This window comes from Aquimarina sp. BL5, from assembly GCF_003443675.1.
In the GTDB taxonomy this organism is placed as follows: Bacteria; Bacteroidota; Bacteroidia; order Flavobacteriales; family Flavobacteriaceae; genus Aquimarina.
Genome location: NZ_CP031963.1, coordinates 1077501 through 1192843, shown reverse-complemented (window position 1 = coordinate 1192843; position 115343 = coordinate 1077501). Strand labels below are relative to the sequence as shown.

The window sequence follows — 115343 nt, the reverse complement described above, 5'->3', positions numbered from 1 at the left end:
CGTTGCCTGGTGTGCAAAGAAGGTTTAAGCCTGGTTTTGTGACCTGTTCCGTATAATCTAAAACTTCTGTTATAGGGGATGTTCCACCTTTTTTAGCAGCTCCTGCAGATTTCATAGCATCTGTAATTAAACCGTCTTTTATATTTCCTGGTGATGGATTGTTTTCAAATCCAGAACCAACAGCTACTGCGGACGCAGAATAAGCTCGCATTAAATTGTAAAATTTCTTAGCATCCTTTTCGGTCTTACAGCGATTGATGATTTCTTGCTCTACACCATTTAATTCAGGAAATTCTGCTAAAACAGCACTTCCGCCTAAAGCAACTAATAAATCTGAAGCATAGCCCAAAGCTGGATTTGCAGAGATGCCAGAAAAACCATCAGAACCACCACATTCTAGCCCTAAAACTAACTTGCTTAAAGGTGCGGGTTTACGTTCAATTTTGTTAGCTTCAATTAAACCTATAAAAGTTTGTTTTACTGCTTCTTCTATGAATTCACGTTCGCTATTACTTTTTTGCTGTTCTAGATAATGAATGGGTTTGTCTATATTTGGATCAATAGCATCTAAGGCATTTTGTAATAATTCTATTTGTGCGTTTTGGCAACCCAAACTAAAAATAGTTGCACCTGCAACATTTGGATTTGTAATGTAGCCGGCGAGTAATTTACACAACGTTTCAGAATCTTGACGAATACCACCACAACCGCCATCGTGTTTTAAGAATTTAATACCATCTACATTTGGGAAGATCCTGTTTTTAGACAATTCTTCTTTGGTTGTAATTATAGGTACATTTAATAGGTCTTCCTTTGATGCTCCAGCTTTGTACTGACTGATTAAAGCATCTGTATCTACAGCGTAATCTTTTTTTGTTTCATAACCTAATTTTTCGGATAGCGCGCCCTCTAGAACATCTACGTTTCTGTTTTCACAAAAAACTAATGGAATAACCAGCCAATAGTTTGCGGTACCAACTTTACCATCTTTTCTGTAGTAACCATTGAACGTTCGTTCTTTGAATTTTAAAACGTTAGGTGCTTTCCAAGTAAATTTTTCTTTTGAATCTTTAAATTCTGCCGAGGCGTGCTTAACATTGTGTATTGTTATAGCAGTACCAGCTTTAATTGGTTTTATAACTTTTCCTATAAGTACACCATACATAAAAATAGCATCGCCTATTGAAAAATCATTTACAGCAAACTTATGTTTTTGTTTTATGTTTTCTTTTAAGACAATATCTTGACCTTGAATTGTAGCTTTTGTTCCTTTCTCAAGCGAAGTAATAGCTACAATAATGTTATCTTTTGGGTCTATTTGAAGGTAATTCTTAGACATTATAATTATTTTCTCACTTTATTTATTATATCTAGAGCTTCTCTAACTTTTTGCTCTAACTTATTGAAGTCTTTGTTAGTTATAATTTCTTTTGAAATTAATTTAGAACCTATCCCTACGCAAGTAACACCAGCATTGAACCAGGATGATAAATTATCTTTTGTCGGTGATACACCTCCTGTTGGCATGATGTTAGTCCAAGGTTGCGGACCTTTGATTCCTTTTACAAATTGCGGCCCATAAATATCACCCGGAAATAATTTGACTATTTCGCACCCCAGCTCTTCTGCTCTTGTAATTTCTGTAAGTGTGCCACATCCTGGTGACCAGAGTACTTTTCTTCTATTACAAACAATCGCTATATCCTCTCTTAAAACAGGGGTTACTATAAAGTTCGCTCCTAGTGCCATAAATCTTGAAGCACTTGCTGCGTCTGTTACAGAACCAACTCCCATAATCATTCCAGGCAGTTCCTTTATTGCATACTTTGTTAGTTCTCCAAATACTTCATCTGCAAAATCTCCTCTAGCTGTAAACTCCATTAACCGTGCGCCTCCATCATAACAAGCTTTTAAAACTTTTTTACTTAATTCTATATCACTACTAAAGAACAAGGGTACCATCCCTGTTTTTTCCATGACTGTTGCAACTTCTATTCTTGAATATTGTGCCATAATTTATTTCATTTATCTTGCAACTTTTTCAGAGATATTATGCTCTGATTACCGTACATTATATCAAAGGATATAGATAGTGAGAACCTTAATAAACTCTAAGATTCTTAACAGAGCATGATTCCTCCAAGTTTCACTACTTTTTTCTTGTTATTATTTACACTATTTATTAAAAATTCACTGTTGCTTTTATAACACCATTTTCTGGTTTTAACCAGCTATCAAAATTTGAAATCATTTCTGTAAATGGAACGCTGTGCGTTACAAAAGAGTCTGTAGGAAATTGATCAATAACGCTAATAACATATTCAAAATCTTCGGTGGTTGCATTTCTACTGCACATCAATGTCATTTCTTTAGCATGGACAGCTGGATGTGTATAGGTTAATTCACCTTTAGATAACCCAACTAAGACAAATCGACCACCGTGTGCCATATAATTAGGGCCAGCTTCTAGCGCATGTTTATTCCCTGATGCGTCAAAAACAGCGGTTGCTAATTCTCCATTAGTTATATCTTCGATTTTTTTTATCGGATTATCACTAGCATTTACAATATAATCGACACCAATTTCTTGTTTGGCGTAGTTTAATCTGTCTATATTCATGTCTAAAGCTATGACTTTAGCTCCTTGTATTTGAGCTAATTTCATGATACCAATCCCAATTGGTCCACAACCGATAACAACGACGAATTCATCTTTTACAATAGCAGCTCTTCTTATGGCATGTGCTCCAATCGCTAAAGGTTCTACGATTGCCATTTCATCAAAAGATAAATTATTTGCCGGCAATAATATGTTTACTGGTACGGTAATAAATTCTTGCATACCACCATCACCGTGAACACCTAAAACACTAATGTTTGTGCAACAATTAGTCTTTCCGTTTCTACAGGCTATACATTTTCCACAACTTAGATAAGGCATCACAACCACTTTATCACCAGTCTTTATGTTTCTTTCATTGTCTTCAATCTCTATAACTTCTGAAGCTAATTCGTGACCTAAAATTCTTGGGTAAGTAAAAAAAGCTTGATTTCCTGCGTAAGCATGTAAATCTGTCCCGCAGATTCCTACCTTATTAATCTTTAATAAAGCTTCATTTTTTTTTCTTACCGGTGCTTCTTTTTCTTTTAAAGAAAATTCTCCTGGTTTTTCACAAACAATGTATTTCATTTTTTTTATTTAAAATCTATAAACCCTATCAGAGTGTTGATTAAAATTTCATTTTAAGTTAGTAGTGATTCTTTAATTAACACAATTTCAAAGAGCACATTAAATTGATGCGCTCTTTGATTAATTGACTAAAACTAATTAAATATATTTAGCAGGAAATATTACATTGTAATTTCCAGCGTAAATGCAAAATCACAAGGTTTTTTACTAGGCATTTCTACACTTAAACCATTCTCGTTTTGAGACCATTTTAACTTTTCACCACTACCCAACATTTTAACGTGTGAAACTTTATTGTCGGTTTTGTTAATGGACTTAATTAATACTTTATCGTCTTCAGGCCACGCCATCATAATAGCATATAGCTTTCCGTTTTTTTGAGTAAAACGAATATCCTGACCTGTCAGTTCTTTATTATTTTTTTCAGAATGATGTCCTTTAGCTACTTCAGTTGGACCTTCACCAAATACTCTCCAATATTTAGTGTCATAAATTGCTTCTCCATTGATGTCTAACCATTCTCCAATTTGTAGTAATATTTCTTTTTGATCTTTAGGAATTGTTCCATCAGCTTTTGGGCCAACATTAAGTAATAGGTTTCCGTTTTTTGAAACAATATCTACTAGGTCATCTACTAATTGGTTAGCAGTTTTAGATTCCCAATCTGAAATGTGACACCAAGAATTTTTGCCTATAGAGGTATCTGTTTGCCAAGGTAATTCTCTAATACCAGGTAATTTGCCTCTTTCTAGATCATAAATTACAGTACCTTCTGGAAATGCTTCGTGGCTAAAGTTTTTGTCTTGTAGCACGACTTCCTTATTCCACTCTATACCTTTATTGTAATAATAAGCAGCCAATTTAGGTCTGTATGCTTCAAAAGCTGGCATGTCTAACATAAAATCAAACCATAAAATATCCGGTTTATAGTTGTCGATTAGATCTTTTGTTCTGTTCCACCATTGTTCTTTAAATTCATTAGAAACAGGTTCCTTTGGATCTTTTCCCTTTTTAGAATATAAATCTGCAAATTCTGGATTTGTAGTATCAAAATAATCTTCCTTGTTGTAAAAAGACCAGTTAAACGCATAGTGAGACGAAGCGCCCATGATCATACCTTTAGCTCTTCCAGCCTTAAAAAGTTCCCCTAAAACATCTCTTTTAGGTCCCATATTATAAGAATTCCACGGTGTCGTATTTGACTTATACATGGCAAATCCATCGTGGTGGTCCGCTACAGGAACAACATATTTTGCACCAGCTTTTTTAAATAGATCTATCCACTCAGAAGCATTAAATTTTTCAGCTTTAAACATAGGTACAAAGTCTTTATATCCAAATGTTTTTTGATCCCCATATACTTTCTTATGATGTTTATATTCTCTCGTTGCACCTTCTTTTTCTATACGTAAAGTAGCACTTAGTCTATTTTTATCCATATACATATTTCTAGGGTACCATTCTGAACCATATGCAGGAACAGCATAAACTCCCCAATGAATGAAGATTCCAAATTTCTGATTGTTAAACCAAACGGGATCTTTATAGTTTTTTTTGATAGATTCCCAATTAGGTTGATAGACTTGAACAGAATCTTTTACAATATTTTCAGCTATCTTTTTTTCATTTTTTTCATTTTTTGAATTACATGCTAATAGAAGCAGGGAAATTATAAACAAAAAATAAATATTCTTATTCGGCATTTGTTCCTTTATTAATGTTATACTGCTAAATTCTTTTTTTTAAGTTTTTTATAAAGTGTCGAATGTTGAATATGATATAACAAATGAGTTTTTATTGCTTTTTTCTAACAATTAATATGGTGTCTGCATCTCCTCGCCAAGGTGATTTCTCCGCTTTCCACTTTTCAAAACCAAATTCTTTTGTGTATTTGCCAGTTAAGGTGTTAAACCATTGCATAGTTGCTGTGTTTTTGTTTTCCTTTGATAAAAACGACAATTTTACAGCATAGTTTTCCTTTGGCATATAGATTAAAGTTGTACCCGTTTTTTCGGTGGTTAGGTTGTAGCCACTGCTGTTTTTCCAAGGGATGGGTTTAAAATCTTGAAATGAAATGTCTTTAAAAAAATTGTTGAGATGTTTAAAATAACTGAAACGTGGTTTGTAAAAATCGTCAGGTTGCTCATAAGGATTGTATATTATAACATTCCATGAGGAACCTTGCCAATAATAAGTTGTATAAACTCCTGCAAACAGACACAAATAATTACGTCTTAAACAGGTTTCTGCATTGGTGTAATCCCCGGTAAATACAGTATAAGGAGATGTTTCATATCCACCGTGTTCAATGTTAAAAATTGGCTTGTTTGGGAATTTATTCCTTGCTTCTAACATCCTAGTATATAATGTAGATGCCCAGTCTTGAGTAGAAATAAAATCGACTTCATCAGCGTGTTTTCTACAAAAGTTATAATCATGTACAGAAACCAATCTGTCGTAAGAATCTATATTTCTAATACGTTGAATGCGCTCAGAAATATATTCCTCAGTCGCTCTGCCGTAATACAATGCTTCTTTAGAGACGTCCCAAATAATGTTAGGAAATGCTTGATAACGCTTAATTACATAGTCGAAGTATCTATTGTCTTCTAATGTATTCATGTCTGGCCAAGTCACCAATTTATTCCAAACATAAATCATCAAATGACTTACTATTTCTTTATCATGCATAGTAGATACAACTTTGTCAAAATGTTTAAAAAACTCTGGATTTAAAGCAGAATGGTCTGGGTTTTTATTAGTTCCGAGAAAAGGAAAAATCTCCTGCTTCCCACCAAATTCATGTTCAGGATGAGACTGTAAAAGGCTATCTTTTTTCCAGGAGACATCATGTGAATATACGTTCATTACAACTTGATTAAATCCATTACTTTTAATAAGTTCTAGTAAATGATTCGTCTTTTTGATTTCCTTTTTATTGTAATCTAATGCGAATAACCAATCACACTCAAATGCTAAATTGAAATAATGCGAGTCATCCTGATAGTAGAAATGTTTTTTATCATCTTCTTTTAAAACAATGCCTCCGTGCCTATCTTTTTTAGAATTAGGAATGACTTTAAAAACACCTTCCTTGCCAGTAAAAGATGTTTTGTCTCCAGCTATTTTATAATTAAAATCTCCAGTTTTTGATGCTGAGAATCTGAAAATCCACCTATCATTTCCATCGTAAAACAAAGGAATGTTTTGTGTTTTTTCTTTAGATGAAACTTTAGCATATAATTTAATTTCGTAAGGATTAACTAAGGCTTTTTTATTTTTAAAAATAATGTCATTGACAACCCATTGTTCTGTCGTTATTTTTTTGTTTTTGTGATTGTAATCATACTTTCGTATCTGTCCAAACGAGACAATCGAAAAACCTAAAAATAGTAAGCAGAAAGCATTCTTTATAGTGATGATTTTCATTTCATTATTTCTTTAATAAATTCAGTCAATTTAATTGCAATTAATCTGTGCTCTTCAACTTTTGGATGACCCGGTGAATCTTTGTAAGGCACAAAACAAGTGTAAATCTTATTGTCATTTAGGCTGTTAACAGCTTTCTGGACATAACTTGGCCACTCAGATTTTTTTTTAGTGATATCCATATTTCCTAAAAGACAAATGATGGAAGCATCACTATATTTTTTTCTTATGGTTTTAATAAAGTAGCTATATTCTTTTATTATTTTAGTTTCATCTGGCTTCTTCGTCCCAAAGCGTCTTTTGTATTGTTCATTTTCTGGAAGCTTAACAATCCAAGAATCATTCTGAAATAAATTAATCACGACAATATCTGGTTGTTTAGAAGTAAAATCCCACTTACTGTTTACTTCGTTTGGATTTAAACGATAGTACATTTCAGGCATTATCATATCAAACCAACTTACCATAATACCAATACCGCCACGAGCAATACATGAGTATTCAGCGTTAATAGCTCTAGCGGTTATCGAGCTGTAAGCATTGTAGTTATTAGTGACATTCCCTTCAGGTTTGTCGTTTCCAGAATAATCTTCGTTACCGTGTCCAGTGGTTATGGAATCGCCATAAAATTCAATAAATAGCGGTTTTCTCTCTTCTTTTTCAAGTAGTTCCCCTGTTATAGTGAAATTAAAAAATAAAGTCTTTCCGAAGGTCCATTCATTGCGTTTGGTCAATGCTATCGAATGCTTTTTGTCCAATAAATTGTCTGCGAGCAAATATTCTTTTTTACCTTTTTCAAGTTTTAAAACTCGAGAAGGTATACCGTCAATTATAACATTAAAATAATTAGTGCCGTTTTGGTCGTCTAAGGAAATGCTAGCTTTTGTGCCCTTAAAATTTATTTTAATAGAAGAGCCAGACCAATATATTTCTGAAGCTGAATTGTCTGCATTTTTTCCTATTCTACCTTCATAGCTAATGTTTTTGTTAGTATGACTAATAATAGTTAAACTATCGGTAGAGCAAAAAGATTTACAACTAGTAAGTAGTAAAAGTAATATAAAATGGGAGGAAATTTTCATATAAATTTAGATAGAATCAATAGTTTTAATCCTATCTAAATTTATAAAAATGCCCTATCCTTATTCATTACTTTTGATTTATAGTTTGCCACATATGATTAAAGTTAAGGAGGGTTTTCGTCTAAAAAAATCATTTGATATATAATAAAGAACATATTTAATTAGTGAAGTTTATGGATTTAAATAATTTTAAATATTGAATAAAGCTCTTCTAAAATGAAAAATATGGCACTGTTAATATCACAGTAAAAAATATAATTTTTTGTTAGTTTTTTCTTGTTATTGTATAATCCGGATAAAAATAAGAAGCTAATCAAAATAGGGGTGGAGCGCTAGTGCTAAGTAGCAAGGAAAATTTTAATTTAAATTTATGAAATACACAAAGTTAATAACACTATTACTTTTAGTAAGCCTTGGATGCAAGGAGAAACAAGCAGACGAAGGTGAAAAAAAAACGAAGCCTAATGTAATCATTGTTATTACCGATGACCAAGGCTATGGTGATATTGGAGCTCATGGTAATACAGTGATTAAAACACCAAATATTGATGATTTTTATAACGAAAGTTATCACCTAACCGATTTTCATGTCGGACCAACCTGTGCTCCCACACGTTCTGCATTAATGACCGGAAGATACGCGAATGCAACGGGGGTTTGGCATACCGTTGGTGGATGGTCTTTGCTGCGTACAGAAGAAAAAACTATGGCAGATATGTTTACCGAAGCTGGTTATAAAACAGGAGCTTTTGGGAAGTGGCATTTAGGAGATAATTATCCATTTAGAGCACACGATCGTGGTTTCCAAAAAACAGTAATGCATTATGGAGGAGGGGTGCAACAAACACCAGATTATTGGGATAATGATTACTTTGATGATACTTATTTTGTAAATGGACAACCACAAAAATTTAAAGGTTATTGCACAGATGTGTTTTTTGATGAAGCTACTAAGTTTATGGAGTCTGCGAATGATCAACCATTTTTTGCATATATCTCCACTAATGCGCCGCATGGACCTTATAATGTTCCCTTAAAATATTACAACTTGTATAAAGATTTGGGAGATGATGTTTTAGCAGATACGCAGAAACGTTTTTATGGAATGATAACGAACGTTGATGATAATTTTGGAAAGCTTCGCCAAAAGCTTCGCGATTTAAAAATTGCTGATAATACTATCTTAATTTTTATGACAGATAATGGAACATCCTCTGGATATTATAATAAAGAAGGAAAAATTACAGGTTTTAATGCTGGTATGCGTGGCACTAAAGGAAGCGAATATGAAGGTGGTCATAGAGTGCCATTTTTTATCCATTGGAAAAATGGAAATATTTCTACGGCAAAAGATATCAATTTTTTAACTGCTCAATTGGACATTATGCCAACTTTAGCAGAATTATGTGGTATAGATTTGCCTAAAAATCATAGAAAAATTGCAGGACAAAGCATTGTGTCTATGTTAAAGAATGAACAAGGTGAAAATGACAGAATGCTAATCACCGATTCTCAGCGTCTGAATTATCCTGAAAAGTGGAAAAACTCTTCAGTAATGCAAAATACCTGGCGTTTAATCAATGGGAAAGAGCTTTATAATATTGCAAACGATAAAGGTCAAGAAAATGATTTAGCTGCATCAAACCCTGAAAAAGTATCAGAAATGCGAGCTTTTTATGAAAATTGGTGGAAAGATGTTTCAGTTCAGTTTGGTGAGGAAATTAAAATACCTGTTGGTTTAGCAATAGAAAACCCTGTGACTTTAACAGCTCACGATGTACATTCGAATAAAGAAGACTACCCTTGGAATCAAATTCAGATTAGAAATGGAAACGTAGGTTCTGGCTATTGGGCACTAGATATTAAGGAAGCTGGTGATTATGAGATTTCTCTTAGACGATACCCTGTAGAAGCAGATTTACCTATTAACGCAATTGTAGAAAAAGTTACTCCAGAACAGTTGCCAGGTTTACAATGGACAATACCTGAAGGTAAAAACCTCGAATATATGAAAGCTTCTATAGAAATTGCGGATATTAAGAAAGAACACAAAATTTCTAAAGATGATAAAGCATCTACATTTAAGGTAAGTTTAAAAGAAGGTGTCTCTAATTTGAAAGCAAGTTTTTTTAATACTAAAAGTGAAGAAAATGTAGCTTATTACGTCTATGTAAATAAATTATGATAATGTTTTTTAAAATAATTCATTAATACTTAAATCTTATATTCTAAAAACCATTTGTTGTAATAAAAATAAAGCTGGTTCTTTATTTTTGTTGAGCTATACAAATAATACATGATATGAAAAAAGAAAACTTTTTAATCTTATTTTTTTTAGGTTTTTCGATTATTGCATTTTCGCAGACCATAACAGTTGACTTAGAGCAACAACGTTTCTTAGGAGATGTTTCATCTTTAAATAGAGATAACTTTTTTAACATTCACGATTCGAACGGAGACGAAACTTCAAGATCTTTTTTAGAAGAAAATAATGTTGGTTTTGGAAGACGTTTTTTCGGACCTTTTGCCGATAGAAGCTTTGTGAATCCAAGAGGAAATTTTCCGACTACTGCAGCAACGTCAGATGGTGTTGTTAGACCTGTAAGACGTTTTATTGCAACTGCAAATCCTGCTAACGTATGGAGGCCTGGGGATAATACTGTAAATGCGTCCAACGCAGCAGTGAGATATTTTATCGATGAAGTTGATGCTGCAAATAGACCAGAATTCTGGGAACCATTTAATGAACCTTTTGTTAAAGCAGGTGATTTTGGAGGAGTTACTTCAGATGTTATTACCGAAATGAGTGTTTGGTTTAGAGAGATGGCAGCAAAAATACACGCTACTCCGGAATTAGGGAATATGAAAGTTTTAGGATTTTCTGATGCATTTCCTTCTTATGAAAGAAGAGGTTTTACTAATTGGAGAGATCGCCAAAAGAAATTTATTGATATAGCAGGTGAAGAGGTGGATGGACTTTCAATCCATACTTACGATGGTGTTAATGTTGTTGGTCAAGCCAATGGACGATCCGGAAGTAATTCTGAAGCTATTTTAGATTTAACCGAGACTTATACAGCTCTAAAATTTGGGGAACCTTCAAAATTAGCGATTACCGAATTTGGCGTTATTGAGGATACAAGTTTATATGGTGGAGAGGAATTTAGTGATTCTGAAAATGCATTATCCATTAGAGGTTTGAATAGTATGTTGTTTAACTTTTTAGAACGTGAAGATAATACGCTAATCAATATACCTTTCATAACCGGAAGAGCTGATTTTTGGTATGATAACGGGAGACCTGATAAGGCATATACACCAGCTTTAGTCTGGCCAACAGCTTTAAGAGATACACCGAATCCAGATTCGCCAAATTTATACAGAAATAATGATTTGGTATTAACATGGAAACAGAATTTTTATAAATTATGGAAAAATGTTTCAGGTGAAAGAGCAACGGTTAATAGTAATGATTTAGATATTCAAGCGCAATTATTTAAAAGAGGTAATAAAGCCTTTTTGATAGTAAATAATTTAGATGAAGCAGACAGAACATTTAATGTCAGTTTTTTAAGTGGTGGAACAGATATCTCAAGTATTACGGAAAAATCAGTTATAGTTAACGGAATTTTAGATCCAATCTATTCTGAAAGTACAGTGCCAACAAACATATTTTCTTCAGCCATACAATTGGTTAATGGCGAAACTAAAGTTTATGAAATAACCTATGATGCACCTATAGCATTTACAAAAACAATAACAAGAACAAAGTACTATGGAAATCCTGCTGATGTGACTTTAGCTTCAGAATTTGCTCCAGTTTTAAAAGCATCCGATAATACAGAGCATCAGTTTAATTTTGGAGCTATTGATTTAGGTCCTTTAAATTCTGGTAAAGCTATATTGAGATTAGGTGTTGGTGTACCTTTAGTTGAAGAGTTTGGTGGTAATCAAGGAAACTCTCAGAACTTAAATGTTTTACCAACGGAAGTTAAAATAAACGGAACAGCTATTACAATACCTACTAACTGGAGAGGTTATGATCAAAACGGAAGAATTGAGTTTTTTGGTGTTATAGAAATTGATGTGCCTTACAATTTATTGCAAGCTTCAAGTAATGTAGTAACAGTTAGGTATCAACAAGCTGTAAACAATAGTGGCCAAGCTATTGCCTTAGGAGGTGGAGTTTTTGAGCGACCTACTGTTTCTATTGCTTCTGTAATATTAAGTGTAGAAAGTGAGTCTAATGATACTTGTACACCAGTATTAGTTTATGCGGATACTGATGATGATGGATTAGGTGATCCTAATGATTCCATCATGTCTTGTTTGCCTGCACCAGGTTTTGTAACTAATGCAGACGATGAATGTCCTGATGATCCAACAAATGTGTGTAACGGTTTACCTATACCAGGTAATGTAGAAGCAGAGGCTTTCTCAGTAGCTTCAAGTAACATAGGTGTTTCTTCACCAAGAGGTTCGGGTACAGCAATAGATTTTATACAAAATGGCGCCTTTACTGAGTATGATGTTAATGTCGCTGATACGGGAAGTTACAATGTGAGAATTTCTGCTGGAGCAGACAATAATGCAGGTGGAACTATTACGATTTTCGCAAATGGAGTTCAGGTAGGGACTCAGGTTATTACAGGAACAGGCGGATTTAGAAATTTTATAGATTTTAATTCTTCTGTAAATTTAACAGCAGGAACCCAAAAATTGAGATTAGAGTATAGTGGAACTGGTAATGGCGGTGGCTTCTTATTTGATCTTGATTTTTTTGACTTTAGTTTGCTTACGCTTAGTACAAATGAGTTTAATAATGAAATAGTAAGGTTAAGTAGAAATCCAGTAGAGGATAATCTAAGTTTTACAACAGCAAGTTTAAACGGAGAAGCTTATAGTATCTACCAATTAGGTGGTAAAGCAATCTTATCAGGAAACTATAATAATTCGGGAGTTAATGTAAATACGCTGGCAACTGGTTTATACATCATTAAGATTAAAAATTCTTTTGTCAAGTTTGTAAAGAAATAGAATAACAATTAATATTAAAGTCCAGGTTAGAGTTTGTTTTCTGACCTGGACTTTTATATATATGCTAAGTATCTGATAAATTGAGAACGTTTTACAAGCAATAAGTAGTTTGATTCTAAATACTTTTTAAGTCAGTTCTGATACACTAAATGTTTCCATATGGATTTAGCTTTTATTTTTTAACTTCCCAGGTTCTAAAGTATTTAATATGATATTCGCCATCAAGTCTATTATCATCTGGTAGTGCACCAAACCATTTATTAGATTCACAATTAAAATTAACTTCTAGAGGTTGATGCCAATGCGTGTTTTTTGCCTCACGGAATAAAATACCGTCGATATAAAACCGAATAAATTCTGGTGTCCATTCTAACCCCCAAACATGATAATCAGCCTGTAATTCTTTAGGGAAATAAAACTTTTTGGTTCTAGAAAAATGCTCTTTTACATCACCTTTGTCTTTTGGTACTCTGAACACATGGATGTTAGAATTTAAATCATGTCTGTTATACTCAAGTCCAGGTGCATTTTCGCAAATATCAATTTCTGTCCACCAATCTTTACTTACATTAGTCATCCAAAATCCAGAAACCCAAGGAGCATCCATTAGTTTTACTTCAGCTTCGAAATAGCCATACAAGAATTTCTTTTTACTTTTTATAAATCCAGTAGTGTGTGTGAAGTTGTTAGGTATTTTTTCATCACCATGCTTGTTTACTCTAATAACTACTTCACCATTTTCTAAACTTACATTCGAACCGTGAAATAATGTTGGAGGTCTTCCTTTCCATTTTGGATTGTTAGGGTACCATTTTCCTTCGTCTAGTTGTTTAGAATCAAACTCATCAGAATACCGGGTTAACAATTTCCAATTTTTAGAATTGTTTTGATCAGATAACGGAAAATTATTATTGTTCCGTACTATGGAGTTTTCAACGTTAACTGTGTCGACATAGTTTTTTGGAGGTATAGTTAAGTTCTGGGCATAATTTAAAAATGTTACAAATATTACAACTATAAATATTGTTTTAGATCTCATAACGATGAATTTATATTTTGTAAAATTAATTTAAGTCAATAATTACAAATAATACAGTTGTCTTTTAATGTGTTACAAATGTTTTTGATTAAAAAAAGAGACTGCTTTTTCAAACAATCTCTTTATCCTAATGGGGTATTTTAAGTATGGTTTATTTAATAATTAATTTTATGGTTTTATGAGATTCGTTTGAGGATAAATTAACCAAATACATACCACTAGAAAGCTTAGAGGTGTTTATTTTTGAAGATTTACCCTGTAAAAGAAGTACTCCATTTAAATTGTAAACGGCAACATGTATGGCTTCGGAATTAGTGTCAATATAAACATTGTCTCCAGCGTTAACAGGATTAGGATATAATTTTACCCCAAAAATCTCATCAGCTTCTGTTTTAATAGAATTGGTACTATTAACTCTTGCGGAACTTCCCACATCTGTGTACGATAAAATCTCCCAATCTCCGCGCGCTGTAGCACTAGTATTTAATATAGGGTTTCCTGCAGCATTTTGAGGAACTTGAACATATTGTCCGGTAGCTGTTTTAAGGGCAAAACGTCTGGTGCCATTTAGTACTTCCCAAGTAAACTTAGTGTCGTTACTATTTTTATTGGTAGCATTTGCGGTTAAGTTTCCTGTGCCATTATGTTGTACATATTTGGTGCCATTTTGTTGGACACTCAGTGCGATACCTCCATTTGGATGGGTTTCTACATTAAAACGTTCCCATGCTTTCCAAGTTTGGGTTGGAGCATTTGTATCAGCATAAGATTGTACTAATCCGTTATTATCAAAACGTGTAGAAATATATCCTAAGGCTGGTTTACCGTTTCTGTTTACCCAGCTGGCTTGCACAGGAATAATACCTATAGTACTACCGATTGGAGCCCCATTTGTTATTGGCGGATTACTAGTGCCAACTATACCCCAATCAAATAATTCCCAACTTAAAGGTTGAGCAGCTAATGAGGTAACTGATGGATTTGTCTGATTTTGTGGAGCTATAACCCAGGCATCTAATTCATAACTGCGTAAAGAAACTTTATTCGTTCCTCTATCTTTCCAATGAAACTTTTCCCAGGCTTGTTTGTTATTAGAGGTAGCTATAATTGGAGCAGTTTCATTGGTGCCAGTTATTCTTAAATATTGATTTGTAGCAGCCGATTTTAAAACAATACCATTGTTTGCCGGATGGCTTTCAACTGTAAAGTGAGTTTTATTTGCAGTATTACTTGTTTGATTTGCCTTTAAAACACCGCCAGATTCTACCGATAGGTATTTACCTGGTCCACTTGCTTGTTTTAACCATATTTTAGAACCAATAGGAGCATTGTTAATACCGTTTCCATAATCAGAAGGTAAAGGAGTTACTTCCGAAGTCCCTGGCTTTTTTCTCCAAAATCGAACCCATTGTAATTCAAAGCTTGCTAGAGGCCCTACAGCATTTGCATTCGTTAAGGGGTTGTCTTGTTGGTAAGCTACACCACCGCTACAACAGATGTTATATCTGGTTTGTCTTAAGTGAGGAGAAGAGCTTAATATAATTTTTGTAGGTGCTGGATCAACTGCTGCGTTTTGCGGTTGTTTGGATCTAAAATATTCGACACCGTCATAGAAAAATACAATTTTATCTTTTGCCCAAAGTACACCCCAGGTATGTTCTTCAAAAGCATTTCTTTGTACTACAGAATAGTCTCTAGTTGTAGAGTTTGATCGACCTTCTATTGGTTGTTTTTGTGTGTAATGATGAGAAGATGTTGCTCTTTGTAAATGATTTTGAAAAGCAAAACCACTATACTCCATAACATCAATTTCTGTTGGATTATTGGCATTGGCGTTCCACATCCAAAATGTAGGCCAAACTTTGCCATTGTTTGGACCATTTATTCTTAATCTAGCTTCATAATAACCATACTTCTCATTAGAAGCAATTGGATTTACGGATTCAACCCATCCGCCTTTAGATGTTGTTCCATCCCAGGAGTTAGATATGGTTAGCTTTCCACCAGAGACATTTACCTGACTTGCTAAAAAACCTTCGTTTGTGGTATTTTTGACAAACCATTTGTTAAGATTACCATTAAACTCATCAGAATATCTAGAGTCTATCTGCCAGTCGTTAATATTTCCTGGCGGTTGTGAGAAAATATTTGTATTTAAAAGTAGCGCTACAAATAAGATAAAGATCTGGTTAATTTTTTTCATTTTCGTGAGTTTTTAGATTCAACGAAAATTAATTTTTAAAATCGTAGATAGAAGATTCTGTTGTGTTTATTAAGGAAACATATGTTTTTTGGGTGTAAAAAATAATATTCATTAAAAATTTAACAAATAAATTATTAATTTTATTTTAAGAGAGTTTTGTGCGGTATTTTTAAATATGGTTAATTACAAATTAATTTATTAATTTTTTGTTGCGTATTTTTTAAGTCATTTAAGATGTCTTTAATGTTTAATTCATTTTCTAGGCTTGAAGAAAATACAGAAATGGCTAAAACAGCAGATAATTCAGAGTCTTTTAAACCAATTGGTATCGCTATATCTGTAACGCCGCTTGTTAGCTTACTCATAGCATAACGATATCCTGTTTTTCCTATTGTTGTAATAGCTTCATATAATTCTTCTTTCTGCTCTTTTTTCCATTTTTTGTAATGAGCATCTCTTGATAAAATAGTTTCTCTATTTTCTTGAGATAGCATAGATAAAAGTGTCATACCAGAAGTGGTCATGGATAAAGGGAAGTGGGTGCCTTCTTCGATAGATAAAGATACAGCGTTTGGGCTACGTATTTGTGAAATTACTAGTAATTGATCATTATTAATGATGCTGAGGTGGCAAGATTGTCTGGTCTTTTCAGAAAGTTCTTGCATGGGATAACGTGCCACACGCTTTAATTCATCGAAAGGTGTATGCGTATGTGATAGACTATACATTTTTAACGATAGCCTGTATTTTCCTGCATTAACACCTCTTAATATGTAACCTCTTTCTTCTAGACATACTAACATTCTATAAATTTCACTAGGCGTTCTGTTTATGCCTTGAGCGATTTCAGCTTGAGATTGCGGAATACCTTCTTTTGATAGATATTCAATAATATCTAAACCTTTGTTAAGAGCAGGAGCATTGTATTTTAAAGGTTTTTCTTTCTTCATTTTTAGGTTTGTATTTTTCAAATTTAAGAAAACTAATTGTCTTGTTGCGTAATTCATATATAAAATATATATTCGTATATAAATAATTATATTAATAATGGCAAATCCAATTATAGGTACTTTAATTCACGCTGTAGGAGGTGTGGCAGCTTCAACTTGTTATGTTCCACTTAAAAAAGTTAAGCAATGGTCTTGGGATACTTATTGGTTATTGCAAGCGTCTTTTGCTTGGTTTATTTTTCCCTTTATTATTGGGTTTTTAACCGTTCCTAATTTAATAGATGTATTTACGCAAGCAGATATTTCTGTATTGATAAATGCAACATTATTAGGGGTCGTCTATGGTTTTGGTGGTATGTGCTTTGGTCTTGCCATTAGGCATATTGGCTATTCGTTAACTTATACTATTTCTATTGGTATTTCTGCAATATTGGGAACCATTGTTCCGCTAATTATGCACGGAGAACTGTCCGAGAAATTTAATGCTCCAGGAGGGCATATTGTTTTTTTAGGAATGTTTTTCGCCCTAATAGGAATTGTAATTTGTGGTGTTGCAGGCTATAGAAAAGAAAAAGATTTGAAAGGTATTAATGTCGAAGGCGCAGAACCTTTGACTTTTAACATGAAAAAAGGTTTAATTCTAACCTTAATAGCAGGAGTCTTGTCTGCAGTATTCGGAATCTCTTTAGAGGTAGGAGAACCGCTTTCAGCAATTGCAGAGGCAAATGGAGCAGGTCAATTTCAAGGAAACGCAAAATTAATTTTATCAACTTTAGGTGCTTTTATTACCAACCTAGTTTGGTTCACTGTTGTTGGGTTGAAAAAAGGAACTTTAAAAGAACTTGTTGATATAAAGGGAGTTGGTGTAAAAACTTATTGGGTAAATTTTGCTATGTGTGTGTTAACAGGAGCGTTATGGTACGGTCAATTTTTCTTCTATGGGATTGGACATACAAACATGGGCGAATTTGGTTTTGCAAGTTGGGTGATACATATGTCAATGCTTATTTTCTTCAGTTATATTATTGGAATTATTTTAAAAGAATGGAAACAAGTCACGAAAAAAACAAATACTATTTTAATTCTTGCTTTGGTTGTTTTAATAGCTTCTTTCATCACAATGGCCTACGGGACTATGATAGGAGAAGGAAATATAGGAGGACATTAAAAAATATATAATGACTACAAAAACCATACAATTAAAAGGCATAACGTGGAATCATAGCCGAGGATTTACTTCTATGGTTGCAACTGCGCAACGTTTTTCTGAGTTAAATCCAAATGTCGAAATTACTTGGGAGAAACGCTCTTTACAAGCATTTGCGGATGAACCAATTAATGAGCTAGCAAAACGCTATGATTTATTAATAATAGATCATCCTTGGGCGGGTTTTGCCGGAAAAAATGATGTTATTTTACCTTTAGACGAGTACCTGCCGGCATCTTTTATGAAAGATTTAGAAGAAAACACGGTTGGGCGTTCTCACGAAAGTTATTCTTCAAACGGTCATCAATGGGCATTAGCAGTAGATGCGGCAACACCAGTAGCTTCTAGTAGGCCTGATATTTTGGCTAAAAAGGGTTTGAGGTTACCAGAAACCTATGAAGATTTATTAGCCTTAGCAAAAAAAGGATTGGTCATTATGCCAGGTATTCCTCAGGATACATTAATGAATTTTTACATGATGTGCTGTAATTTAGGGGAAGAAGTATGTTCATCAAAAGAAGAGGTCGTTAGCGAGAAAACCGGAGTTAGAGCTTTAAAAATGCTACGAGCTTTAGCTGTAGAAATGGATTCTAAAATTTTTGAATGGAACCCGATTCAATGTTATGAAGCGATGACACAAACAGATAAATACGCATACTGTCCCTGGGCTTATGGTTATACCAATTACAGCCGTAATGGTTACGCGCGTAAGTTGCTGCATTTTCACGATATGATAGAAATCAATGGTGTTGGAGCTATTTCTACTTTAGGAGGAACTGGTTTAGCAGTCTCAGCAGAAACAAAAGAAATAGAAACCGTTATGAAATATGTAGCATATGTAGGTTCAGAAGATTGTCAAAAAACGATATTTTTTGATAATGGAGGACAACCGGGACACAGAAAAGCATGGATAGACGACCATACAAATAGTGTAACAGCAAACTTTTTTAAAAATACATTACCAGGTTTAGACCGAGCATTTTTACGTCCGCGTTATAATGGTCATATGTATTTTCAAGATAGAGCGGGAGCACCAATAAGAGCTTATTTAATGAATGGAAGTGATGAAAAAGAATTACTTTCTAAGTTAAATGAGCTATATATAAAGTCATTAGATATATAATGATCACTAATAAAGGATTAAACTAATAAGTTTTTTAAATGAAACCATTGCAAGGAATCTTAGTGCTAGAATTTTGCCAATTTATGGCAGGTCCTTCAGCAGGATTGCGTTTAGCAGATTTAGGAGCTAGAGTTATTAAAATAGAACGACCAGAAGTTGGCGAAGGTGGCAGACAAATAGCTATTAAAAACTTGTTTGTAGATAATAGTAGTTTGGTGTTTCAAACTATAAATAGAAATAAAGAATCTTACGCAGCAAATTTAAAAAATAAAGATGATTTAAGTAGAATAAAAAAGTTGATTAAAAAGGCAGATGTAATGACTCATAATTTTCGTCCAGGAGTTATGGAGAAAATAGGGTTAGATTATAAAACTGTGCAAGAAATCAATCCTAAATTAGTTTACGGAACAGTTACAGGTTACGGAACAGAAGGGCCTTGGGCGAAGAAACCAGGTCAAGATTTATTGTTACAATGTATGTCGGGTTTAGTTAATTTAACAGGAAATGCAAAAGATGGACCTGTACCAATGGGACTAGCAACTGCAGATATTATTACTGGGACACATTTAGTTCACGGAATTTTAGCTGCTGTTATTAAAAGTCATAAAACAAATAAAGGAGCTTTGGTCGAAGTAAGTTTATTAGAATCTATGTTAGATTTTCAATTTGAAGTTATTACCACCTATTTAAATGATGGAAACAAACCACCTATGAGAGCTGAAAAAGGATCTGCACACGCATATTTAGGCGCGCCATATGGTGTGTATAAAACCAAAGATGGTTATATATCACTAGCAATGGGGTCTTTGGTTAATTTAGGTAGCGTGTTACAAAACAATCTTTTACAATCCTACACAAACTCTAATGATTGGTTCGAAAAACGTAACGAAATAATGGATATTTTAAGGTCAGTTTTAATAGATAATACCACAAGCTATTGGCTCAGTATTTTAGAGGCCGAAGGTATTTGGGCTTCAGATGTGTTTGATTATAAAACTTTACTAAATCATGATGCTTATGAGGTTCTAGGAATGGACCAAATCTTAACATTGAATTCTGGAGAAACGGTACACACTACACGTTGCCCTATTCGTTTAAATGATGAAATTTTATATGCACCAAAAGGAGCACCAAGAGTTGGAGAACATACAGACGATTTAATTAAGGAATTTGATTTATAAGTATGAAACCATTACAAGATATATTAATTATAGATTTAAGTCAGTTTTTATCCGCACCATCAGCAACGTTACGTTTGGCAGATTTAGGTGCTCGAGTTATAAAAGTAGAACGGCCAGAAACAGGAGATATTTGTCGTCAATTATATGTTTCTAATGTTATTCTTAATGGAGAATCATCTGTTTTTCGCGCAATTAATAGAAATAAAGAAAGCTTTCAAGCAGATTTGAAAAATGAAAGAGATAAAAAACGCGTTTTAAAACTCATTCAAAAAGCGGATGTTTTAGTTCACAATTTTAGACCAGGTGTTATAGAACGTTTAGGGTTTGATTACGAAACTATTAAGAAAATAAATCCAAACATTGTATATGGAAATATTTCAGGTTATGGCACTGAAGGACCATGGAAATCAAAGCCTGGTCAAGATTTATTAGTACAATCTTTATCTGGTTTAACTTGGTTAAGTGGCAATGCAGGTAGTGGACCAGTACCAATGGGATTGGCCATTGTAGATATATTATCAGGTTCACATTTGGCTCAGGGTATTCTAGCAGCTTTAGTTAAAAAGGCTAGAACAGGCAAAGGCACTAAGGTCTCTGTTAGCATGTTAGAATCTATTTTGGACTTTCAATTCGAAACCATTACTACATTTTATCATGATGGTGGTGAGCCAACTGAAAGAACAGCAAGTAATAATGCACATGCTTATTTGGGAGCTCCTTACGGAATTTATGAGACACAAAATGGTTATCTAGCTTTGGCGATGGGTGCAATTCCGTTTTTAGGCGAATTGTTGGACTGTGAGCAGTTATTAAGTTACACGGAAGTCGCAAGTTGGTTTACAAAGCGTGACGAGATTAAAAATATTTTAGCAAACCATTTAAAAACAAAAAAGACAGAAGATTGGTTGTCCATATTAGAACCTGCAGACATTTGGTGTGCCAGTGTTATGAATTGGAAGACTTTATTTGGTTATCAGGGTTTTAAGATTTTGGATATGATCCAGAAAGTTAAAATGGGTGATGGTTTCGAATATGAAACCACACGTTGCCCTATAAAAATTGATGGTGAATTATTAAAATCGACATTAGGTTCACCAGCTTTGGGAGAGCACACAGAGTCGATTGTTAACGAATTAATTATCGAATAATGCACGAAAATAAATTTAGGATAGCGGTAAGAAAATTTGATGCTTTTGAAAGCGCTATCGATAAAATATGGGCTTCTTTTTGTAAACAAAAAAAATGCAATCTGGAGTTAGAGACGGTTTCTTTGGATTTACATCCTTTGTACGATACTATTCTGAAAGAAGAAGGCTTAAAAAATGGTACTTGGGATATGTCCTTAATTAATACTGATTGGATTACCGAAGCATATACAACTAATTCAGTTTTAGATTTAACACCTTATATTAATGAAAACACGCCTCAAGATTTTCCTGAAGGTTGGTCTGATTCCTTATTGTACAAACAAGAATTTGAGGGTAAAATAGTGGGATTACCATTTCACAATGGCCCAGAGTGCTTAATTTATAGAAAAGATTTATTTGAATCTATTGAGGAAGGAGTTAGTTTTTATGAGAAATTCGGAAAGCCCTTAGAAGTTCCAAAGACTTGGGATGATTTAATCCAAGTCGCAGAATTTTTCAACAGACCTGAACAGGAACTATACGGAACCACTTTTGCGGCATATCCAGACGGACATAATACAGTATTTGATTTCTGTTTACAATTATGGACTCGAAATGGTGAGTTGTTCGATGATGATGAGAATATCAAATTAAATTCTGAAGCAGCTGTTGAAGGTATGGAGTTTTATAGAAAAGCATTAAAAAACACAAAAGCGATTCATCCAAACTCTAGAGATTTCGATTCTGTAAAATCAGGAATGGCATTTGCGAATGGTAATTTAGCAATGATGGTAAATTGGTTTGGTTTTGCTTCGATGTGTGAGTTTTTAGAGACTTCAAAAGTGAAGGGCAAAGTAGATGTTGGCAATGTGCCGGCTGGATTCACAGGAGTGGGTACATCCTTAAATGCATATTGGATGTATGTTATAGGAACAGGAAGTAAGCATAAAGAATTAGCTTATGAATTCATCAATTTTGCCGTAAATGAAGAAAATGATAAGTTACTCACTTTAGAAGGCGCAATTGGTTGTAGGAAATCAACTTGGCACGATAAAGATGTAAATACAAAAGTACCTTATTATCACAAGTTAGAAGAGTTACATAAAAAAACACGTTCGCTTCCAAGACAAAGTAATTGGTCTGAAATTGCAGATGTAATAGATACTTTGGTTTTAAAAGTAATTAATACATCAGAAGATATAAAATCCATTTTAGACTTGGCGCAATTGGAAATCAAACGTATAGAAAAAAATCAGTATGGAACTAGTTTATAAACCAGAATTACCAAAAGAAAAGCGACCCATTTATATAATTGGCGCTGGTGGGATCGTTAGGGATGCACATTTGCCAGCTTATAAAAATGTTGGTTTTGTAGTTGAAGGAATTACCAATAGAACTATACAACGTGCTACCGATTTGGCCAAAGCATTTAATATACCAAATGTTTATGATTCCGTTGAAGAAATGGTTGCTGTTGCTCCAGATAATGCAGTTTTCGACTTGACTTTAATGCCTAATCAGTTTGTAGCAACCTTAGAGTTATTACCCGATGAATCTGCGGTTTTGATTCAAAAACCAATGGGTGATTATTATGAGCAAACTCTAGAAATTTTAGAAGTTTGTCGCAGAAAAAAACTGAAAGCAGCTATTAATTGTCAAATGCGTTATGCGCCTTATGTAATGGCAGCAAAATATATAATCGAAAAAGGATTAATTGGTGAGTTGTATGATTTCGAAGTGCGTTTAACAACGTACACACCTTGGGAATATTTTCCTAATGTAGTTAATCATCCACGTTTAGAGATTCAGCAACACAGTATTCATTACATAGATTTAATTCGTTCGTTTTTAGGAAACCCTAAGAAAGTATATTCTAAAACATTAAAAAATCCAGGAAAACCGATGTCGTCAACACGCACTACAACGATACTAGATTATAATGATGCGATGCGTGCGATTATAAACACCAATCACGACCATAATTTCGGAGAAAAAAATCAAGAAAGTTTCGTAAAATGGGAAGGTACCAAAGGAGCGATAAAAGCAAGAATTGGTCTTTTATTAGATTATCCAAATGGTAAGCCAGATTTGTTTCAATATTGTATTGTAAAAGAAGGAGAAGACCCAAAATGGATAGAAGTTGAATTGGAAGGTTCTTGGTTTCCGGATGCATTTGTAGGTACGATGGCATCTTTAATGCGTTATGTGGAAGGTTCTACAGATAAATTACCAACAAGTGTAGAAGATGTGGTGCATTCTATGGCAATTGTAGAAGCTGCTTACGAGTCTAACAACGAAGGTGGTATGAAACCAAATTATAATATTTAATACATAAGCTAATAGCAAAATATAAAAATGAAAGCAACACAATACGAAGGGAATAAAACCTTTTCAGTTATCGAAAAAGAAGTTGTAGCACCAGCTAGAGGAGAAGTACGCATAAAAGTTGCCTATGTTGGTGTTTGCGGAACAGATGTACATATTTATCACGGTATGATGGATAAACGTGTTAACCTTCCAGAAACCATTGGACACGAAATGTCTGGTGTGATCGATGCGGTTGGAGAAGGTGTTTCTGGTTACAAAGTTGGTGATAAAATTGTGGTTCGCCCTTTAGACGACAGGAAAGTAAAACCATCGGATAAAGGATTTAATCATATTTGCGAAGAATTAAAATTTATAGGGATTGATAGTCCCGGAGCAATGCAAGAATATTGGAATGTACCTGCATTTACATTACATAAATTAAAAGCGGATACCGATTTAAAATTGGCAGCATTAATTGAACCGTTATCGGTTGCTACACATGATGTTCGTTTAAGTGGATTAGTAAAAGGCGAAACTGCAGTCGTTTTAGGAGGAGGTCCAATTGGTCTTTTAGTGGCAATGGTTGCCAAACAAGTCGGAGCAAATGTTATTATTTCCGAAGTTAATGAAAAACGTGTCGATAAAGCAAAAGCCATGGGATTCAATGTAGTGAATCCTATGAATACTGATTTAGTTGCATACGTAAAAGAGCAAACTAAAGGTCGTCTAGCTGATGTTGTTTTTGAAGTGGCAGGTGTGCAACCAGCATTGGATATGATGACAGAAGTTGCTGGCATTAGAGGTAGAATTTTAATGGTTGCTATTCACGGAGAGAAAAAACCAATTGATTTGTTTAAGTTTTTCTGGAAAGAATTGAAGTTAATTGGAGCAAGAGTTTATGAAAAGGAAGATTATGAAAAGTCAATCGATTTAATTACTAAGAACGAATTGCCTTTTTCGGATATGATTACAGATGTGCAACCACTAACAAGTATTCAAAAAGTATTTGAAAATATTGATAATAATCCTGATGGTATGAAGATTTTAATGGATTGTTCACTTTAAAAATAATGACAATTTTTACGTGTATATCGCTAAAGCTTTAGCGCAAGAACCGTCGAGAACTATTAAACAAAATAAAAATGAGTGTTTTAAATAAATTTAATTTAGAAGGAAAAACAGCTTTAGTAACAGGGTGTAAACGCGGTATAGGATTCGCAATGGCAGTTGGTTTAGCAGAAGCAGGAGCCAATATTATTGGTGTATCTGCATCTTTAGAAAAAGGCGGTAGTGAAGTATCTAAGGCAGTAGAAGCTGTTGGTAAAAGCTTTGCGGCCTATCAATGTGATTTTTCAGATAGAAAAGCACTATATGCCTTCATTGCGGAAGTAAAAGCAAATCACTCTCAAATAGATATTTTGGTGAACAATGCAGGAACTATTTTAAGAGCCCCTGCAGTTGAACATTCAGATGAATATTGGGATCAGGTTATTGAAGTCAACCAAACAGCGCAGTTTATTTTAACACGTGAATTTGGAAAAGATATGGTAGCAAAGGGTGCTGGAAAAGTAATTTTTACGGCTTCATTATTAACCTATCAAGGAGGAATTACAGTTCCAGGCTACGCAGCTAGTAAAGGTGCTATTGGTCAAATGACAATGGCTTTCGCAAATGAGTGGGCAGGAAAAGGAGTAAACGTAAATGCTATTGCACCAGGTTATATTGCTACTGATAATACAGAGGCTTTAAGAAATAATCCTGAAAGAGCAGAGTCTATTTTATCTCGGATTCCTGCCGGGCGTTGGGGCGACCCAAAAGATTTTGCTGGTCCAACAGTGTTTTTAGCATCAGAAGCATCTGCGTATATGAACGGTTCTGTTGTTCTTGTAGACGGCGGCTGGATGGGAAGATAATTTCTGATATTAATGAAATAACGATTCGTATACCATTAAAAATAAAAATTATCTCAGCTAAAAGTAACAAACAATGTTTATCAAGAACTAACTTAAATTAATACATAAATACGTTTTAACATGCATATTAAATCTCAATTTTACGAAGACTACGAGTTAGGACATAAAAGAGTAACCCTAGGAAGAACTATTACAGAAACTGATTTTGTAGTGCATGCAGGTCACACGGGAGATTATTTTCCACATCATATGGATGCAGAATGGTGTGCTACACAACCGTTTAAGCAACGTATTGCACACGGAACCCTAACTTTTGCAGTAGGAATCGGTATGACAGCTACAGAAATAAACCCTGAAGCCTTTTCCAAAGGTTATGATCGATTACGTTTTGTAAAACCTGTTCATATCGGTGATACGATTCATGTAGTAGTAACCATTTCAGAAAAGAAAGAATCGAAACGTCCAGAATTAGGCCTTGTTAATGAACACGTAGAAATCTTTAACCAGAAAGATGAACTGGTTTTGGTTTGCGACCATATTTTGTTAGCAAAGAAGAAAGAATTTGAGAATTAGTATTATTTTCAAATTCTAAAATTAAAAAGGGTAGACTTTTATAGTATACCCTTTTTAATTTGAATTAATTTCAAGAATTTATTCAAATTTTAACCAATCAATATTTAAGAGATAATCGCTACTATCACCTTCAAAAACTAGTTTAATATTTTTTATCCCTTTTATTTTTTTGTTAATAGGTGTTTCAACCGTTTTCCAGGTGTTCCAATTACCAGTATTTTCAACCTTGGTGGTAGAGATTAATTTTCCATCTACATATAACTTGATGTTGCCTCCATCAGAGCCAGAAGAAACTCGATAAATTACTTTGTTGTATTTTTTGCGAAAATCAACTGCGTTATAAGTTACAAAAGAACCATTTTGTATATAATCTAATTGCCAGCCAACAACTTTATCATCTTTTAGTTTACTAACTTTTACGTTTTTTGATTTTGAAAATCGGTCAATTTGGATGTGTTCTTTGGCAGAAGTAATTCCAATACCTCTCAAAGTTGCTTTTGTCTTTAATATTTGTCCTTTTTTACCAAAAAATAAACTATCTGCGCGCATAGAGCGTAAGTGTTGGTTGTTAGAAATATCATGATGATGATAAAAAATATACCACTGCTTTTTATATTCTAAAATAGAATGATGATTCGTCCATATTCCATCTTTCCAGCGTTCCATGATCTTTCCTTGATATTCAAAAGGTCCCATCGGATTTGTTCCGGTAGCATAAGCAATTTCTTCAGAGCCGGATTTATCATGAGGAAAAGTAAAATAGTATAAACCATCTTTCTTAAACATAAAAGGGCCTTCTTTATATCCGTCTGGCAAACCTTCAATTTCTTTAGCTTTTCCTTTGATAGATTTCATGTCACTATTTAATTCAGCAACATATAGTTTTTTTCCACCACCAAAGTAGATATAAGATTTCCCGTCATCATCGTTTAGAACATTAGGGTCAATACCATTGACACCTTTTATATAGTTTTTTTCAAGTACGTATGGACCTTCTGGTTTTTTAGCAGTAGCAACACCGACACGTCTAAAACCACTTTTGTCCAAAGGTGGCGCAGGATAATAGTAATAATACGTTCCGTCTTTTTCTACACAATCAGGCGCCCACATTCCAAAGCCATCTTTTTTCCCCCAAGGCACATCGGTTTGGTCAATTATTTTTCCGTGATCCGTCCAATTGGTTAAATCTTCTGAAGAAAACACATTATAAGACGGCATACAAAATCCGTTTTCTCCTTTACCTTCTTCACAAACGATATCTGTGGATGGAAAAACATATAATTTACCATTGAAAACTCGTGCAGTGGGATCTGCCGTATACATGTGGGTTACCAATGGATTTTGTGAGAAAAGTTGTAAGGTGGCTACGACATAAAGAATTAAAAATAGGATAGATCTTTTTTTATACATTAATTCAGATTTTTATTAAGTTTTTTTTTGATTTTTGGGTGTAAAGAATTGTTTCTCTTTTTTATATAATTTTCTTTGTCTTTTAATACGTTTTCCGGATGTGGGTCATACCAATTAGGATTTATATTTTTTGAATCCCAATTAGCATAGGCTTTATTTAGCTCTTTAATTTTAGTAACGTTTTCATCTGAAATATCAAAATTTTCATTCGGGTCTTTCTCTAAATCAAATAATAAGGTTTTGCCTTTAAAAGCACTTTTATATAATTTGAAATTATCTTTTCTAACTGCGTATTCAAATCCTCCAGAAGAACGCCAAAATAAAAGATTGTGCGGCTTTTCAGTTTCATTATTTAAGTATGGTAACAAATCTTTACCATCTAATTGGGGTTCATCTTTGGCATTTCCGCCAGCTATATTCAATAATGTAGGAAATATATCTAGTGCAGATACTGGATTTTTATAAATTTTATCGTTCTTGATACCGTTTTTCCACGTCATAAAAAAGGGAACTTTTATACCACCTTCAAAAAGCATACCTTTATAACCACGATTAGGTTGATTATCTGCTACTTTTTTACGACCGCCATTATCACTCAAAAATACGATCAAGGTATTATCTTTAATACCTTTAGCAACCAAAGTAGAATCAATTTTTCCTACACCAATGTCCACACCATTAACCATAGCTCCGTATATGCTACGCTCTGCATTTTCGATATGTTTAGTATTTTCTAAATACTTTTTAGTTGTTTGATCTGGTGCATGAGGCGCATTGTAAGCCAAATATATAAAGAAAGGTTTGTCATCGTTTTTATCTATAAAATTGACCGCTTCATTCGTGAAATCATCGGTTAAATAGCTAAGGTTTTTTCTATCTACAGGTTTGCCGTTTCTGTAAATGGTTTTAAGGTAGTTTTCAGGAAATCCCCAATAATTTGTGTTTCCTCCAGGGAAACCAAACCAATGATCAAAACCTTGCTTGTTTGGATGTAAATCTGGATGATCACCAACATGCCATTTACCGATAGCGCTTGTCGTGTACCCTTGTTTTTTTAACGCTTCAGAAATCATTATTTCTGACAACGGAGTGCCAATACTGGCATCATTATCATCTTTGTATGGCAAGTTGCAATCGTGACCAAAACGGGCTTGATACCTGCCAGTTAATAATCCAGCTCGAGACGGACTACAATAAGGATGCGAGACATAACCGTTAGAAAAAATAGTACCTTCTTTAGCAAGTCGATCTAAGTTTTTTGTAGGAATATCCGTCGCGCCATTGAAACCAACATCTCGCCAACCTTGATCGTCAGTAAGTATAACGATAATGTTTGGTGGTTTAGATACTTGAATTTCTGAAGTGTTTTTACAGCCTAAAAAAAACAACACTAAAATTAAAAAGAAATAGTTTTTTAAAACCATATGGTTAAAATTATAGTTTTGTAAAATTACAAGCAAGCCTGCTTAAATTTTAATTGAATTGTTTTAATCTATATAACAAATGATTTTTGGAGCTAATTAGCAAGTAGATTTTTTTAGGAATGGTAACGAAAAATTTATATTTAATTTTCATTTCTTTTCAATTAAAAATAGTCGCTAATGAAAGCTTTTAAAAAGATTACAATACTACTTTTTTTTACTTTAAATTTTGTCTTCTTTTCTTGTGAATCAAAACAAGATATTCCAATAGCAGATAAAAATTTCAATAAGGGCTGGTTATTTCAAAAAGGAGAAATTAAAGACGGTAATTTGGTAGCTTTTGATGATGCAGAATGGAGACAATTAAACTTACCACACGATTGGGCAATAGAAGGTCCTTTTTCTAACAAATACAATGCAAGAACAGGAGGGTTGCCAGTCCACGGTGAAGCTTGGTACAGAAAACATTTTACAGTTGATAAAATAAATGAAAACAAAAAAATTTCTATTGAGTTTGATGGTGCCATGAATAACGCCAAAGTTTGGTTAAATGATAATTATATAGGCGAAAGACCATATGGCTATATTGGTTTTGAATTTGATTTAACGGATCATGTTAAATTTGGAGAAGATAATGTTATAGCCGTACAACTAATACCAGAGGATTTAGCAGCACGTTGGTATCCTGGTGCGGGATTATATAGAAATGTTCGCCTTAAGATAAATAATTCGTTACATATCCCGCAATACGGTACTTTTATTACAACACCCGAAGTTTTAGAAGACAAAGCAACAATAAATATTGAAACTACAATTGAAGACTATAAGAAATCAGCTTCAAGCGTAACCTTGAAAACAGTGATCAAGGATAAAAATAGAGTAGAAGTTGCTTCGAATGAGACAGAGGTTGCTCTTAATGCTAAAGCTGTTCAAGATGTACGTTTAGAAATTAGTAATCCTGAATTATGGGATACAACAAAACCAGTATTATACCAAGCGGTTAGTAGTCTTTATGTTAATGGAAGTTTAGTGGATACTTATGAAACTGATTTTGGTATACGCACCATTGCATTTGAAAGAGAAAAAGGCTTTTTGTTGAATGGGAAACCGTTCGAATTTCAAGGTGTTTGCATGCATCACGATCAAGGACCTTTGGGAACCGCAATAAATTACAGAGCCAAAGAACGCCAGATGCAAATTATGCAAAGTATGGGTATAAATGCGCTAAGAACGAGTCATAACCCACCGTCACCAGAGATTTTAGAAATCTGTGATAAGTTAGGGATAGTAGTTATAGTAGAGGCTTTTGACGAATGGAGAAAAGGAAAAGTACCGAATGGTTACAATAAATATTTTGACCAATGGCATGAGCGCGATTTGCGCGATATGATAAAGCGTGATAGAAATCATCCATCAGTAGTTATGTGGAGTATTGGTAACGAAATTTTAGAGCAAGGTCAAGATGATGGCTGGAAAGTAGCCAAAATGTTAAATGATATCTGTCACGATGAAGATAATACCAGACCTACAACCATCGGTTTTAACTATTATCCGGCACCTTTTAAAAATAAATTAGCCGATTATGTCGATGTTATCGGTATGAATTATTGGCCAGAAAATTATGATGAGGTTTTAGAGAAAAACCCAAAATATCTTGTTTATGGTTCAGAAACTTCATCACAAACCAGTAGCAGAGGCGTATATCATTTACCCATAGAATTTAAAGAAAAGCACGAAACTAACCAGGTATCTAGTTACGATGTTATAGTTGGTCCACCTTGGGCATATGCTCCAGATGTTGAGTTCGCAGCACAAGAAAAACAACCACGCTCTTTAGGAGAGTTTATTTGGACAGGTTTCGATTATTTAGGCGAACCTACGCCCTATGGAGGGAGAGATAATTCTACAAATGGTTACTGGAATGACGATTGGCCCTCACGTTCTTCATATTTTGCACCAGTTGATCTAGCGGGTTTTCCTAAAGATAGATACTATTTATATCAAAGCCAATGGACTACAAAACCCATGGTTCACGTTTTACCGCATTGGAATTGGGAAGGAAAAGAAGGTGAGAACATTCCTGTTTTTGTATATACTAATGCAGAAGAAGTAGAACTTTTTCTAAATGGAACGTCTTACGGAAAGAAAATAAAAGGAAAGGATATTACAGAAATTCCATCAGAATATCACGAGTTTAAAAAAGGTATGTTTAGAACAAAATATAGATTGTCATGGGATGTACCTTATCAGCCTGGAGAACTTAAAGTTATTGCCTATAAAAATAGTAAAGAAGTAGCAACGGATATCAGAAAAACGGCAGGAAAACCTGCAAAAATCAGTTTAGTCGCAGATAGAAAAACGATTTCTGCGGATGGATTAGATTTATCTTTTATAACTGTTACAATTGAAGATAAAGCAGGGAATATTTGTCCAAATTCGGATAATTTAGTCAATTTTAAAATTGAAGGCAAAGGTGTTTTAGAAGCTGTTGGAAATGGAGATCCAACTTCTTTAAAATCTTTTCAAATACCAGAACGTAATGCATTTAGTGGTAAATGTTTATTGGTTGTAAAATCTACAGAGGAAGCAGGAGAAATTAAGATTACAGCGACTTCTGAAGTATTAGAAGCCAGTGAATTAATAATTAAAACAGGAGAATAATTCTAAATAATATGAAAATCAATACTCTAAAAAGTTTCGTATTATTATCTATGGTGATGTTATCATCATGCGTTGATGATAAATCAAAAACTGAAAACGAAAGTCAAGAAAAATATCAAAAAAATTGGAAATCTTTAGCAAAAGTAAATCAAGTACCTGATTGGTTTAAAGATGCAAAATTTGGCATTTATACACATTGGGGTCCAGTGTCGACAGTGTATGAAGGTATAGATCCTGAGAAATATTATGGTGGTTGGCATGGTATGTTAATGTATCAAGACGGAAAAATTGTTCCAACAAAAAAAGGTAGTCCTACAAGTAATTTTATACATCATAAAAACAAATATGGAGACCCAAAATTGTTTGGTTACAAACATGTTATTGAACAATTTAAACCTTCAGAGTTCGATGCAAAAAAATGGGCGGAATTATTCGAAAAATCCGGGGCTAAATTTGCGGGACCGGTAGCTATGCATCACGATAATTTTGCAATGTGGGATAGTAAAGCTACGCGTTGGAACTCGATGAATTACGGTGGAATAGATCCTTCTGCAAGTTTGAAAAAAGAAATAGAAGCTAGAAATATGAAGTTTATGGGCTCTTTTCATCATGCATTCACTTGGAAGTATTTCGCGCCAGCACATGCACACGGGAATATAGATGAAGTAGATTATGATTTATATACAAGTCCACACGCTTTAGATTCTGATACGCCAGATGAGCGTTTTTATAAAGAATGGTGGGCAAAACTAAAAGAATATATTGATGTGTATCAGCCAGATTTAATTTGGTTTGATTGGTGGTTAGAAAATATGACGGAAGAATCACGTCAAGAATTTTTAGCATATTATTATAATAAAGCAGAAGAATGGGGAAAAGAAGTAGCAGTTGCCTATAAAGAAACAACGTTTCCAATTGATACAGCTATTAAAGATTATGAAAGAGGAAGACCAAATCAACCAAAAAATCCAACTTGGCTAACAGATACATCACCAGGTGCTTGGTTTTATAGGCCCAACGCGCAATTTAAATCACCAAACGAATTAGTAGATATTTTGGTAGATATTGTTGCTAAAAATGGCATTATGTTGTTAAACGTTCCTCCAGATCCAAATGGCGATATTCCGCAAGAAATGAGAGATTTATTATTGGATATTGGACAATGGTTGACTATCAATGGCAATGCAATTTATGGTACAAGACCTTGGACAATTTTTGGCGAAGGTCCTACCAGATTGTCAGAAGGCGGGCATAAAGTAGAAAAAGAGAAGATAAAGTACACTAACAATGATATTCGTTTTACTAAAAAAACAGAAAAGGAGTTTTATGCAATTGTAATGGATACACCAAAAGATTCGATTGTCATAAAATCTTTTAGTACAAAATTAGGAGTTCTAAACTCTAAAATTCAGAATATCCAACTTTTAGGTAGTGATGAAAGAGTAGCATGGGAAAGAAACGAAGAAGGTTTGGTGATTCAGGCGCCAAAGGAATATCCTTCAAAATATGCACACGCGTTTAAAATTGTTTTGGAGGGTTACATGGAAAATGATATTGGAGGAAATGTTGAAGCTCATAAAGATTAGTTTATTATGATAATTAAGATGAAAAAAGCACTTTTTTTAGGTTCAATCTTATTTTTTTTTAGCTTTTGTAATGCTCAACAAAGGGAGCAGAAAAAGTACAACATATTAATTATAGAATCCGATGATCAAAGTAATCAAGCAGTCGGTGCTTTCGGAAATCCATCGATACAAACCCCTAGCATAGATTTATTAGCAGAAGATGGTACATCCTTCACTTCCGCATATAATATGGGTTGCTGGGCGCCTGCAGTCTGTGTACCGAGTAGAACTATGCTATTGTATGGAAAATATTTATGGAAGTCTCAAAAAATCACAAAAAAGAATGCACCAGAAAGCTTTCCAGAGACTTTGAAAAATAATGGCTATTCCACATATATGACTGGAAAATGGCATGCTTATGGAAATGAAGCTAAAGATGTTTTTGAACAAACAGGAACCATTACGGAAGGCCAATTAAAAACTTATAATACGGATAAAGGACATATTACGGATATTACTGCCAAAGAAGCTGTGGATTATATTAAAAGTTATAAAGATGATAAACCATTTTTAGTGTATGTTGCTTTTAATGCACCACATGTGCCAAGGCAAACTGAAAAAAAGTATTATGATTTGTATCCATCAGAAAATATAATATTACCACCAAGTGTCATTGACGGCGATTCGTTAAACACAAATATAAAATACCAATACACAAGAAATCCTTTGCGTGCGAAAACCATGAAAAATCGTGTGCAACAGAACAATGCTATGGTAACGCATATGGATGAGAGAATTGGTAACATTATTTCTACATTAAAGGAAAAAGGTATTTATGACGATACCATAATTGTATTTATGTCTGATCATGGTATAAGCTTTGGCGAAAATGGCGTAGCTGGTAAAGTATGTGTTTATGAGCCTAGCGTTACAGCACCACTTATTATTAAGGCACCTAAAATGATAGCTAATAAAAAGATAAAAAACAGAGTTTATTTGCAGGATGTTTTCCCCACGTTGCTTGATATGTTGGCGATTCAATCCCCAGAAAATATAGATTTTAAAAGTTTAAGTCCTATTGTAGAAGAAAACAAAGACACGAGAACATCTATTTATTTGGCAATGTTTTACGACCAAAGAGCCATTATAAAAGACAATAAAAAACTTATTTTATTTCCAGAAACGAGTGATTTAGAGTTGTATGATTTAGAAAAAGATCCTTGGGAAACCACAAATTTAAAAAACCAAAAAAATGCAATACCAATAATTAAAAACTTAATGAAGGATTTTAAAAATTGGCAGTTAAAGACAAAAGATACTTTAGATATTTCAAAAGAGTTTAAAAAATATTTATAAGTATGAAAAAAATGACGCTTTTATATTTTTTGTTTTTATCATTTGTTGTGTCCGCTACAGATTACAACGTTTTAGACTTTGGTGCAAAAGCAGACGGGATTACAAAAGATACAAAAGCCATACAAAAGGCTATTGATACCTGTTCCAAAAATGGTGGTGGAAATGTTGTAATTCCTTCTGGTAAAACTATTGTTATTGGTACCATTTATATGAAAGATTTTGTTACACTCCATATACAAAACGGTGCTGTTCTTTTAGGTAGTCCAAATATTGAAGATTATACAACAGATACCCATAAAAACATGTATAAGAATGAGAAACATATGGACCGTTGTTTAATTTTTGCTCGTAACGCAAAATCATTTGGTATTACAGGTTTTGGGACCATAGATGGCAATGGTTATTTTAAAAATTTCAATAATAAAATAGGTAGACCAATGCTTATTCGTTTTATGAATAGTAATAACATTCACCTAAAAGATGTGACTTTAAAAAATTCTGCTGCTTGGACATCAGCGTGGCTTTATTGTAATGATATTCTAGTTGATGGTATTAAAATTATAAGTCGTGTAAATAATAATGGAGATGGTTTAGATTTTGACGGTTGTACTAATGTTAGAGTTTCAAATTCTTCATTTGATACTAGTGATGATTCTATTTGTATTCAAGCTTCACTTAAAGAAAAACCAAGCAAAAATATAGTAGTAACGAACTGTACGTTTACTAGTAAATGGGCAGGAATGCGTATTGGATTATTATCTCGAGGGGATATAGAATCGATTGCTGTTACTAATTGTACATTTCATGATATAGAAGATGCTGGATTGAAAATTCAATTAAATGAAGGAGGAGAAATGAAAAATATGAGCTTTTCTAATTTAATTATGAAAAGCGTACCAAGACCAATATTCATGACTTTTGCACAACAAAGAGCTTGTGTAGATGCGCCAAAGGAAATGTATCCTATGAAAGCTATGCATCATTTTATTTTTGATGGAATTATAGTAGATAATTCTGCTTTAAATAAAGATTCTGCCATTTTTATTACAGGAATGCCTAATAATGATATTACCGATATTCAATTAAATAATATTCAAATGATTGTTGCGGGAGGAGGCACGATAGCCGACGCTAAAAAGACCAATTTTAAAGAATATACCTTAGAGGTATTAGATGGTTGGTGGCCAGAGTTTCATTTAGTTGGTACTTTACCAGCATATGGCATTTTTGCAAGACACGTACAAGGATTGTCTGTTGATAATTTTGAGATTAAAACAATTGGAAAAGACCACAGATATCCTATTGTTTTTGACGATGTAAAAGATGGAACTATTGTAAGCGCAACCTCAAATTATAAAAAAATAACTAAAGCAAAATACATTAATTAAAGTAGTACTCATCGATTTTTTAGAATGGCAGAAAAAACAGCGCACACTCTAGATATTATAAAAAACTTTAAAAATTATTATGGCTAATAAATTTATATTAATAGTATGTGTTTTAATATTAAGGTAGAATATAATAAAATGAAAGTTTGGTGAAAAAAGAGACTAAGAAATTAGAATGAAAAATTATATGCTAAAAAAATATCGTTTTACGAAACAGCTTACTAGTATACTCGTTTTCACAATACTGTTTTCGGTATTTGCCTGTGCTCAAAACAAAAACCAAAAACCAAATATTGTTTGGATAACATCTGAAGATAATTCTAAGCATTACATGAAATTATTTGATAAAAATGGAATAGCGACTCCTCATATAGAATCGTTAGCAGCAAAAGGAATTACTTTTAATAATGCATTTTCAAACGCAGCTGTTTGTAGTGCAGCAAGATCTACTTTAATTACATCTAACTATGGACCTAGATTAGCATCACATTATCATAGAACTCAAGAAAAAGTAACACTACCAGAAAATTTAGAAATGTTTCCAGTATACCTAAGAAAGGCAGGTTATTATACAGCAAACAATGCTAAAGAAGATTATAACTTTATAAAATCTAACAATGTTTGGGATGATTCTTCTCGAAAAGCAAGTTGGAAGAATAGAGAAGAAGGACAGCCATTTTTTTATGTTCATAACATTCATAGTACACACGAAAGTAGCGTGCATTTTCCTAAAGAAAATGTCACTATAAATAAAACAATAAATCAAAATTTTGTACAGCCAAATCATCCACAAACAGCACTTTTAAAGTACACAAATGCTATGTACAGGGAAAAGATTGCACAAATGGATAAAGAAGTAGGAGAAGTGCTTTCTAAACTTATAAAAGATGGTTTGCTAGAGAATACTATCATCTTTTATTTTGGAGATCATGGTGGTGTTTTACCAGAAAGTAAAGGCTATTTAAAAGAAACAGGTTTACATGTTCCATTAGTGATTTATGTTCCTGAAAAGTACAAGGATTTCACAGATTATAAAGTAGGTTCTAACGCAAATGGATTTGTGAGTTTTGTTGATTTTGGAGCAACAATTTTAAACGTTGCTGGAGTTGAAATCCCTAAATCAATAGATGGAAAACCATTTCTTGGTAAGAATGTAAAAACTAAAGCAGTTGAAAAAAGAGATAAAACTTTTGGTTATGCAGATAGATTTGATGAGAAATACGATATGGTTCGTAGCTATCGAAAAGGAAAATATAAGTACATCAGAAATTTTCAGCCATTTAATGTAGATGCCCTAATGAATAATTATAGATATAAACAATTGGCATATAGAGAATGGGAAGATTTACATCAAAAAGGGAAACTCAATGCAATACAATCACAATTTTTTGAACCAAAATCACCTGAAGAGCTTTACAATATAGAAGCAGACCCATATGAGACTAATAATTTAGCAAAGGAGTCTGCTTATAAAAAAACCGTCAAAGAAATGAGACAAGGTTTAAATAAGTGGATGAAAACCATGCCAGATTTGTCATTCTTCCCAGAGCATTTTTTAGTGCAAAATGCTTTTGAAAACCCTTATAAGTTTGGACAAAACCATAAAAAAAATATTTCAAAATATATTGATGTTGCCAATTTGGCTTTACTAGATTTTGAAAAAGCAGACTCTAAAATTAAAAAAAGTATAAAATCTGTTGACCCTTGGGAGCGCTATTGGGCTTTAGTTGTTTGCAGTAGTTTTAATAAAAAAGCAAATGCTTTCATTGATGAAGTTTTACAAATTATTGAGGACGACAAAGAACTCATTAACAGAGTGAGAGCGGCAGAGTTTTTAGCCATTATTGGTAAAAAAGAGCCTTCTAAAGATATACTAAAATCGCTTTATGAATCTGAGAATGAATTAGAAGCCTTATTAATTTTAAATTCTATTGTATTACTTCAAGATCATTATCAACAATATACTTTTAATATTGAACTCGAGAACATAAACCCAAAAGTAAAAAGAGATGAACAGGTTCAAGAACGACTTAAATATTTAAACGTTTTGTAAATGAAAAAAATAGCACTACTTATACTAATCATACTTTTAATTTCTTGTAAGTCATCAAGTAACAAAGTTTATAATGTTACTGATTTTGGTGCCAAAGGTGATAGTTTAACACTCAATACAAAATTCATTCAAAAAGCAATAGATAAATGTTCTCAAAATGGCGGCGGTAAAGTTATTGTCAATAAGGGCATTTATATAAGTGGTACAATTCTCTTGAAAAATAATGTCACACTACATGTTTCTCAAGACACAAAACTAGTAGGCAGTTCAAATCCACAAGATTATAAAAGTACTGATGCATTTACTGACGCTACAGGTCAAGAACGAGGAAATTGCTTAATTGGTGCTACTGATGCAGCTAACATAGGTATTTCTGGAAAAGGAATTATTGATGGTAATGGTAAGGCTTTCCTATATAAAAACATCCAACAAAAAATAAAAGAATTAAACATTGATAAAAACGAAGAGAAAAAATTTGGAAGAAATCGCCCATTTTTAATTCGTTTTGTTCGCTCAAATAATATTAATCTCACAAATATTAATCTACGACAACCAGCTGCATGGACATGTCATTTTTATCAATCAAATACTATAAAAGTTGATGACATTTCAATTTACAGTCATGCAAACCACAATAATGATGGTGTCGATCTAGATTCAAGTTTTGATATAAAAATAACCAATTCTAAAATAGATACTGGCGATGATTCTATTTGTATAAAAACTACAAGCCCAAAACCAACGTACAATGTTTTTGTGAAAAATTGCGAACTAAAAAGCGATTGGGGAGCTATAAAATTTGGTACAGAGTCCATGGGAGATTTTTATAACATAAACATAAAGGACTGTAAAATTTACGATACCAAAGGAGGTGGAATAAAATTATTATCTGTTGATGGTGCAAATATTAACGACATAACTATTGATAATATTGAAATGGAAAATGTAGATATGCCCATTTTTATTAGACTTGGAGAACGTTTAAGAACCTATAGAAATGCTGAAAAACAAAGCGTAGGGAGTATAAATAACATTAATATCAAAAATATTAGAGCTACAACTAGAAGTCTAGACTCTTCAAGGGTTTCTTCACCTTCAGGTATATTTATTACAGGAACTGAAAATCACAAAATTGAAAGTGTTTTACTCGAAAATATTGAAATTACTTTACCAGGAAGTGAAAAAAATCTAGTATTAAAACCAGTAGAAGAAAATGAAAAAGAATATCCGGAATTTAGCTTTTTTAAAGTATTACCTGCTTATGGTTTGTACGGTAGGCATATCGAAAATTTAAAATTAAAAAATGTAAAATTTAATATAACCGCATCGGATATAAGAGAAGAAATAATTTTAGAAGATGTGACTAAAAAAACAACGCATTAACATGAAAAAATACTTTTTTTGGCTGATACTTGTATTCATTTCTACTGTATGTAGGGCTCAAGAATTGTCTGTTTCTAAATTGTTTTCAGACGGTGTAGTCTTACAACAAAAAAGTAAAGTACCAATCTGGGGTTGGGGAGCCATAGGTGAAAAAGTTACCGTTACCGGTTCTTGGGGAAATACTACTATCGCAAAGGTTGATGCTTCAGGAAGGTGGAAAGTAAGTTTACAAACACCAAAATTCGGCGGTCCCTTTCAGCTTAAAATTACATCTAAGGAAACAACAATATCGATTAAAGACGTATTAATTGGCGAAGTTTGGATTTGTTCTGGACAATCTAATATGGGTATGCCTTTACGAGGATGGATGCCAAAAGATTCGATTTATAACTACAAGGAAGAAATTAGAAATGCTAATTATCCTGAAATCAGAATGTTTAATGTAAAGAAAAGTTATAATATTCTGCCTCAAAAAGATGTTGGAGGTTCATGGTTAGTTTGTAATCCTGAAAATGCTGGTCGGTTTTCTGCTGTTGCATATTTCTTTGGAAGAGAATTACACACAAATTTAGATGTACCTATCGGTTTGCTAAATTCTAGTTTTGGAGGTTCTCCTATCGAGGCTTGGCTTCCTGAAGAGGAGTTGACTGACTTATCCCGATTTCATAATTTGGAAAAGGAATTAGTAGAGGTTAAAGCTAATGTAGGAGTTTATGATGCGTGGATAAAAGGGTTAGAAGATGCAAAATTTAACCACGGGCGGAATCTTTTGAAATTTGAAGAGACTATGTTGTGTGATCAACAATACAGAGATTTAGATTATAATGATATCAACTGGTTAACTACAGATTTACCTTCTAATTGGGAAGATCTAGATATTAAAAATTATGACGGTGTCGTTTGGTACAGGAAAGATTTTGAATTAGCAAAATATGATACTAATCAACCCTTGCACGTGTATTTAGGTAAATTACTAGATGTTGATGAGTGCTACCTAAATGGACAATTAATCGGAAAGTCATATCAAGAATCTGATCGTCGTAAAGCACGTCGTTATGAAATCCCTAAAAAACTATTAAGAACAGGAAAAAATACGTTAGCAATAAGAATTATTGATGTTTGGGGAGAAGCTGGTTTTGTTTCAGAAGAAAAACCCAAAATAATTCAAAATGAAAAACCCATTTTACAATTATACAAAGACTGGAAATACTTACCATCAGCAGAGTATATCAATCGGCGATTACAATGTTTTGATGATGAAAACTATGCTTATACTAAAAAGCCATATTTACCTTTTATAGTAGAGCAAAAAGCTCCGACTGCTTTATATAATACTATGATCAAACCAATTATACCTTATAAAATCAAAGGGTTTATTTGGTATCAAGGTGAATCGAACACGAATAATCCATCCGAAGAATACGAAAAGCTGTTTTCAAAATTAATTAAAAGATGGAGAAGCGATTGGAATGCTGAAATACCATTTTACTTTGCTCAAATCGCACCTTTAAAGAATTATGATAATGATAAAGGGAAAAACACAGCAGAATTAAGAGAAGCCCAGTTTAAAACACAAAAGTTACCAAAAACGGGTATGGCGGTTTTATTAGATTTGGGTGATAAGTATAATATTCATCCGCACAAAAAACAAGATGTAGGGAAACGATTAGCATATTGGGCCTTGAATAAAGACTATAAAAAAGAAGTAGTTTTTTCTGGACCCGAAATCTCTTCTGCAATTTATAAAAATGGAAAAGCATTTTTGTCTTTTAAACATATTGCTGATGGTTTAGTGTTGAAAAATAGCGAAGAAAATAACTTTGAGATTGCTGGGGAAGACGGGGTGTTTTATCCTGCTAAGGTTGCAATTTCAGGGGATGAATTGATCGTTTGGTCAGAAGAGGTAAATAATCCTACACAAGTTAAATATGCATTTACAAATTGGGTCGAGCCAACCTTATATAACAAAGCAGGTTTGCCAGCGAGTTCGTTTAAAATTGAAAGATAATATGAAAAAGTTAAGTTATATAGCAGTATTATTCCTTTTAATCTCTTGTTCAGAGACAAATACAGAAAGAGTAATAGAAAACTTTAATGACAACTGGAAGTTTAATCTCGGAAATCAACCTAATGCCTATAAATCTAGTTTTGATGATACTAGTTGGAGAACTTTAAATATTCCACATGATTGGAGTATTGAAAAAGGCTATAAAAAAGAAGGAGAAACAGCATCAAGTACAGGTTTTGTACAAGGTGGAATAGGTTGGTACAGAAAAGATTTTATAGTAACTGAAGAAGATAGGGGTAAAGAAATTTCAGTTTTATTTGATGGTGTTTACAATAATTCTAGCGTTTGGATAAATGGACAGTTTTTAGGAAAAAGGCCAAATGGTTATAGTTCTTTTTCTTATGATTTATCAGAGCATCTAAACTATCATGGTACAAAAAATACAATCGCGGTAAAAGTTGACAGAACTGCTTATGTCGATTCTCGATGGTATACAGGTTCTGGAATTTATAGAAAAGTACGATTGATTAAAAAATCGCCAATAAACATTGCACAATGGGGTGTTCAAATTACAACACCAAAAGTTACCGAGAATTCTGCAACAATTAGTATAAATACGAGCCTGAAAAACAATGGAGAATCAAATAAAAATTTGTCTTTAATTTATACGGTTTTACATAATAATGTTGAAATAATATCAAAAAAAATAGACTTAAAGAAAATATTGGTGGTTCCTAAAACGGAAATAGAGATAGTAACCCCAAAATTATGGTCTACAGAAAAATCTAATTTGTACAGCTTAAAAGTGGCATTATATCAAAATAATGCCTTGGTAGATAATACTACTGAAACTTTTGGAATTAGAACATTTAATTTTGATGCTAAAAAAGGATTTACATTAAACGGAAAAAGTCTAAAGATAAAAGGCGTTAATTTGCACCATGATGCAGGTGCAGTTGGTGCTGCAGTACCAAAAGGAATTTGGGAATATCGTGTAAATAAACTAAAATCTATTGGTGTTAATGCGATTCGCTTTGCACATAATCCACATTCAAAAGAATTATTAGAAGTATGCGATGAACAAGGTGTTTTGGTAATGAATGAAGCATTTGACGAATGGAATGTGCCGAAACTAAAAAGCAAAAAGTACATCGGTGATAACAAAGCATCCGAAGAAGCTTCAAAAGGGTATCCAGAACATTTTGATAAATGGGGAGAACGTGATTTAAAAGGTTTAATACATAGAGATTTTAACCATCCATCTGTAATTATGTGGAGTATTGGAAATGAGATTGAATGGACGTTTCCGCATTATTCTAAAACGTTTAGTGATGTTAATAGTGAGCCGGGTGCGCAAGGTTACGATGTGACACCAAACTATGATTTTAAAATGATAAAAGAAGCGTTAGATCAAAATATAGAAGGTGAAGATCCATTAGCCAAAATAGCAAAACAATTGGTTGGTTGGGTAAAAGAAGTAGATACCTCACGACCTGTTACCGCAGGTAGTGTACTGCCATCAATAGGCATGGTTAGTGGTTACGGAACAGCCTTAGATGTTTTTGGGTATAATTACAGAGCTTCAGATTACGATTTAGCACACCAAACTTATCCAGATTTAAAGATTTTAGGTTCAGAGAATTGGGGAGATTATAAAGAATGGAAAAGCATTAATGAACGCGATTTTGTATCAGGAATTTTTGTTTGGACAGGTTTTGCTTATTTAGGAGAAGCCGGTCCCTGGCCACGAAAAGGTTTAAATATTTCATTTTTTGATTTTGCAGGTTTTAAAACACCAAGAGGACACTTCTACGAAACACTTTGGACAGAAAAACCCAAAATCTATATGGTAACTACACCAGCAGACGAATCTGAATTTTCATATTCAGAAAAGGACGGTTGGAAATTCGAAATGCAATTAAGTCCACCGCCAGTTTGGAATATGTTACGTAAATGGGAATGGTATAAAGTAAATCCTAAATGGAAATATAAAAATAATGAGCAAGTAATAGTTCAAACCTACACCAATTGCGAAGAAGCAGAATTATTTTTAAACGGAACATCTTTAGGAAAACAAAAATTAATAGATGTTATAGAAACTGACCATATTCTAAAATGGTTAGTGCCATATAAGGAAGGAGAATTAAAAATTATAGGCTATAATAACGGTAAAAAGGTAGATCAATACATTTTGAACACTCACAAAGACGAAGTTTCCAAAATAGATATTTTATCTACAAAAACAAGTTTAACTGCTGATGGGAAATCGGTGATTATCGTAACCATTAACTTATTAGATGATAACGGAAATTTACTAATAGATGCAGATAAAGAAGTGACATTTAACCTTTCTGGACCAGCAAAAAACATTGGGGTTGATAACGGTTGGGAAATGAATGTTCAAAATCATAAAACCAATAAAATTATCACGCATGAAGGAAAAGCAATTTTAATTCTTCAAGCAACCAATGAAATTGGTCAAATTGAAGTATCAGCAACAACGAATGGTATAAAATCTGAAACTTTAAAAATTGAATCTTATAAATAAAATGAAGTTTAATATAATCGGAGTTAGTGTCTTATCTTTTTTATTATTTGCTTGCAAACCTAGTGAAGAGAAGGACGAATGGCAATCGTTATTTAACGGAAAAAATCTAGACGGTTGGATTCCTAAATTGTATCATCACAAGGTTGACGATAATTATGCCAATACGTTTAGAGTTACTGATGGTAAAATTCAAGTTGTATATGATGAATATGAAGATGGAAAATTTGGCGAACGTTTTGGGCACCTCTTTTATGAGAAACCCTTTTCTTCATTTATTTTAAAATTTGACTATAAGTTTTTAGATCAATGGTTAGACGATGCACCTGTTTTTACGTTTAGAAATAGTGGTATCATGTTTCATTCCCAAGCACCACAAACCATTTTAAAGGAGCAGAATTGGCCCATTTCTGTAGAATATCAATTATTAGCAGAAGAAAAAGAAGGCGATCCAAGACCAACAGGAAATATGTGTTCACCAGGAACTGAAGTTGTTTTTGAAGGAAAAATTGACCCAAGACATTGCATTAATTCAAGCTCAAAAACATATAAATGGAACCAATGGATTTCTGGAGAATTAATTGTTTACAAAGACTCCTTAGTTGTCCATAAAGTAGATGGTAAAGAAGTTTTGCGTTATACAAAACCACAAATAGGTGGGCGTGTAATTAAAGGGCATGATCCAAAGCAGAAAGTAGATGGTAAATTGTTAACAGAAGGTTACATCGGTTTACAATCTGAAGGCCAAGGAATCGAATTTAAAAACATAAAAATTAAAACATTAAAATGAGTGATATAAAAAATTATATAAAAGTGTTTTTTGTGTTCATAGCTATTGCGTTAAATGCTCAGAATAAAAATAATCCAACCTTTAAAGAAGGGGATAGAATTGTTTTTATTGGCAATAGCATTACCCAGGATGGACGTTATCATAACTTTTTTCATCTTTACAATGCAACCCGTTTTCCAAACGAAAAAGTAGCATATTTTAATGCAGGCATTGCAGGTGATGTTGCGGGTGGTATGTTGCGTAGATTTGATTATGACATTTTGGATAGAAAACCAACTCATGCTTTTTTAATGGCAGGAATGAATGATGTAAATCGATTTTTATATTCAAGAGAAAAGCCTGACGCAAAGAATTTAAAACAGCGAAAAGAGGCATTAAATAGTTATATGCTAAAAACTGAAGAAATTGCAAAAAGGTTAGTGGAAAATGGCATAAAACCCATTTTTATAACACCATCAATTTACGACCAAACGGGAAGGCAAGAACGTAATAATGATTTTGGTACAAACGATGCTTTGGCATTTTGCGCTGAACATATTAAAAAAATGGGAGAAAAATATGGTGCTATAGTTGTTGATTTTCATTCATTTATGGAAACAATTAACAAACGAGAACAAGCCAAGGAAAAGGATTTCACCATTGTTGGACCAGATAGGATACATCCTCAAGATTTGGGTCATTTAATAATGGGTTTCGAAATGATGAAAACAGTATCTCCAACAACCTATGTTTCTAATATCGTAGTGAATCCTTTAAAGGAAAAAGTTGAAGAAGCTTATAACGCAAAGGTTGTTTTTACGAATAAACTAGAATTTAAAGTATTAGAAAGTGCATTGCCTTTTCCTATAGAAAATGATTTAAGTGCGAAAGCAAATAAAATAGCACCAATTAATAGGACTATTAATAATCAATTTCTTAGAATAAATAAATTGAAAGAAGGAAATTATACGCTGATGATAGACAATGTTAACTTAGGAGAGTTTACTAGTAAAGTACTAAAAACAGGCGTGAATTTAAGTGATTATAAAGCCACACCGCAATATAAGCAAGCTGAAAAAGTTGCTGAAATTGTAAACAAATACCATAAAACTCAAGATAGTTTAAGAAACATCACTTTTATAGAATTTAGAATGTTAAGAGACTATAAAGGCGAAGATACTTTTGAAGCAAAAAAAGAATTTTTATTGGCAGAAAATGCTAAAGCTATAGGTAAAAGTTGGCACGATTGGAATTTGAAAAATATAAAAAAATACTTTACCATTAAACCAAAAGAAGACGCACTTTGGAAACGGTTGAAAGTCATTAGAGATGAAATTTATAGTACTAATAAACCGAAATGGCATACCTATAAATTGATAAAACAATAATCTTTTATTTTTCTAAAACCTGAACTCATGTGTAAGTCAAACAATATTTTTTTAATAGCACTAAGTATTATTTTATTTAGTTGTAATAAAACTCAGCTAGAGGACGCAAGAATTTCTAAAGATTTTAATTTCGACTGGAAATTTTATTTAGAAGATACTGATCGACAAAAAAAAGATACAATCTGGAAAGGTGTAAGGTTACCCCACGATTGGAGTGTGGAGCATTCTTTTACACAAGAAAACACTTCTGGCGCAACCGCTTTTTTACCAGGTGGTATAGGCTGGTATAAAAAGGAATTCACACTATCCGAAAAAGCTGAAAATAAAATAACTTGGATAGAGTTTGATGGAGTATATACGAACTCAGAAGTTTGGATTAATGGCAATTATTTAGGCAAAAGGCCATATGGATATATTCCGTTTAAATACGATTTAACGAAGTTTTTAAATGTAGGTAAAATCAATGAGATTAAGGTAAAAGTAGACCGTTCGGCATATATAGATTGTCGCTGGTATCCTGGATCCGGTATTTATAGAGATGTAAAATTAGTTACTGTAAACAAATTACACATTCCGCAATGGGGAACATTTATCACCACTCCAAAAGTTTCTAAAAAAGAAGCTACAGTTTCTATTAAAACTGATATTAAAAATCAATATAAAGATGAAAAAGAGGCTGTTTTAAAAACGACTATTTACTATGAAGATTCAATAATTTCATCAATGGAATCTAGGATAAAACTAGCTTCAAATGCGTTAAAAAATGAGTCGCAAGAGATAATAATTCAGAATCCTAAAATTTGGGATATTGTACATCCAAATCAATATAAAGCAATTTCAGAAATCATTTTAAATGATGAAATAATAGATCAAAAAGAAACGAAATTTGGGATTAGAAGTTTTTCTTTTGATAGAGATAAAGGTTTCTTTTTAAATGGGAAAAACACTTTAATTAAGGGTGTTTGTTTGCATCATGACGGTGGTTTAGTTGGTGCTTCAGTCCCTTTAGGTGTTTGGAAACGTAGATTAAAAGTTTTAAAGGAAGCAGGTGTAAATGCTATTAGAACAGCTCATAATCCTCCATCAAAAGCATTTTTAGATTTGTGTGACGATATGGGTTTTTTAGTACAAGATGAAGCTTTTGATGAATGGAATAATCCAAAGGATAAAAAGCATAATTACAATCAGCAAGCGGCAAACCCTCTCGCATCTGGCTATACTGAGCATTTTACAGAATGGTCTGAAAGAGATTTAAAAAGTATGGTATTGCGAGACAGAAATCATCCATCGATCATTATGTGGAGTATCGGTAACGAGATAGAATGGACTTACCCAGAATATGGACAAGCCACAGGATATTGGGGATCTAATAAAGTAGGTGATGTAAATTATTATTATGATGCACCACCTTTTCCTATTGACAAAATAAAAGATAATTTTAGAAATACTAAAAAAGGAGAATATGATTTGGCAAAAACTGCAATAAACCTATCAAATTGGGTGAAAGAAATAGATACTACTAGACCTGTAACTGCTAATTTAGTGATTCCTGCGGTCAGTAATTTTTCGGGATATGCAGACGCTTTAGATCTAGTTGGTTTAAGTTATAGACAGGCTGTTTATGAATATTCCTATAAAAACTATCCTGATAAAACGTTTTTAGGTACTGAAAACTGGGCAAAATATCACGAGTGGAAAGCTATAGAGGATAAACCTTATATCTCTGGAATTTTTCTATGGACTGGTATAGATTATATGGGCGAATCTAAGGCTTGGCCAATTAGAGGGAGTTCTAGTGGGTTGTTAGATTTTGCAGGATTTAAGAAGCCAGCATTTCATATGTTTAAAACACTTTGGAACGATAAACCGCATATATATATAACGACACAAACACAAGAGAAATCACCGTATAAAATTGGAACAGCAACAGGAAACGTAGTCGAAAAAGAAATAGGTTGGTCTAAAAAACAAAAATGGGGATGGCATCAAGTAAATGAACATTGGAATTACGAAAAAGGAGAAAATATAGCGATTGAAGTATATACAAATCAACCAGAAATTGAACTTTTTTTAAATGATACATCTTTAGGAATTAAAAAATTAGAAGATGTGGAAGATCATATTTTAAAGTGGATAGTTCCTTATGATAAAGGCACATTAATTGCGAAATCTGTTAAAAATCAAGAAGTTAAAAATAGTATACAAACTGCTGGTGAGTTTGCAAATATTAAAGTACAAATAGACGAAAATAAATTAAGAGCCAATGGATATGATGTGGCACATATCACGGTTCAGTTGCAAGATAAAAATAGAAACCCAATTAAAAATGAAGAGCAAGAAGTCGAATTTATTATTAAGGGTGATGCAAAATTACTAGGTGTTGATAATGGACATAACGCTAATGTGCAAGATTATCAGAGTAATAAGTTAATGACAAAATATGGCAGAGCATTATTAATTTTACAATCTAATTTGAAATCTTCAGAGATAAAAGTTCAAGCGATTTCTGGGGATGTAAAAAGTGAAGAAATTGTAATCGAAATTACAAAGTAATTTTATAAAAAAGCAACACAAACACCTGATTTTACCAAGTTAGTTCTATGTTTCTCTAGTAGTTTTCCATCAGTATTAATTTGATATACGATGGTCTCATCAGAATCTTGTAAACAAGCAATCAACCAAGTACCATCAGGTGAAATGTTGAATTCTCGTAGCGTATTTCCGTTTGTAGATTGATAATCTATAAGTTCTAAATCATCATCTACAATTTTAAAAATAGTAAGGGCATCTAGAGTTCTATTAGCAACATACAAAAAGATGTTGTTTGGATGGATCCTAATGGCCGAAGCACTTGGTGTTTTAGTGAAATCTTTTGGCAAAGAATCGACATATTTTTTAATTTTAAAAATATGATTCTCTTCTTTTAAAATTCCTATTTTACCAGTTAATTCACTAATTACATAGCCAATCCTACCTTCTTTTTGAAATACAATATGTCTTGGCCCAAAACCTTTCTTTGTAGGAATATCTAATCCGTTTTTAGCAGAAAAATTAGTTTCCAAATTATATACTTTAATACTATCAATACCCAAGTCTGGTACAAAAAGATGTTTGTCATTCGGATGGATTACAATTTGATGGGCATGTGGTGCTTCTTGTCTTTCAATATTGATGCTTTTACCAGAATGCACAAAGTTATGTGTTTCTTTAAGTAGCTTACCTCCACTATTTGTAGAGTATTTCAGAATGTTTCCCGTGCCATAACAAGCAATAAAAACAGCATTATTATGGTAACTGATATGACAAGGTAAACTTCCATTTACTTGAATTTCATTAATAAATTCCAAAGAATAATTCTTTAAAATCCTGAATGCTTTTACCGTTGGCTTTTTATCTTGAACAACTTCTGTACATGTATATAAAAATTGTTTGTCATTAGAAATTGTTAAATAACCAGCATTTTTTGTTTTTGTTGAATGAAGTAGCTTTAATTCACCTGTTTGATCATTTAATTCTAATGTGGAAATACCAATGCCATGACCACCAAAATTGGGTGCAATCATTTCAGTATAACTTCCAATAAAAACGATGGACATGACGTATATATTTATTCTGTTGTTTTATGATATGTAAACCAATCAAATTTAGCAATCTTATTGCTTTCCTTACCAGATGAAGTAGCGTACATTCCAACGTAAATACCATTAAATTTTTGAGCAACTTCGTCAGATAATATGGTATAATCGTTTGTATCACCAATGGGGATTAGTTTTTTTTCATTCTCGCCATAGAAAAATTGCACTTTTAACCCTTCAACTTTAGCACTAAAAATGACATCTTCTTTCTTATAGGGAACTGATGCCATGATCTGTGGTTTAAATTCGCCTTTATTGCCTTTTTGTAAGACTTTGATCAATGATATTTTGTTTTTTTCTTTTAACAATTGATAGTTATTTCCGTGACGACGATAAATTACTAAGCCAGCTTTTTCGTTGGTTTTATTAGTATCAAAAGATAGTTTGGTTGATGCTTGGTAGTTAAAATGACGAGTTCGTTGTGCAATGAATGATGGATTTACAAATTGAGTTACAACTGTTGGACGTAATTTAATTTCTAGTTTTCCTTTTCTTACTTCATACCATTGAGAGTTAGGTGTACGTAAAAAATTCCATTTTAAATCAAGTGATTCTTCATTAAAATCATCACGTTCTTTTATTTTTGGTACTGTTGTCCAAGGTAATTTTGGTCGTAATTGCCTTTGTTGTAAAAGTCCAACTCCAGGGTTAAAAATAGGTGTAATACCGCTTTCTTGCTCAGTCATTTTTACTTTTGCTAAAAAGGTTTCTCTAGCTAGAGTCACATAGCCTTCTATCTGCCTTTTAGCTAACATTACGCTCCACCAATCTCCATTTTGAGTTTGTACTAAATCAGCATGTCCTGTCTGCAATATTGGGTATGTTTTTCCTAAGTGCCTATGGGTTAGCACTGGATTAGCATGATTTGGTATGTATGGCCCCCATATATTTTTACTGTTAAAGACTGTAACAGCATGAAACTCACCTGTACCTCCCTCTCCAATAAGTAACATATATTCACCGTCTATTTTGTACAAATGTGGACCTTCAGCCCAACGAGCATTTGAAGCGTGTCCATACGTCAGTTGTTTCTTTTCACCAAGTAATATGCCTTTATTAGGATCTATTTTTTGCATCCAAATACCGTTTTTTCCTTTCCACTCTTTTTGAGAGCCATCTATGATACCCGCTCCTGTATAGTAACAAGTTCCATCATCGTCCCAAAATAACGATGGATCAATACCAGGTGCATCTTTAATATACATCGGTTTACTCCAAGGACCTGAGGGATCTTTAGCCGTTATGATAAAATTACCTTTTTGCCCAACCATCGTAGATATTATATAAAAAATACCATTATGGTGACGAATAGTTGGGGCGAATATACCGTTAGAATTTTTTAATCCATCTTTGTATATGATTTGATCACTACGATTTAATCCATATCCAATTTTTTCCCAATTTACTAAATCGTGACTCCGATGAATAGGTAGCCCAGGAAACCATTCAAAACTAGAGTTAACCATATAATAAGTGTCTCCAACGCGACAAATTGATGGATCAGGATAAAAGCCTTGTAATATGGGATTAGTAAATGTGTCTGGTACTTTTTGTGCAAAACCATTCATACAAATTAAAAAACCAAGTACTATTTTCAATAGTTTTAAATACATAGCGGATTTTAATTTATCAATTTTATTTAACTCCAGTTTGGATATTGCTGGCTCTAGTCTTGTTATAAAGTGATAATAGTTCACTAATTTTCTCCTTATACTTAGGGTTGTTTATTAAGTTATGAGTTTCCTTTTCTGATGGATTTTCATTCAGATTAAACAAAGCAATTAATTTTTGATTTTTCTGGAAATCTGCGTCTTTGTCAACTTTGAGAATTAATTTAAAACCATCTTTTCTAATCATATTTTCATTACCAGTTCCTGCTTGATTTATTAAGAAAGGATGTGCTTCAATATTTTCCTTATCGACTAAAAATGGCAATAGATTAGAGGAGTCCATGCCTTGATTTAGTTCTAACTTCTGATTTGTTAAACTGGCTAAAGTAGCTGCAATATCAATGCCTAAGATAGATTTATCTGAAGTGTTTGGTTTTATTTTTTCCGGCCAATGCACAATAAAAGGAACTTTTGTTCCACCTTCCCAAGCTTGGTTTTTACCTCCTCTAAAATTACTATTAGATTTATGGCCGGACTTAATGGTTTTTTGAATTTGTAATCCACCATTATCAGATGTAAAGATGATTAAGGTATTTTGATAAATCTCTTTTTTCTTTAGTGCATTTACAATCATTTCTATTTGGATATCCAACTCTTTTACCATATCTAAGTGGTTAGAAGGTGTGGTCCCAGCAATATCAATTCCATTTAATTCTTTTGAAGGAGTGTGTGGTTTATGCACAGCTTGAGTGCAGTAATACATAAAGAAAGGTTTGTCTTTATCTCTTTTTTTATTAATAAAATCTACAGCTTTGTTTACTAAAAGTTCGCCTGCCTTAAAAGGATTCCAGTGGCTGTCGCCTAATCCCTCCATTTTATCAAGCTTAAATCCTAATTTGTCCATATTCTTTTGAGTGATTTGAACAATTTTTGATTTTTTGTGTAAAGGATATAGCTCCCCGTTTTCATAAACAGCATAAGGTGCTGCTTGAATTCCTGCCGGATACATAAAACTATAATCAAAACCATTTTGTAGAGGCCCTTTATCAATTACCTTTGTAATATCCACTTCCAATTCTGGTTTATGTCTTGGACCTCTATAAATAATATTAGGATTGTCTTTTCGGGCAAAATCCATGCCGAATCCCCATTTCCCAAAAAATGAAGTATCGTATCCAACGTTTTTCATGAGTTGTCCCAAAGTGATGTCAGTATCAACAATTGGTGATTTCTGATAACTTCCCCAAACACCTCTTGGGGCATAACTTCTATAGCAATGATTTCCGGTCATTATAGCGTAACGTGTGGGTGCACAAAGTGCTGCTGGCGAATGCGCGTCAGTAAAAAACACACCATTTTTGGCTAAATCATCTATCGTAGGTGTTTCTACAATAATAGTATTACTAGTAAGTCTTCTATATTCCGAAATATCGCCCACTCCAATATCATCTGCTAAAATCACTATAACGTTGGGTCTGTTTTGCGCATTTACCTGAAAGACAAAAAGTAATAATAATGATAGCGTAAGACGGTTTCTCATGACTAGATTATTCTTTTAACAGTAACCAATTTAAGTTTACAATTTTAGTAGCGCCCCAAACTGATTTAAACACTACAGTTATATCTTGAAGACCTGTTGGTTTATCAATAATATCGGTTTCAATGGTTTCCCAAGTATTATAGCCACCAGTGTAATTTACTGGAAAGGTGGCGATTAATTGCCCTTTTGCTCCACCTAAATGGATTTCAAAAGAACCATTTCTTTGTCCGCTAGCCACTCTTGCTTGTATTTTGGTTGCTTTTCCCTCACCAAAATCAACACCATTAAACCGTACGTTACTCATCATTTTAGTATCAGAAACCATCCATCCATTAGGTTCGTTTCCACCTACAAATGTCGTTTTCGCATTTTGAATACTATTATATCGATCTATTTGGATGGTGTCATTTATTGTTGGGTTTCCAATACCTCTGAGTGTTGGTTTTACTTTTTTAATGGTTCCATCGTCTTTAAATTCCATATAATCGGCTCTCATAGAACGTAGTTTACTGTAGCCGCTAATGCTCCACCAGTGGTAAAACAAAATCCACTTGCCCTTATATTTTACTACGGAATGATGGTTGGTCCCATTGTCAATATTATCCATTATTTTTCCGGAATAGACATAAGGACCTAGCGGTGATTTACTTGTTGCGTATGCTATGGTGTAGCCTTCATCTGGAAAAACATGAGCAAAGGTTAAGTAATAGGTTCCGTTATATTTAAAAGGAAAAGGGCCTTCGACGTAACCTGCAGGAATACCTTGAATTTTAATAGCGTCGCCATCAATTTGTTTCATGTTTTTGTTCAATTTGGCGCCTTTTATAGTTTTACCGCCTGCAAAAAATATATAAGCCTGACCATCGTCATCAATCATTAAACCTGGGTCAATGCCATCAATACCTTTTATATAATCTTTCTCCCATGTAAAAGGTCCGGTTGGGCTTTTTGAAACGCCAACACCTATTCTTCTAAAAGTTGTCCCATCGTTTGGTGGTGCAGGATAGTAGTAATAGTATTTTCCATCTCTTTCTATACAATCCGGTGCCCACATTCCGTATGAATTTTTCTTTCCCCAAGGCACTTCATTTTGGTCTAAAATAACACCATTATCTTTCCACGTATTTCCATTTTCAAGAGAAAAAATATGATAATCAGGCATGCAAAAACGTGGTGCTTTTATACCTTCTGGTGGAATGGCGTCGTGTGATGGATAAATGTATAATTTGTCATTAAAAACACGAGCAGTTGGGTCTGCCGTATGCATATGTGTGATTAATGGATTTTGGGAAATAGCAACATGTGTAAAACAAATAAAGACTAAAATAGGGATAAATTTTTTCATGATTTTTATGAGGAATTAATGTGGATACATTTAATTCTTTTTGATTATAAATTGTAATTTTTGTTCGTATTCTACGATTTTTTCAGGATATTGAGAAGCTAAATTATTGATTTCGCTAGGATCATTTTTTAAATCGTATAATTGAGGTTTATTCGAAATACCAGCATCTATTCCCTTGTCATTTTTAATCCAATTAAAATTTTTATCAGTTTTAGGTTGTATATACTTATAATTCCCTTCTATGTAGGCTAGTGTGTACGCTTCTTCGATCATCGATTTCCTACCAGTATTATCTTTGCCAATCCAAGTATTCCAAAAATTTTCACTATCGATAATATTTTTTGGAAGCGTTTGATTTGTTACGTGAGCAATCGACGCTAATAAATCCACTTGATTCATTAACGCATTTGATTTGCCAGGACTAATTGTTTTGGGCCAATAGGTTATGGTTGGTACTCTGGTTCCACCTTCATAAATACTGTATTTTCCACCATTAAATGGACCACTCGGTTTATGTTCTCCTAAAGATTCGACCGCGTTGTCTTCATATCCATCATTAAGTACAGGGCCATTATCACTTGTGAAAATAATAAGTGTATTATCTGCAATACCAAGTGATTCTACTTTTTTTATAATCTCACCAACTACAAAATCTACTTGAGCTATAGCATCACCTCTTGGTCCCATATCACTCTTTCCGGTAAAATTTCGATGTGGTGCTCTTGGTACGTGAATATCGTGAAAAGAATAAAATAAAAAGAATGGATTTTTAGCGTTGTTTTCTAGAAATTCGTTTGCCTTTTTATTAAATACATAAGGAAAATCTTCGTCAATCCATTCAGCAGATTTTCCACCACCCATATATCCAATTCTGCTTAATCCATTAACAATAGTTTTGTTATGCTGTGGGTCTGCAACTTGTTTTCTTAAGTTAGGATTTTCTTCGCCTGTTGGTCTATTGCCTACTTTATTATTATAGTCTACTATTATAAGATCTTCAGTTTTTTTATTTAAAACATAACCGTTTTCCATAAAAACGGTAGGTACTCTATCTCCTGTAGATGGTAATAAAAAACTATAATCAAAGCCTACTTCATTTGGACCAGGTTGTATTTTCGTATTCCAATCTATGTTTCCGTTGCCTAGTCCTAAATGCCATTTCCCAACAATACCTGTTGTATAACCTGCGTTTTGTAGCACTTTAGGTAATGTGATTTGGTTCGGGTCTATTAATAATGGTGCATCACCTTTAAGGACTTTAGCATCTTTTCTGAAGGCATAATTTCCTGTTAATAAAGCATATCTGGAAGGTGTACACGTTGCTGCAGCACTATGGGCATCTGTAAATTGAAGCCCGTTAGTCGCTAGCTTATTTAATTCTGGTGTTTTTACTCCTTTAGCACCATAAGATTCTATATCTCCATAACCTAAATCATCAACATAGAGAATAATAATATTTGGTTTTTTTGAAGTATTATTTTTTGCAAGGTCCTTCTTTTCCTTTCCACAAGAATATAATATTAATATAAGGTATATTATTACGTTCTTTAGCATATTATTCTTTTATTAATTTATAGGAACGGACCCAATCGTAATATGTAGTGTTTTTGGAATCGTCTGCTAATTCTTCTGGAGTAGGAGGGGTTTCCCAATTGTAAGTCTCTGTAACCATATGCATATACATTGGTCTGTCAAATGGTGTTTTACTGAATGCTGTGCTTGGATGCATAGTGTATTGATACACACCATCTAAGTAAATCTTAATAGTATTAGAATCCACCCACCAGCAACCATAAACATGATAAGCTTCATTTACTGGCGGACTTATTGGTTTATGTTCTGCAGGACCAGCAGATTTTACTTTCTTTATACCTTCACAGTCGTAATGAAAAATATGTGTATTAGATCGTAAAGTAGTTCTCATATCTTGCCCTCTTTTTCTATGTCCGATAGCTTCTACAATATCCAGCTCTAGTTGTTCTTTAGGACATTTACTTTCGTCTACTGGCTTATTTTTTAACCAAAACGTCGAAGACATAGAGACACTAGATGCTTTCATTCTAGCTTCATAATAGCCATAAAAAGCATCTTTTGCAACAGAAGCAACAGCACCTCCTTTAATATTATACTTCTTGTCTCCTTTTAATACAGAATTTTTAATTTGAAGATTACCGTTTTTTATAGAAACTTGTGAAGCTCTAAATGTTGCAGGAGGTCTACCATTTACCCAGTAAGGAGAACGATCGTGCCATTTGGCCTTGTCTAATTCTTTACCGTTAAATTCATCTGTAAACTTTTCATTTTTCACCCATTTGAAACCTTCAGGCGGTTCTGGTGTTTGAGCCTGAAAAGTGCAGGAGACTATTAATGAAAGACAAAAAAACAGTTCTTTTTTCATTTGTTTAAATAATTATTGAGTAATGAATTCAAAAATGGGTGATTGTGAATTATTTCCGTGACTATCATTACTAATAACTCGCCAGTAATAAACGGTATTAGCAGTCAATGAATTTATATTAATACTCAAGTTAGTAGTAGATTCTTGTAACGTATTAGGCGGATTACTTGTGCCGAAATAGACGTCATAGTTATCGATATCATTATCAATATCACTTCCTGTCCAATTTAGTGTTACTGATGTGTTTGTTGTACTTCCCATTGTAGGACTCACTAAATCAGCGGGAAAAGGCGCATAATTTTCAACACCTTCACCAGCATTATAGAACTTCCATGTTTCGCTATTCGCTGTAGTTGTCGTTACGTTAGATTCCGATATAACATACCAAGAATACGGAATACCTTTGAGCAAATTTATTTCTTTGGTAGTGTTATTTGAAGGGATATTTCTTGTAGTATTGTCTGTAAGGTTTTCAAGAACTACGGTATACGAATTGGTATTAGCAGATTCATTCCATTCAAAAGTAACAAGGCTTTCGGTTTCAGAAATAGAACTACCTTCATTACATTCAGAATTTTGAATAGGAAACACTAATGTTGACGCTTTTGGGTTTTGCTCAGGAACGCCTGGCCCATCATCGCCACCACCACAAGCGGAAAGCAAAATAGTCATTACTAATAATGCGGTGTATTTTATAGATTTATTATATATCATTGTTTGATGATTTTTGATTGGAAATTAATGTTATTCGATTTGACCTTGATAAAGTACACTCCAGAACTTAGGTTTTTTGTATCGACTATTATGTTTTGGTTTGATTGCCGTATGTTTTTTTGCATTACAACTTTACCCGTTAATGAAATAATTTGATAGCTAATATTGTTTTGAATTTCTATATTAGGAATAGCGATAGTAAATGTGTTTTCTACTAGAGTAGGGTATATTTTTATTTGATCTAAAACAGAGATATTTTCTTTATGAACTCCCTGACAATCTTTATTTGTAGTTACTTTTAATTCATTTTCACCAAAACCTAATTCTAAAGTTATTTCATCTTGCTCGGTTACAGTTATAATACCATTTAGCTCTATTCTATAAAGTTCTCCTCCTGCAAGTTCTAAAGTAACACTTGTATCAGTTTGACTAACTTTTGAAAATACAGATAGATTTTCAGGTTCCACAATTGTTATATTATAGCATTGCTCATAATCTGCATCTGCTGTTGTGGTAATACAAATGGTATAATCGTCTGCGGCTAAATCATCAAATATGGTGCTAGTACTAAATTCTTGTTGTGTGCTACCATCAATTGTAGCGGTAAAAGATAAAGTTGTTTCGTTAGATGTAATCTGAATAGAGCCATTATTACTATTACTACATGTTTCTCCTGTAACTAAAACAGTGAAATTATCCACGGGTAATGTAAATACTGGACACCCTGTTGCATCAACAACTGCATCTGTAGGTGTGTTTGGGCATAAATCATTAGAATCGGCAACACCATCTTGGTCTTGGTCATTTCCTGGTAGATTAATACAATTTTCGCCAGGTAATCCATAGCATCCTGATCCAGTAGGACCGTAAAGGGGATTCCAAGATATACCAGCAGTCCAGTTTTCTCCTCCAAATTCGTACGCTCCCGCATCTGGATTAGTACCTTGAAAACCGTCTGTTATTCCTGCAATAATTCTTCCCGCATCTATAGGACTAGAACCTGCTATTAAGGTAAAATCACCTCCTGCTGCATTATTAAATACTGAGCTGTCTATTATTAAATTATTTTGTTGATCAGATTGAGGTTCCCAGGTTGTCTCAGACTCCTGGGTATTTGGATCGTCTTCTATTTCGGAATCTGTGATGTTGTTCCATACATTTACGTTAGAGAATGCGGTGCCCGCTAAATGCCATGCACCCATAGCACCACTTTCAGCTTGTATAAATGTATTATTGTAAACATTTACGTTCAATGCATTCCAATTCATCTGTATTGCTGTCCATTCTACATTCCACACAACATTGTTATATACTTCAAATCCGTTTGGATTGGTATCTAAATAGATTCCTGCTGCTTTTTTAAGATTTCCTCTTCCTTGTGCATCATGAAACCAATTATGGTGTATTGATATATTTTTTGGATCAGCAGCAGCATTAGCGGCATTACTAGATCCTGAATAATAAAATAACCCACAATCATCAGCAATTAAATTACTGTGCGAAATATCGTTATATGCTATTTCGGAATTGTTGTTTATTACATTCATACCATCACGTCCAGACCTAGTAATTGTATTATTTAAAATTGTTGTACTCGAAGCATCTCTAGATCGTATAGGGCCATCATAATTTCCTAAATATCCAACTTCATGGATGAAATTATTTTTAATCATAGTATTTGATCCTCTATCAATAATACCAGATCCATCAGCAAATACAATTTCACATTTTTCAATTATATTTCCATTATGTCTTGGATTAGACCATCCAATATTTATAGCTCCAGTTTCAGTAGAAATGCCATTTGCAGCGCTTCCTCTGGTCATTCCCCCATAAAAACTAGATACTTCATATAATCTATTAGAGTTACCATTCAATCTGATTGATCCTCCAAAAACAGCTAAACTTCTAATTTCAATGTAGTTTTTACTGTTAATATCAATGGTGTTTGCTCTTCTAGAAACCAGAACAGAATTATTACTAGGGGCACCTCCTGATGGTAATTGTATAAATAATTCATTTGTTGTTGAGTCAAAATACCATTCATTTTGGAAATCTAGAGCCTCTTTAATACCTTCAAGATAAAAATCTCCCCCATCTGCTGGTGGGTGGAATCCAACTATCCAACCTGAATTGCTACTATGTGTACTTTGCCAATCGACTCTTCCTGATGAACTTGCCGTAATTGGAAATTTCCAAGACGTCCATCCAGAACCAGGTCGATCACCATAAAACCATAGAGATCCTCCATTTTCCCATGCGTAGTTTGGGATTTCATTATTTAATAAGTGTCCTGAAGCTGTGCTGTTTCTGTCACTACCACCTGTACTTCTTCTAGAATCTAAAGTAAATCTGTCACCATCTGTATTATTTGGCCACCTCGCTAAATCCAATACTGTTTCGTTATGTATTACAAACATTCGTTGACCAGAATTCCAATCCAAAGTACTTTTGTAAATACTTCCCGAATCTTGAGTGAAGTTATTTACGGTTTCCATAGCACTTATAATTACTTTTTCCCCTGGAAAAGATTGGAAAATAATTGGCATTCCAGCTGTTCCAGAATTTAATGGTGTAAGTGTTTCTTCGTAAGTTCCTTCTCTTATAAAAACGATATCTCCAGCTACAGCGATGCTCGCAGCTTTGGTTATTGTGAGATAAGGATTATCGATTGTTCCGTCATTTGAATCGTCTCCAGTTTTTGCAACATATATATCAGTAGCCAATACATTTAGAACGAAAAACAAAAGCGGAATTAGGATACTTTTTTTGTATAACTTCATAGGTTTGTTATTTATTATATCAAAATTAATTTAACAGCCTTTAGATTGAAGAAACAAATGTTTTAAACAATATAACGGATGTGTTTATCCGAAGGAACAATGTACCCTAAGACTATATGCTTGATTTAGCAGTTTGAATATCTATTTCACCTGTTTTTGGACTTCTCTTTATTTGATATCAAATAACTGTACGTAAAAAACTTATAATCAATACTTTTGAAGTGGTTTAACAAACACACACACTTATTCTTTGGGTGTTATTCTAAATGAAAACGCATGGTCGCCAACTTTATTCGGTAAAGTGATGGATAGATGCTCTTCGTTTCTAGAAAACTTTAAATCTCCTTCACTACCTAGCATTTGTATAGATGCTATTTCAGAATTGTAAACGTCGCTGTTAGCTTTCAGGGCTCTAATATTTAGTTTTCCATCGGCTGGCCAATCTAAAACTGTAGCATATAGAATATTTCCTTTTGTTGTGAAACGAATATCCTTAGCTGTATTATCGGCATTTTTACGTTCGCTTAGATGACCTTCGACTACTTTAGCGTCTCCTTCTCCATAAATTTCAAAGGTTCTTGTACCATAAATAGCTTCACCATTTACTTTTAGCCATTGTCCCATTTCTAATAAACGCTCTTTTACTGGCTCAGGAATTGTACCGTCTGCTCTCGGTGTAATATTTAACAGAACTGCTCCATTTTTACTAACGACATCTACTAAAAAGTCTATTAATCTGTTGGTTGATTTATATCTTGGATTACTAATATGTGACCAAGAATTCCAGTCAATGGAATCGTCTGTTAACCAAGGAAAATCTTTCTTTTCCTTCATTCTAGAACGCTCTAAGTCCAGAACTGCAGTACCAGGTTTAAAATCATAAAACTTATAAGTTGCAACCACATCCTTCCCACTTTTGTCAGCTGTGTTATAGTAGTGTGCTAAAAATTCTTTTCTAATGTCTTCGCTAACTACGTCCATTTTATTATCGAACCAAACTAAATCTGGATCGTATTTAGTGATAATTTCTTTTAGTCTAGCCAACCATTCGTCGTTAAATTTCTTATCAGCAAGCGGATAATATCTGTCTATGCCTTTATCAATTTCCTTCATGCTCCGAGGCATTTGGTTGTCTCCTTTTTTTAATTTTGGACCATATAAGCCAGCATATTTTGGATCAGAAGCATCCGTTGTTTCATCCCAAGTTGGGTACCAGCCAAATAACCATTGACGGTGATATGTGGCAATGAATTTCATATCACGTTTACGGATTTCTTTAGATAATTCGCCCATAACATCTCGTTTTGGTCCCATATCTTTAGCATCCCATTCTGTTAAATCACTATCCCACATAGCGAATCCATCTGCATGTTCAGAAACTGGACCAGCAAATTTTGCACCTGCTTTTTTAAATAAATCTGCCCATTCTGCAGCATCAAATTTTTCTGCTTTAAACATGGGGATAAAATCCTTATAACCAAATTCTTTCAATGGTCCATATGTTTTTACGTGATGTTCATAAAATGAACTCGCTTTTCCATCTTTGGCTTCTGGGTTATCTTTGTTTACATACATCCAGTGCGCATACCATTCACTTTCGAATTCTGGAACAGAGTATGGTCCCCAATGACAGTATATTCCAAATTTTGCATCTAAAAACCACTCTGGTGTTTTATGATTCATTAATGACTCCCAATCGGCTGAGTATTTTGGATTTTCTTTAACTTCTTTTATTTCTTTTTGGCTTTCTTTTTTTGTGTCTTTACAAGAGAAAAAAGCTATGGATACTAAACAAAGTAATAGTAGTTTTTTTATGGATTTCATGCGTTAGCTTTTGATATTAATTTGTGTTCACAAAATTATCAATAACAGTAAATCGAATTGATTTCATATGAGTAGAATGCGATAACAAATGTTTTAATCTTGTGTGAAGTTTATGTTTTTTTATGATTGATTTTTTTGAATGAATTATTGATTTTTATAAGTTTCAGGGAATTTAGTAATAGGGGTGATTTTAATGTTTTTATAGAAAACTTCTGCGGCTTCGGATTGAATTTGAATTTTACCACGTGTTGCAGGAATGGTTTTTCCACCAATATCATAACGCGCATTTTTAACTCTATTGACTACAAAACCGTTTACTAAGTGAATACTTTCATTATTAATAGTATAAATTTCTAAGGTATTCCATTCTCCGTTTGGTTTTTCGTGTAATTCAGATTTACTTGCTTGTCCGGATTCAAAACCACCAGCCCATTTTAAAGGAACTTCTTTCCCTTTTGGATTGTATACGAATTTCTTAAAGTTACCATCTTTGTCCTTCAATCTATCTGCAGGTACATCTCCATATACATTGCCTAAAGCAATAAAATCTCCGCAATCACCTTCTTGTACTTGATATTCTAAAGAAGCCATCCAAACATTCCAGAACGCTCCGTGAACTCCTTTGGCATGGTATAAAATTCCGCTATCTCTTTTGGTGTATAAACGTGGTTCCCATTTTTTTTCACCCCATTTGAACTGAGCGGTAAGATGATAATTTCCGTATTCATTTTTAGTAGTTAAACCACCATAAATTTCTCCAGTAATATGAAGTATATCATTACCATTTTCATCTTTTTTAACAGAGAATACTTTTTTCGGATCGTTATTTAATCCCATTGGTTTTCCTTTTTTAACATCTTCAGATTTTTCAAAATCAATATCAACTGAAGGATGTACAGCGCCCATCCAAACATCCCATTTAGATAAATTTGCATCTAATAAATCTTCACCATTTTCGTTTATAGGCACATTTTTTTCGCCCATTGACCATAAAATACCTTCTTTTAGATGTTGAATGAAATCTTGGTTTACAAACGTTTCGTTGGTATGTCCCATTCCTGTGTAGAATATGCGTCCGCCTTCGTAAGTATGATACCAAGCGATGTCATGTTTAGTCCCCATTTTATTACCAGAATAAGAGTTTTCATCTAACTCTAACAATACATTGACGTGTTTCTGAACTGGTTTTTTAAAATTGTACCATTCGTCAAATTTTTGAAATGTATCATCTAGATGTGCAATTGCCGGATGATTATCGTTTTTATGTACTCTTAAAATTGCTTTTTGTTGTTCTGGATGATTTTTGAATTGAGCACCAATCATTTCAGCATAAAAAGGCCAATCGTATTCTGTGTCTGATGCAGAATGAATTCCAACGAACCCGCCACCTTCATTAATGTATGTTTTAAAGGCTTCTTGTTGTTGTGAGTTTAGAATATCTCCAGTAGTATTAAGAAATACTAATGCTTTATATTGCTTTAGATGATTTAAATTAAATTGAAGCGAGTCTTCTGTAGTTTCTACTATCCAATTATTTTCCGAAGCTAATTTTTTTATAGCATTAATACCAGATGGGATTGATTTATGTCGCCAACCATTTGTTTTTGAGAATATTAATAGTTTTTTAGGTTTTCCAAGAACAGCTTTGGGACTACTTTTATATACAATGTTTTTGTTATTTGACTCACTTGTTTTACAACTAAAAAAAGTGATATACAAACTTAAAATTGAAAACAATACTATTTTTTTAATATGCTTATACATCTTGTTATTTTAAAAATTCACAGTGGTTGTAATGGCCTTTGATGCCCCTAAATCTTCACTTCGTTTAGAAGGTAATGCACCATTTACAGAAACGGTGTATGTTCCTTTTCTAAGCACTTTTTTTCCTTCGTCATTAAACTGATAGAAGGTTTCTTCGGATAAATCAAAGTTTACAGTTTTAGTTTCGCCTGCTTTTAAGAATACGCGCTTAAATGCTTTTAGATCGTAAATAGGATCTTTTTCTCCGGCTAAGGGCGAACTGATATATAATTGTATAACTTCTTCAGAATCTATTTTTCCTGTATTCGTTATGGATACAGACGCTTTATAGTTATCGGCTATTTTTAAATCTGTGTATTCGAAATTTGTATAGGTTAAGCCAAAACCGAAAGGAAATAAAGGCTCTTCTTTCATGTATTTATAGGTTCTTCCTTCCATATTGTAATTTTCATATGCTGGTAATTGTGCTACAGATTTTGGAAAAGTAATTGGTAATTTTCCTGAAGGCGCAACATCACCAAATAATATATCTGCAACAGCATTTCCGCCTTCTTCACCAGGATACCAAACAAAAACTACTGCTTCTACAATATCATATAATTCAGGAATTGCAATTGGACTACCACCAGTCAAAACCAACACTAATGGATTTTCTGTTTGCGCTTTGATTTTTTTGATATATTCAATTTGATGCTCAGGTAGTTTAATTTCCGTTCTGTCACCTTTTTCGCTAGATGCTAAAGCTTCACCTTCTTCACCTTCTAAAAGTGGTGAAATACCCATAACGGCAATAACGACATCTGATTTGCCAGATTCACCGGTAGACCAGTCGATGGGGTTTACGTTTTTTCTAAAAGGTAATGTCCCTGATTTATAATTGATACTTGTACCTGGACTTACTTTGCTTACAATACCATCTAAAATGGTTTGTGTACTGCTAGTTAATGCATAATAATTACCTAATAACACTTCTTCATTAGAGGCATTCGGACCAACAACATACATTGTTCTTGCGTCTTTTTTTAAAGGTAATACATTGTTCTGATTTTTTAGTAACACAATTGATTTTTGAGCGACTTCACGAGCAAGAGCTCTGTGTTCTTGGGAATCAATGACTTCTGCTGTAATATCATCGTAAGGGTTTAAGCCTTTTGGGTCAAACATTCCTAATTTAAAACGGGTCAAAAGGTTTTCTTTTAATCGTTGGTTAAGTAATTCTTGGGTGATCAGGCCTTGTTCCAGCGCATTATTTAAAACGCTATAGACATTTCCGCAGTTAATATTAGTACCGCTTTTTAGGGCAAGAGCTGCAGATTCTTCGGGCGAGTTAGTAACTTTATGGTACTTGTGAAAATCTTGAATGGCACCGCAGTCCGAAACTACATATCCATCGAATCCCCAATCTTTTCTTAGAATTTCTTCTAGTAAATATGGACTACCACAACAAGGTTCTCCAAGCGTTCTATTATAAGCTCCCATGACACCTTCTACATCTGCATCTTTTACCAGGGCTTCAAACGCTGGTAAATAGGTTTCAAAAAGGTCTTTTTTATTTACAATTGCATCAAATTCGTGTCTAAACTCTTCTGGTCCACTGTGCACAGCATAATGTTTTGCACACGCTGCTGCTTTCATATAATCAGGATGATCACCTTGTAATCCTTTTACAAAAGATACACCTATTTTACTGGTTAAAAACGGGTCTTCGCCATAGGTTTCCTGTCCGCGACCCCAGCGCGGATCTCTAAATATATTAACGTTTGGTGACCAAAATGTTAAACCTGCGTATCTACTACGATTGTTTATTTTTAAGGCTTCATTATATTTTGCTCTAGCCTCATCTGAAATCGCAGTACCAACACGTAATATTAATTCTGGATCGAAGGTTGCACCGAAACCAATAGCTTGCGGAAAAACAGTTGCTCTACCATTTCTAGCTACACCATGAAGTGCTTCGTTCCACCAGTTGTATTCGGGAATTCCTAGTCGTTCTATTGGTGGGCAGACATCTAACATTTGTGAGAATTTTTCTTCTAATGTCATTTCCGCGATAAGTTTATTGGCACGTTCATCTAATGAAAATGAAGTGTCGTTCCAACCAAATTTTGGCTTTTCCACCTCTTTTACATTTATAGTTGATTCACTATCTTCGTTTGATCCATTGTTTTGAGATTCTTTACATCCAAATAGAGATATAAATAAAATTGAGATTGAAATGAGTGTTAATGTTTGAATTCCTTTTTTCATTAGTTAGTATTTTTTAATCGTTCCAATGTTTGTCTATTATTTTTTGAATATGTGGATATTTGTTTCCATCTTCTTCATTTAATTGAACTCTTTTCTTTTTTAATTCTGTTTTTAATTCTGTAATGATGTCTTTATAGCTGGGATTGTGGTAAACATTGTTCATTTCTTTTGGATCTTTTTCTAAATCATATAATTCCCAAGCAACTGGTGTGTGGTTAGTAAAGTCATTCCCCCAACTATCTTTGTTCCATTTAGCATCAGGGTTGTCTGTATCTACCCAATATTTTCCGTAGTAAAAAATAAGTTTATGCGTTTTTGTTCTTATCCCAAAATGTGCTGGATTGGCGTGTTGATGTGCCATATGCATCCAGTATCTATAATAGGTTGATTGTTGCCAGTTTTCCGGTTCTTTTCCCGTTTCTAAAATTTTTTTAAAGCTATGTCCTTGCATTTTTTCAGGAACAATTCCGCCAGCCATTTCGATTAAAGTAGGGGCGAAGTCGGTATTATTGATAATAGCGTCTGTTCTTGTATTTGGTTTAATACTTTCTGGATAGTGAACAAAAAAAGGCATTCTCATGGACTCTTCGTACATCCAACGTTTATCTATATAATCGTGTTCGCCTAGCATAAAACCTTGGTCACCTGTATACACAATTATAGTATTATCGTATAGATCGTTTTCTTTTAAAAATTTTATGACTCTTGCCACATTATCATCAATGCCTTTTACGCAGCGTAAATAACGCTTTATATATTCTTGATAAGTAGCACTTGTTAATTCTCTGTTAGTAATGTTATTGTTGGCGTATTTTGATTTGTCAAATTCTGGATTTGAGTTTTTCATCCACTTATCTTCCCAGAGAATTTCTGCATAATTTCTTATTGTATTTCTTTTAGAAACAGATGAACCAATGAGATGGATTAAAGAATCATTTTTACCTCTTGTAGCAACAGAACCGTTTTTTTTGTTGTTGTATAAACTTTCTGGTTCAGGAATGAATATGTCTTTTAGGTAATTTTTATAACGCGGTGCAAACTCAAAATTATCGTGTGGCGCCTTTAAATGATACATTAGCATAAATGGTTTTTTGGGATCTCTTTTTTCTGACAACCAGTCTAACGTTAAGTCTGTAATGATATCTGTACTATGGCCTTTATATTGTTTTCCTTCGTAATCTTCATCTTGCCAAAGGGAGAAGTTCATTCCTGTTTCTGTAAACCAAGGGTTAAAATATGTTCCTTGTTGATGTGCATGGGTTAAAATATTATAATAATCGAAATTAGGTTTTGCTGTTAAATGCCATTTACCAATTAAAGCGGTTTGATACCCTAGTTTTTTAATTTCTATAGGTAAATACTGTTTGTTCATTGGCAAAACACCTTCTAAATCCAGAACACCGTTTGCTTGACTATGCTGACCTGTTAAAATAGCTGCTCTACTTGGTGTGCAAATGGAATTATTTACAAAGCAATTGTCAAAAATGATCCCTTCTTTTGCAAGTTTATCTAGATTAGGTGTAGGATTTAAATTTGCTAACCTACTTTTGTAAATACCAAATGCTTGGGAGGTATGATCATCTGACATTATGAATATAATGTTCGGTTGTTTTGAAATTTTTGTAAGTTCAATATTTGATTTATTATCTTTATTACAAGAAAAGAACAACCAAAATAGCAGAATAAAACTTAGCGGTTTATGCATCAAATTTAAAGAATGATTAGTGCAATTAAAATTCGTTATAATTTATTGTTTACTGTAGAATAAATGATTTTTATAAGAACAAATTTGGTTTAAAATGTGAGCAGATTTTCTAAATTTAGAATTGATGGTAAGGAATTATAATAATAAAAGCTCGAAAACAGGTTTCGAGCTTTTGTAATTATAATGGATAGGTATTGGGGGTTTAGTTTTTAAGAATTTTGCGTTTTAATTGGTTGTTGGTTTCTAAGAAATAAATTCCATTTTCTAGGTCTGATATATCTACTGTGTTAGTATTCTTAACATTTTTCACTAGCTGACCTAGCATATTATGTATAGTTATTTGTTCGATATTATTTAAGCCAGAAATTGTTATTAAATTAGATGTAGGATTAGGATAAACGCTTACTGTGCTAAAATCAAAATCATTTATGCTCAATGTAGTGCCGGTAATGTTATCAATAAGTATATCTCTAAATTCTATATTAGTTCCTGATCCTCCAAAATCACCACCTCCACTGCTAGGGGATCCATTTATGATATTGTCTGCATTAGATGTTGTAAATTGAATACGCGTATTTACTTGGGTTTCAGCTGTACCTCCTGGAGGTGTTACGGTAACATCACTAGTACCTCCTGGTCCTATAGTCCAAACATTGCCATCTCCATCGGTAAATGTATCACTTGAAGGGAAAGTTATTGTCATGGTCGGCAGTGGTTGATCTGTTCCTGCGGCTAAAGGTGTATCAGAAACTAAAACTGCAGTTCCTGGAATCTCGAAAGATCTGGTTTGAGTTCCAAAACCAATTAATTCTAAAGCAACCGTTAGATCTGGAATATCTTCAGTAGAAGTGTACGTAAAACCACTGATGTCGAAAGGCTCACCATATTCTAGAGAACCAACGGGTACAACTGCTGAAGGAGCGGTTAGTGCAAACGTTATACCTCCGGTTGGAGGAGGAGTGGCTACACCGTCTATATCGTTAAAATCTAAATCACGAAACTCAATGTTGGTTACACTATCATTAAAAGGAAAATTTCCAGCAGAACCAGTAACAATATCTGCAGGGTCATCCGTACTAAATTTAACACGCATACCTGCGTTTGCACCAGCACCCGAAGTTGTTAGACTTAAGGGTGTGTTACGAGTTGCTTCTGTATTATCATCTCCACCGGGAAAAGTAAAAGTAGTTTCATTACCTATATCAGAACCAATTATAGGATTTGCAGTAGGAAAAGTTAAAGTAGCTGTTAGAGTACCAGAAGTACCAGCAGCTAGCGTAAATTCTTGACCTGAACCTACAAGGGCAAAAGAAGAGGTACCACCACTAAAAGTTACAAATTCTACTTCTGTAGTTAAAACAATATCTTGATCTGTTGAGTAGTCAAAAGTAACATCAAAATCGCCACCAGCAGTTATGTTTGCCACAGATGCCGCTGAATTTGCTGGATCAGTACTCGTTATAATTACATTTGCTACTTGAGCAAATGTAAAAGTGCTCACAAGAAACATTAAAAAGGTAATTTTTTTCATTACATAGTAAATTTAAAATTCATCCTAGTAAAATTATAAATTTACCATTTATTAAGAAGTACTCATGTCTTTTATCATAGAACAAATGGTTTTTATGAGGAATTTTTATAATACAAAAGTTAATGATACTTATGAACCCGTAATGTACTGTTGTTAATAGCTGTAATGATACCTTTTGCGCTATTTGCCATCTCAATATATCGAAGATCTTTTGCGTTATGAGGCATAAAATAACCGCTCTCAAGTGAATTTATGGTTTTATAAGTTCCTGTTTTTGTACCTAACATTAATAATCCAATTGAAGCATCAGCTCTTGTGGTTTCAACTTCTACTTCAAATTTATTTCCTGCTATCAAAATATCTTTGAATCCATCTTTGTTAAAATCGTCAACTACAATTCCATTAATAGTTGAAAATTGAGCTTCTATAGGAAGAATTTCAAGATTAAGTTTACCATTAACGTTTCTTAAAATAATACTAGCAAATTCTTTTGCTTCATATTTTAAGGCTTTATTGTTCTTAGTATCAATAATTTGAAAAATGTCAGCTTTAGCAAATTCTTTATAGGTTGTAAATTTCTTTTTTAAACCAGGTAATTGTTGTGAGGAACATTCTTTCCCTCTAATCGGAACTTGTCTGTTTTGATAGTATTTTGCTAAAAAAATATCATTGGTACCGTTGTTATCAAAGTCATTAGCATAAACGGAAAATGGTTTTTCTTTGCTTGCTTTAAATTTATAATTTAAACCTAAATTACCTACAACAAAATCGTTGTCACCATCATTATCAATATCGGATGCTATTATTTTGTTCCACCAACCATTTGTATGCTCTAACCCATATGTTTCAGTTACATTTTTAAAAGTTTTATTTTCTAATTCAAAAATGGTAATTGGCATCCACTCGCCAACAAGAATAAGCTCATTAGTTTTATTACCATCAATATCACTCCAAACTGCAGAAGTCACCATGCCTATATTTGATAATTCAGGGGCTAGTGTGTTGGTAACATCTTTAAAAGTCCCTTTGTCATTTTCTAATAAAAAACTTTTTGGTGCGTACGGATATGTTTTCGGGATTAAGCGACCACCAACAAAAAGATCTAAATCTCCATCGGCGTCAAAATCTAAAGGAATAACAACAGAGCCACTTTCATTTAATTGCGGTAAATTATTTGATTTTGAAAAATTACCTTTTCCATCATTCAAGTATAATCTATCTTGAAGAGTAGAAGAGTGGACTTCAAATTCGTTACCACCACTTACTACGTATAAGTCCAAATCTAAATCTCCGTCTGCATCAAAAAAAGTAGCACCTACATCTTCATATTTTAGGTCACTTTTGAAAATGGGTTGATTTGTAACTGTAAATTTACCTTTAGAATTTTGCAGATAAATTTGACCACTTTGATTTCCTGCTCCACCAATATAAAAATCTTCTAAGCCATCATTATTTATATCACCAACTGTAATACAAGGACCATTTTGAGATAGTTTATGAGGTATAAGTACCTGGTCCTTAAAATCGTCATAAATATTTTCTTTATGTGTAAACGGTTCTTTAAATAGTATTGATGTAGTTTCCGTTAGTAGTGTATGTGTTTCTGTTTTTTTGCTTTCTGTTTTTTTAGCACTTGTGTAATTGATATTTAATGTTTGATTACTATCAATATTTTGTAATATATTTTGCTTACCATCTGGCCAAATAATTTTTATACTATCTATTTTTTTAAGTTCACCTAAACCAAAATGTATTTTAGGATCTACTGAAGACAGATAGCCTCTTACAGTTTTAAATTCTTTATACTGTATACTGTCATTATGAAAAATAGTTATTTTATTTCCTAGCCCTTTAGTATTTGTTGATGGACCATTGAATTTAATATTTAAATAATTATTAGAAGAGGTTTGAGAATTGTTCCTATAAATAAAAGCTTCATCATCTATATTATTGACTACTAAATCTAAATCCCCATCATTATCTAAATCTCCATATGCAGCACCGTTAGAAAAGCTAGTTTTATGAAGGCCCCATTTTTTTGCAGTGCTATTAAATTTCAGTTTACCTTTATTTTCGAATAAATAATTTTGAAGTTTTACAGCAGGATATAACGCTACAACTTCTTTAATAATCTGATTAGGACTTTTACTTTTATCAATTGGTTTAGAGGTGTACTCTTGTCGTTTTGTATTGGCATCTCTATCCCATAAATCTCTTCGATATCCATTAGTTACATAAAAATCATTATCACCATCATTGTCAAAATCAGCGCCTAGACAAGACCAGCTCCAATCTGTACTATTGACTCCTACCAATTGACTTATATCGCTAAAAAAACCATTCCCGTTATTGATGTTTAGTACATTATGCATGTATTGTCGATGGAAACCTTGATCCATTAAAGAGTTGTAAAGTTCAGCATTCATTGGTGCCATGGTTGTTTTGGCGCGCACATAATCTTCTGGAAACATGTCTAAGGCGAATAGGTCTTCTAAACCATCATTATTAATATCTACTACATCAACCCCCATGGTATAATAAGAAGTATGATTAGAGAAGTTTTTTATGTTTTCAGTAAATATCCCTTTCCCATTATTCTTAAAATAATAGTCATTTTCAAAAAAATCATTTCCAACATAAATATCTATATGCCCATCGTTATCAAGATCACTAGTAGAAAGCCCTAAACCATAACCGAAAGTGTTTATTATACCATTTGTTTTGCTCTCATCTACATACTTTCCATTTTCATTTAAATATAATTTGTCACTTGAATAGTCTGGACTTAATTCTTTACCTTTTAGTACTTGTTCTGCATTTAAAAAAAAGTCTTTAGGTCTATTGGTTAGGTATACATCTAAGTCTTGATCACCATCCGCATCAAAAAAAGAAGCCATAATAGAGAAGCCAGTGTCTGCCAATCCATATTCTACTGCTTGTTCTTTAAAAGTAGCATCTCCTTGATTAATATATAATACGTTAGCTCTATTTTTTTTAGCACCTTTCCATCCGCCAACTGTAACATAAATATCTAATAAATCATCATTATTAACATCTACCATAACAACACCGTTATGCCATGCTTTTTTAGGTTTTATACCTGATTTTCTAGTAATATCTTCAAAAATAAAATCACCTTTATTTAGATATAATTTGTCTTGCGCTTGATTTCCTACAAAATAAATGTCTGATAAGCCATCATTATTTATGTCGCCGATAGCTACTCCTGCACCATTGTAAGCGTAGTTAAATACACCAAAAAAATTGTTATAATCTTCTCTAACCCTATTGTTAAAGTGTATGTTGGTTTTCTCACTTTTTAATAATGTAAATATTGGCGTTTCTTTGTTTTTTGTATTTTTTGATTTTGAGCAAGAAACGACTAATATTATGAATATAAATAATAAATATTTAGACATAGAAAAAAATAAAAAGGGCTGTTCTTAACAGCCCTCAAATTATAAAAAATTAATTATCTATTTAATAAAAACATCCAATAATTACAGATCTTTTTCGAAGACTTGTATATCATCATAAATAATTTCACTAGGCCCTCCACCTATAGTTACATTTGCCAATGCATACATGTCTGGTTGGGTACCTGCGACTACTGTAAATTCTCCTATAGCATCAACAAATTCTCCTTCTATAAGATCAGCATTTAATTGGATTTGAACTCTTGTATTTTGGGCAAAAGGAAGTTTTATAAAACCAAAATTAACTTCATCTGGTGGTACACCTGTATATTTAACTTTCATCCTTATGATATAGGTTACTCCATCTTCTACAGGCGTAAGAATATTGACACCATCAGGGTTAGTATTTCCATTTTTGTCACCAAAAGCAATTCTTCTACTCCCTGGAATAGCGCCAGCTACTGAAGAAAACACGATTGCTCTAGAGTTATTAATACCCACACCATCTTGGAAACTTATACTAACTTGATTAGCATTGATACCAAGAAAACCATTGTTCACATCATAATTGTCTTCACTTGCTAACTCAAAATCTCCTTTAGGAAAAAGATTTACTCCACCGAAAGGAGTAACAGTAATATCAGAGAATGACGGAGCTTCAACTGAATCTGCTGAGTTTAAATTTACTCTAGTATATGATAGTGTTGCTGTTTCAAAATTCTTGATATTATTAGCAGGAGTTATTAAAAGATTAGAAGCATTTTCTGGATCTAAACTAACAATACTTACGTTTGCTGGTACACCATTTACGAATAATTCAAAATTAGATGGTTCATCTAATGTACTAGCATCCAAATCTCTTGAGAAAGGAACGACAATTTGCCCAGCTTCATTCTCATTAAATTCGTCCGCAACAGTTAGTGGAGCAGAAGATGGTATAACTCTAAAAGGTACAGAAATCATATCTTGAGAAAAAGGTTCGTTAGTAAAAGCGGTTAAACTAACTACAAAATTACCAACGGATCCTATTGAAGTGATAAAACTATCAACACTATCAGAATTAGCAACTTCTTGCTCCGTGTCGAAATTTATAATACTCCAGGTAGCATTTTCTAATTCACTGCTAGTGTTTGTAAAAGTAATTGTCTCACCAGCTTCTATAACTAATTCGCCATTTATTATTGGAATATTAGTTGTAAAATTAGCTTCGATTAATGGTAATACATTAAAATTAAATTCGACAAATTCTGGGCTTTCTTCGGTCAGAGGATTATTAAATGTCGGTCTTAATTCGACACCAACTTCTCCTACTTCTTTAAAAACAGCGGTAAATGTTTCTCTTGAACTTGATCTATCATCGCTACTACCTAAAATATCAATTTGGGCACTACTCTCCATAACTGTCCATATTCTATTTGCAGAATCTATTGATAGATCTGTAAAAACGACAGTATCATTAATCCTAGTCTGAGTCACCTCATCGGCTAACCCCAAATTAAGACTGTTGATACCCAGGGTAATCCCTGCTCCGTTGTTAGGTTCTTCGTAGTCATAAGTCGTACAGGATAGCACAATAGTTAATATTAGACTTATGGTAAAAATATATTTATAAACTTTTTTCATTATTTAGAATTTAAAATTAGTTGCCTCCTAATGAAGGGTTTAATAATATTTCTGATGCCGGTATGGGATAGAAGAAATCGTCTTGATTAAAGTTGTTTTTTCTATTTACAAAATCACCTAGTGCTGTTTCAATTGCATCGTCATTTAACTCAAAGGGTTCAACATTTACAGATACCACACCGTATGTGTAATCACCCAATTCCTGTATTCTATCTATTGCAGTACCTATTGAAGCCGGTCTTCTTCTTAAATCATTCCATGTAATTGCTCTACCTTCCCAGGCAAATTCTGCAGGGCGTTCCTTATTAAACAAATGTCTAAGAATGTTTGTTGCATTAAGATCTTGTGGTGGTATTAAAAATTGCGGGTTATCTGTTGCTAATTGAGTGACGATAGCATCAGATTCAGCCTCTGTGATATCAGGGAATGTGTTTTCAATTATTGGAGGTACATCCACTCCTGCAAATAAAGTTTCTAACGTAACCAAACCAGATCTTTCTCTTACTTGATTTATATATGGTAAAGCTTCAGCAATATCTCCCGTATCTCTTAAAACAGCTTCTGCATACATTAGCATCACATCTGCATATCGAATGACTCTTTCATTAATCCCTGAATTTCTAGCTTCAGAGGGATCGTCAGTGTTCATGAATTTTTTTATGTATGCCCTAGAATTTAATGGGATATAAGCTTCTCTTGTCGATGTTTGATAAAAAAGCTGACCATCATCTTGATAAACTATAGATGCCTGACTTCTTAGGGAAGTTCTTCTTATTGGTAATACTTCTATAAATGGTTCGTTCTCACCTTCATCATCACCACCAAATTCATAACCATCTTCATAAATTATTTGAGGATTAACTATGTTTATTGGTAAATTAGGATTTACGACTTCATTACGATATAATCCAGAAATAAAGTGAGTGGTAAACATAAAACCAAACCCACCATTACCTCTAGCATATAAAACAGGTCTTAATGTAGATTCGTTCGGATTTTCTCCTTCTCCATTACCGAAATTACCATCATTTACAAGGTTAATAGAAAACTGTACTTCAAAAATCGATTCTGGATTAAATTCTCCTTCTTCTGTAAAATTATCAACAATATTTGGGGCTAAGCTGTATTCACCAGAATCAATAACTTTTTTAAACTCTCTTTTAGCTTCTGCGAAGTTTTCTTCATAAAGATGCACTTTTCCTAAGATAGAAGTTACTGCACCCCAAGTTGCTCTACCTTGCAACCCTTCAGCATCCCAATTTAATCTTCCCTCAAGATTTTCTTGTGCAATAGTTAAATCCTCGAAAATTTGAGCATACACAGTTGCTCTATCAGAAAGTTCTTTTCTACTTTCTTCTAGATTTGTTGCGGCTACTATTGGTAATACTATATTACCTTCATTAAATGTTGTTGCTAGCCAGAAAAAAGCAAGACCTCTCATAAAACGAGCTTCGCCTAAAATTTCTCTTTTAGCTGTTTCATCCATATCAATATCTGGAACATTTTCTAATACTTGGTTCGCTCTAAAAATTACTTGATATGTATCATCCCATTGTCTTTGTACATCTCCGTTTGTAGCATCTACAAGGGCATCATCAACTTGCACACGTGTAGCACCACGGTTAACATTACCTACTTTGCCTGCTTCGGATCGTAAAGCGTAATTTACGGTAGCATTCGCACCCATAACTCCAGCAAATTGTAGTGAACTATATACAGCATAAATACCAGCTTCTGCATCAGCTTGGCTTAGCCAAAAATTATCTGCATTTAAATCATTTGGATTTTCAACCTCTAAGAAATCATCGTCGCAACCAAAAAAAGTAGCAACAATACTTAATAATGCAATAAATACTATTCTATTTTTCATAATTTTTATTTTAAAATCCTAATTGTACCCCTATTCTTCCAGAAGCAGTTATCGGAGTTAAACCTCTATCTAAACCTCTTGAAAATAAACCATCTCCACCTACTTCCGGATCAAATCCTGAATAATCGGTGATTGTTAATATATTAGATCCAGCTAAATACAATCTAAATTGATCTAAGCCTGTTTTCTCTAAAACATTTTTAGGCAAGCTATAGCCTATTTGTACATTTCGTAGACGAACATAGTCTCCATCTTCCAAGAAAAAGTCTGTGAATGGAATAAAAGGTATTGTTGCTTCTCTTATGCTTGGAATGTTTGAAGCTGTGTTTGTTGGTGTATATGCAAATAATTGGTCTCTATGGTTATTGGCATCAAACGCTAAGGCTTTAGGACCATTGTAAATTTTACTACCAAATGATCCGAACCAACTCATATTAAAGTCTACATTTTTATATTTAGCATTAAAATTTAAACCAATTTCAAAATCTGGCACATTATTCCCTACAAATTGTCTATCATTAGTTAAATCAATACTGCCATCTCCGTTACCATCAACAAATCTGAAATCTCCAATTTGAGCTCCCTGTACTATATCTCCTGTCAGTAGTTGGTATTCGTCTAATTCTTCTTGTGTACGTATAATTCCATTAGTTCTAAGAAGGTAAAAGGCACCGGCTTGATTACCAATTCTCGCAAAGTTTACAGGTAAATCTGTAAGCCTGTTGTTACCTGGAGTAATTCTTTCTCCTGTAAGTTGTGATGTAGCTCCAAATAATCTTGTAACTTCATTGATGTTTCTAGTAAAAACTCCACTGATACCCCAAGTAAAATCTCCTTTCTTGTCTTTAAAATCGGCTGATATTTCTATACCTTGATTAGTTAACTCACCTGCATTAGAGGCTATTGTAGCAGGACTATTGTTATTAGGTTCAGCACCAGAAGAACCTGGAACAGGTAATTCTAATAAAAGATTTTCCTTTTTTACATTATAATATTCTGCTGTTAAATTAAAAGCTGATTTAAATAGTGATAAATCAATACCTAGGTTACTAGTTATACTAGTTTCCCATTGTAAGTCTTGATTAAATATATCTGTCTGAGTTAATCCATTTACTATGTCATTTCCTATTGGAATATTAAAATTGTTACCAATTAATCTAGAAGTTCTAAAAGAACCAATATTTTGGTTACCAACTTCACCATAACTAGCTCTCAATTTTAGATCGTTGATAAAGGATAAAGCATTAGAGTTTTTAAAGAAACTTTCTCTAGCGATTGACCATGCAACAGATACACCACCAAAAGTTTTATATCTAAAATCTGGTTGGAAATTACTCGATCCATCTCTACGAACATTAGCTCTTATTAAATATCTACCATCATAATCATAACCTAACGATCCCAAGACACTAAAAAGTCTATTTGGAGATTCATTACCTTGCACAGTTACAACATCTGTGTCTATGGCTTGATCAATTGTTGGGATAGGAGTATTTGATCTAAATTCTTGCACTTCGGTTCTAGTAGTATTAAAAGTACGTTGCTCTGCTGTAACACCGCCTAATAAAGATATATTGTGATTGCCAATATTTGTTTTATAGTCAAGTATACTTTCTATGGTTCCTTGCTCAAATAAGGATGTACTTTCTGTTAATATAGAAATCGCAGCACGTTCTCTACCTGGTATTATTTCTCCTGTGTCTTCATCTAAGAAAATGAAACCAGGTCTAAAAAAAGTCGATTCAGAACTATTTCTACTACCGCTTATATTTACTTTTGCATTTAAACCTTTGGCTAATAGGTATTTAAATTGTAATGATATACTAGTTGTATTTGATTTTCTCTTACTTGTTTCTTGTAGTTTTCTAAGTATATTACCAAGTACATTAAACTGATTGGGATCTCCTGATACAGAGTTATTATCTTCAATTCGATCTGGTCCTGCTTCAGTGGCAGGAGAAACAATAGCATCATATAATATTGCCCACGGTTCTCTGTCAGAATCATCTCTACTTAAAAATACACTGGTAAATAAAGAAAATCGATCTTTTTTGAAATTATTATTAAGACGTAAGTTAGTACGCTCAAAATCACTATTGATTAGTGTACCATCTTGATTTATATGATCTAGAACAAGGCTAAAATTTGATTTGTCAGAACCTCCAGCTAATCTAAGATTGTAATTATAGGTTATAGCATTGTCATTTAATATCAAATCTTGCCAATCAGTATCATTGTCTAAAGCATTTGGGTTGTTTACAAATACACCGTTGCTTTCAAAAGATTGTCCATTATTTTCGACATACTGTCTATTTAAGGCTATATAATCTCTAGTGTTTAGTGTTGGTACACTCGACGTAATTCTATTAATGGACGTAAACGTGCTTAGATTTACTTTAATAGGTCCTGGTTTAGCTCTTTTTGTTGTTATAATTACAACACCATTACCTGCACGAACACCATATATAGCAGTTGTCGCTGCATCCTTTAAAATCTCGATAGATTCGATTTCATTAGGACTAATACTAGGTGGTTCTGGAAATGGTACTCCATCTATTATAAATAAAGGATTTAAAGCATTATCATTTGGGTTAATCTGTCCACCGAGAGGGTCTTGTCCTGCTGTACCTGTGCCGGTTAAGGAATTTGTACCTCTAATTTGTACATTGATACGAGCTCCTGGAGCTCCACTTTCTGCTTGTATATTAACCCCGGCAACTTGACCTTGTAAAGCTTCTGAGAAATTAGTAACAGCTTGCCTTTCCAAGACTTCACTTTTAACAGAACTTATAGCTCCTGAAACTTCCCTTTTTCTTTGGGTTTGATATCCAATGACTACTACTGCCTCTAGTTCAGAAGCGTCTTCAACCAGATTAACGTTAATCGTGGTTTGGTCTTTTACAGCAACTTCTTGTGTTATATAACCTAAATATGTAAAAATGATAATGTCATCAGCATTAGCGTCGATTTGATAGTTACCTTCAAAATCAGTACTGGCGCCATTAGAAGTGCCTTTTACAATAACACTTGCTCCAGGTAACGGTATTCCTTCAGCAGTGACTTTTCCTTGAATAGCTTTTGATTGAGCATTAATTACTCCAAAAGTGATAAGGCACAAAAAAACAACTAAATGTTTTTTAAAATGTGCTCGAGAGTTTAGCTTCATATTAATTATTTGATTTAATTACTTGATACAAATGTTAATATTTGTTAATGATTATCTAATAACAAATGTCCAAATTGACAAAACATATGATTTTTAACTCTTTGTATCATCCAAAACAATGTTTTACGCGTTTTTAGATAAGCCTAGTGTGATATTTTACCGTTTTAAGAGAATGGCAAAATAGTAACATTTTGTAAAAAAAATCATTAATTTTTTAAAGAAAAGCTCTCAAACTGTTCAATTTCTCAATATACCGAGCTTGTAATAAGTTAATTTGTGATACGTCAAAAGACATAAATAATTAGATTTTATGAGTGCAGATAATCCGCAGATTGAAAATGGTTCTCTAAAAATATAATGTTGAGAAGTTAAAACATTTGTTTTCATTATATGCTCATATGTCACCGAAAAGTTGTTTTTAAATTTAAATCTTTGAATTAAATAATTTGTGTTTTTATGATTTTTAATAAAAGGGTAGTATACATATTAGTTAAATCGTTTAAGGTCTTAGCGATATTGGTTTTTTTGTCAACATATTCTTGTAAACAAAAAAAAGAAAAGCCACATAAAATTAAACCTAATATTGTTTTTGTTTTTACCGATGACCAAACTTATTCCTCAATACATGCATTAGGTAATACTGAGATTATCACACCGACATTCGATGAATTAGTAAATGAAGGTACAACATTTACACATGTCTATAATATGGGATCCTGGAGTGGTGCAGTTTGTGTAGCTTCAAGAGCAATGTTAAATTCTGGTCGTTTTGTTTGGAGAGCAAATGCGTTTAGACAAAATTGGTTCGGTAATGATTCCACAAGTTTTAATAAATCGTGGAGTAAATTAATGGAGTTAAATGGGTACGATACTTATATGACTGGTAAATGGCATGTTGATGCTCCAGCTTCAAAATTGTTTCAAAATACAGTGCATATTCGCCCAGGAATGCCTAAAGATGCTTGGAATCATTATGAAATGGTTGCCAAATTTGATTCATTACATAAAATTAAGAATACATCATCAGAAACTATTATGCCAAATGGGTATAATCGTCCTGTGGATAGAAATGATACATCTTGGTCACCAGCAGATGTAGCTAAAGGTGGCTTTTGGGAAGGTGGAAAGCATTGGAGCGAGGTTTTAAAAGATGATGCTATTTCATTTATAGATAACGCAAAAGCTAGAGAAGCGCCATTTTTTATGTATTTAGCGTTTAATGCACCTCATGACCCGAGACAGGCACCACAAGAATATGTAGATTTATATCCTTTAGAAAATATTTCAATTCCAGAAAGTTATTTAGAAGAGTATCCATATAGGAATAGTATTGGCAATGGTGATGACTTAAGAGACGAAGCATTAGCTCCGTTTCCAAGAACTAAACATGCTATCAAAGTACATACTCAGGAATATTATGCAAGCATATCTCACCTTGATGCACAAATAGGATTAATTCTAAAAGCCCTTAGAGGATCTGGTAAAATGGATAATACTTATATTTTTTTGACATCAGATCATGGTTTAGCAATGGGACGACACGGTTTATTAGGTAAACAAAATTTATTTGACCATAGCATACGTCCACCGATGATTGTTATTGGTCCAGATATACCAAAAAACAAAAAAGTAGATGTAGATATTTATTTACAAGATGTTATGGCAACAGCACTAGAAATAGGAGGGGTTGAAAAACCAGAATATGTTGAGTTTAATAGTTTTTTAGATCTAGCTAAAGGCAAATCAAAAACCAAAAACTATAATGAGATTTATGGAGCTTATTTAAACGTTCAGCGTATGATTAGAAAGGATGGATTTAAACTATTGGTCTATCCAGAAATCAATAAGATTCTCCTTTTTGATATGATAAGGGACCCTGAAGAGATGAATGATATTTCAGATAATCCAGAGTATAAAGAAAAGATTAAGTCGATGTTCGAAGATTTAGTTGTATTACAAAAAGAAATGGATGACCCTTTAGATTTATCTGAATTACATAAAAATTATAAGTAAAATGAAGACTGTATTTTCTATATTATTGTGCGTAACTTTTTTTGCATCAGCGCAGCAAAAAGATTGGGAAAACCCAAATGTAAACCAGATTAATAGATTGCCAGCAACAGCAACCTTTTACTCTTATGAAAATAGTGCTTTAGCAAAATCAAATAAGCGTGAGCAATCAAAATTTTATAAATCTTTAAATGGTGATTGGAAATTTAATTGGGTTGCAAAACCTGCAGATGCATCAATGGATTTTCAAGATAATAATTTTGATGCCTCAAAATGGAAAACAATAGATGTACCTTCAAATTGGGAGATGAGAGGTTATGGAATACCTATTTATACCAATTCAGTTTATCCTTTTTTTAGTGATTTTCCTTATATAAACCATCATGATAATCCTGTCGGTCATTATATTAAAACAGTAAATATTGATGATTCTTGGAAAGAAAAAGATGTTATTCTTCATTTTGGAGGTGTATCTTCTGCCTTCTATGTATGGGTAAATGGTGTTTTTGTTGGCTATAGTGAAGATACTAGATTACCATCAGAATTTGATATTACAGAACATATAAAAAAGGGCGAGAACAAAATAGCAGTTAAAGTCTATAGATGGTCAGACGGGAGTTATCTAGAAGCACAAGATCATTGGAGAATGAGCGGTATAGAACGTGAAGTGTATTTAAAAGCTGTACCTAAAGTTAGACTATCAGATTTTGCCATTCGTACGGGTTTAGATGAGAATTATAACAACGCATTATTAGAAATAAGACCAGAGTTTATTGCCAATATCGAAGATAAATATATTAAGAAGGTTGGACACTTTGGAGGGAACCCTTTGAAAACAACTATAGACGACTGGACATTATCAACACAATTACTTGATGCAAAAGGAAAGGAAGTGGGAGATAAAAATGTTATGAAGCTTGAAAAGTATTTTGGTGAATGGTATCCGCAAAGAGATAATGTAAAGTTTGGTTTAATTACAACAGAAGTGAAATCTCCTAGAAAATGGTCTTCAGATGATCCTTATTTATATACGTTATTATTTACACTTAAAGATGTGAATGGAAATCCAATTCAGCATACAAGTACAAAGGTTGGTTTTAGAGAAGTTAAAATAAACGAACTTGGCCAATTTTTAGTGAATGGCAATCCAGTTAAGATGATAGGTGTTAATCGTCATGATCACCATATGGTAAATGGCAAAACCGTTTCTCGTGCAGATATGGAAAAGGATGTACAATTAATCAAAAAATTTAATTTTAATGCTGTCAGAACATCACACTATCCTAATGATCCTTATTTCTATGATTTATGTGATACATATGGTTTGTATGTTATGGATGAAGCTAATTTAGAAACACATGGAACTAGAGGACAGCTGTCTAATGTTCCAGAGTGGAGTAACACTTATTTAGAACGTGCCGTTAGGATGGTAGAAAGAGATAAAAATCATCCAAGTATAGTTATGTGGTCCTTGGGTAATGAGTCTGGTACAGGACCAAATCATGCAGCGATGGCTGGTTGGATTAAGGATTTTGATCCAACGCGATATATACATTATGAAGGTGCTCAGGGAAATCCAAAAGATAATAAAGAGAAAACGTATTATGATCCAGATATTTCTGCTCCAATAGATCGTCCTTGGGTAGATGTTATTAGTCGTATGTATCCCCATCCAGATGAATTTCAAAATTTAATTGATAAAAGTAAATCCGATGGAAGACCAGTTATATTGTGTGAGTATGCTCATTCTATGGGTAACTCAACTGGGAATATGAAAAAATATTGGGATGTTATTTATAAGAATGACAGAGCAATTGGGGGTTATATATGGGATTGGATTGACCAAGGTATTTTGCAAAAAGACAAAAATGGAAAAGAATTTTTGGCTTATGGCGGCGATTTTGGAGATACTCCTAATTCTGGTAGTTTCTGTATTAACGGGATTATAGCTTCAGATAGAACACCAAAACCTGAAATTTATGAATGTAAAAAAGTAAATCAACCAGCTGTTATTTCTGAAACAGATGCATTAAAAGGTAAGTTTAAAATACTGAATAGACACCATGCTACAGATTTGTCTAAATATACTTTAGAATGGACACTTACTGAAAATGGTATTATTATTCAAAAAGGCATGTTACCATCTTTAAGTACAAAACCTTATAATACAGAGGAAATAAATATCAATTTCAAAAAACCTAAATTAAAAGCAGGTAAAGAGTACTTTATCAATTTTAAAGGAAAATTAAAAGAAAATACACTATGGGAAAATAAAGGATATGTAGTTTTTGAAGATCAATTTCAACTAAATTATAGCGTTCCTCTAGTAAATTCTATTACAGGTAAATCATCATTAATAGTCAGTGAAAATGATACATCTATAGCTATTAAAAATGATTCCCTATTAATTCAGATTGATAAGACATCGGGTTATATTAACTTCTATAAATCGAAAGGAATTACTCTTTTAGAATCTCCTTTAAAGTTGAATTTTTGGAGAGCGGAGACGGAAAATGATAAAGCGTATAGAAAGGCTTTAAAATTATCAGAAGAGCGTATTTGGATGAAAGCGGGTGACCTAATTGCTATAAAAGATATAGCTGTAAACTCTAATGAAAAAGGTAAAGTTATTATAGATGTAAAGGGGCAAATTAAAAACCCAAAGACAGCAGTTAATCTAGTCTATACGATACTTGGTAGTGGTGAGATTAAGGTTGATTACAATGTTATAATTGCTGAAAATGCTCCAAATGTTCCAAGAATGGGTATGACGTTCGATGTTTCTAATACATACAAGGATATTAGCTATTTTGGTAAAGGACCACAATCCAACTATCAAGACAGGAATTATGGAGCTAAGATAGGTCTTTTTTCAGGAGATGCTCAAACCATGAGTTATGATTATGTATATCCTCAGGAATATGGTAACCATACTGACATCCGTTGGTTTAAAATTAAAAACAAAAGTGGAAAAGGTTTATTAATTTCTGGCGAAGAGGTATTGAATTTTAGTGTTATTCCTTATGGCTTACAAAATCTTCAAGAAGCAACTCATACAAATCAATTGATTGATAGAGATGTTTTATCAGTTAATATAGATTTAAAGCAGCAAGGTATTGGAGGAGATGATACTTGGACTAAAAGAGCACAGCCACATGAAGAATATCGAATCAAACCTGGAACTTATAAATACTCTTTTTATTTAGTTCCATTTTCCTCAGAAATTAAAGAAAATAAAATTAGATTTTAAAAATGGGTAGAATATTAAACTTACTAATAAGTATTCTGGTTTTGAGTTGTTCTACTCCTAAGGAGATAAAAACAATGGTAATATCTCCAAATTCAGAAAATACGATCATATTTTCTTTAGATGATAAAGGTCAGTTGTTTTATGCTGTTAATTCAATAAACACAAAGTTTATTAAATCTTCTGCATTAGGGTTTGAATTAAAAAATCAATCACTTAAAAATGATTTCGAAATATTGTCTTCTGAAATTAAATCAGAACGTTCAGAATGGAAAACAGTATGGGGACAACGAGAAGTTGTAAAGAATAGTTTTAACCAACTAACACTTCATTTAAAACAAAAGAATTCAGGAATTCTGATTGATGTTTTGGCAAAGTCTTTTGATGATGGCGTTGCATTTAGATATGTGTTCCCGGAACAAGAAAATTTAAAGGATTTTGTAATTACCGATGAGTTGACCGAGTTTAATTTCGCAGATGATTATAAAGCTTGGTGGAATTTTGCCGATTATGATAATTACGAGAAAGTATACTATAACTCACCAATTAGTAAAATAGGAGATTCTTTACAGTTTTTTAGAAGACCAGACAAAGAAGAAAGAGCGAATATGGCTAATACACCAACAACTATCGAAGTTAATGATAGCTTGGTAATTAGTATTCATGAAGCAAATTTAACTGATTATGCTGGAATGAATTTGTTAAATACTCAAGAAGGCTCAAAATTGAAAGCACATTTAACACCTTGGTTGAATGGAGATTTGGTAAGAGCATCAACACCTTTTCAATCACCTTGGAGAACAATCCAGATTGCGAAAAATGCTGGAGATTTAGTAGAGTCCGATTTAATTATGAATCTGAATCCGCCTTGTGCTTATGATGATACTAGTTGGATTGAGACTTATAAATATATTGGTATTTGGTGGGAACTACATATAGGTAAAAGCGCGTGGGCAGAAAAAACACAGTTTGGTAGGCCCATAAAAAGACCGCACGGGGCTAATACTAAAAATGCTAAATACCATATAGATTTTGCATCAAAGCACGGTATTCCAGATGTTCTTATCGAAGGCTGGGATAAAGGTTGGGATGATATGGAGGGCTCATGGACAGGATATGGAATTTTTGATTGGAAAACACCCACAGATGATTTTGATATAGAAGAAGTTTCTAAATATGGGAGAAAAAAAGGAGTAAGAATGATGATGTACCACGAAACTATTTCTGATATCGACCATTATGAACCAGCTATGGATGAATTATACCAAATGTGTAAAGATTTGGGAATGAAAACAGTAAAAGTTGGGTATACAGGTGATGTAAATTATGATTATAATAAAAAGACCTATAAACAACATCATCATGGGCAGTATATGGTTCGTCATTATAAAAAAATGATTCAAAAAGCTGCGGAATATCAATTGCTTATCGTTAACCATGAACCAATAAAGTTTACTGGAGAACAGCGTACTTATCCAAACATTATGGCTAGAGAAGGAGCTCGTGGCCAAGAATATAACGCGTGGAGCGTGGGTAATTCACCAGAACACGGAGTTGTATTACCGTTTACCAGAATTCTTGGAGGTCCTATAGATTATACACCTGGTATTTTTAAAACAGACTTACCGGATAAAGACTGGAGTGACAAAAAATTTAGAGTTAGAAGTACCATTTGTAAGCAATTAGCATATTATTTAACCATGTATAGTCCAATACAAATGGCAGCAGACTTACCAGAAAATTATGAAGGTAACGATGCGTTTCAATTTATTAAAGATGTACCAACTAACTGGTCTAAAAGTAAAGTGTTAAATGCTAAAATAGGAGATTATTATACGGTTGTTCGTCAGGAGCGAGGTACGGAAAATTGGTATTTAGGTAGTATTTCTGATGAAAACGAAAGAACATTTAATATCGATTTATCGTTTCTTTCGGAAGGTAAAAATTATGAAGCAACTATTTATGAAGACGGGAGAGAAGCTGATTGGGAAACAAATCCACATGCTTTTATAATAACTAAAAAACAAATAACATCAAGAGATACTCTTAAAATAAAACTAGCAAAGGGAGGTGGTCAAGCTATAGCTTTCAAGGTTAAATAGTATATATTGAACCCATCTTGACTTTTTATTTTCAACTATTTTCTATTTCCAAATATATGAACTACGTGGTTATTTGATGTTTTCTAATTTTACTTATAACTCATAAAAAAGTTAATCCAAATATTTCGAGATATTCTAAGAATTATCGGAAGAGAAAAAACCATGACCAGTACAATTATACAATAAGTAGGTATTAAATCAATACCAAGTATAAGGTAAGACATAATAAACGCAGCACTAGCAAACATTATACCTACAGGATAACTTACATACATGGCGCCGTAAAAGAAGGAAGGTTCAATTTTATATTTTGTATTGCAAGAACCACATCGTTCTTTCATTTTTAGCGTTTCTTTTAATTTATAGGGATTTTTCTCAGAATACATGCTCTCATTCTGACAAACAGGGCAACTCCCTTCCAATATGCTGTTGATTTTTGTTCCTTTTAGAAGTTTCATATGGTATTTATTTGTAAATAAAAGACTTCGGTTTTTCGTAATAAGGATTTTCTGTTTATTAGGTAACCTTTAATTTTTACTAATATAAAATGCAAATTTAATGATACTTAGGTTTTAAATATTCAGAATTTTATCGCAACTTTTTGTACTTTAGAGACATATTTTGTTTTTTCTTGAAAACTATACCAATATTAAATATAACTCAATTCGAAAAGGAAGAATCCCTGACAGATTTTTACAGTAATGATCTAAAGAAACATTTACTAAAAAATAAGGAAATCTTTCATAGACCACATAAGCACGACTTCTTTCTATGTGTGTGTTTTTTAAAAGGAAGTGGGATACATGAAGTTGATTTTGATTCTTATACAGTATCACCAGGAAGCGTGTTTTTTTTAATGCCGGGTCAGACACATTATTGGAAATTTGATGAACAGCCAGAAGGCTATATCTTTTTTCATTCGCAGGATTTTTATGAATTTCATTTTTCAAATAAAAAACTCCAACAATTTCCATTTTATTACTCTTACAATAATCCACCTTATATAAACTTGACGATAGATAACCTTACTCCGTTAGAATACTACTTTAAAGAGGTGAATTTAGAATTTCATCAAAGTTTACCTTTTAATAAACAAAAGATAGTTAGTTTAGTTGATCTTATTTATATTGATTTATCTCGTTTGTATATAAATGAAAAAACAGTACATAGATCTTCAACCCCGATTTACTTACAAACATTATCTTCTTTAGAAACTACAATAGAGGCGTTTTATAAAACAGAAAAATCTGCAAAGTTCTATGCAGAAAAACTTAGTATTACTACTAAGCACTTGAATCGGATTACAAAAACAACATTAAATAAAACTACGACGGAATTAATAACGGAGCGTATTCTATTGGAAGCAAAACGGCTCATCGTACATTCTGATAATTCTTTATCCTTAGTTGGACAAAGTTTAGGTTATGAAGATTATGCGTATTTCTCTAAGGTATTTAAATCGAAAACACATAAAACACCTATGGAGTTTAGAAAGGAATATAGGTTGTGAAATAAGCGAAATTATATCTTACTAACATGATAAAGAAAAATCCAATCAGAAATGATTGGATTTTTTTATTAGTACTAGTATTTACTATGCATGATAATAACGTTCTCTGTAGATTTTTCCGTCTTTCCATTCGGTAACTACGGTTTGCTCGGAAAGCATGGTACTTCCATCTTTAAGCTTTAATTCCATTACTGCGTCATAAAAAGAATGGTTTCCATTAACTGCATAATTTTTTACGTCATATCTAATAAACTCCGAAAGTTGGTTATCGATAAAATCTTGTTCGAATTTTAAATTAAATTCTTTTCCTTTTTTAGGTTTGTCATTACTTTCTCTAAGTTCTACATCATCATGCAAATACGTGTCCATAGCTTCTATAAAAGCTCCTTTTGATAATAATTGGTGAATGTGTTTTAGATTATTCTCTATTATGGTTTCCATTTGTATTTTATTTTTAGATTAATTATTTATACAAATGTAGGTCAGAAGTACAGGCTGTAAAATGTAAATTATTCCTTAAGACTAATAGATTTTTCTGTTTTGATAAAATTTATTTGTTTATTTGAGGATGAGATTAGATTATTCAAGCATAAAAGATGAAAGCACATTTATTCTTACAGATTTTAATTGTTCTTCATCATTAGACTTATTAAGAAATAAAGGATTATATAAGATCATATGGAGTAAAGATCATGAAGTAAGTTTTCGTATAGACGGTTCTCTTATCGAGTTAGAGAAAGATCAAATCGTTTTTTGTACACCATTGAATGTATTAGAGATTGATAAGAATACAGACGGTATCATTTCATTAGTGTTTAATAGAGAGTTTTATTGTATTAGAGATCATGATCAGGAAGTTTCTTGTAATGGTTTTTTGTTTTTTGGTTCTTCTGTTCCGCAGATATTAACACTCAATGAAAAAGAAAAAGTAAGTTTCTCGATGATGTTTGATTCTTTTAAAGAGGAGTTTGAAAATAAAGATCAGATACAGGGAGAAATGCTTCAGACACTTCTAAAAAGATTTCTTATTAAATCTAGAAGACTTATCAAAGAAGACTTGCCAGAACCGGATTTACCAAATAATCAACTGGATATCATTAGAAAGTTTAATATTTTGATTGAACAACATTTCAGGGAAAAACATCAGGTAGCTGAGTACGCAGAACTATTGTTTAAATCTCCGAAGACCTTATCTAATTTGTTTCATAAATACAGTGATAAATCGCCTTTGGCAACGATCAATGAGCGTATTGTATTAGAGGCAAAACGGTTATTGATATATTCAGACAAAACTTCAGAAGAAATAGCATATGAGTTAGGATATAAGGAAGCAGGACACTTTTCTAAGTTTTTTAAGAAGCACGCGGGAATGAATCCTACCGAGTTTAAAAGTAAAAAGCTCACAAGTTCTTAAATATTAGGATACTGATATTTTAATTAGAATAATTAAAAAAGACCAACTAGAAATAGTTGGTCTTTTAAGATATGTTAGATAAAACTTTAAAAAGTTAGTTCTTCATATTGTCTTTTACCAAATTGTAGAACTCATCAAATTTTGGATCAATTATAATTCTTGTAACTGTTTCAATACTTTCAGTACTATATTCACTTTTACCTAAAGCTTCTAAGCGTTTAGGGTCCACTTTATAATCTGATTGTAAGACTCTTACAACGGATGCAGCCTGTCTGGAACTTAAATCCCAATTATCTATAATCTTTTTCCCATCTAGTTTTAGGGCATTACTGTTTCCTTCTACTAAAACACTAAGATTAGGATTAGCATTTAATGTAGCAGCAATTTTTTCTAATGTTGATTTTGCTTTTTCATCTACAATATAATTCTTGTCATTTTCTCCAAAAAGGGTAGTATTTGGTAAAACTATATGTATCGTACCATTACTGATTTTTATATTATCACCTCCAATAGCATTCTTGAACTTACTGAATACTGCCAAATTGATTGAGTCATTAGCAGTAATTGCATCATTGATCGCATTTAGTTGTTGATCTTTTGCTTTAATGATTTCTTGTGAGGTCTGAAGATTATTAGCTTTCTTATTAGAAAGCTCTGTAAAACTACTCATATTAGTTAATAGCGTAGCGTTAGTTTCTTTCAGGTCAGCTACCTGAGTCTCCATTGTTTTTACTTTAGACAGACTTACTCTTTCATTTTTACGAGCCTCAGTTAATTCTCCTTCTGTAGTTTTTAACTCTTGTCTAAGCTTATCAATTTCTGCTAGTAGATCTTTCTTTTTTTGAGCGTGTACAAATGTATTGGTCAATAGCAGTACAGAGGCAAATAAAATAATTTTTCTCATTGGTATAAGCGATTTGTTGCAGCAGCAAAAATAAAACAATTTTATAAACTATAACCAAAAACCGGAGGTTATGACTTTTCTAATAGTTTCTTTGCATTATTAATACTAGAATTGATTTGATCTCTTAGTTTATTAACTTCAACTTCTTCTTCCTGAAGCATTTTCATTTTAGCTATGAATTTTTCCATATCCTTTGCTGTGTTTTCTTCGCCGTGAGGAAACTTAGTACTAAAATCACTCATCCAATCCATCATAAAATCATAAGAGTCTTTAAGATCTTTTTGAGCATTAGCATATGACTTACCAGTAGTCGTCGTATCAATTTTGGGCTCCAGATCCTTTATTAAAGAACTCATCGTACTCATCTTAGGCATTACTTCGTCATGTACATCGATTACTTTTTGCATCAAAGCATCAAATTCTTGTTCTTCTTTAGATAGTTGATTACAAGAGAAAATCATTATGGATGTGATTATGGTAAAAATAGGTATAAAAAGCTTTTTCATGTGTTTATATATTTTATTTATTCAAAGGTATTATTTTTCTTTATTTTGTTAGGGCTTATATTTTGTGTATTTATTCTTTATCCATTTCTATTAGAGGCTGCAATCCAGTCTCATACATCCTTTTAATAACGTAGCTTATCACTGGATTTGTTTTATCTGGATGTCCTCCAGAGAAAGGAGGGTTAGGGTTATATTCGAGATTAAGTGCAATAGCCTCTGCATAGTTTCTACCTAAAATATGGTCAACTAGGGCTAAACTCATATCGATTCCAGCAGAAACCCCAGCACTGGTCCAATATTTTCCGTCGTTTGTATATCGTTTTTTAACATATGTTGCTCCATAAAGAGATAATGTTTCTTCAGCTTTATACCAATTAGTAGTAGCTTCCTTACCTTCTAGTAATCCAGCTGCTCCTAGTATCCAAGCTCCAGTGCATACGCTAACTGTGTATTTGCTATTTTGATCAATTTTTTTGATCCAATCTAATAATTCTTTATCCTTAGTTGCTTTATAGGTTTCTATTAATCCCCCTGGAATAACTAAAATATCTAGTTGATCAATGTCTTTAATACTATAATCTACTTGAATTTTTACATTACTACTACTGCTTACAATTCCTTTGTTTCTTCCTATCAAAAGTTTTTTAGTGTCGGCCATACCATTTAGAACAGACAGAGGCCCCATAGCATCTAACATAAAATATCCATCATAAAGAAGTATTCCAATAGTAGCGATAGTATCATTTGGTACTTCGTGAATTAGGGTCATAAGTTCTTGATGAGACATTGCATCTAACTCTGATTTAGAGTATATCGTTTCATCTAGTTTTAAGTTTCGATTTTCTGAAATTTCATTTTGTGAAGTTTTCGATTTAGAAACATCAATGGAATTAGGATTCTTGTTATTACTTTGGTTTTGCTGTTGACAACCTATCATAATGATTATAAGGAACAAGGAGATATATGATTTTTTCATAATATGTGTTTTTAATAAGATTTAATTCTATCATTTTGATTTTTGAGTTTCATATACCTTCGTACATATTCAATAATGAGAATACAGATAAGGCTTATTCCAAATAAAGGGAACAATAAAGAAAGTAATACAAGAATTACAACAATACCATATCCAACCTTAAATGAAGCAGGAACTTTAGGAACGCCCCAACTTTTCTTTCGTTTTCTTAATACATAAGATAAAATAGCCGACACACTCATTATTGTTAACATAATGGCTGTACATAATACCAACCACCAATTCCATGGGCCGAATTCACCCTGATGAAAGGCCATAAACCACATTCTTCCTCGCATTAGAATTCCTATGTCTTTCCAAGTATGTTTTAGAATAGGTTCTCCAGAGTATTGATCAAAATGAATTTTTTCTTGTGATGATAAATCAGATGGATTGAAATTAGATAGACTGTATACACCTTTTGGGCCTTTTGGGAAACTAATTGTTACCACACCTGGAAGTTGTAATGTTTTTGCTTTCGCTACAATTTGATCCAGTGTTAAAGCATTTCCGGAAGGATTAGACTGTATTTGGTTTTCTTGCCAGGTAGCGGGGTATCCGGTATTCGTTATTTTTTGTATTTGTTTAAAGTTAGTACCAAAAACATCGGTCCAAGGAAAACCTCCAGCTAAGATCATAAGTAATAAAATGGATATCCAAAACCCCGAAATGGCATGTACATCCCTATAAAATGTTCTATGATCAAGTTTTGTTCTGGGTATAAAATACCCTTTTAACTTCCATCTTCTAGAAGGCCACCAAACATATAAGCCAGTTACTATTAAAACAACCATCCAACTAGCTATCAATTCTACGATCTTAGTTCCGAATTTACCCATTAACAGTTCTCCGTGTAACTTTCTTACGGTATGCATATCGGTTTTTTTACTAATAATCTCTCCAGAAATAACACCAGTATACGGATTGATAAACAAACTACTCTTGCTGCCAAATCTACCAGAAATAAATTCCGTGGCTTGGTTAGGAGATGTAGATATAATCAAAGAGTTAGGTTTTTTAATAGCATTAGTATTAGCAATTGACCATTGTTCTTGTAAAGAAATAGGAGTTCCGAATACAGTTACTTCCTTTATATGTTTTTGTTTAGGAATTTCATAATTAGATTTAAATAAATAGATTGTTCCTGTGATAGAAAGCATAAGAACAAAAGGCAATGAGATTAATCCAGCTATAAAATGCCATTTCCATAGCCAAGTATTAAGTTTTGATTTTTTTTTCATGATGTATTGTTTTATAAAAACGTACAAAAAGATCTACTGCCTATATTTTCTATTACCCCATAACAGAAAGTAATATGTGCAAACCAATATTAGAGATGTCGACTCTTTTAGACACATATTATATAGAGCAGCAGACCATAATTATATTTTAGAAACTTGTTTTTTAAAAATTATACCTTACTCCAAGATGAAAAGCTTTTGGGTTTCCAATAGTGAAACTATTTTCATTTCTAAATCTATTATATGAAGCTCTTGCAGCATATAATTCATCAAAAACATTTAAGGCATGTCCCCATATTTCAAATCCTTTATGGCTTATTGAAGCTCTAAGATTAAAGACATTATGACCATCATATGTTGCTGTACTAAATGTTCCATCATCATTTTCGACTTGATTCTCGAAACTGGTATTATAGCTTCCTACAAGCTCGTGTTCTCCTGAAATGCTAAAACCAATATTTTTATACTCTTTACGATAGGTTATAATAGAGGTCCCCAATAGGTTAGGAGCGGTCTCTCTTTCCGTATCTGAGTAATCCACACCACTATCAAAAAAATCTATGTATTGATGTTTAGCATAACTACCATTATGAGAAAGTGACAATTCCTTAAAAATGTTCCAAGTGATTCCGTATTCAATTCCGTAAGACCTAGTTTTACCAGCATTTGTATTAAAAAAGTTATCATCTAGGTCTCGTAAAGTGATCAATGTATTTTTTCCTTCTAATACGTATACAGCGGCATCTAAGGACAGTTTTGACGGAATAGAGTAATATCCTCCAATTTCATAATTGTTATATCTACTTGGTTTAATACCTTGTACTTCATTTCTGTTTCGATATAAAGTAGAAACTTGAGGCGGAGTGAACCCTTGAGAATAGTTGGCATAAATACCTGTTCGGTTCGAAAAATTATAGTTGATTCCTAGTTTTGGGGTTATATTATTGAAATTATCTACAGCATCTTCTACTCCCACGATTCCATCTACTTGATTATCATAGTCATATTCGAATCCATCATATCGTAAGGCAGCAGTAACTTTTAATTGCTCGATAGGGGATATCTCATATTGAAGAAATCCAGCATAGTTAAAGATGTCAGCTTCGTAATTCAATATAAAATCTCCAAAATTAATGTTGAAATCAATGTTTCTTCCTGTTGTAGGATCTACAATGATACTGGTAGTTTCTGCTATATATTTTTGAGGAGAAAAATCACCGGTAGCCCCTAAAATTAATGATGAATTAGCAAAGTTAAAATCTAGTTTATGCTGAATTAATCCTACAAAACTTTTAAATTGGTTAGAGTTTATTTCTCCAGACCCAAAACCAGTTAACTGGCCTTGATCTCTAAACTGACGAACTCTATACGATGGATTTTGATCCATTGTGTTATCTCTGAAAATGAAATTAAAAGAAGTTTTATTACGATCATTCCAGAACTTGTCTAAAGTTGTTCTGAGTCTAAAAGCTAAAGCTTCTCGTTCGGTAAATGTTTGATCACTTTCAAAATTTCCTCCAAAATAATCTGACTCACTTAGAGAGCCACTCATATCTGATCTGTAGTCAATAATATCTAAAACCGTTGTCCATTTTGTAGTTTCAGAAAAGTCATACACGGTTTTAAACGTAACTGCTAGTTTATTATAATCACTATGTTCTATAGGCCCATCTTTTCGTTGTACGTAGTGAGCACCAAAATAAAACCCAAATTTATCAGTTGTTTTATCGGAAATTTCTAATTCATAACGTGTTAACCCTATGTTATTAGTCTGAAAACCAATACTTCCACTCAAGTTTTTAGTTGGTTTTTTGGTGATAAAATTAAAACTTCCACCAATGGATTCACTACCATAGATACTAGAAGAAGGTCCTTTTAGCACCTCTATGCGATCATAAGAAATATCGTTCATTTCTAATAAAGCGTTATGATTAAAAACCGAAGTAGGGCGTATTTGTAACCCATCTTCTAGATATAAAAAGAGGGCTTTTGTGGAAATAGGAGAACGAACAGCCATAAAATGTTGCTCATTACTAGCGGCTCTAGAAGTAGACATAAAAACTCCTGGAACCTGATTCACCAATTGATCAATACCAAAAGGCTTTGTTTCTTCGATAGTTTTTGCAGAGATTGTAGAAATCGATCCAGGGACTTCAGAACGTTTCTGAATTTCTCTGCTCGCTGAGGTAACGAATACCTCTTCTAGAGCTACATTATCTTCAGTTAATCGGATGATATTGATATCATTAGTAAGTGTTACTTTCTTGGTTACATATCCTAAGAAACTGACAATTACATCACTTGAGTTTTTGAGAATTATTTTGAATGAACCTTTATCATCACTCATTACACCATTATCAGGTATACTTGATTCCATTATTGTTGCTCCAGATAATGGATTGTTAGAGTTATCTACAATTTTTCCTTGAAAAGATTGTGCGTAGCTTTGAATTCCAAAAACAAGGAATATAGCCAACATTAGTATGTTTTTCATTATATTTAATGTATAGGTATAGTCACTCTTAAATAGATGTACACCTAGTTATTAGTTAGTAAGTAAATATTTTATAAGGCGTATTGAAGACCTAGCGTAATGGTTTCTTTATTTCTTAATTGTACGCCATTCATATTTTGGAATAGCGGAATAGCAGCTTCAAAACCAAGACGAAGGTTTTTAAGATTTCCTTTAAAAGCGTATAAATTAAATCCTAAACCAGCGTTTGCATAAGTCATTCCAGAATTTGCAGTATCTGCAGTGATTACCATTATTGGGTTTAGATCAGGATTCGTTCCATTTATTTTATCAGTAGCCCCTAGTTCTAATCGCCCAGAAAAACTTAGCCAATCTGCTGCCGTTACAGCTATCCAATTGTTTAAGCTATACTTATTTCCTAAGCGGTATCCATTATCATTCTCGCCAATTCTAAGTGTAGTTCTCGCTTGTGTACCAAAAGAAAGTATAGTCCATTGTTTTAAATATGTTAAAGCTAGTTCTGTATCCCAAGTTCCAGTTCCGATCTGCATTGGGTAGGGGAGTATTACTTCATTCGGAGCAGAAGCTGGAGTTACATCTTGTTCGTCAATACTTCCAGTTGGTATGGAGATCCCTATCTGACCGTGTAATTGTTGTTTGTTTTTATTAAAAAATTTATATAACGCTGCAATTTTAGTATCACCAAATCCAGAAGACTCAGTGGTAAATGTTCCTCCCATAGCGGTAAGATGATCCATTTTTTGTGATAAATAGTTCACCATCGCTATTAAGGTTATATTATCGGTTGGAGCATACATCATGCCTAGCATGTGCATATGCATAGGCATACTTGTTGGGGTAACCATATAAACATCGTTGGGACGGAGAGCATTCGAGAAAGGTACATTTTCGCTACCTCTATTAAGGTCTTCCATATTCATGTACATATAGCGATAACTAAACATGAATTCGCCTTTTCCGTGTGTATGATCTCCCATTACTGATATTGGAGCGTGTCCATCTGGTCTTGATCCTGACCATTTATTTTCTTTATCTCCTTCTTGTGCGGATATAAATTGAGTTACCATTAAAATAATGGCGTAGATATATGTTTTCATTTTATAAATGATTTGTAATTGTATGAGCTATCGATTCAATAATAAGGGTATACGATTATATACCGACTTATTTTGAATAGCTTTAAAAGTTTAAATAAAATATAGAGTAGGATAGCTAAGAATCATTCTTAGCCATTTTCTATATGCAGATATCACCGGTTAAGTGATTAAGAAAAATATATATCAGGAGGGTGATCAATGTTTTTGGAAACATTTTCTTTGTATAACTGTATTAGTTTCCAATTTGGTTGGTGTTCCGTATAAAAATTTGGAATGTTTTTAATTTGTAAAGTGTTATCCTCGAAAAATAGAGGAATAAAAGCTTCAATAATTATCGTAAATGAATTTGTGTTATTAGTATCAGAAGTAGTCTTACTCTTTTTCATCTGAGTCATTAGGTAACATTTCCCATTACAATTTAACTTTGGTCTTTCTTTATTAACACAATATTTTTCTATAATGTCATTAATATTAAGCTGGTAGTAAAGTACATTACTAATTTCTATTGCTGGTCTGATAGCAAAAGCGGTGAATATTAATATAGAAAAAAAGACTCTCAATTCGGGGGTTTTCAAATTCACAGCAAATATACTATTCTTCTATAAGGTAGTAAGAAAAGCTAGTCTTAAAATTGTTTGAAAAGATGTATAGAATCAATGAAATCTAATGTTTGTTCTGCTAAAATTATCTAAAAAATATTATTTCGTATCACTATGTATAGATAAACATTTACGTAATTCTTTATATTCTTGAATTTGTGAAATCTCTCTCAATTAAATAATTATAAAACTAAAATGTAAGTATTAGGATCCAATTAAATTTTTAAAGACATCTTTTAATTTTTCAATCATAGATTTCGCAAACAATCCAGCTAGTATTGACCAAAAAACCAAACTTGATTCCTCTAATCCTTCTGAATTAATTTTAAAGCTTCCTATAGTCTGAAAACCGTAATAAATTATGAATCCCGATAGAATGCCAAGTATCGGTCTTATTATAAAAAAAGAAGAAATTCTTATACTGAATTTGTCTTTAGGTGAATCATTAGGATATTTCAACCCGTTTTTAAATTCCCAACCATTGGCTTTTCGTTGTAGCGCAGAAATTAATGCAGAAATACTACTACCCAGTATTCCAGATAAAATACAGATCCAGATAACTTCTAGAAAAAATATATAATTTAAAAGAATAACTAAAGACGTTAATAGTACGCAAGATGCCAAAATCAGTATAACTAGCCTGAAACGACTCTTTAACATAGTTTCTTCTATAGCTAAAAGTTGTTCTATTTTTTCAATGTGTAGTTTTTGTACTTTTTTAGAAATATTTTCGATTTCCTGTTCTAAATCTAAAACCTGAGATTGAAGTTTTTTAATTTCGTTTGAATTTTCATTGTCCATAATAAGGTTATTTTATGCGGGGAACAATGTTGATAATTTGATTTATATCGAAATACAAATCATTGAGGGATAGTTTAAAGATACAAAATTAAACAAGAGTTGTTTTATCATCATATAAGATTATCGATGAAAACGGTCAAATTATTGAAAAAGGAAAAATGTTATCGGCATTGTCCGGAACTCCAGATAAAGGTTGGAAAATCGTAGTAATGATTTTTCTATAGATGCTTAAGATCTATGTGTAATACAAAACGAAATTGGATATTTTTTTAAAAAAAAATCCCCAAGTATCTAAGAAACTTGGGGATTTACTTTTTGTATTGAAATTTTGTTACCTATGTATTGTCTGAGTCCTATCTGGTCCAACAGAAACAATAGTGATTGGAGTTTCTAGTTCTTTTTCCAAAAACTCAATGTAGTCATTTAATTCTTTAGGAAATTGCGACTTATCATTCATTTTGGTAAGATCCTCCGACCAACCTTTCATCTCCGTATATACAGGAGTTACATTTTCTGGTTCTATATTGTATGGTAGGTGAGTGATAGTTTTTCCTTGATAATTATAAGCAGTACATACTTTTAGGGTTTTAAAACCACTTAATACGTCACCCTTCATCATCATTAATTGTGTTACACCATTTACGTGTACAGCATATTTTAAGGCTACCAAATCTAACCATCCACATCTACGAGCTCTTCCTGTGGTAGCACCGAATTCATTCCCTATGCGTCCCATAGTTTCTCCATCTTCATCAAACAATTCCGTTGGAAAAGGTCCGCTACCTACTCGAGTAGTATATGCCTTAAAAATACCAAATACTTCTTTGATTTTATTAGGAGCTACTCCTAATCCAGTACAAGCTCCCGCAGCAGTTGTGTTAGAAGATGTTACAAAAGGATATGTCCCAAAATCAATATCTAGTAAAGATCCTTGTGCACCTTCTGCTAATATTTTTTTTCCTTCTTTTTGTGCTTGATAAAGATATTCTTCACTATCAATAAAAGTCAGAGATTTTAATGTTTTAACTGCTTCAAAAAATTCATTCTCTAATTCTTCAAGATCGTATTCTATTTTTGCATCATAGAAATCGATCATAGCTTCATGTTTGTTCGCTAGATTACGGTAACGTTCTTTCCAGTCGGTTAATTCTAAATCTCCAACACGAATACCATTCCTACCGGTTTTATCCATGTAAGTAGGACCAATTCCTTTTAATGTTGAACCAATTTTCGCCTTTCCTTTAGAAGCTTCTGATGCGGCATCAAGAATTCTGTGCGTTGGTAGTATTAAGTGTGCTTTTCTAGATATTACTAACTTTGATTTATAATCTAAGTTAAATTTAGCTAGATTATCTAATTCTTTTTTAAAAATTACAGGGTCGATAACAACACCGTTTCCTACTAAGTTAATTGCTTTATCGTGAAAAATTCCACTAGGAATCGTATGTAATACATGTTTAATACCATCAAATTCCAATGTATGTCCCGCATTAGGACCGCCCTGAAATCTAGCTATAATATCATAATTTTTTGTAAGAACGTCTACAATTTTTCCTTTACCTTCGTCTCCCCATTGAAGACCAAGTAATAAGTTTACCGCCATTAGTTTTCTTGATTAGTTGGGTTCTTTTTAGTTCCGTAGAAATACAATGAATGATTTGTAATATCTACATCAAAAATTTCCTCGATTGTTTTTTTTATGGATTGTATTCTTGGATCACAAAACTCCAGAACTTCGCCGCTATCCGTTAGAATAAGGTGATCGTGTTGTCTGTCGAAATATGATTTTTCGTATTGCGCCTGGCTTTGACCAAACTGATGTTTACGTACTAACTTGCAATCTAGTAGAAGTTCTATCGTATTGTATAGTGTAGCTCTACTAACACGATAGTTTTTGTTTTTCATTTTGATATATAGTGACTCAATATCAAAATGCTCTTCACTTTCATATATTTCCTGAAGTATAGCGTAACGTTCAGGTGTTTTTCTATGACCATTTTCCTCTAGAAAACTTGTAAACACATTTTTAACGATGTTTTGATCGTTTTGCGTAGTTGTTTTAGTACTCATAATGCTTAAAAAAGCAAATTTACATTATTTTTTATAAGTGAGAGACCAATTTATAAATACTTATTCATAAAAAAAAAGAAAGACTTATTCTCGTATAACCTTATCAATCCCACTTATTTTGGTAAGATTTTGAATTACTGTTTTTAATGTGTTTTTATTTTTAACACCAACTGTAATTTTACCGGTAAAAACTCCATCATTAGTATCAAAATTCATATTGTAAATTGCTAAATGCATATTGTTTGATATGATTTGGGTAACTTCATTGACAACACCTATATTATCGATTCCATTAAGTCTAATAACTGCTTTAAATACTTCTTGACTAGAGTCAATCCATTTTGCCTGTATGATACGATAAGCATAATTACTCTGCAATTGCAGTGCATTAGGACAGTCTTTTTTATGGATCTTAATTCCTTCGTTAACCGTAATAAATCCAAAAACATCATCACCTGCAATAGGGTTACAACAATTGGATAATTTGTACTCCAGCTTTTCAGAATCTTTACCAAAAACTAATAGATCATACTTAGAGGTAATTTCATCTTTGTTAACAATGTTTTTAGGGTTCCCTCTTCGAATTCTATTCTTGATAAAATTCATAAATACATTACTACGAGTAGTAGCGAACTCTTTGATTTTTTGATTATCAATGGTTCCTATACCTACCCTATAAAAGAGATCTTGGCTAGTTTTAAGCTTGAAGTAGAGTACGAGTTCGTTTACTACTTTTTCGCTCATGGTAATTTTTTGAGAGCGTAGTTTACGTTTAAGTATTACTTTTCCTTCTTCCGCAATTTGTTTCTTTTCATCACGTAAGGCAGATTTTATTTTAGACCTAGCTCTTGCCGTGGTAGCATAGTCTAGCCAGTTAGAGGAAGGTTTTGATTTTGAAGAAGTAATAATCTCTACTTGGTCTCCATTATGAAGTTCATGACTTAACGGAACCAGTTTATTGTTAACTCGAGCACCTCTGGTTCTTAAACCTACTTCGGTATGCACACTAAACCCAAAATCTAAAGCCGTAGCACCTTTTGGTAAAGATTTTAGATCACCTTCAGGAGTAAAAACAAAGATTTCTTTTGCGTATAAATTTAACTTAAATTCCTCTACAAAATCTACTGCGTTGGCTTCAGAGTTTTCTAAAGCTTCCTGTAATCTATTAAGCCATCCATCAAGACCTTGATCCTGTTTTTCTTCTGTATTTTTATATTTATAATGCGCAGCGTATCCTTTTTCTGCAATCTCGTGCATACGTTCACTACGAATCTGAACTTCAACCCATTGGCTGTCAGGTCCAATTACAGTAATATGTAGTGCTTCATATCCCGTAGATTTAGGTTGAGAAATCCAGTCTCTTAATCTAATAGGATTGGGACGATAGTAATCTGTAACAATGGTATAAATTTTCCAAGCAATGAACTTTTCGTTTTCTATGTCATCAGCTTTGTAGATAATTCTTATTGCGAATTTATCATAGACTTCATCGAATGTTATGTTCTGTTTCAGAATTTTACGTCTGATCGAAAAAATAGACTTAGGTCGTCCTTTTATTTCATAATCAAGCCCTTCTTTATCAAGCCCCTCTTTTATTTTATCAGAAAACCTTTTTATATAAGCATCCTGTTCTTCTTTACTCTCCTTGATTTTTTCTAAGATGTCCTTGTAAACCTCTGGCTCTGTATATTTTAATCCTAAATCCTCTAATTCAGTTTTAATATTATAAAGCCCTATTCTGTGTGCCAACGGAGCATAGATATACAAGGTTTCTGAAGCGATTTTCACCTGTTTATCAGGACGCATAGAGTCCATTGTTTGCATATTGTGCAAACGATCTGCGATTTTAATAATAATAACCCTTACATCGTCATTAAGGGTAAGCAACATTTTTCTGAAATTTTCTGCTTGTAGCGAAATATCTTTATCCTTTTTTAAAGAAGATATTTTTGTCAATCCATCTACAATACGTGCAACAGTTTCTCCAAACATTTGCTCAATATCATCTAAAGTATATTCGGTATCTTCAACTACGTCGTGTAATAACGCAGCAGCAATGGAGGTTGCATCTAAACCAATTTCACTAGCTACTATCTTAGCAACAGCGATAGGGTGGAAGATATAGGCTTCACCACTTTTACGTCGCTGATCTTTATGTGCATCTACGGCAATATCGAAAGCCTGTCGTATTAGTTTTTTATCGTCTTTACTGAGATCACGATAACTAATACGAAGCAACTCTTTATATTGCTTTGCAATTTGTTTGTTTTCCTGTTCTATAGCGGCTTCAGTCATACTATAAAGTTTTCTTAGAAAGCCTTTTTTTTAATGTGATTGTGTGTAATATCAATGAATAAAAACTTAGTTTTAATCTTGAGTAATAGTTAAAAATACAATTAAGAATTGTAACCACCAAGTCTATCTTAATTCATTTGTTTTCGTATGTTTTTTATTCTTTGTAAAAGTGGTGGATGTGAGTAATGTATGAATACCATCGCTGGATGGGGTGTTAAATTACTAAGATTGTTTTTGGATAATTTTTTAAGACTATTAATGAGCGCTTCACCATCATAAGAGTTCTTGGCGTAATCATCTGCTTGAAATTCAAACGCTCTAGAAACAATATTCATTATGAGTCCTGTGATTTCGGATATTGGGCTATATAGGATTCCAAAAGCAACCAGTCCAATATGAAAAGAAGGTACAGCTACACCTAATGCTTCAGAAAGTAAAGGATTTGCTATGAAAAGAGATAAAAACCATAATGTAACTCCAGTAAGTAAAATAGATAAAAGAAGATTTATTATTACGTGTCTTTTTTTGTAGTGACCTACTTCATGAGCTAAAACAGCTACGATCTCTTCTTTATTAAGATCCTTGATTAATGTATCGTATAATGTGATTCTTTTTTCACTACCTAATCCAGAGAAATAAGCATTTGCTTTTGTACTTCTTTTAGATCCGTCTATTACAAAAATATCTCGTAACTGAAATCCAACGTTATTAGAATACTCTTGAATTGTATCCCTAAGTTCTCCAGGTTCTAGTGGTGTCTGTTTATTAAATAATGGAACGATAAGTTTTGCATAAAACATATTCATTGCCAATGTAAAAATAGAAATTAGGGCCCAGGCATATATCCAGAAATTTTTTCCTGTAATTTCATAAAACCACATAATCAATGCCAATAGACAACCTCCAACAATAATCATCATGATGATGCCTTTTACTTTGTCAATAAAAAAAGTCTTGGTAGTAGTTTTATTAAATCCAAATTCTTCCTCGATAACAAAGGTTTTATAATAAGCTGCTGGAGTTGATAATATATCACTGCTAATCATTATAATACCGAAAAAAATAAGTCCTACTATAATCGAATTATCCGAAAAACTTCTGGCTATTCCATCTACCCAAGCAAAACCATCGAGAAAAAAGAATAGTAGCATAATAATTAAGGATACCGATGAAGAAACCATCTTAAATTTATAGTTAGCTTTTTTATAAGCTACGGACTTTTGATATTCGTCTTCGGGATATACATCAGAAAGTTCTTCAGGAATACTATTGTTATAATGTCTAGCATTAAGAATATCAAGTAAAGAATCTATAAGAAATACTATTATGATAATAGCAATCAATAGGTAAAACAGCAGGTTTGATGTCATTTGTATAGGTTTGTAGCTTTGGGATTTGTAGGTCAAGAAAGTTAATGATTTTTTAGGTATCAGACAACAAAATTACGTTGTCGTTTTGCTTCAAAAATTAATATTCCTGCAGCTACTGAAACATTCATCGAATCTATAACACCACTCATGGGGATTTTAATGTTTTGGGTAGTGTTTTTTAACCACTCATCGGTTAAGCCCTTATCTTCTGTACCAACGACAATTGCGGTAGGTTTAGTATAATCTTGGGTGTAATAATTTTCAGAAGATTGTAATGCAGCTCCATAAATATTTATTTTTTTATTAGTTAAGAAATTTATAATTTCTAATGTACTGCCAGCAGCAACTTTATTTGTAAACACACATCCAACACTAGATCTAATAATATTAGGGTTATAGATATCGGTTCTTGGGTTTGCTATTAAAACGGCATCAACTTTTGCAGCGTCAGCGGTACGAAGTAGTGCACCAATATTTCCCGGTTTTTCTGGGGATTCTGCAACTAGGATTAATGGGTTGTCTGTATGTAGATCTAAATTGCTAAGGAGTGTTTCTTTTGATTTTGCTATAGCCAAAATACCTTCAGTTGTGGATCTATGAGAAAGTTTTTGATAAATTTCAGAAGTAATTTCAAAATAATCGATTTCAGAACTACTTATTTTTGTAATCGAAAAAACCTCTTCTTTAGAAATAATGGAATCGCAGTAATATATATGTTCTAGTTGATATCCTCCCGAAATAGCAAGGGATATTTCTCTTCTACCTTCTATAAAAAAACGATTTTCCTTTTTACGGACTCTTGATTTGTCCTTAAGCTGGTTTAAGAATTTTATTTTAGGATTTTGGTTACTTGTAATTTGTTTATGCATAGGAACAAATATAGCAAGAGAAGGAGAAAATTATTCATTTTTTAGCTTTAAAGAAGCTAAATTAGTAAGCTGATTTTTGATTTCTAAAATAATTAATGGGTATGAAGTGTCTAGTATATCCATTAGTTGTGAAACATAACCAGAACTAAGTTTTGTTTTTCCATAATGTTCCATTTGTTGAAGAATAGTTGCTTGTTCTGATAGGCCTAGCGTTTTGAAACTTGATTTTAGTTTGTGAGCAAGTTCCGAAACTAATAGTACATTTTTATCTTTTACCGCTGATTGTAATTTTTTATAATCCTTTGGTGTTTCTTCTATAAATATCTGAAGTATCGATTTAATAGTTTCACTATCTCCAGAAAAGGTTTGGTATAGCATAGAAAAGTCACATAATTTTTGATGATCGTTAATTGTGTTACTTCTCAGTATATCCATAGTATTGTTTAGATCTGATGTATTCTTTGTTAATTTAGGTTTTAGATTATATAATAATTCTTCTAGTGCTTTTTCACTGATAGGTTTTGTAAGATAAAAATCCATTCCTGATTCTATCGCGGTTTTTTTAGATTCAGGAAAAACATCCGCAGAACAGGCAACTATAGGTATATTCTTTATTTTTAAGTCATTAGAATTTCTAATACGAAAAGTAGTCTCAGGGCCATCCATAACCGGCATGTGCATGTCCATTAAAATCAGATCATATGAGGTGTTCTCAAGTTTCTCTAATGCAACCTTTCCATTTTCAGCGATGTCTGCTAAGATGTTCCAATTAGAGAATAATTGTTTAATAAAGAACTGATTCATCCTGTTGTCTTCTACAATCAGAACACGCATTCCTAATAAAGAAGTAGTGTTTTTTACTTTTGATTTTGAATCCGAAATGTCTTTGGAAGATGTTAGCTTACTTTTTTTATATTTAATCAAAAACTTAAAATCAGAACCATGATTAGGAGTACTTTCTGCAGTTAGAATACCACCTTGTAATTCGATAAGTTGTTTAGATATCGAAAGTCCTAAACCAGTTCCTTCAATTTTATGTTTACCAGGTTCATGAACCTGGTAGAAGCTATTGAAAATATTATTAAGTTTATCTTCAGCTATTCCTATACCGGTATCTTTTACGGAGAAGTTTATCACGATGTTATCGGATTCTTTTTCTTCTGATTTTATACTTATGATGACTTCTCCTTTTTGAGTAAACTTAATAGCATTACCTAGAAGATTTGTTAAAATCTGATTCAATCTAAACTGATCCCCAATAATAAATTTAGGTAAAGAGGGATCTATAATTGTTTTGTAATTAAGCCCTTTCTCATCAGCTTTGATTCTAAAACCTCTAGAAATGTTATTAATAAGTTCGTGTATATTAAAATCTGTTTCTTGCCAAGTAAGTTTACCAGCTTCTATTTTAGAGAAATCTAAAATATCATTTACTAGTACTAAAAGATTTTCTGCCGAAAACTGAATGCCATCAAGATTTGCTTTATCCACTTCCGGATTAGAAAATTCGCTTTTTTGAAGAATACCTGTGAGCCCCAATATAACATTCAATGGAGTTCTTATTTCATGGCTCATATTGGATAAGAAAATCGATTTGGCTTTTGCTGATTTTTCTGCAAATACTTTTGCCTCTCTTATGTCATTATCAATAATTTTCCTATTTGTTATATCTCTGAAAAAGGCATTGAATAAATAGCCATCCTTTGTTTTGATAGCAATTATGGTGAGTTCTACGTAAACTAAAGTTCCATCTCTTAAGGGGACAGAAGTTTCTACTCTTTTGTTAATCAATTCCCCTTCTCCAGTTGTAATATAATTATCAAAACTACTACGTAATTCTTCTCTTAGTTTATATGGGACAAGAGCGTAAATACTTTGGCCTATAGTTTCTTTTTTACTTACTCTTAGGATAATTTCGGCTTGTTTATTCCAATCTAATACTACACCATCTTTATCTACTAAAATAATCCCATCCAAAGCAGTATCCAAAATTCTAGATTTTAGATGCTCACTATCTTTTAGTTCATCTTCTATTTTTTTTCGTTCAATAATTTCTTTTGTAAGCCTTTCATTAACATCTTCTAAACTATGTAATTGCTTTTGAAGCATTTTCAGCATTTGTTGCTTACTTGGAAAATTGATAAGGTCTTTAGCAAATATATCCTCAGGGATTACATTTAAGGTAGCGGTAAAAGAGTCGAGTAGGTGATAGGATTGGAAATGTTGTTTGTATACACTGAGATATATATTAGCAATAGTGTTCTCGCCCAAACTCTCTTTTATCTTGAGAAATATTGTAGAAGAAAACCTCAATAACTCTTTTCTTCCTTCATTTATCTCTATAGTATTGGAGTGGTCATAAGTGTTTAAATCAGTTTTTATTTTTTCTAAATCAGGGTCGTTAAAAACACCAATTAACTCTAAAGATTTCTCTAAGACATGAATTAGAAATATTTTACAGATGGATAGTTCTTGTCTTTTAAGTCCCTGTAAAATGGGTGTGAAATTTGGATAATTGAATAAAAAACTATGATCAGTACGTATTTTATCTCTTAGTTCTTGTTTGGTGTAATTGTGAACAGTGTTTTTTTCAATTAGATGATCTTCTAGAAGTAGATATAATTCTGGAAGTGATTGGATTTTTATGTCTAAAGAAAGCTTGTTGAAAATTTCTATTTTAGCTTTTACATCCGAAGCATTGGCAGGTTTGTCAATCTCTTTCCAAAGAAAATTTATTAAGTATAGAATGTCTTTTTCCTCTCTACTTAAAGGGGCTTTAGACTTTCTCTTTTTTGGTAGAGTTTTAAACCAATTTTGGATCATGGGGCTTTGTTTTTTTATTGATCACATCTATTCGTAAATATCTAATTTCAAAAATTAGAGTAAGGAGTCATAGATTAATCTTTATGTTTTTCCCCAAAAAAAACACTCATAAAAACAGAATTAAAAACATACCAAACAAAAAATAGTATGTGAAAAGTTAAAGATAAATTATTAAGTCTTCCGTTTGTTTCTAATTCAATCAGGTCAAAAGTAGTAAAAAAATGGCAGTTAATTTTATTTCCAATCGATAAAAAGTTATTTTTCATCGATTAAAAACATATTATATCGTTTAACTGCAATAAAAAACCTCGCTTTTAAAGGCGAGGTTTTTACTATAAGTGAGAAAATATATTATTTAAAAATTACTTTACTTTTTCTACAATAGCTTTAAAAGCTTCTGGGTTATTCATAGCTAAATCTGCAAGAACCTTACGGTTTAATTCGATATTATTAGCTTTTACTTTTCCCATAAATTGAGAATAAGACATACCGTGTATACGTGCACCTGCATTAATACGAGTGATCCATAAAGCACGGAAAGTTCTTTTTTTGTTTCTACGGTCTCTATAAGCATATGACATTGCTTTATCGACTGCATTTTTTGCTACTGTCCAAACGTTTTTACGACGTCCGAAGTAACCTTTTGCTTGCTTAAGAACTCTTTTTCTTCTAGCTCTTTTCGCAACTGAATTTACTGATCTTGGCATAATTTTAAATTTTTTAGTAGTAGGCGGTGCGCCGTGGCGTACTCTTTGTCTTTTATAATTTTAAGACTTACTTTGTGTAAATCTTAAAATCTAAAGGCCCAACTCCTGGGTTTGTAATAATTTTAACCTGATTAAAAAGCGATTACTTTAAACGTAATTGTTCTTTAATACTATTTTCATCGCTTTTATGCACTAACGTAGAGTGCGTTAAAGCTAGCTTACGCTTTTTAGATTTTTTTGTCAAAATATGACTCTTAAAAGCGTGCTTTCTTTTGATTTTACCAGTACCAGTAAGCTTGAAACGCTTCTTAGCACTGGATTTTGTTTTCATTTTAGGCATTGTATCCTTGTTTTTATAATAATCTCACTTATTATCTTTAAAACCTCTTAATGCTAAGAGATTTTTAATTACTTTGTTTTCTTAGGAGCAATAAACATTATCATTCGCTTACCTTCTAATTTAGGCATTTGTTCTACCTTACCATATTCTTCTAATTCTTGAGCAAGTCTTAATAATAATATTTGCCCTTGATCTTTATATATGATAGAACGTCCTTTAAAGAAAACGTAAGCTTTTAGCTTAGCACCTTCACTTAAAAACTTAACCGCGTGTTTTTTCTTAAACTCGTAATCGTGTTCGTCAGTATTAGGGCCAAATCTAATCTCCTTAATGGTAACTTTGGTAGCTTTGGTTTTAAGAGCCTTGTCTCTTTTTTTCTGTTCGTATAAGAACTTTTTATAATCCATTATTTTACAAACAGGAGGTACCGCTTTTGGAGAAATTTCCACGAGATCTAACTCTTGCTCTTCTGCAAGGGCTAGTGCTTTCTTAGTTGGATATACGCCAACTTCTATGTTATCGCCTACAAGACGTACTTCCTCAACCCTAATTTTATGATTGATTCTGTGAGCATCTTCTTTGATTACTCTTAGTGGTTTTTGAGACCTTCTTCTTCTTATTGCTATGACTTTAAATTTTTAAATTAAACTTAATTATTTTACTATCCGTTAAATGGTTTTAACGTTCTACTTATTTCTTCTGTAACTATTTCAGCGAACTTATCAATACTAATCGCTCCAATATCTTCTCCTCCGTGTTTTCTTACGGAGATTGTATTGTCATTTTCTTCTTGTTCCCCCACAATAACAATGTAAGGAATTTTTTTCATTTCTGCCTCTCTAATTTTCTTACCCATTGTTTCATTTCTATGATCGGCAAGGGCGCGAATTTCGTTATTTTCTAACAAATTTAAAACTTTTTCAGCGTATTTTTCATATTTCTCGCTGATTGATAGTACAATAACTTGTTCAGGCATTAACCAAAGCGGGAAGTTACCGGCAGTATGTTCTAATAAAATAGCAATAAATCTTTCTAAACTTCCAAAAGGAGCTCTGTGAATCATTACTGGTCGATGCATTTCATTGTCACTACCTTTGTATTGTAAATCAAAACGTTCAGGTAAATTATAATCTACTTGTATTGTTCCTAGTTGCCAGCTTCTGCCTAAAGCATCTTTGACCATGAAGTCTAATTTTGGACCATAAAAAGCAGCTTCACCGGTTTCGATCACATAATTTAAACCTTTATCTTTTGCAGCGTTGATAATTGCATTCTCAGCTTTTTCCCAATTTTCAACATCTCCGATATATTTTTCAGGATTATCAAGATCTCTTACAGATACCTGTGCAGTGAAGTTTTCAAAACCTAAAGATCCGAAAACATATAAAACAAGGTCAATTACTTTTTTAAATTCTTCATCTAATTGATCAGGTGTACAAAATATATGCGCATCATCTTGAGTGAATCCACGTACTCTTGTAAGTCCATGAAGTTCTCCACTTTGTTCGTATCTATAAACAGTACCAAATTCTGCATAACGTTTAGGTAAGTCCCTGTATGACCATGGACCACTGTTGTATATCTCACAATGATGAGGACAGTTCATAGGTTTTAGTAAAAACTCTTCCCCTTCTGCAGGAGTGCTTATTGGTTGAAAACTATCTTCGCCGTATTTTGCATAATGACCAGATGTAACATATAGTTCTTTTTGTCCAATATGAGGTGTTACAACCATTTCATATCCAGCTTTTTTCTGAGCTTTCTTTAAAAACTGTTCTAATCGTTCGCGTAACGCAGCACCTTTTGGTAGCCATAAAGGTAATCCCTGACCTACTTTTTGAGAAAAAGTAAAGAATCCTAGTTCTTTACCTAGTTTTCTATGATCTCTTTTCTTTGCTTCTTCGAGTAATTCTAGATATTCCTTCAGTTCCTTTTGTTTCGGGAAAGTGATTCCGTATACTCGGGTTAATTGTTTGTTGTTTTCATCTCCTTTATGGTAAGCACCCGCTACGCTCATTATTTTAGCAGCTTTTACAATACCTGTATTTGGAATATGACCACCTCTACATAAATCAGTGAAAGTATCGTGGTCACAAAATGAAATAGTGCCGTCTTCAAGTCCTTCAACTAATTCTACTTTGTATTCGTTTTTGCCTTGATAGTAGGATAAAGCTTCAGATTTGCTTATTGATCTCATTGCGAAATCATGCTTGCCTCGAGCAATTTCCAGCATTTTGTCCTCTATGGCCTTAAAATCTTTTTCAGAAATAACCTTATCTCCTAAATCTACATCATAATAAAACCCTTTTTCAATAGCAGGACCTACCCATAGTTTAACTCCAGGATATAATTCCTCAAGCGCTTGAGCAAGAATATGTGCTGAAGAATGCCAAAAAGCCTTTTTTCCGTTATCATCTCTCCAGGTGAACAAAACTAAATCTCCATCGGTTGTTAATTCTGTTGATGTTTCTATGATAGTATCATTGAATTTTGCCGAAATTACATTTCTAGCAAATCCCTCGCTTATATCTTTTGCAACATCCATAGCAGTTATACCGCTATTGTATTCTCTAACCGAACCGTCCGGCAACTTAATTTTGATCATTGTTTTTCTAAATTAAAGTCGCAAAGATAATACGATAATAAAACCCTCACAATAATTACCGTTATTAAAATAGTAAACATTTTTATTAGCCTTTGAATGAATGTTTTTTGTGTTGCTATATATTAAGGAGTGGGGAAGTAGTCTTTTAGTAAATCTATAGTTGTTAGTTTAGAGGTTGTTTTGTTTTAATTTTGGATTTATTTATTATTTTTCTGTTTGTAAGTTTAATGTTTCTAGGGTGTTATAAAAAGATTAAAATTTTCTTTAAAAAAGTTGTTGATTTAACGGAAAAGGGTTGTATGTTTGCACCCGCAAAACGGGATATTGTTTTTGTTTAGTTCATTGATTAGGATTTTGTTTGTTTACGGTAGTTGAGGGAGTTTTTTAGGGACTCTGTTTGGTTATTGTTCGAGGCTTAAAAAATTATTTTAAATTATTTTAAAAAAGTTTTGGTAGTTTAAAAAGGGGTTGTATATTTGCACCCGCTTTGAGAAACAAGCGAAGTTCATAAGAATAAAAATTATACTGGAGTAGTTTGATTTAGGTCATTTTTGAGGTTCGATTCCTTTTTAATTTACGATTAACGACCAGCAATGAAGATTGTGTTGGGTTCGTTGAAAGAGTTCATTGATATATTGATTGACAGCGCGTATTGCAATTGTATTTATATAATTGTTTTACATATAAGAATTAAGACTAGAAATATTTTTGAGATTACGATTTTAAATTCCTGTTGTTATTGTTAAATAATATTTAAGAATACACGATGAAGAGTTTGATCCTGGCTCAGGATGAACGCTAGCGGCAGGCTTAACACATGCAAGTCGAGGGGTAGCAGGTTGTGCTTGCACAATGCTGACGACCGGCGCACGGGTGCGTAACGCGTATAGAACCTACCTTATAGTAAGGGATAGCCCAGAGAAATTTGGATTAATACCTTATAGTATCCTAAGTGAGCATTCATTAAGGATTAAAGATTTATTGCTATAAGATGGCTATGCGTTCTATTAGTTAGTTGGTAAGGTAACGGCTTACCAAGACATCGATAGATAGGGGCCCTGAGAGGGGGATCCCCCACACTGGTACTGAGACACGGACCAGACTCCTACGGGAGGCAGCAGTGAGGAATATTGGACAATGGAGGCAACTCTGATCCAGCCATGCCGCGTGTAGGAAGACTGCCCTATGGGTTGTAAACTACTTTTATAGAGGAAGAAACAGTTCCACGTGTGGAACTCTGACGGTACTCTACGAATAAGGATCGGCTAACTCCGTGCCAGCAGCCGCGGTAATACGGAGGATCCAAGCGTTATCCGGAATCATTGGGTTTAAAGGGTCCGTAGGCGGGTCTGTAAGTCAGTGGTGAAAGTTTTCGGCTCAACCGGAAAATTGCCATTGATACTGCAGGTCTTGAATCATTATGAAGTGGTTAGAATAAGTAGTGTAGCGGTGAAATGCATAGATATTACTTAGAATACCGATTGCGAAGGCAGATCACTAATAATGTATTGACGCTAAGGGACGAAAGCGTGGGTAGCGAACAGGATTAGATACCCTGGTAGTCCACGCCGTAAACGATGGTTACTAGCTGTTCGGACTTCGGTCTGAGTGGCTAAGCGAAAGTGATAAGTAACCCACCTGGGGAGTACGTTCGCAAGAATGAAACTCAAAGGAATTGACGGGGGCCCGCACAAGCGGTGGAGCATGTGGTTTAATTCGATGATACGCGAGGAACCTTACCAGGGCTTAAATGTAGTATGACAGGTTTAGAGATAGACTTTTCTTCGGACATATTACAAGGTGCTGCATGGTTGTCGTCAGCTCGTGCCGTGAGGTGTCAGGTTAAGTCCTATAACGAGCGCAACCCCTGTTGTTAGTTGCCAGCGAGTCAAGTCGGGAACTCTAGCAAGACTGCCGGTGCAAACCGCGAGGAAGGTGGGGATGACGTCAAATCATCACGGCCCTTACGTCCTGGGCCACACACGTGCTACAATGGTAGGTACAGAGAGCAGCCACTTGGTGACAAGGAGCGAATCTATAAAACCTATCACAGTTCGGATCGGAGTCTGCAACTCGACTCCGTGAAGCTGGAATCGCTAGTAATCGGATATCAGCCATGATCCGGTGAATACGTTCCCGGGCCTTGTACACACCGCCCGTCAAGCCATGGAAGCTGGGGGTACCTGAAGTCCGTCACCGTAAGGAGCGGCCTAGGGTAAAACTGGTAACTGGGGCTAAGTCGTAACAAGGTAGCCGTACCGGAAGGTGCGGCTGGAACACCTCCTTTCTAGAGAAAGACGATACACAGGAATTGTTATTTTAAGGTATTTTTAGTCTTATGCTGTTAATTAATTATTTTTTTAGTATTGAGTACGGAGTATTAAGTATTAAGTAAGGATTGTTTTAGATTTTATCTAAGTACTCATTACTGATTACTCACTACTATAAAACAGTCTCATAGCTCAGCTGGTTAGAGCGCTACACTGATAATGTAGAGGTCGGCAGTTCGAGTCTGCCTGAGACTACGATTTTAGTATAAAGTATTAAGTATGAAGTAATGAGTAAAAAAAAGACTTATTATGGATTATTTAAGGCTTACTACTATGAAATTAAGTTCATTGATTATATTATTGAAAAGGAAATTTTAGAAGTTGGGAAACCAGTTTACAGTACGCAGTTTGCAGTACACAGTACATCAAATCAAACTGATTACTGAATACTTATTACTACTTACTAAAAAGACGGGGGATTAGCTCAGCTGGCTAGAGCGCCTGCCTTGCACGCAGGAGGTCATCGGTTCGACTCCGATATTCTCCACAATTCTTTAGGTATTGGATTGATAGTTTATAAATCACAGGATTCACGTAGTGAAAAAGTATTTATGATCATTGATTTTATATTGTTATTAAGAAAAACGTTCATTGACATATTGATTTAAAGAATACGAGCATTAATTGTTCTAGAGATAGGATGATTAATGATAATAAATTAAAAGAGTGTTTTGTTATCTTTTATCGGAGATAACAAGACGAATAAACTAAAAGAGCAAGTTAAAGCAAAGACGCATAAGCTAATTAAGGGCGTATGGGGAATGCCTAGGCTCTCAGAGGCGATGAAGGACGTGATAAGCTGCGAAAAGCTGTGGGGAGTGGCACATACACTATGATCCGCAGATATCCGAATGGGGCAACCCACTATATTGAAGATATAGTACCTAGAAATAGGGGCGAACCCGGAGAACTGAAACATCTAAGTACCCGGAGGAGAAGAAAACAAAAGTGATTCCGTTAGTAGTGGCGAGCGAACGCGGATTAGCCCAAACCAGTATTGTTACGGCAGTGCTGGGGTTGTAGGACCACGATATAAGATGTATATTGAATTAGAACAGTTTGGAAAGACTGACCAAAGAGGGTGATAGTCCCGTATAGGTAAGATATATTAATTTAGTGGTATCCTGAGTAGTGCGGGACACGTGTAATCCTGTATGAATCTGTGGGGACCATCCCATAAGGCTAAATACTCCTGAGAGACCGATAGTGAACCAGTACCGTGAGGGAAAGGTGAAAAGAACCCTGAATAAGGGAGTGAAATAGATCCTGAAACCATACGCTTACAAGCGGTCGGAGCGCGCCTTGGCGTGTGACGGCGTGCCTTTTGCATAATGAGCCTACGAGTTACTTTTACTAGCAAGGTTAATCCGTTAAGCGGAGCAGCCGTAGCGAAAGCGAGTCTGAATAGGGCGTTTAGTTAGTAGTAGTAGACGCGAAACCGTGTGATCTACCCTTGGGCAGGTTGAAGCTTTGTTAACCCAAAGTGGAGGACCGAACCCGTTGACGTTGAAAAGT

General features: G+C 33.2%; 76 protein-coding genes, 2 tRNA genes and 2 rRNA genes (2 of these 80 cut by a window edge). 32 read left to right on the top strand and 48 right to left on the bottom strand.

The window, feature by feature from the left end; all coding sequences use genetic code 11:
• From D1818_RS05190 to D1818_RS05165, 6 genes are all read right to left on the bottom strand, one after another.
• On the bottom strand, positions 1-1339 hold the 5' portion of the coding sequence (locus D1818_RS05190; protein WP_118456728.1) for a UxaA family hydrolase. 314 nt of this gene lie to the left of the window's left edge; 1339 of the gene's 1653 nt are visible here — the first part of the coding sequence; its start codon is at positions 1337-1339; its stop codon lies off the left edge, out of view.
• A 5-nt stretch (positions 1340-1344) separates the two neighbouring features.
• Complete coding sequence (locus D1818_RS05185; RefSeq protein WP_118456727.1) at positions 1345-2013, bottom strand: bifunctional 4-hydroxy-2-oxoglutarate aldolase/2-dehydro-3-deoxy-phosphogluconate aldolase; 669 nt, start codon at positions 2011-2013, stop codon at positions 1345-1347.
• A gap of 169 nt (positions 2014-2182) precedes the next feature.
• Positions 2183-3190, bottom strand: coding sequence for a zinc-binding alcohol dehydrogenase family protein (locus tag D1818_RS05180; protein ID WP_118456726.1), 1008 nt, complete (start codon positions 3188-3190; stop codon positions 2183-2185).
• Between the two features lie 161 nt (positions 3191-3351).
• A complete protein-coding gene (locus D1818_RS05175; RefSeq protein WP_118456725.1) occupies positions 3352-4893 on the bottom strand; it encodes an alpha-L-fucosidase in 1542 nt (513 codons plus the stop codon).
• 91 nt (positions 4894-4984) lie between these two features.
• Entirely contained in the window at positions 4985-6619 is a 1635-nt protein-coding gene (locus D1818_RS05170; protein ID WP_118456724.1) for a DUF4038 domain-containing protein, read from the bottom strand.
• Entirely contained in the window at positions 6616-7701 is a 1086-nt protein-coding gene (locus tag D1818_RS05165; RefSeq protein ID WP_118456723.1) for an SGNH/GDSL hydrolase family protein, read from the bottom strand. Before D1818_RS05165 ends, D1818_RS05170 begins: the two co-directional genes overlap by 4 nt.
• Positions 7702-8071: 370 nt before the next feature.
• Here D1818_RS05165 and D1818_RS05160 point away from each other — a divergent pair, with 370 nt between their 5' ends.
• Together D1818_RS05160 and D1818_RS05155 are read left to right on the top strand one after the other, a co-directional pair.
• Positions 8072-9886 (top strand): arylsulfatase, encoded by a 1815-nt coding sequence (locus D1818_RS05160; RefSeq protein WP_118456722.1) that lies wholly within the window; start codon positions 8072-8074, stop codon positions 9884-9886.
• A gap of 116 nt (positions 9887-10002) precedes the next feature.
• Positions 10003-12738 carry a carbohydrate-binding protein gene (locus D1818_RS05155; RefSeq protein WP_118456721.1) on the top strand — a complete coding sequence of 912 codons (2736 nt, stop codon included), beginning with the start codon at positions 10003-10005 and terminating at the stop codon, positions 12736-12738.
• A 172-nt stretch (positions 12739-12910) separates the two neighbouring features.
• Here the strand turns inward: D1818_RS05155 and D1818_RS05150 are convergent, their stop codons facing one another.
• From D1818_RS05150 to D1818_RS05140, 3 genes are all read right to left on the bottom strand, one after another.
• Positions 12911-13777: a family 16 glycosylhydrolase gene (locus D1818_RS05150; RefSeq protein WP_118456720.1), complete on the bottom strand. Its 867-nt coding sequence runs from the start codon at positions 13775-13777 to the stop codon at positions 12911-12913.
• A gap of 151 nt (positions 13778-13928) precedes the next feature.
• Positions 13929-15980 (bottom strand): T9SS type A sorting domain-containing protein, encoded by a 2052-nt coding sequence (locus tag D1818_RS05145; RefSeq protein WP_118456719.1) that lies wholly within the window; start codon positions 15978-15980, stop codon positions 13929-13931.
• Positions 15981-16159: 179 nt separating this feature from the next.
• Positions 16160-16987 (bottom strand): IclR family transcriptional regulator, encoded by an 828-nt coding sequence (locus D1818_RS05140; protein ID WP_118456718.1) that lies wholly within the window; start codon positions 16985-16987, stop codon positions 16160-16162.
• A 40-nt stretch (positions 16988-17027) separates the two neighbouring features.
• Between D1818_RS05140 and D1818_RS05135 the strand changes: the two genes are divergently transcribed.
• From D1818_RS05135 to D1818_RS05095, 9 genes are all read left to right on the top strand, one after another.
• The gene (locus D1818_RS05135; protein ID WP_118456717.1) at positions 17028-18098 is read left to right on the top strand and encodes an L-rhamnose/proton symporter RhaT; all 1071 of its coding nucleotides are present in this window, start codon (positions 17028-17030) and stop codon (positions 18096-18098) included.
• 10 nt (positions 18099-18108) lie between these two features.
• The gene (locus tag D1818_RS05130) at positions 18109-19260 is read left to right on the top strand and encodes an ABC transporter substrate-binding protein (protein ID WP_118456716.1); all 1152 of its coding nucleotides are present in this window, start codon (positions 18109-18111) and stop codon (positions 19258-19260) included.
• A 38-nt stretch (positions 19261-19298) separates the two neighbouring features.
• Positions 19299-20441 carry a CaiB/BaiF CoA-transferase family protein gene (locus D1818_RS05125; protein WP_118456715.1) on the top strand — a complete coding sequence of 381 codons (1143 nt, stop codon included), beginning with the start codon at positions 19299-19301 and terminating at the stop codon, positions 20439-20441.
• Between the two features lie 2 nt (positions 20442-20443).
• Positions 20444-21589, top strand: coding sequence for a CaiB/BaiF CoA-transferase family protein (locus tag D1818_RS05120; protein WP_118456714.1), 1146 nt, complete (start codon positions 20444-20446; stop codon positions 21587-21589).
• Entirely contained in the window at positions 21589-22842 is a 1254-nt protein-coding gene (locus tag D1818_RS05115; RefSeq protein WP_118456713.1) for a sugar ABC transporter substrate-binding protein, read from the top strand. Before D1818_RS05120 ends, D1818_RS05115 begins: the two co-directional genes overlap by 1 nt.
• A complete protein-coding gene (locus D1818_RS05110; RefSeq protein ID WP_118456712.1) occupies positions 22826-23896 on the top strand; it encodes a Gfo/Idh/MocA family protein in 1071 nt (356 codons plus the stop codon). The genes D1818_RS05115 and D1818_RS05110 overlap by 17 nt, the downstream gene beginning before the upstream one ends.
• Positions 23897-23923: 27 nt before the next feature.
• Positions 23924-24940, top strand: coding sequence for a zinc-binding dehydrogenase (locus tag D1818_RS05105; RefSeq protein ID WP_118456711.1), 1017 nt, complete (start codon positions 23924-23926; stop codon positions 24938-24940).
• 77 nt (positions 24941-25017) lie between these two features.
• The gene (locus D1818_RS05100) at positions 25018-25788 is read left to right on the top strand and encodes an SDR family oxidoreductase (protein WP_118456710.1); all 771 of its coding nucleotides are present in this window, start codon (positions 25018-25020) and stop codon (positions 25786-25788) included.
• A gap of 120 nt (positions 25789-25908) precedes the next feature.
• The gene (locus D1818_RS05095) at positions 25909-26361 is read left to right on the top strand and encodes a MaoC/PaaZ C-terminal domain-containing protein (RefSeq protein ID WP_118456709.1); all 453 of its coding nucleotides are present in this window, start codon (positions 25909-25911) and stop codon (positions 26359-26361) included.
• A gap of 78 nt (positions 26362-26439) precedes the next feature.
• On the opposite strand, the gene D1818_RS05090 is transcribed toward D1818_RS05095, so the two are convergent.
• Together D1818_RS05090 and D1818_RS05085 are read right to left on the bottom strand one after the other, a co-directional pair.
• On the bottom strand, positions 26440-27771 hold the full coding sequence (locus D1818_RS05090) for a family 43 glycosylhydrolase (protein WP_118456708.1): 1332 nt from the start codon (positions 27769-27771) through the stop codon (positions 26440-26442).
• Entirely contained in the window at positions 27771-29195 is a 1425-nt protein-coding gene (locus tag D1818_RS05085; protein ID WP_118456707.1) for a sulfatase-like hydrolase/transferase, read from the bottom strand. The genes D1818_RS05090 and D1818_RS05085 overlap by 1 nt, the downstream gene beginning before the upstream one ends.
• 177 nt (positions 29196-29372) lie before the next feature.
• Between D1818_RS05085 and galB the strand changes: the two genes are divergently transcribed.
• The 11 genes from galB to D1818_RS05030 all read left to right on the top strand — a co-directional run bounded on the left by galB (position 29373) and on the right by D1818_RS05030 (position 48861).
• Positions 29373-31853 (top strand): beta-galactosidase GalB, encoded by a 2481-nt coding sequence (galB, locus tag D1818_RS05080; protein ID WP_118456706.1) that lies wholly within the window; start codon positions 29373-29375, stop codon positions 31851-31853.
• A gap of 11 nt (positions 31854-31864) precedes the next feature.
• A complete protein-coding gene (locus tag D1818_RS05075) occupies positions 31865-33439 on the top strand; it encodes an alpha-L-fucosidase (RefSeq protein WP_118456705.1) in 1575 nt (524 codons plus the stop codon).
• A gap of 18 nt (positions 33440-33457) precedes the next feature.
• Positions 33458-34774, top strand: coding sequence for a sulfatase-like hydrolase/transferase (locus D1818_RS05070; RefSeq protein WP_118456704.1), 1317 nt, complete (start codon positions 33458-33460; stop codon positions 34772-34774).
• 2 nt (positions 34775-34776) lie between these two features.
• Positions 34777-36162, top strand: coding sequence for a glycoside hydrolase family 28 protein (locus D1818_RS05065; protein WP_118456703.1), 1386 nt, complete (start codon positions 34777-34779; stop codon positions 36160-36162).
• A gap of 175 nt (positions 36163-36337) precedes the next feature.
• Positions 36338-38215, top strand: a complete 1878-nt coding sequence (locus tag D1818_RS05060; RefSeq protein ID WP_233558502.1) for a sulfatase — start codon at positions 36338-36340, stop codon at positions 38213-38215.
• Entirely contained in the window at positions 38216-39598 is a 1383-nt protein-coding gene (locus tag D1818_RS05055) for a glycoside hydrolase family 28 protein (protein WP_118456702.1), read from the top strand.
• 1 nt (position 39599) lies between these two features.
• Positions 39600-41606: a sialate O-acetylesterase gene (locus D1818_RS05050; protein WP_118456701.1), complete on the top strand. Its 2007-nt coding sequence runs from the start codon at positions 39600-39602 to the stop codon at positions 41604-41606.
• 1 nt (position 41607) lies between these two features.
• Positions 41608-44154, top strand: a complete 2547-nt coding sequence (locus D1818_RS05045) for a sugar-binding domain-containing protein (protein WP_118456700.1) — start codon at positions 41608-41610, stop codon at positions 44152-44154.
• Position 44155: 1 nt separating this feature from the next.
• The gene (locus D1818_RS05040; RefSeq protein ID WP_118456699.1) at positions 44156-44941 is read left to right on the top strand and encodes a DUF1080 domain-containing protein; all 786 of its coding nucleotides are present in this window, start codon (positions 44156-44158) and stop codon (positions 44939-44941) included.
• On the top strand, positions 44938-46308 hold the full coding sequence (locus tag D1818_RS05035) for an SGNH/GDSL hydrolase family protein (RefSeq protein ID WP_118456698.1): 1371 nt from the start codon (positions 44938-44940) through the stop codon (positions 46306-46308). The genes D1818_RS05040 and D1818_RS05035 overlap by 4 nt, the downstream gene beginning before the upstream one ends.
• 27 nt (positions 46309-46335) lie before the next feature.
• Positions 46336-48861, top strand: coding sequence for a glycoside hydrolase family 2 TIM barrel-domain containing protein (locus tag D1818_RS05030; protein WP_118456697.1), 2526 nt, complete (start codon positions 46336-46338; stop codon positions 48859-48861).
• Between the two features lie 2 nt (positions 48862-48863).
• Here D1818_RS05030 and D1818_RS05025 read toward each other — a convergent pair whose 3' ends face one another.
• From D1818_RS05025 to D1818_RS04945, 17 genes are all read right to left on the bottom strand, one after another.
• Positions 48864-49904, bottom strand: a complete 1041-nt coding sequence (locus tag D1818_RS05025; RefSeq protein WP_118456696.1) for a lactonase family protein — start codon at positions 49902-49904, stop codon at positions 48864-48866.
• Positions 49905-49915: 11 nt separating this feature from the next.
• Positions 49916-51541 (bottom strand): glycoside hydrolase family 43 protein, encoded by a 1626-nt coding sequence (locus D1818_RS05020; protein ID WP_199726260.1) that lies wholly within the window; start codon positions 51539-51541, stop codon positions 49916-49918.
• Between the two features lie 37 nt (positions 51542-51578).
• The gene (locus D1818_RS05015) at positions 51579-53093 is read right to left on the bottom strand and encodes an arylsulfatase (protein ID WP_118456694.1); all 1515 of its coding nucleotides are present in this window, start codon (positions 53091-53093) and stop codon (positions 51579-51581) included.
• Between the two features lie 7 nt (positions 53094-53100).
• Complete coding sequence (locus D1818_RS05010; RefSeq protein ID WP_118456693.1) at positions 53101-54438, bottom strand: family 43 glycosylhydrolase; 1338 nt, start codon at positions 54436-54438, stop codon at positions 53101-53103.
• A 30-nt stretch (positions 54439-54468) separates the two neighbouring features.
• The gene (locus D1818_RS05005) at positions 54469-55992 is read right to left on the bottom strand and encodes a sulfatase-like hydrolase/transferase (RefSeq protein ID WP_118456692.1); all 1524 of its coding nucleotides are present in this window, start codon (positions 55990-55992) and stop codon (positions 54469-54471) included.
• Between the two features lies 1 nt (position 55993).
• On the bottom strand, positions 55994-56836 hold the full coding sequence (locus tag D1818_RS05000; RefSeq protein ID WP_118456691.1) for a family 16 glycosylhydrolase: 843 nt from the start codon (positions 56834-56836) through the stop codon (positions 55994-55996).
• A gap of 12 nt (positions 56837-56848) precedes the next feature.
• Positions 56849-57550, bottom strand: a complete 702-nt coding sequence (locus tag D1818_RS04995) for a fibronectin type III domain-containing protein (protein WP_118456690.1) — start codon at positions 57548-57550, stop codon at positions 56849-56851.
• Complete coding sequence (locus D1818_RS04990; RefSeq protein WP_118456689.1) at positions 57547-60333, bottom strand: T9SS type A sorting domain-containing protein; 2787 nt, start codon at positions 60331-60333, stop codon at positions 57547-57549. Before D1818_RS04990 ends, D1818_RS04995 begins: the two co-directional genes overlap by 4 nt.
• A 243-nt stretch (positions 60334-60576) precedes the next feature.
• The gene (locus D1818_RS04985; RefSeq protein ID WP_118456688.1) at positions 60577-62157 is read right to left on the bottom strand and encodes an alpha-L-fucosidase; all 1581 of its coding nucleotides are present in this window, start codon (positions 62155-62157) and stop codon (positions 60577-60579) included.
• 144 nt (positions 62158-62301) lie between these two features.
• Positions 62302-63921: a ThuA domain-containing protein gene (locus D1818_RS25695; protein ID WP_233558501.1), complete on the bottom strand. Its 1620-nt coding sequence runs from the start codon at positions 63919-63921 to the stop codon at positions 62302-62304.
• Between the two features lie 9 nt (positions 63922-63930).
• Positions 63931-66168 (bottom strand): glycoside hydrolase family 3 C-terminal domain-containing protein, encoded by a 2238-nt coding sequence (locus D1818_RS04975; RefSeq protein WP_118456687.1) that lies wholly within the window; start codon positions 66166-66168, stop codon positions 63931-63933.
• 13 nt (positions 66169-66181) lie between these two features.
• Complete coding sequence (locus D1818_RS04970) at positions 66182-67756, bottom strand: sulfatase (protein WP_233558500.1); 1575 nt, start codon at positions 67754-67756, stop codon at positions 66182-66184.
• 319 nt (positions 67757-68075) lie between these two features.
• Positions 68076-69404, bottom strand: coding sequence for a T9SS type A sorting domain-containing protein (locus D1818_RS04965; protein WP_118456685.1), 1329 nt, complete (start codon positions 69402-69404; stop codon positions 68076-68078).
• 119 nt (positions 69405-69523) lie between these two features.
• Positions 69524-72823, bottom strand: a complete 3300-nt coding sequence (locus D1818_RS04960) for a VCBS repeat-containing protein (RefSeq protein ID WP_118456684.1) — start codon at positions 72821-72823, stop codon at positions 69524-69526.
• An 81-nt stretch (positions 72824-72904) separates the two neighbouring features.
• Positions 72905-74443, bottom strand: coding sequence for a hypothetical protein (locus tag D1818_RS04955; protein WP_118456683.1), 1539 nt, complete (start codon positions 74441-74443; stop codon positions 72905-72907).
• Positions 74444-74459: 16 nt separating this feature from the next.
• The gene (locus D1818_RS04950; protein WP_118456682.1) at positions 74460-76313 is read right to left on the bottom strand and encodes a RagB/SusD family nutrient uptake outer membrane protein; all 1854 of its coding nucleotides are present in this window, start codon (positions 76311-76313) and stop codon (positions 74460-74462) included.
• Between the two features lie 10 nt (positions 76314-76323).
• Positions 76324-79479, bottom strand: coding sequence for a TonB-dependent receptor (locus tag D1818_RS04945; RefSeq protein WP_118456681.1), 3156 nt, complete (start codon positions 79477-79479; stop codon positions 76324-76326).
• A gap of 456 nt (positions 79480-79935) precedes the next feature.
• Between D1818_RS04945 and D1818_RS04940 the strand changes: the two genes are divergently transcribed.
• Genes D1818_RS04940 through D1818_RS04930 form a run of 3 tightly spaced genes read left to right on the top strand, consistent with a single transcriptional unit; the run spans position 79936 to position 86838 of the window.
• On the top strand, positions 79936-81492 hold the full coding sequence (locus D1818_RS04940; RefSeq protein ID WP_118456680.1) for a sulfatase-like hydrolase/transferase: 1557 nt from the start codon (positions 79936-79938) through the stop codon (positions 81490-81492).
• 1 nt (position 81493) lies between these two features.
• Positions 81494-84739 carry a glycoside hydrolase family 2 TIM barrel-domain containing protein gene (locus D1818_RS04935; protein ID WP_118456679.1) on the top strand — a complete coding sequence of 1082 codons (3246 nt, stop codon included), beginning with the start codon at positions 81494-81496 and terminating at the stop codon, positions 84737-84739.
• Positions 84740-84741: 2 nt separating this feature from the next.
• The gene (locus D1818_RS04930; protein ID WP_118456678.1) at positions 84742-86838 is read left to right on the top strand and encodes a glycoside hydrolase family 97 protein; all 2097 of its coding nucleotides are present in this window, start codon (positions 84742-84744) and stop codon (positions 86836-86838) included.
• An 89-nt stretch (positions 86839-86927) separates the two neighbouring features.
• On the opposite strand, the gene D1818_RS04925 is transcribed toward D1818_RS04930, so the two are convergent.
• Positions 86928-87296 (bottom strand): DUF983 domain-containing protein, encoded by a 369-nt coding sequence (locus D1818_RS04925; protein WP_118456677.1) that lies wholly within the window; start codon positions 87294-87296, stop codon positions 86928-86930.
• A 173-nt stretch (positions 87297-87469) separates the two neighbouring features.
• On the opposite strand from D1818_RS04925, the gene D1818_RS04920 reads away from it, so the two are divergent.
• On the top strand, positions 87470-88348 hold the full coding sequence (locus D1818_RS04920) for an AraC family transcriptional regulator (protein ID WP_118456676.1): 879 nt from the start codon (positions 87470-87472) through the stop codon (positions 88346-88348).
• 84 nt (positions 88349-88432) lie between these two features.
• Here D1818_RS04920 and D1818_RS04915 read toward each other — a convergent pair whose 3' ends face one another.
• Complete coding sequence (locus tag D1818_RS04915) at positions 88433-88789, bottom strand: hypothetical protein (RefSeq protein ID WP_118456675.1); 357 nt, start codon at positions 88787-88789, stop codon at positions 88433-88435.
• A 127-nt stretch (positions 88790-88916) separates the two neighbouring features.
• Between D1818_RS04915 and D1818_RS04910 the strand changes: the two genes are divergently transcribed.
• On the top strand, positions 88917-89762 hold the full coding sequence (locus D1818_RS04910) for an AraC family transcriptional regulator (protein ID WP_118456674.1): 846 nt from the start codon (positions 88917-88919) through the stop codon (positions 89760-89762).
• 94 nt (positions 89763-89856) lie between these two features.
• Here the strand turns inward: D1818_RS04910 and D1818_RS04905 are convergent, their stop codons facing one another.
• From D1818_RS04905 to thrS, 18 genes are all read right to left on the bottom strand, one after another.
• On the bottom strand, positions 89857-90666 hold the full coding sequence (locus tag D1818_RS04905) for an OmpA family protein (RefSeq protein WP_118456673.1): 810 nt from the start codon (positions 90664-90666) through the stop codon (positions 89857-89859).
• 68 nt (positions 90667-90734) lie between these two features.
• Positions 90735-91172 (bottom strand): hypothetical protein, encoded by a 438-nt coding sequence (locus D1818_RS04900; protein ID WP_118456672.1) that lies wholly within the window; start codon positions 91170-91172, stop codon positions 90735-90737.
• Between the two features lie 70 nt (positions 91173-91242).
• Positions 91243-92148: a DJ-1/PfpI family protein gene (locus D1818_RS04895; protein ID WP_118456671.1), complete on the bottom strand. Its 906-nt coding sequence runs from the start codon at positions 92146-92148 to the stop codon at positions 91243-91245.
• 11 nt (positions 92149-92159) lie between these two features.
• The gene (locus D1818_RS04890) at positions 92160-93428 is read right to left on the bottom strand and encodes a PepSY domain-containing protein (RefSeq protein ID WP_118456670.1); all 1269 of its coding nucleotides are present in this window, start codon (positions 93426-93428) and stop codon (positions 92160-92162) included.
• A 163-nt stretch (positions 93429-93591) separates the two neighbouring features.
• Positions 93592-95922: a TonB-dependent receptor gene (locus D1818_RS04885; RefSeq protein WP_118456669.1), complete on the bottom strand. Its 2331-nt coding sequence runs from the start codon at positions 95920-95922 to the stop codon at positions 93592-93594.
• Positions 95923-95993: 71 nt separating this feature from the next.
• Positions 95994-97019 carry a transporter gene (locus tag D1818_RS04880; protein ID WP_118456668.1) on the bottom strand — a complete coding sequence of 342 codons (1026 nt, stop codon included), beginning with the start codon at positions 97017-97019 and terminating at the stop codon, positions 95994-95996.
• Between the two features lie 167 nt (positions 97020-97186).
• The gene (locus tag D1818_RS25235; RefSeq protein WP_158596952.1) at positions 97187-97405 is read right to left on the bottom strand and encodes a hypothetical protein; all 219 of its coding nucleotides are present in this window, start codon (positions 97403-97405) and stop codon (positions 97187-97189) included.
• Positions 97406-97822: 417 nt separating this feature from the next.
• Complete coding sequence (locus tag D1818_RS04870) at positions 97823-98419, bottom strand: hypothetical protein (protein WP_118456666.1); 597 nt, start codon at positions 98417-98419, stop codon at positions 97823-97825.
• A gap of 331 nt (positions 98420-98750) precedes the next feature.
• Positions 98751-100022: an adenylosuccinate synthase gene (locus D1818_RS04865; RefSeq protein WP_118456665.1), complete on the bottom strand. Its 1272-nt coding sequence runs from the start codon at positions 100020-100022 to the stop codon at positions 98751-98753.
• Positions 100022-100489: a Fur family transcriptional regulator gene (locus D1818_RS04860; protein ID WP_118456664.1), complete on the bottom strand. Its 468-nt coding sequence runs from the start codon at positions 100487-100489 to the stop codon at positions 100022-100024. The genes D1818_RS04865 and D1818_RS04860 overlap by 1 nt, the downstream gene beginning before the upstream one ends.
• Before the next feature lie 84 nt (positions 100490-100573).
• Complete coding sequence (locus D1818_RS04855; protein WP_118456663.1) at positions 100574-102784, bottom strand: bifunctional (p)ppGpp synthetase/guanosine-3',5'-bis(diphosphate) 3'-pyrophosphohydrolase; 2211 nt, start codon at positions 102782-102784, stop codon at positions 100574-100576.
• A 128-nt stretch (positions 102785-102912) separates the two neighbouring features.
• On the bottom strand, positions 102913-104154 hold the full coding sequence (locus tag D1818_RS04850) for a M48 family metallopeptidase (protein ID WP_118456662.1): 1242 nt from the start codon (positions 104152-104154) through the stop codon (positions 102913-102915).
• Positions 104155-104213: 59 nt separating this feature from the next.
• On the bottom strand, positions 104214-105023 hold the full coding sequence (locus D1818_RS04845; protein WP_118456661.1) for an RNA methyltransferase: 810 nt from the start codon (positions 105021-105023) through the stop codon (positions 104214-104216).
• A gap of 30 nt (positions 105024-105053) precedes the next feature.
• Complete coding sequence (locus D1818_RS04840) at positions 105054-107846, bottom strand: ATP-binding protein (RefSeq protein WP_118456660.1); 2793 nt, start codon at positions 107844-107846, stop codon at positions 105054-105056.
• 362 nt (positions 107847-108208) lie between these two features.
• Entirely contained in the window at positions 108209-108553 is a 345-nt protein-coding gene (gene rplT / locus D1818_RS04830; protein ID WP_027394179.1) for a 50S ribosomal protein L20, read from the bottom strand.
• Between the two features lie 142 nt (positions 108554-108695).
• The gene (rpmI, locus tag D1818_RS04825) at positions 108696-108893 is read right to left on the bottom strand and encodes a 50S ribosomal protein L35 (RefSeq protein WP_027394180.1); all 198 of its coding nucleotides are present in this window, start codon (positions 108891-108893) and stop codon (positions 108696-108698) included.
• A 68-nt stretch (positions 108894-108961) separates the two neighbouring features.
• A complete protein-coding gene (gene infC / locus D1818_RS04820; RefSeq protein ID WP_255424797.1) occupies positions 108962-109477 on the bottom strand; it encodes a translation initiation factor IF-3 in 516 nt (171 codons plus the stop codon).
• A 77-nt stretch (positions 109478-109554) separates the two neighbouring features.
• Positions 109555-111498 carry a threonine--tRNA ligase gene (thrS, locus tag D1818_RS04815; RefSeq protein WP_118456657.1) on the bottom strand — a complete coding sequence of 648 codons (1944 nt, stop codon included), beginning with the start codon at positions 111496-111498 and terminating at the stop codon, positions 109555-109557.
• 763 nt (positions 111499-112261) lie between these two features.
• On the opposite strand from thrS, the gene D1818_RS04810 reads away from it, so the two are divergent.
• From D1818_RS04810 to D1818_RS04795, 5 genes are all read left to right on the top strand, one after another.
• Positions 112262-113785 (top strand): 16S ribosomal RNA (locus tag D1818_RS04810).
• A 164-nt stretch (positions 113786-113949) separates the two neighbouring features.
• A tRNA-Ile gene (locus tag D1818_RS04805) sits at positions 113950-114023 on the top strand.
• A 32-nt stretch (positions 114024-114055) separates the two neighbouring features.
• Positions 114056-114214, top strand: a complete 159-nt coding sequence (locus D1818_RS25230; RefSeq protein WP_162897261.1) for a hypothetical protein — start codon at positions 114056-114058, stop codon at positions 114212-114214.
• Positions 114215-114241: 27 nt separating this feature from the next.
• Positions 114242-114315 (top strand) — tRNA-Ala (locus D1818_RS04800).
• Positions 114316-114561: 246 nt separating this feature from the next.
• Positions 114562-115343, top strand: a 23S ribosomal RNA gene (locus D1818_RS04795) (it continues 2049 nt past the right edge of the window).
• Together the 16S and 23S rRNA genes with 2 tRNA genes alongside form the textbook arrangement of a ribosomal RNA operon.

What these genes read in the sequence shown, in the direction of transcription:
- D1818_RS05185 (WP_118456727.1), bottom strand. Translation starts at nt 2,013, where the DNA reads ATGGCACAATATTCAAGAATAGAAGTTGCAACAGTCATGGAAAAAACA.
- D1818_RS05180 (WP_118456726.1), bottom strand. Translation starts at nt 3,190, where the DNA reads ATGAAATACATTGTTTGTGAAAAACCAGGAGAATTTTCTTTAAAAGAA.
- D1818_RS05175 (WP_118456725.1), bottom strand. Translation starts at nt 4,893, where the DNA reads ATGCCGAATAAGAATATTTATTTTTTGTTTATAATTTCCCTGCTTCTA.
- D1818_RS05170 (WP_118456724.1), bottom strand. Translation starts at nt 6,619, where the DNA reads ATGAAAATCATCACTATAAAGAATGCTTTCTGCTTACTATTTTTAGGT.
- D1818_RS05165 (WP_118456723.1), bottom strand. Translation starts at nt 7,701, where the DNA reads ATGAAAATTTCCTCCCATTTTATATTACTTTTACTACTTACTAGTTGT.
- D1818_RS05160 (WP_118456722.1), top strand. Translation starts at nt 8,072, where the DNA reads ATGAAATACACAAAGTTAATAACACTATTACTTTTAGTAAGCCTTGGA.
- D1818_RS05155 (WP_118456721.1), top strand. Translation starts at nt 10,003, where the DNA reads ATGAAAAAAGAAAACTTTTTAATCTTATTTTTTTTAGGTTTTTCGATT.
- D1818_RS05150 (WP_118456720.1), bottom strand. Translation starts at nt 13,777, where the DNA reads ATGAGATCTAAAACAATATTTATAGTTGTAATATTTGTAACATTTTTA.
- D1818_RS05145 (WP_118456719.1), bottom strand. Translation starts at nt 15,980, where the DNA reads ATGAAAAAAATTAACCAGATCTTTATCTTATTTGTAGCGCTACTTTTA.
- D1818_RS05140 (WP_118456718.1), bottom strand. Translation starts at nt 16,987, where the DNA reads ATGAATTACGCAACAAGACAATTAGTTTTCTTAAATTTGAAAAATACA.
- D1818_RS05135 (WP_118456717.1), top strand. Translation starts at nt 17,028, where the DNA reads ATGGCAAATCCAATTATAGGTACTTTAATTCACGCTGTAGGAGGTGTG.
- D1818_RS05130 (WP_118456716.1), top strand. Translation starts at nt 18,109, where the DNA reads ATGACTACAAAAACCATACAATTAAAAGGCATAACGTGGAATCATAGC.
- D1818_RS05125 (WP_118456715.1), top strand. Translation starts at nt 19,299, where the DNA reads ATGAAACCATTGCAAGGAATCTTAGTGCTAGAATTTTGCCAATTTATG.
- D1818_RS05120 (WP_118456714.1), top strand. Translation starts at nt 20,444, where the DNA reads ATGAAACCATTACAAGATATATTAATTATAGATTTAAGTCAGTTTTTA.
- D1818_RS05115 (WP_118456713.1), top strand. Translation starts at nt 21,589, where the DNA reads ATGCACGAAAATAAATTTAGGATAGCGGTAAGAAAATTTGATGCTTTT.
- D1818_RS05110 (WP_118456712.1), top strand. Translation starts at nt 22,826, where the DNA reads ATGGAACTAGTTTATAAACCAGAATTACCAAAAGAAAAGCGACCCATT.
- D1818_RS05105 (WP_118456711.1), top strand. Translation starts at nt 23,924, where the DNA reads ATGAAAGCAACACAATACGAAGGGAATAAAACCTTTTCAGTTATCGAA.
- D1818_RS05100 (WP_118456710.1), top strand. Translation starts at nt 25,018, where the DNA reads ATGAGTGTTTTAAATAAATTTAATTTAGAAGGAAAAACAGCTTTAGTA.
- D1818_RS05095 (WP_118456709.1), top strand. Translation starts at nt 25,909, where the DNA reads ATGCATATTAAATCTCAATTTTACGAAGACTACGAGTTAGGACATAAA.
- D1818_RS05090 (WP_118456708.1), bottom strand. Translation starts at nt 27,771, where the DNA reads ATGTATAAAAAAAGATCTATCCTATTTTTAATTCTTTATGTCGTAGCC.
- D1818_RS05085 (WP_118456707.1), bottom strand. Translation starts at nt 29,195, where the DNA reads ATGGTTTTAAAAAACTATTTCTTTTTAATTTTAGTGTTGTTTTTTTTA.
- galB (WP_118456706.1), top strand. Translation starts at nt 29,373, where the DNA reads ATGAAAGCTTTTAAAAAGATTACAATACTACTTTTTTTTACTTTAAAT.
- D1818_RS05075 (WP_118456705.1), top strand. Translation starts at nt 31,865, where the DNA reads ATGAAAATCAATACTCTAAAAAGTTTCGTATTATTATCTATGGTGATG.
- D1818_RS05070 (WP_118456704.1), top strand. Translation starts at nt 33,458, where the DNA reads ATGAAAAAAGCACTTTTTTTAGGTTCAATCTTATTTTTTTTTAGCTTT.
- D1818_RS05065 (WP_118456703.1), top strand. Translation starts at nt 34,777, where the DNA reads ATGAAAAAAATGACGCTTTTATATTTTTTGTTTTTATCATTTGTTGTG.
- D1818_RS05060 (WP_233558502.1), top strand. Translation starts at nt 36,338, where the DNA reads ATGAAAAATTATATGCTAAAAAAATATCGTTTTACGAAACAGCTTACT.
- D1818_RS05055 (WP_118456702.1), top strand. Translation starts at nt 38,216, where the DNA reads ATGAAAAAAATAGCACTACTTATACTAATCATACTTTTAATTTCTTGT.
- D1818_RS05050 (WP_118456701.1), top strand. Translation starts at nt 39,600, where the DNA reads ATGAAAAAATACTTTTTTTGGCTGATACTTGTATTCATTTCTACTGTA.
- D1818_RS05045 (WP_118456700.1), top strand. Translation starts at nt 41,608, where the DNA reads ATGAAAAAGTTAAGTTATATAGCAGTATTATTCCTTTTAATCTCTTGT.
- D1818_RS05040 (WP_118456699.1), top strand. Translation starts at nt 44,156, where the DNA reads ATGAAGTTTAATATAATCGGAGTTAGTGTCTTATCTTTTTTATTATTT.
- D1818_RS05035 (WP_118456698.1), top strand. Translation starts at nt 44,938, where the DNA reads ATGAGTGATATAAAAAATTATATAAAAGTGTTTTTTGTGTTCATAGCT.
- D1818_RS05030 (WP_118456697.1), top strand. Translation starts at nt 46,336, where the DNA reads ATGTGTAAGTCAAACAATATTTTTTTAATAGCACTAAGTATTATTTTA.
- D1818_RS05025 (WP_118456696.1), bottom strand. Translation starts at nt 49,904, where the DNA reads ATGTCCATCGTTTTTATTGGAAGTTATACTGAAATGATTGCACCCAAT.
- D1818_RS05015 (WP_118456694.1), bottom strand. Translation starts at nt 53,093, where the DNA reads ATGAGAAACCGTCTTACGCTATCATTATTATTACTTTTTGTCTTTCAG.
- D1818_RS05010 (WP_118456693.1), bottom strand. Translation starts at nt 54,438, where the DNA reads ATGAAAAAATTTATCCCTATTTTAGTCTTTATTTGTTTTACACATGTT.
- D1818_RS05005 (WP_118456692.1), bottom strand. Translation starts at nt 55,992, where the DNA reads ATGCTAAAGAACGTAATAATATACCTTATATTAATATTATATTCTTGT.
- D1818_RS05000 (WP_118456691.1), bottom strand. Translation starts at nt 56,836, where the DNA reads ATGAAAAAAGAACTGTTTTTTTGTCTTTCATTAATAGTCTCCTGCACT.
- D1818_RS04995 (WP_118456690.1), bottom strand. Translation starts at nt 57,550, where the DNA reads ATGATATATAATAAATCTATAAAATACACCGCATTATTAGTAATGACT.
- D1818_RS04990 (WP_118456689.1), bottom strand. Translation starts at nt 60,333, where the DNA reads ATGAAGTTATACAAAAAAAGTATCCTAATTCCGCTTTTGTTTTTCGTT.
- D1818_RS04985 (WP_118456688.1), bottom strand. Translation starts at nt 62,157, where the DNA reads ATGAAATCCATAAAAAAACTACTATTACTTTGTTTAGTATCCATAGCT.
- D1818_RS25695 (WP_233558501.1), bottom strand. Translation starts at nt 63,921, where the DNA reads ATGTATAAGCATATTAAAAAAATAGTATTGTTTTCAATTTTAAGTTTG.
- D1818_RS04975 (WP_118456687.1), bottom strand. Translation starts at nt 66,168, where the DNA reads ATGAAAAAAGGAATTCAAACATTAACACTCATTTCAATCTCAATTTTA.
- D1818_RS04970 (WP_233558500.1), bottom strand. Translation starts at nt 67,756, where the DNA reads ATGTCAGATGATCATACCTCCCAAGCATTTGGTATTTACAAAAGTAGG.
- D1818_RS04965 (WP_118456685.1), bottom strand. Translation starts at nt 69,404, where the DNA reads ATGAAAAAAATTACCTTTTTAATGTTTCTTGTGAGCACTTTTACATTT.
- D1818_RS04960 (WP_118456684.1), bottom strand. Translation starts at nt 72,823, where the DNA reads ATGTCTAAATATTTATTATTTATATTCATAATATTAGTCGTTTCTTGC.
- D1818_RS04955 (WP_118456683.1), bottom strand. Translation starts at nt 74,443, where the DNA reads ATGAAAAAAGTTTATAAATATATTTTTACCATAAGTCTAATATTAACT.
- D1818_RS04950 (WP_118456682.1), bottom strand. Translation starts at nt 76,313, where the DNA reads ATGAAAAATAGAATAGTATTTATTGCATTATTAAGTATTGTTGCTACT.
- D1818_RS04945 (WP_118456681.1), bottom strand. Translation starts at nt 79,479, where the DNA reads ATGAAGCTAAACTCTCGAGCACATTTTAAAAAACATTTAGTTGTTTTT.
- D1818_RS04940 (WP_118456680.1), top strand. Translation starts at nt 79,936, where the DNA reads ATGATTTTTAATAAAAGGGTAGTATACATATTAGTTAAATCGTTTAAG.
- D1818_RS04935 (WP_118456679.1), top strand. Translation starts at nt 81,494, where the DNA reads ATGAAGACTGTATTTTCTATATTATTGTGCGTAACTTTTTTTGCATCA.
- D1818_RS04930 (WP_118456678.1), top strand. Translation starts at nt 84,742, where the DNA reads ATGGGTAGAATATTAAACTTACTAATAAGTATTCTGGTTTTGAGTTGT.
- D1818_RS04925 (WP_118456677.1), bottom strand. Translation starts at nt 87,296, where the DNA reads ATGAAACTTCTAAAAGGAACAAAAATCAACAGCATATTGGAAGGGAGT.
- D1818_RS04915 (WP_118456675.1), bottom strand. Translation starts at nt 88,789, where the DNA reads ATGGAAACCATAATAGAGAATAATCTAAAACACATTCACCAATTATTA.
- D1818_RS04910 (WP_118456674.1), top strand. Translation starts at nt 88,917, where the DNA reads ATGAGATTAGATTATTCAAGCATAAAAGATGAAAGCACATTTATTCTT.
- D1818_RS04905 (WP_118456673.1), bottom strand. Translation starts at nt 90,666, where the DNA reads ATGAGAAAAATTATTTTATTTGCCTCTGTACTGCTATTGACCAATACA.
- D1818_RS04900 (WP_118456672.1), bottom strand. Translation starts at nt 91,172, where the DNA reads ATGAAAAAGCTTTTTATACCTATTTTTACCATAATCACATCCATAATG.
- D1818_RS04895 (WP_118456671.1), bottom strand. Translation starts at nt 92,148, where the DNA reads ATGAAAAAATCATATATCTCCTTGTTCCTTATAATCATTATGATAGGT.
- D1818_RS04890 (WP_118456670.1), bottom strand. Translation starts at nt 93,428, where the DNA reads ATGAAAAAAAAATCAAAACTTAATACTTGGCTATGGAAATGGCATTTT.
- D1818_RS04885 (WP_118456669.1), bottom strand. Translation starts at nt 95,922, where the DNA reads ATGAAAAACATACTAATGTTGGCTATATTCCTTGTTTTTGGAATTCAA.
- D1818_RS04880 (WP_118456668.1), bottom strand. Translation starts at nt 97,019, where the DNA reads ATGAAAACATATATCTACGCCATTATTTTAATGGTAACTCAATTTATA.
- D1818_RS25235 (WP_158596952.1), bottom strand. Translation starts at nt 97,405, where the DNA reads ATGAAAAAGAGTAAGACTACTTCTGATACTAATAACACAAATTCATTT.
- D1818_RS04870 (WP_118456666.1), bottom strand. Translation starts at nt 98,419, where the DNA reads ATGGACAATGAAAATTCAAACGAAATTAAAAAACTTCAATCTCAGGTT.
- D1818_RS04865 (WP_118456665.1), bottom strand. Translation starts at nt 100,022, where the DNA reads ATGGCGGTAAACTTATTACTTGGTCTTCAATGGGGAGACGAAGGTAAA.
- D1818_RS04860 (WP_118456664.1), bottom strand. Translation starts at nt 100,489, where the DNA reads ATGAGTACTAAAACAACTACGCAAAACGATCAAAACATCGTTAAAAAT.
- D1818_RS04855 (WP_118456663.1), bottom strand. Translation starts at nt 102,784, where the DNA reads ATGACTGAAGCCGCTATAGAACAGGAAAACAAACAAATTGCAAAGCAA.
- D1818_RS04850 (WP_118456662.1), bottom strand. Translation starts at nt 104,154, where the DNA reads ATGACATCAAACCTGCTGTTTTACCTATTGATTGCTATTATCATAATA.
- D1818_RS04845 (WP_118456661.1), bottom strand. Translation starts at nt 105,023, where the DNA reads ATGCATAAACAAATTACAAGTAACCAAAATCCTAAAATAAAATTCTTA.
- D1818_RS04840 (WP_118456660.1), bottom strand. Translation starts at nt 107,846, where the DNA reads ATGATCCAAAATTGGTTTAAAACTCTACCAAAAAAGAGAAAGTCTAAA.
- rplT (WP_027394179.1), bottom strand. Translation starts at nt 108,553, where the DNA reads ATGCCAAGATCAGTAAATTCAGTTGCGAAAAGAGCTAGAAGAAAAAGA.
- rpmI (WP_027394180.1), bottom strand. Translation starts at nt 108,893, where the DNA reads ATGCCTAAAATGAAAACAAAATCCAGTGCTAAGAAGCGTTTCAAGCTT.
- thrS (WP_118456657.1), bottom strand. Translation starts at nt 111,498, where the DNA reads ATGATCAAAATTAAGTTGCCGGACGGTTCGGTTAGAGAATACAATAGC.
- D1818_RS25230 (WP_162897261.1), top strand. Translation starts at nt 114,056, where the DNA reads ATGAGTAAAAAAAAGACTTATTATGGATTATTTAAGGCTTACTACTAT.